The organism is Pseudomonas sp. I2 (assembly GCF_040984075.1).
Lineage (GTDB): Bacteria > Pseudomonadota > Gammaproteobacteria > Pseudomonadales > Pseudomonadaceae > Aquipseudomonas > Aquipseudomonas guariconensis_B.
The window spans coordinates 1-113,713 of the sequence record NZ_JBCGFQ010000012.1 but is presented as its reverse complement, the minus strand read 5'-3'; the positions used below and the strand labels follow the sequence as shown (position 1 = coordinate 113,713).

The following is a 113,713-nucleotide window of genomic DNA, read 5'->3' as shown; positions in this document are numbered from 1 at the left end:
ACCCCGCCCCATGCAACGGAAGCCACCCCATGCAACTGAAAACCGCGCTGCTCTTCGCCACCCCTTGCGACGAGGAGGAAGACAACATGGCGACCCTGTGCTGCCACAGCGACAGGGGCCAGATGTTCCTGCTCACCCGCTACCCGGACGAGGACACGGTGGACCTGACCCTGGACGACGAGCCGTCGACGCTCGATGGCCTGAAGGTGACCTTCAGCGCCACACGCCTGCTGATCGAGGTGGCGGCGGGGGATCGCGATGCACTCAAGGGCGCATCGCAGCTGGAAATCGTCCTGACATCACCGGGGACGGACCTGGCGGAGGTAGAGCAGACCCTGCGCAATATCCTCGACGGCACCGGCACCTACGTCAGCGAGCTTTGAGCTGCAAACTTTCCGAGCCGCAAGCAGGCCTGTGAGAAGGCTGCTGCTTGCGGTTCTTCAGCCCCTGCGGGGTGGGTCTGGCGACGCGGCTTGTCGTGCAGCTTGCCGCTGATAGCTTGCAGCTATCCGATAGCCCCCTCGACCACGGCCAACACCTCGCCCTCGCGCAACTGCTCGGTCACCGCGACGATATCTGGGTAGAACGCCCGGTCTTCGTCAGCCACCGGCACCCGGCTGCGTACCAGCTCATACAAGGCGCGGGTGGCGCTGGAGGCCTTGGCCGGGTCGTGGAAGTCCAGGGCCTGGCAGCCGACCAGCAGCTCGATCGCCAGCACCGACTCCAGCTTGCGCGACACCTGGTAGGCCTTGATCGCCGCGTTGAAGGCAAAGCTGACCGGGTCTTCCTGGTTGCCACAGGTCGAAACGCTGTCGATCGTCGCCGGGTGCGACAGCACCTTCATCTCGCCCAGCAACCCCGCCGCGGTGTATTGGATGATCATGTAGCCGTTGTTCAGGCCCGGGTTGCGCACCAGGAACGCCGGCATTTCGCTGAAGTGCGAGTTGACCATGCGGTCGGTACGCCGCTCGGAGATCTTCGCCAGGTTGGTCATCGCATTGCACAGGGTGTCGGCAGCCATGCCCACGAAGGAGCCGTCGAAATTCGCCCCGGAGATGGCGATGCCATTGCCCTCGGTGGTCGGGTAGATCACCGGGTTGTCGCCGGACGAGGCGATCTCGTTGTCGATGCAGGCCTGGGCATAGGCGATGAAGCGCTTGGAGGCGCCATGCACCTGGGGGATGGCGCGCAGGCTGTAGGTGTCCTGCAGACGGTAGTCGATGTGTTCTTCGATCAACCGACTGTCGCCCAGCAGGCGCTTGATGTAGCTGGCGGTCTGGGCCTGCTCGGCGTAGGCCTTGACCGAGTGGTAACGGGGGTCGAAGGCGCGGATGGTCCCCTTGAGCACCTGCAGCGAGATCGCCGCGGCCACGTCTGCCGCCTGGGCGGCCTGGTTGGCGTTGTACTGGGCCAGGGTGGCGATGGCGGTGACCGAGGTCGTGCCGTTGAGCATCGCCAGGCCTTCCTTGCACTGCAGCTCGATCGGCTGCAGGCCCACCTGGCGCAGCGCCGCCGCGCCATCGATCCAGTCGCCCCCCGCGACCCGGGCCTTGCCCTCGCCGATCAGCACCAGGGCCAAATGGCCTTCAGGGCCCAGGTAGCCCACCGAGCCCTCGCCCGGCGCGAATGGCATGACATCGTGGTTGAGCAGGCCGGCAATCTGTTCGAGCAAGGCCATGCGCACGCCGGAGAACCCCTTGCCCAGGCTGACCAGGATCATCAACTGGATCGCCCGCACCTGCTCGCGATTGAGCGGCTCGCCCACCGACACCGCATGGGAGCGCACGATGTTCACCTGCAGGGTCTGGGCATCTTCCGGCGAAATGACATGGCGGACGTTGTCGCCAAAACCGGTGGTCACGCCATAGACCAGGCGGTTTTCCGCCAGAAAACGCTCGACCAGGCCGCGCGAGCGGTCGACCCGGGCGCGATAGGCATCGGAAAACCGCACCTTCGCCGAGTAACGGGCGACCGCGATGAACTCCTCGAGGGAAGGCTTGGCGTCGTCCAGGGTAACGGTGGCAATGTCTTTCGGGTGAATACGCATGATGCTCTGCTCTCTCTACTCATTGGCCTTTTTCAGGGCGCAGGAAGCCCGTCCTGTTCAGGGACAGGCGAAAAACGTCGGGTAACCGGGGGGGCTCAGGCCTGGCTGAGGATGAACCGGCTGAAACGCTCCGAGCGCTGGTCCTTGAACATCTCCTCTGGCGTGCCCTGGGCTTCGATCAGCCCCTGGTGCATGAACACCACGCGGTTGGAGACGTTGCGGGCGAAGCCCATCTCATGGGTCACCACCAGCATGGTCCGACCCTCTTCGGCGAGCGCTCGCATCACCTTCAGCACTTCGCCGACCAGCTCCGGGTCGAGCGCCGAGGTGGGCTCGTCGAACAAGATGACCCGTGGGCGCATCGCCAGGGTGCGGGCGATCGCCACGCGCTGCTGCTGGCCCCCCGAGAGGAACGCCGGGTAGTGGTTGCGCTTGTCCGCCATGCCGACCTTCTCGAGCAGCGCCTCGGCCTGTTCGAGGCACTCGGCGCGCGGCCGCTTCTGCACATGCAGCGGCCCTTCGATGACGTTCTGCAACACCGTCATGTGCGACCACAGCCCAAAGCTCTGGAACACCATGCCAAGCTCCGGGCGCAGGCGGTCGACCTGGCGCCGGTCGGCGGGCACCGGCAGCCGGTGGCGCCCCCGCTTGAACGCGATCTGCTCGCCGGCGACACGGATCTCGCCGGCGTCCGGGGTTTCCAGCAGGTTGATGCAACGCAGGAAGGTGCTCTTGCCCGAGCCACTGGAGCCGAGGATCGACACCACATCGCCCTGGTACGCCTCCAGCGAGATGCCCTTGAGCACCTCCAGGCTACCGAAGGACTTGCGGATATGTTTCACCTGCAGTACCGGATCGTTGCCAATAGTCATGTCAGTTACCCCTTCGCACGCTGAATGCGTACTTTCTTGTCGTTGTTCGCGTGGCCGCCGGCTGCCGGGGAGACAGCCAGCGCTCGAGCCACGCCAGTGTGCGGACGATCAGGAAGTTCAGAACCAGGTAGATGAGCGCTGCACAGAGGAACACCTCGAGCGTGCGGTAGGTTTCCGAGATGATTCGCTGGGCCACGCCCGAGATCTCGTAGACCGTCACCAGGCTGGCCAGCGAGGTGGCCTTCATCATCAGGATGATTTCCGTGGAGTAGGCCGGCAGGCAGCTGCGCAGGGCGATCGGGATGATGATCCGCCGCGCCAGCAGCCCGCCAGACATGCCCGCCGCCCGCCCCGCTTCGACCTGTTGCGCCGGCACCGCCAGCAGGCCACCGCGGAAGATCTCCGCCATGTAGCCCGCCGTGCACAAGGCCAGGGCGATCACCGCACAAGCCAGCGGGTCGCGCAGCACCGGCCACAACGGGCTCTGGCGCACCTCGGGGAACTGGCTCAGGCCGTAGTACAGCAGGAACAGCTGGATCAACAACGGCGAGCCGCGAAACAGGAAGATGTAGCCACGCGCCAGGTGACGCAACGCGGCCACGTCGCAGACCCGCAGCCACACCACCAGCAGCGCCAGCAGCGTGCCAACGGCCACCGAGGCGGCGAACAGCACCAGGGTGGTCGGCAAGGCCCGCAGCAGTTGCAGCAGGGTGTCGCACAAGAACGCAAAGTCGATGGACATGTCGAGCCCCTCTTCAGCCGCGGCGCAAGGTTCTGCCAAGCCGCAGCTCGGCACGTGAGAACACCAGGTTGGAAACCCCCGTGAGCAGCAGGTAGAGCGCGCACCCGGTCATGAAGAACAGCACGAACTCCCCGGTGGAGGCCGCGGCGACCCGGCTGGCGCGCATCAGCTCGACCAACCCGGTCACCGAGATCAGCGCCGAGTCCTTCAGGCTGATCTGCCAGACCCCGCCAAGCCCCGGCAAGGCAAAACGCAGCACTTGCGGCGCGATGATCCGGCGAAAGCGCATCAGCATCGGCATGCCGATCGCCTTGGCCGCCTCCAGCTCGTTGCGCGAGACGGCCTGGAAGGCGCCACGGTAGACCTCCGCCTGGTAGGCGCCAGAGACCACGCCGACCGCCAGCGCCCCCACCAGGAAAGCCGGCATGCCGATGAAACCCTCGGCGCCGAACAGTTGGCCGACCTGGCCCACCAGGGCCGAACCACCATAGAAGAACAGATAGATCACCAGCAGTTCAGGTACCCCCCGAAACACCGTGGTGTAGGCATCGCCCAACACCCGCAGCAGGCCGTTGTCCTGAAGTTTCGCCGCCGCCACCAGCGCGCCGAGCAGCGCACCGACCAACAAGGCGGCCAGGGTCACCAATAGCGTCATGAGCGCGGCCAGCAGCAGCACGCCGCCCCAGCCCTGTGCGCCAAATCCGAGCAAATCGATCACGTGTACACCCACCCATAGCCATGTCAGGGAGCGGTCGGCCGAGGCCGCCGCGTGCAGTGCCTGCGTCGCCGGGCATCAGGGACGATGCCCGGCGACGCCCCAGAGGTTCAGGGGGTTGGCGGGGTGAAGTCGTGCTTGAACCACTTGCGGCTCAGCTCGCTGATGGTGCCATCGGCGATCAACGAGGCAATCGCCGCATCCAGCTTGGCCTTAAGCTCCGGCTCGCCCTGGCGGATGCCGAAAGCCTCGCCTTCGCCCCAGATCGGCCCGTTGATCGCCGGGCCCACCAGCACCACCTCGCTGCCGGCGCGTTGCATTTCCCCGGCGAGAAAGCCCAGGTCCTCGAACACCACGTCGACGCGACCGTTCTTCAGGTCCATCAGCGGCTCCGGTGGGGTCTTGTACTCGCGGATGGTCGCCACCTTGCCGAACTGGTCATGGATGAACGTGCTGTACACGGTGCCCGAGACGATACCTATGAGCTTGCCTTCGAGCCGTTTGCGCAAGTCATCGACCCTTGGCGTGTCCTGCGCCGGGTCGCCCTGCAGTTGCAACGTGCCGTCACCCAGGTCGATGCCGCTGGAGCGCAGGGCAACGAAGGTGGCCGGTGCCTTGGTGTAGGGGCGCGAGAAGTCGATCACCTGGCGCCGCTGCGGGCTGATCGCCAGGGCATCCATGACCACGTCGAACTTGCCGGCCTTAAGGCCCGGGATCAGGCCATCCCAGTCCTGGGCGACGATCTTGCAACGGACCTGCATGCGTTCGCACAGCACCTTGGCCATCTCCGGCTCGAAGCCATCGAAGGTGCCATCCGGGCGGGTGCGGTTCCAGGGTTCGTAGACGCCCTCCGTGGCGATCTGGATGCTGTCCCAGTCCTTGGCTGGGGCGTTGAAACTGGTCAGGGCCATCAACAGCGAGCAGGCGGCGAATCCGATTTTCTTGTTGTTCATTCTTATTCTCCGATGCGAGACCACGAAGGTCGTAAAGGGCACGCAGGGCACGTCTTTCGGTGGGGTTACCTCCATTGGCCAGTGGTCTAGCGCCTGCCCAATGCCAGCACGACCGGCGAGGTCGGCCGGGCGCAGCACAGCAATACCTGGCCCGCCTCGGGCTCGGCCAAGGGCGCTTCAAGGTACTCGACGGTGCCGCTGAGCAGCGGCGTCATGCAGGCACTGCACAACCCTGCGCGGCAACTGAAGGGCGGCGACAGCCCTGCCTGCTCGGCGCAGTCGAGCAGCGATGGGCAAGACGCCTCCCAGGTGACCGACCGGCCCGAGGGCTCGAAGCGCACCGTCAGTTCACCCTGCGCCTGTGCGCTGGGTGTGGCCACGCTGGCTACGGCGGGGGCCTCGTCCTCGTCCAGGACAGTCGCCGGCCCGAAGAACTCGTAGCGAATCCGCTCGCGCTCGATGCCCAGGCCACGCAGCAAGCGCCAGTTGGCCTGCATGAACGGCCTGGGCCCACACAGGTAGACGTCGTAGTCGTCCAGCGGCAGCAGCGCCTGCAGGGTTTCGCGGCTGACCAGCCCACTGCTGTGGTGATGGCCATTGCGCACGTCGGCGTCGCTCGGCGCCCGGTAGCAGAAGTGCACACGAATCCCGGCACGCTTGGCCGCCAGGGCCAGCACTTCCTCACGCAAGGCATGCACGCTGCCGTTCTCGCAGGCGTGGACGAAATACACCGGCCGCGCCGAATGGGTCGCCAGGCGATGCAACATGCTCACCATGGGCGTCAGGCCGACGCCACCGCTGAACAGCAGCACCGGGCGGGTGCTTTGCTCATCGAGGACGAAGTTGCCGGACGGGCCGGCAACCTCCAGTTGCCCACCCACCTCCAGCGCCTCGTGCAAAAAGCTCGAGCCCACGCCGGCCGGCACGTCGGGCAAGTGCGCCGGCGCTCGCTCGTGCTTCACCGAGATACGCAGTTGCTCCGGGGTATCCGGGTCGCTGGACAGGCTGTAGGCACGCAGCAACTGCGGGCCCTGGGCCTGGGGGATGCGCACCACGATGAACTGCCCGGGGCGAAAGGCGATGCGGCCATCGTTCATGGCGGGCTTGAGCAACAACGAGGTGATGGTTGCGCTCTCCCGTACCTTCCCTGTCACCTGGAAGCGCGCGAAGCCCTTCGCGGCGGGAATGGCATCAAGCATGAGCGTTCACCTCGACGGTCGCGACCAGCCCGTGGGCGGCCTGCTGCTCTTCGCGAATCAGGCGCTCCATGCCACGGCGAAAACGCAAGGGGCCAGAATCGATGGCCAGGTCGATGTTCGGCGTCTGGCGCTGCCTCATGCCCGCATGCACCGCCGCCAGCACCACCCGGTCCTCCTCGAAGGCTCGACGCACATCGGCAGCGAACTGGCGGGAGACCTCCTGGTCGTCTGCGTCGAAATTGCGCAACTGGAACCAGTAGTAACGGGTGCGGTTCTCGTCGACCGGCGTCATGAAGTTGTAGGAGTCCATCAGGAACGCCTTCTCATGCAGCGCTCCGCCCTCCCCGCCCGTACCGGCCGGGGTGTGCACGCCCTTGATGATCGCATGGGCCGGGTAGCGCACCTCGTAGTACTGCAGACGGTCGCAGCGGCCTTCGAACTTCAGGTACTGGCGATAGAACGGCGCCACATCGATATCGCGCAGCCAGCGCGAGACCACCACGCCGTCGTCGTTCACCTGGGTCTGCAACGGCTCCGACTCACAGGCCGAGGTACCGAAGGTGCTCTGGTGGACCCAGGCCACGTGGGAGGGGTCGAGCAGGTTGTCGGTCATGTACAGGTAGTTGCAGTCGATGGTCATCGAATCGCCACGGTTGACGCCCCAGGCCGGGTCGTCCCACTCGGGGATGTCGAGGAGCTTGCTGCGGTCGGCCAGGGCCGGCTCGCCCATCCACAGCCACACCAGGCCGTAGCGCTCTTCTACCGGGTAGCTGCGGACTTTCGCCGCCTGCGGAATGCGCGACACGCAGGCGGCCTTCACACAGGTGCCGGCGCCGTCGAAGGTGAGGCCGTGGTAGCCACACTCGACCACATCGCCGTGCAGGCGCCCCATCGACAGCGGCAGCTTGCGGTGCGGGCACGCATCCTCCAGGGCCACCACTGCGCCGTCGGCCTTGCGGTAGAGCACGACGGGCTCGCCGAGCAGGGTGGTGGCGTGCAAGGCCTGCTTCACTTCGGTGTCCCAGGCGGCGGCGTACCAGGCATTTCTCAAGAACATGGCATGAGGCTCCTGTTGTTGTTGTCATGGGCTGCATCAGGTTCTTGAAACACAGCCTAGGCCTGGGTGAAACAAAAGAATAGGTGGTGTTTTCTGTTGATTTATTAAGTTTTTCTAAACTAAAAATAGGCCTGTCCCCACAGCTGAGAGCCCGTCATGAGCCAGCTCCCCCCGTTACGCGCACTGGAAGTCTTCGAAGCCGTCGGCCTGTGCGGTGGCATCACCCAGGCGGCCAAGCGCCTGGGTATCTCCGCCGGCGCCGTCAGCCAGCAGATGAAGATCCTCGAGCAAGCCGTTGGCCTGAGCCTGACGGTCAAGGAAGGCCAGCGCCTGCGCCTGAACGCCGCCGGCCAGCGCTTTCACGAAGGCTGCAGCCAGGCGTTCGAGCGCTTGCGCGCGGCCTATGCGGGGTTGGAACGCTCGAAGAACACCAGCAACCTCTACATCAGCGCCCTGCCCTCGCTGTTGTCGAAATGGCTGGCACCGCTGGTGGCCGAGTGGCAGGCGGCATTCCCTCAGTTGAGCATCTACCTGGACGGCACCCACACCGAACCGTCCGAGGCCCACGCCAATGGCGTGGACTTTCGCCTGAGCTATGGCGCCGGCATGCATGACGACCAGCACACCCTCGAACTGTTCCGCGATTGCGTGGTACCGGCGTGCAGCCCAGCCTTGCTGGACGCGAAGGTCGACGCCGACCGCCTGCTCGCGCTGCCGTTGATCACCATCGACTGGCGGCCGAAGTTCGATTCACCGCCGTCCTGGGAGGAGTGGTTCGCCACGGCTGGCATCGGCGAGGTGCAAATCGCCAACTACCGGATCTACTCGCTGTCTTCCATGGCCATCCAGGCTGCCATCGACGGGCAAGGCATCGTCCTTGCGCAGTACTCGATGATCAGCCGGGATGTCGACAGCGGCAAACTGATGCTGCCTTGCCTGCGGGCCCTGCCCATGCCAGCGTCCTATTACCTGACCTGGAACCCGGGCAGTATCCACCACGGTCACTGCCGAGCCTTCCAGCGCTGGCTGATCGAGCGCGGGCGTGACCAGCAGGAAGTCACGCAGCGGTTGCTGGCCGAATCCCCGGCATAACGCATTGAATCGATTGACAACAGGGCCCGGACACAGGCATTGTCTGACAACCTGATCAATAGGCAACCGTTTCCATGCTAGAGCTCCAGCGCCCCGACACCCTGGTCGAACGGGTCGTCAGCGCCATCCGTGCAGAGATCGATTCCGGCCGCCTGGCCGCCGAATCGCGCCTGCCCACCGAACAGCAACTGGCCGAGCAGCTCAATGTCAGCCGCTCGGTGGTGCGCGAAGCGGTGGCGCAGCTCAAGGCCGATGGCGTGCTCATCGCCCGCCGCGGGCTCGGCTCCTACATCTCCCAGACTCCCAGCGGCACGGTGTTCCGCTTCCCCGGCAGCCAGGGGCGCAAGCCAGACCTGGTGCAGATGTTCGAGATGCGCCTGTGGATCGAGACCCAGGCCGCCGCCATCGCCGCCCGCCGCCGCGACGCGCACGACCTGGCGCGCATGGCCACGGCCCTGCAGGAAATGCTCGACAGGCGCAGCGACTTCAGCGCCGCCTCCGCCGCCGACGTGGCCTTCCACCGGGCCATCGCCGAAGCCAGCAAGAACGCGTACTTCGTGGCCTTCCACGACTTCCTCGGCGGCCAGTTGGCCGCCGCGCGCCGCAACGCCTGGGAAAACTCCGCCGCCCACTCCGTGGGCGGCTCGGCCGACGCCAATCGCGAGCACCAGGCGCTGTACCAGGCCATCGCCGATGGCGACCGCCAGGCCGCCGCGGCCTGCGCCGAAGCGCACCTGCGGGCCTCGGCCAAGCGCCTGAAGATCGACCTCCCCGCCCTCGACTGACACCCGGAGAACGCCTGGCAGCCTGGCGAGGTTTTCACGCGCACTACTTAGTCTGACAACCTGATAAGCAGATCCACCGACAAGAAATCCAAGGTACCCCTGCATGACCTACGACTACTGCATCATCGGCGGCGGCATCGTCGGCCTCGCCACCGCCATGGCCCTGCTCGAGCAGCGTCCCGGCGCGTCCCTGCTGATCCTGGAAAAGGAAGCGAGCCTCGGCCGCCACCAGACCGGCCACAACAGTGGCGTGATCCATGCTGGCATCTACTATGCCCCGGGCAGCCTCAAGGCCGACCTGTGCAAGCGCGGCGCCCAGGCCACCAAGGACTTCTGCAGCGAGCACGGCATCGCCTTCGACGTCTGCGGCAAGCTGCTGGTGGCCTCCAACGACCTGGAAATGCAGCGCATGCAGGCCCTGTACGAGCGCTCGCAGCAGAACGGCCTGAAGGTCGAGCGCCTGGACGCCGCCGAGCTTGGCCGCCGCGAACCCAACATCGTCGGCAAGGGTGCGCTGTTCCTCGATGCCACTGGCATCGTCGACTACAAGCAAGTGTGTACGGCCATGGCCCGGGTGATCGAGCGGGCCGGCGGCGAAGTCCACCTGAGCACCAGCGTGCGCGCGATCGAAGAACACGGCACGCATGTCGAAGTGCGCAGCGACGCGCAGACCTGGCAGGCACGCCAGCTGGTGGCCTGCGCCGGCCTGCAGTCCGACCGCCTGGCGCGCCTGGCCGGGGTGAAGATCGACCACCAGATCATCCCTTTCCGCGGTGAGTACTACCGCCTGCCCGCGAGCAAGAACCAGGTCGTCAACCACCTGATCTACCCGATCCCCGACCCGGACCTGCCGTTCCTCGGCGTGCACCTGACGCGGATGATCGACGGCAGCGTCACCGTCGGCCCCAACGCCGTGCTCGGCCTGGGCCGGGAGAACTACCGCAAGTTCTCGGTGAACTGGCGCGACGTCGCCGAGTACGCACGCTTCCCGGGTTTCTGGAAGACGATCTGGAACAACCTCGGCTCTGGCGCCACGGAGATGAAGAACTCGCTGTTCAAGCGCGGCTACCTGGAGCAATGCCGCAAGTACTGCCCGTCGCTGGAGGTCGAGGACCTGCTGCCCTACGAGGCCGGCATCCGCGCCCAGGCGGTGATGCGCGACGGCACCCTGGTGCACGACTTCCTGTTCGCCGAGACGGCGCGCATGGTGCACGTCTGCAACGCTCCGTCGCCAGCTGCCACCTCGGCCATCCCGATCGGCCAGATGATCGCTGCCAAGATCCTCGAGGCCCGCTGAACCCTGCTGCACACCCCACTACAAAGACAATAAGGAACCTTCGATGTCGGTACATGAGGCGGCCCTGGCCGCGACGGAAACCCCGCAACAGCAACGCAAGCGCCTGCGCAAGGTGGCAGCGGCGACCATCTTCGGCTCGATGCTGGAGTGGTACGACTTCTACCTGTACGCCACGATGGCGGCGATCGTCTTCTCACAGATCTTCTTCGACGCCAGCAACCCGGCGGTGGCCTCGCTGCTGGCGTTCTCCACCTTCGCCATCGGCTTCATCGCCCGCCCCTTCGGCGGCATCCTGTTCGGCTACCTGGGCGACCGCTTCGGGCGCAAGCAGGTGCTGGTGATCACCTTCTGCATGATGGGCGTGTGCACCGCACTGATCGGCCTGATCCCCAGCTATGCCACGATCGGCATCTGGGCGCCGATCATCCTGGTGGTCATCCGTATCATCCAGGGCCTGGGCGCCGGCGCCGAACTGTCCGGCGCGGCGGTGACCTCCTACGAGCACGCCAGCGAAGGCAAGCGCGGCAGCCAGGGTGCTTGGCCGGCGCTGGGCCTGAACCTGGGCCTGCTGCTGTCGTCGCTGACCGTGTACCTGCTGACCATGAACGGCAATGCGTTCCTCATGGCCGGCGGCTGGCGCATCCCCTTCATCGCCAGTATCGCGCTGGTCGGCATTGGCCTGTGGGTACGTCGCAGCATCCCCGAGACGCCGGACTTCAAGGAGCTCGACCAGGCCAAGGACAAGCCCCAGGTGTCGCCGCTGAAGCTGCTGCTGCGCAACGACCTCAAGGGCCTGGCCGTGGTGTTCTTCGTGGCCATCGGCTACAACGCCCTGAGCTACATCTTCAAGACGTTCTCGCTGGCCTACCTGACCCAGTTCAAGGGCGTCCAGGCGCATGTCACCTCGCTGTCGGTGACCATCGCCAGCCTGGTGGCGATCTTCGCCGTGCCGTTCTTCGGCTGGCTGTGCGACAAGTGGAGCAGCAAGATCGTGCTGATGCTCGGCGGCGTGTTCTCGGCGCTGTTCGCCTATCCGTTCCTGCAGTTGCTGAGCACGGGTGAACCGACGCTGATCTACGTGGCCATCGGCATCGGCACCGGGATCCTCGCGCCGATGATGTTCGCACCGCAGGGTTCGTTCCTCAGCCGGCAGTTCCCGACCCAGACACGCTCGTCAGGGTTCGGTACCGGGCGGGAGATCGGCACGGCGGTGGCCGGTGGCCTGGCACCGCTGGGCGGCCTGGCCCTGGTGGCTGGCTCGGCGACCCATTCCACCAATGGCGTGGCGCTGATCCTGGCGATTTCCGGGGTGCTGGTGGTGGTCTTCGCCCTGTGCGACCAGGGGCGCAAGCACTCCACCGCGAAGAACTGAGGGCTGCCTAGGCCAGTTAAAGCTTTACAGTCGCAATTGGGGCCGCTCCAGGTACCGCGCTCAATGGCAGAACGGCGCTGTACCTGAGCGGCCCCAGGATGCCAAAAGCACCACATGCCAGGCCCGCTCACCCCACTGGATTCACATGCATCACCCGCCCGCCTTCCGCCGGCCGGTCGACGAACATCACCTCCAGTTCGCTGTTGCGCAGCCCCTTGAGTGCATTCCAATGCGCCGAAGCATGGATGTACCGCGCCTCCAGCAAGTGCCGCTCCTCCTCGCTCAAACCCGGACCAGCGCTACGCCCCAGGGCGAAGTCATGCAATTTGGCACTGATCCCCAGCAACGCCTCCGGCAACCAATACGCCGCCTCGCGCGCCTCCACCTCGGCGAACGGCACCCCACCGCGCACCGCCAGCTCACGCATGATGCGCAGGTAGATCCGCGACAAATGCCCCAGTACCTCACGCTCCCGATAAACCGCCGCATACACGCGCTTTTCCGGCCCATCCTGCCTGCAACGCCGCTCGACAGGCACCTCCCAGGTCAGGACCCGGGGCTGCGGCCCCGGCATGCCCGCATACTCCGCCGCCAACTGCCTGGTGGCGATGGCATACGCCCGCGTCCGCTCCGCTGGCGTGCGCGCAGGCACCAGGTTCGATCGCGGCTTGCTCAGCAGGACGCGCTCGGTCATCCGTTCCAGGTAGCCGCCGCCGATGTCCGAATGGACCCCGGGCACGACGATGTCGTGCCCGCTACGCACCAACGGGAAGTTGTGCCGCCTTTCATCGCCAGCCACCAGTTGCACGACCTGGCGCGCAATACCCTCGCCCAGGCCGAGGCGCAACCCGCCGTAACGGTCGTTGGCAGGGCTGAAGTTGCCTTGCCACGGGGCGACGATGGCCGCCACCGTGTCGAACAGGCCGATGAAGTTGATCGTCACAGGCCACGCCAGCAGGCAGGCCGAGCCCTCCTGCAACTGGTTGGCCAGGTGGCGGGCCGCCGCCGCCCCGCGACTGAAGCCGAACAGGTCCAGCTCGACCCCTGCCACGGGGCCCTGCGGTTGCCCTGCACGCCAGCGCCGCAATTGCCCGGCAACCACCGCCAGCGCCTCGGCCACTCGTGCCTCGATCCCCGTCTGGCCACGCCCGGTGGCCTGGGCGAGCGCCGAGTCGGGCGCGCCTTGCGTGGTGCCGATGCCCTCGACATAGACCTTGAAAAAGACCCTGTCCGCAAGTGCCTCCACAGCCCCGACCGGGTACAGCCCGTACAGCAGCGCCACGTTGCTCGGGGCATTGGCATAACTGCCGCCGCGTTCGGGCGATGCTCCCGCGTGCATGCCGTTGCCCAGGTTGTTGCCGGTGCCGTCGAAGAACACCCCCACCCTCAAGGTGAGCGGATGGGGTGTGCCGGAAGCGATGCGTTGCAGGTCCATCGGTGGGTTCCTCATTGTCCAGGACCGACAATGAGGCAACCTCGCGGCGCACGCGGGAACCCGCAGATTCCACAGGCAGTCAGCGATTGTTCGACGACCCGCGCCCGCCCCCCTGGAGAATTTTCCATGCCGCCATTGGTCGGCACGGGCCCGGATGGATTAAAGTATCAGCCCCTGCCCGGACGCCGCTGCGCCAGCACGCCCGGCTCATTTCCAGGAACCCTCGACGATGGAACACCGTGAGGCGCTGATCGCGCTGCGCACATTTCTTTCCTCCCAGATCCTTGGCCAGGAGAAGCTGGTCGAGCGCCTGCTGATCGTGCTCCTGGCCGACGGCCACATGCTGGTCGAAGGTGCGCCCGGGCTGGCCAAGACCAAGGCCATCAAGGAGCTGGCCGAGGGTATCGAGGCACAGTTCCATCGCATCCAGTTCACCCCTGACCTGTTGCCGGCGGACATCACCGGCACCGAGATCTATCGCCCGGAAACCGGCAGCTTCGTGTTCCAGCAGGGGCCGATCTTCCACAACCTGGTGCTGGCCGACGAAATCAACCGTGCCCCGGCCAAGGTCCAGTCGGCGCTGCTCGAGGCCATGGCCGAGCGCCAGGTCAGTGTCGGCCGCAGCACCTACGAGCTGTCACCGCTGTTCCTGGTCATGGCCACGCAGAACCCGATCGAGCAGGAAGGCACCTACCCGCTGCCCGAGGCCCAGCTCGACCGTTTCCTCATGCACGTGAAGATCGGCTTCCCGGACGCCGCCGTCGAGCGGCGCATCCTCCAGCAGGCCCGGGGCGAGGCGCTGGGCGGCGAGGCCAAGCCGGAGCGGCGGGTCAGCCAGCTGGCGATCTTCGCCGCGCGCAAGGAGATCCTCGGCCTGTACATGGCCGACGCCGTGGAGGAATACCTGGTGCAACTGGTGATGGCCACCCGCACCCCAGCCAAGTTCGATGCCGAGCTGGCCGACTGGATCGCCTATGGCGCCAGCCCACGCGGCTCGATCGCCCTGGACCGCTGCGCACGCGCCCATGCCTGGCTGGCCGGGCGCGACTTCGTCAGCCCCGAGGACATCCAGGCCGTGCTGTTCGACGTGCTGCGCCACCGCATCATCCTGTCTTTCGAGGCCGAGGCGGCGGGGATCGACCAGGACCGTGTGGTCCAGCGCATCCTCGACGTCGTCGCCGTCGCCTGACCCATGCCCACCGCGCGAACGGCCGAACCCGGCATCCGCATCGGCCTGGCCGAGCTGATCGACATGCGCCATCGCGTGCGCGAGATCCAGCTGTTTTCCCGGCCCGGCCAGCGCAGCCCGCTGGTCGGCCTGCACCACTCCAAGCTGCGCGGGCGCGGCGTGGACTTCGACCAGGTGCGCGTCTACCAGGCCGGCGACGATGTACGCAACATCGACTGGCGTGTCACCGCGCGCACCCAGGAGCCGCACACCAAGCTGTTCCACGAAGAGCGCGAGCGGCCGATCTTCATCCTGGTCGAGCAGAGCCAGCGGCTGTTCTTCAGCTCCGGCCTGATGTTCAAGTCGGTGCTGGCGGCCCAGGCCGCAGCGCTGTTCGGTTGGGCCGCGCTGGGCCACAACGACCGCATCGGCGGCCTGGTGTTCGGCGACAACGAGCACCACGAGATCAAGCCACGGCGTAGCAAGCAAAGCCTGCTGCAACTGCTCAACCGCCTGGCCAAGGTCAACCAGGCGCTGCACACCGAGGCCCAGCCCCAGGCCGACAGCCTCGGCCTGGCCTTGCGCCGGGCCCGCGAGGTGCTGCGCCCGGGCAGCCTGGCCATCGTCATCTGCGACGAACGCGCCTTGAGCGACAGCGTCGAACAGCACCTTTCGATGCTCTCGCGCCACTGCGACCTACTGCTGATGCCGGTTTCCGACCCGCTCGACCATGCCCTGCCGGCCGCCGGCCTGCTGCGCTTCGCCCAGCGCGGCGCCCAGTTGGAACTCGACACCCTCGACGCCAGCCTGCGCCAGGCCTATCGCCAGCAAGCCGAGTCGCGCGTCGAGCGCTGGGAACTGCTGGCGCAGAAACTGCGGATACTACTGATGCCCCTGAGCACCCAAAGCGAGATGATCGAGCAACTGCGCGAGCACCTCGATGCCCAGCGCCCCGGGAGCCCTCAATGAATCCGCTGGACCCGTTGCAACCGCTGATCGCCCCGCCGGGCATCGGCCTGTGGCCACCCGCGCCCGGCTGGTGGGTGCTGCTGGCCATGCTGCCGCTGCTCGGCTGGGGCCTGTGGCGCTTGCGCCACTGGCGCCCTGGCAAGCGTCGGGTGGTGCGCGCCGAGCAGCCGCTGGACCCGATACGCCAGGAGGCCCTGGCCGAGCTCGCCCGCCTGCCCCGCCCCTACGACGGTGCCCCGGCCGGCGCCTGGCTGCAGCAGATCAACGCCCTGCTCAAGCGCCTGTGCCGCAACCACTACCCCGGCGCCAACAGCCACACCCTCAATGGCCGCCAATGGCTGGCCTTTCTCGACAACCGCTGCCCCGCCGCCGGCCTGACCCGCTGGATGGTGCTGGTCGAAGGCGCCTACAAGCCCGAGTGCAAGCTCGACGACAAGGCCATCGCCGGGCTCGCCCAGGCGGTCGAAACCTGGATCCGCAAGCATGTTTGAACTGGCCTGGCCGTGGGTCTTCCTGCTGCTACCGCTGCCCTGGCTGGCACGCCTGGTGCTGCCCGCCGCCGACAGCGGCGAGCCGGTGCTCAAGGTGGGTTTCCTCGATGAACTGGAAGGCCTGGCCGGGCGCCGCGCCCGCCTCAACCTGCCGACCTGGCGCCAGCAGGCCCCCTTCGTGCTGATCTGGCTGCTCCTGCTGCTGGCCGCTGCTCGCCCGCAATGGCTGGGCGAGCCGGTGCAGGTCGCCGCCAGCGGCCGCGACCTGCTGGTGGCGGTGGACGTCTCCGGCTCCATGGACTTTCCCGACATGCACTGGCAGGACGAGGACATCAGCCGCCTGGACCTGGTCAAGGCGCTGCTCGGCGACTTCCTCCAGGACCGCCAGGGCGACCGGGTAGGGCTGATCCTGTTCGGCAGCGAAGCCTACCTGCAGGCGCCGCTGACCTTCGACCGGCACACCGTGCGCACCTTCCTCGACGAGGCGCAGATCGGCATCGCCGGCAAGAACACCGCCATCGGCGATGCCATCGGCCTGGCGGTCAAGCGCCTGCGCCAGCGGCCGGCGCAGAGCCGCGTGCTGGTGCTGGTGACCGACGGCGCCAACAACGGCGGGCAGATCCATCCGCTGACCGCCGCGCGCCTGGCCGCCCAGGAAGGCGTGCGCATCTACACCATCGGCATCGGCGCCAACCCCGAAGCCAGCGGTACGCCCGGCCTGCTCGGCCTGAACCCGAGCCTGGACCTGGACGAAGCCTCGCTGCGGGAGATCGCCGAGCTGACCCACGGCGCCTATTTCCGCGCCCACGACGGCGCCGAGCTGGATGCCATCGGCGATACCCTCGACCAATTGGAGCCGGTGGCCCAGCAACCGACCCAGGCGCGCACCGCCAAAGCCCTGTATGCCTGGCCACTGGCCCTGGCGCTGCTGCTCAGCGTGCTGCTGGTGGCCGCCGCCCAATGGCCGGACAACCGGCTGCAGCGCCTGCTGCGTCGGCCGCGCTTCCTGCAGCCGCACCCGGAGTGGCGCCAGCGCCTGCAACGCCTGCGCCTGAGGAGGCGGCGATGATCGAATTCTGGCCGCAATGGCTGCGCCCGCTCTGGCTGCTGGTGGTGCCGCTGCTCGCCTGGCTGCTGTTCAAGCGCTGGCATCGGCGCAAGCGCGCCGGGCGTTGGCAACTGATCCTGCCGCCACAGTTCCATGCCGTGCTGCTCGGCGGCGGCAGCGGCAGCACCAGCAAGCTGCCCTGGATCGCCCTGGGCCTGGCCTGGTTGCTGGTCGTCCTGGCCCTGCTCGGCCCGAGCTGGCAACGCCTGGAGGAAACCCGCCAGCGCCCGGCCGACCCGCTGGTGATCCTGCTCGAACTGACCCCGCAGATGCTCGCCGAGGACAGCCCGCCGAACCGCCTGGAGCAGGCCCGGCGCAAGATCCTCGACCTGCTCGAGCATCGCCGCGACAGCCAGACCGCGCTGGTGGTCTATGCCGGCAGCGCACATACCCTGGTGCCGCTGTCCGACGACTTGGGCACCACCCGCAACCTGCTCGAGGCGATCGATCCGTCGATCATGCCGCAGCCCGGCCAGCGCGCCGACCTGGCCGTGCAAAAGGGCCTGGCGCTGCTGGCCCAGAGCGGCCTGGGCCAGGGCCGCCTGCTGCTGGTCGGCTCGGCGCTGAGCCCACAGGAGCGTGATGGCATCCTCCAGGCCCTCGGCCGCCAGGGCCCGAGCCTGCTGATGCTCGGTATCGGCAGCGCCGAAGGTGCGCCGGTGCGCCAGGCCAACGGCGAGTACCTCAAGGACGACCAGGGCGGCATCCTCCTGCCACGCCTGGACAGCGCCAGCCTCAAGGCGTTCGTCGCGGGCACCGGCGGGCGCTACCGGCATGCCCGCATCGACGACCTGGACCTGCGTGGGCTGGGGCTGTTCGACACTCCCCACATCCTGCGCAACGACGGCCAGACCCTGCAGCTGGACAGCTGGGCCGACCAGGGCTACTGGCTACTGCTGCCGCTGTTGCTGCTGGCCGCCTGCGCCGGCCGACGCGGCTGGTTGTTCTGCCTGCCGTTGCTGCTGGCGCTGCCGCAACCGGGCCAGGCCTTCGAGTTCGACGACCTGTGGCTGCGCCCCGACCAACAGGGCCAGCGCCTGCTCGAGCAACAGCGCCCCGCCGAGGCGGCCCAGCGCTTCGAAGACCCACAGTGGCGCGGCATGGCGCTGTACCAGGCCGGCGACTTCGAAGGCGCGGCCCAGGCCTTCGCCCAGGGCAACAGCGCCGCGGCCCACTACAATCGTGGCAATGCCCTGGCCCGCGCCGGTGCGCTGGAAGCCGCCCTGGACGCCTACGAACAGGCCCTGGAGCGCCAGCCCGACCTGCAGCCTGCCCTGGACAACCACGCCCTGGTCCAGCAACTGTTGCAACAGCGCCAGGCCAAGGCCGAGGAACGACCGGCCAGCAGCGATGCCCAAGGCACGCCCGGCAGCGAGACCGACGGCAACAGCAGCTCGGCCGCCAACCAGGCCCAGGGCACGCCCGGCAACGAAGAGCAGGCCGCGGCCGAACAGCCCGGCGAAGGCACTGGCGAGCACCAGGCCCAGGCTGGCAACCAGCCCGGCGACGACGACGGTGTCACCCAGCCGCCGCAACGGCCCGTGTCGACCAGCCTCGACGCCGAGCAGCGCCAGGCCCTGGAACAGTGGCTGCGGGAGATTCCCGACAACCCGGCCCAGCTGCTGCGGCGTAAATTCTGGTACGAACAGCAATTGCATCAGGAAACCCCACGATGAGCCGCTTCGGCGTCTTCCTACTCAGCCTGCTGTGGCTCGTCCAGGCCCAGGCGCAACCGGCCCTGCAGGCCAGCGTCGACCGTACCCGCCTGGAAGCCGGCGAAACCCTGGAACTGACCCTGGAAAGCCAGGACATCACCCAGTTCGGCAAGCCGGACCTGCGCGCCCTGGAGGGCGACTTCGAGGTCCGTGACACGCGCCAGCTCAACAGCCTGCATACCCTCGACGGCGAGACCCGCGCCAGCACCCGCTGGATCATCACCTTGCTGCCACGGCGCAGCGGCAGCCTGCGCATTCCCGAGCTGCAGCTGGGCCAGTCGCGCAGCCAGCCCATCGAACTGCAGGTGCTCCAGGCCGATGCCAGCCGCCCTGGCAGCGCCGCCCAGGTGTTCGTCGAAGCGACCCTGGACAGCACCGAGGTCTACGTCCAGGCCCAGGCCGTGCTGACCCTGCGCATCTACCATTCGGTGTCGCTGTACGACGACAGCAGCCTCAGCCCACTGCAACTGAACGATGCCAAGGTCGAGCCGCTGGGCGAGTCGCGCACCTACGAGAAAGAGATCGACGGTGTGCGCCACGGGGTGATCGAGACACGCTACGCGATCTACCCGCAGCACAGCGGCAGCCTGGAAGTCCCGCCGCTGACCTTCACCGCCACGGCGGCCGACGGCGGCGAGCCAACGGCCGGCATGCCCCGGGTCGGGCGCCAGGTGCAGGTCAGCTCGCTGCCGCTGCACCTGACGGTGCGACCGATTCCCAGCGCCTGGCCAGCCGACACGCCCTGGCTGCCGGCACGCAGCCTGGCCCTGGAAGAACACTGGAACCCGGACCCGGCCCGCCAGCCGACGCAGATCGGCGACTCCCTGACCCGCAGCATCACCCTGCGCGCCGAAGGGCTGTCGAGCACCCAGTTGCCCCCCCTGCCGGCCACCGAGACCTACGGCCTACGCCGCTACCCCGACCAGCCGCTGCTGCGCAACGAGATCAACGAGCGCGGCATGATCGCCAACCGCGAGGAGCGCGAGGCCCTGGTGCCGACCCACAGCGGCGACCTGGCCCTGCCGGCTCTCGAGGTCACCTGGTGGAACACCCGCGAGGACCACCTGGAACACAGCAGCCTGCCGGCGCGCACCCTGCAGGTGCAGGACAACCCGGCGCTGAGCGCCGAGACGCCGGTGGGCGATGGCAGCAGCGCCTGGCTCTGGGCCTGGCAACTGGCGACCCTGGTCCTGGCCCTGACCACCCTGCTGGGCTTTGCCCTGTGGTGGCGCGCCCGCTCGCAGCCGGCGGTGCTGCGCGCTGCCCAGAGCGGGCCGAGCCCGCGCACCCTGCTGGACGACCTCAAGCGTGCCTGCCAGGCCAACGACCCCCAGGCCACGCGCCAGGCGCTGGACGCCTGGGCACGCCAGCAACCGGAAACCCTGGCCGAGATGGCCGCCCGTTTCGTGCCCTTGTCCGATGCCCTGGATGGCCTCAACGGCGCCCTGTACAGCGAGAGCGGCCAGTACTGGCACGGCGACGAGCTGTGGCGCGCCATCGGCGCCATCCCACCGGCCGAGCAGGTGCTGGCGCCTGCTGGGGAAACCGGGAGCTTGCCGCCGTTGTATCCGAAATGATCAAAGCCTCTGGGTTCTAGAGGCCAGCGACACCGTTGGGTTTGGCTAATGCTGGGGCCGCTTCGCGCCCCTGCACCCTATTCCCGCGCACGATATCGAGCCTGCACAAAACCACTTGGGTTAACATACCGTCCTCGCTCGCCGGCCACCCCGGCCACTCAATGAACGCCCAACGACCAGGTGAGGCACAAGCTTTCCTGCTCCCATCCAACGGATCATCCATGCGTCTGTTTCACACCTCCGACTGGCACCTGGGCCAAAGCCTGCATGGCCAGGACCGCGACTTCGAACACGCCTGCTTCCTCGACTGGCTGCTCGGCCAACTACGCCTGCGCCAACCCGATGCCCTGCTGATCGCCGGCGACATCTTCGACACGGTCAACCCACCGGTCAAAGCCCAGGAGCGGCTCTACGACTTCATCGTCCAGGCCCACGAGCAACAGCCGAAGCTGGACATCGTGATGATCGCCGGCAACCACGACTCCGGCTCGCGCATCGAGCTGCCGGCAGCGCTGATGCGGCGCCTGCGCACCCATGCCCTGGGCCGGGTGCACTGGCTCGACGAGGGCCAGCTGGACGCCGAACGCCTGCTGATCCCGCTGACCAATGCCCGTGGCAAGGTCTGCGCCTGGTGCCTGGCCCTGCCCTTCCTGCGCCCGGCGGAGGTCACCGGCCCACAACTGGGCGACGACTACCTGCAAGGCATCACCCAGGTGCACCAGCAATTGATCGCCGCCGCCCAGGCCAAGCGCAAGAAGGACCAGGCGCTGGTCGCCATCAGCCATGCGCACATGGCCGGCGGCGCAGTCTCCGAGGACTCCGAGCGCAGCCTGATCATCGGCAACGCCGAGGCCCTGCCGGCACGCCTGTTCGACAAGGCCATCAGCTACGTCGCCCTGGGCCACCTGCACAAGCCGCAGCGGGTCAACCGCGAAGCACGCATCCGCTACAGCGGCTCGCCGATCCCCCTGTCGTTCGCCGAGATCGGCTACCCGCACCAGGTGCTCGAGGTGGAGCTCGACGGTGCCGAGCTGGTCAGCATCGAGCCGCGCCTGGTGCCGCGTGCCGTGGCCCTGCAACGCATCGGCCCGGCGCCGCTGGGCGAGTTGCTCGAGCAACTCGCCGAGTTGCCGGTGGTCGACCTGCTCGAAGACCCCAACCGCCAGCCCTGGCTGGAGGTGCGCGTGCGCCTGGACGAACCGCAGCCCGACCTGCGCCAGCAGATCGAGGCCGCCCTGGCCGGCAAGGCCGTGCGCCTGGTGCGCATCGGCGCCGAGTACGCCGGGCGCGGCAACCAGGACGATGACGAGCTGGCGTTCGTCGAACTGGCCCAGATGACCCCGCAAGACCTGTTCAGCCGGGCCTGGGAGCAGGCCTACGGCAACCCCGTCGACGAACAGGCACTGGCCGACTTCGCCCTGCTGCTGCAGGACGTCCAGCTGGAGGAGGAGCAGCCATGAAGATCCTTGCCATTCGCCTGAAGAACCTGGCCTCCCTGGCCGGGCCGATCGACATCGATTTCACCGCCGAGCCCCTGGCCGGCGCCGGCCTGTTCGCCATCACCGGGCCCACCGGCGCCGGCAAGAGCACCCTGCTCGATGCCCTGTGCCTGGCCCTGTTCGGCACCGTGCCGCGGCTCAACGACATCGGCCGGGAAGCCAAGGTGCCGGACGCCGACGGCGAGATTCCGACCTACGATCCGCGCAACCTGCTGCGCCGAGGCACCGGCAGCGGCCATGCCGAGGTCGACTTCGTTGGCATCGACGGCCGCCGCTACCGCGCCCGCTGGGAGGCCAACCGCGCCCGCGAGAAGGCCAACGGCAAGCTGCAGCACAGCCGCCAGAGCCTCTACGACCTGGACAGCGAGCAACTGCTGGGCAGCGGCAAGAACGAGTACAAGCAACTGGTCGAGGCACGCCTGGGCCTGAACTTCGAGCAGTTCACCCGCGCGGTGATGCTGGCCCAGAGCGAGTTCGGCGCCTTCCTCAAGGCCGACGACAAGGAGCGCAGCGAACTGCTGGAAAAGCTCACCAACACGGCGATCTACACCCGCCTGGGCCAACGCGCCTTCACCAAGGCCAGGGATGCCGGCGAAGCCCACCGGGCCCTCGAGGCGCAGGCCAGTCTCCTGCTGCCGATGGCCGCCGAGGCCCGTGCCGAGCTCGACCAGCGCCTGGAACAGGCCCAGCAGCAGTTCAAGGCCGAGCAGGCACGCGAGCGCCAGCTGGAGCAACAACGGGCCTGGCTGAACGAGCGACAGCAGCTGCAAGCCCAGCACAGCGAGGCCGGCGAAGCCCTGAAAGCGGCCGAACAGGCATGGCAGCAACTGGCCGACCAGCGCCTGGACCTGCAACGCCTGGAGCGCCTGGCGCCACAGCGGCACCAGTTCCATCGTCAGCAGGCCCTGGCCGCCCAGCTTGCGCCCCTGGCCACGACGCTCGAACAACAGCAGCGCCAGCAGGAAGCCCTGCAGGCCCAGACGGTCGAGCTGGAGCAAGCACTGGCCGTTGCGCGCCAGGCCCTGGCCGAGGCCCAGGCCAACCAGGGCGAGAACACCCCACGCCTGCGCCAGGCCTTCGCCGCCCAGGACAGCCTGACCCGCCTCGACCAGGAACTGGCCAGGCTGCACGCCGCCGGGCAGCAGGCCGACCAGACCGTTGTCGAAGGCCAGCAACAGCTGCAACAGCTCGAACAACAGCAGCAGCGCAGCCTCCAGCAACTGGCGCAGATCGAAACGGCACTGGCCGAGAGCGCTCCGCTCGCGGCCCTGGGCAATGCCTGGCAGGCCTATCGCGGCCAGCTCCAGCAGCTGTTGCAGATCGGCAATCGGCTCAGCCAGGGGCGCGACGAGCTGCCGGGCCTGCAGGCGCAGGCCAGCCAGGCCAATGCCCAATGGCAGGAACAGCGCGATGCCTTCGAGCTGCTGTTCCGCGAAGCCGGCGCCGAACCCCAAGCCCTGGCCGAACAGCTCGACCTGCTCGGCAGCATGCTGCAGGACAACCGCAAGCAACAGCGCGCCGTGGAGGAACTGGCGCGCCTGCACGCCCGCCAGCAAGAACTGCAGCACAGCCTGCATGCCCTGCGCGAACGCCAGCAGCACGCCCTGCAACAGCGCCAGCAACTGATCGGCGAAGGCCAGGCGGCCAAGACCGAGCTGGAAGCCGCGGAGCAGGCCCTGGCCCTCACCCGCCAACTGCTCGAACGCCAGCGCCTGGCGCGCACGGCCAGCGTCGAGGAACTGCGGGCGCAACTGCGCGACGGCGAACCCTGCCCGGTGTGCGGCAGCGCCGAGCATCCCTATCACCAGCCCGACGCCCTGTTGCAGAGCCTGGGCCGCCGTGATCAGGCCGAAGAAGCAGCGGCCCAGGCCCAGGTGGACACCCTCAACGCCCGCCTGGTGGAACTGCGCACCCAGGTCGGCGTGGTCAATGGCCAGATCAAGGAGTACCAGCACCAGCAAGCCCAACTGGGCGAACAACTGCCCCCCCTGGAGCAACAGCTCGCCGCCCATGCCCTGTGGCCGGCGCTTTGCGCCAGCGCCGAGGACGACAAGGGCCGCGCTGCCTGGCTGGAAGCGCAGCTGCGCCGCCTGGACGAGGAGATCGGCCGTGACGAGCAGCGCCAGGCCGCCCTGCTCACCCTGCAGAAGGACGCCGCACGCCTCAACCAGCAATTGCAGGCCGCCAGCGAGGCCCAGCAACAGGCCCAGCGTCGCCTCGACCAGCAGCACCAGGCCCTGGCCGCCGACCAGGAGCGCCTGGAGCAGGCCCTGGCCGACTTTGCTGGTGTGCTGCCTGCCGATATTCTCCAGGCCCTGCGCGACGAGCCCTCGCACACCTTCCTCGCCCTCGACCAGCAGGTCACCCAGCGCCTGCAACAACTCGAACAACAGCAGGAAGAACAGCAAGAGCAGCAACAGCGCCAGCAACAACTGGAGCGCCTGCACGACCAGCAGCAATCACGCCTGCAGCGCCAGGCGGAGTTGCAACAGCAAATCGCCAGCCTCGCCGAACAACAGCAGCGAGCTCGCACCACGCTGGGCGAGCTGCTGGGCGAGCATGCCAATGCCGAGGCCTGGCAGCAGCACCTGGAGCAGCAGGTGGAACAGGCCCGCGCCGGCGAAGCCGATACCGCCCAGCGCTTGCAGGAAGCACGCACCCAGGGTGTGCAACTGGCCGGCGAACGCAAGGCCAACGCCGCCCGCCTGCAGACGCTCGAACAGGAACACCAGCAGTTGCAGGGCGAGATCGCCCAATGGCGCGCCGCCCACCCCGAACTGGACGACGCCGGCCTGGACCGCCTGCTGGCCATGGATGAGGCCCAGTTGGGCGACCTGCGCCAGCACCTGCAAGCCGCCGAGAAGGCCGTCGAACAAGGCCGCGTGCTGCTCCAGGAGCGCGAACAGCGCCTGCAGCAGCATGCCGCCCAGGGCAATGTCGAGGCCTCCGTCGAAGACTTGGAGCAATGGCTTGGCGAACTGCGCGAGCAGTTGGCCACCCAGGAACAGCAATGCGCCGAACTGCGCGCCCAACAGGCCGACGACCAGCGCCGCCAGCAGGCACACCAGGCCCTGGCCGAGGAAATCGAGCAGGCGCGCCAGGAGTGGCAACGCTGGGCTCGGCTCAATGCGCTGATCGGCTCGGCCACCGGCGACGTGTTCCGCAAGATCGCCCAGGGCTACAACCTCGACCTGCTCCTGCACCACGCCAACAGCCAGTTGCGCCAGCTGGCCCGGCGCTACCGCCTCAAGCGCGGCGGCAGTGCCCTCGGCCTGCTGGTGCTGGACACCGAGATGGGCGACGAGCTGCGCTCGGTGCATTCGCTGTCCGGCGGCGAGACCTTCCTGGTTTCCCTGGCCCTGGCCCTGGGCCTGGCATCCATGGCCTCGAGCACCCTGCGCATCGAGTCGCTGTTCATCGACGAAGGCTTCGGCAGCCTCGACCCCGAGTCGCTGCAACTGGCCATGGACGCCCTCGACGGCCTGCAGGCCCAGGGACGCAAGGTCGCGGTGATTTCCCACGTGCAGGAGATGCACGAACGCATCCCGGTACAGATCCAGGTGCGCCGCCAGGGCAACGGCCTGAGCGAGGTGGAGGTGTGCGGGTGATCCTCTACTCGTTCCGCCGCTGCCCCTGGGCCATGCGTGCGCGCCTGGCGTTGCGCTATGCCGGCTGCCCGGTGGAGATCCGCGAGGTGGCGATGAAGCACAAGCCCGCCGAGCTGCTGGCGCTGTCGCCCAAGGGCACGGTGCCGGTGCTCGATACTGGTGAGGGGGTGCTGGAGGAAAGCCTGGACATCATGCGCTGGGCGCTGGAACGCCACGATCCCCAGGACTGGCGCCTGCAGGCCGACCCTGCCGCTGCTGCCCAAGGCGAGGCGCTGATCGTGCGCAACGACAGCACGTTCAAGGCGCAGGTGAACCTGTACAAGTACGCCGAGCGTTATCCCGAGCAATCGCGGGCGCACTACCGCCAGCAGGCCGAACCCTGGCTGGCCGAACTGGAGGCGCTGCTCGCAAGCCGCCCCTACCTGCTCGCCGACCACCCGAGCCTGGCCGATGCGGCTCTGCTCCCCTTGATGCGCCAGTTTGCCGGGGTCGAACCGCAATGGTTCGCCGAGGCGCCTTACCCGCGGGTGCGCAGCTGGTTGCAAGGGTGGCTGGATTCAGCGTTGTTCCAGGCCATCATGGCTCGGTAGCGGAGTCTTTGGGGCTGCTGCGCAGCCCCGCCACTCAAATCGCCAGGATCGGCGAAGAAAACAGCAACAGCACCACCGCCGCGATACGCCACATCATGCTCCACCTCCCGGAGGGTCAATAATCCAGCGTCAAATTCAAACACATGGCGTTGTGCTATTACCAGACCCTTTTCACGCTTCAGTGACTGTTCTTGCCGCTCAGCGCCGCATGGAAGTGCGCACTTTGCTGCAGGTACTTCTCGGTGTAGCTGTGGGTGGCGGACGATTTGCTACGCACCTCGACCTGGGCATGGGCCGGCAGGACGACGGAGGCGGAAATGGCGGAAGCGGCGATGACCGGAAAGAGATTGAAGTTCATGCGGGCTGCCCTCGACTTCGGTGGTTTGACAGTGGCCCCGATGGGCCTTGGGTCAAACTTACGCCGCCGAGGCTGTGCACAGAAATTCATTGCGGCAGTAACGATTATCACGCCGATTGATAATCACTCGATGAACTTGAGGTCCGAGGGGGCCGCCTGGGGCAGGGTCTGCACGGTCTCGCCGAGCATGCCGCTGCGCGGATCGCGACGCATCACCACGATCTGGTCGCTCTTCTGGTTGGCCACCAGCAGGAAGTTGCCGCTGGGGTCGAGGCTGAATTCGCGCGGGTGATCGCCCTCCACCGAGCGGCGCTGCAAGAAGGTCAGCTGGCCATCGTCCTTGCCCACGGCATAGACCACGATCTCGTTGGCCGTGCCGCGGTTGCTGACATACAGGAAGCGCCCGTCGGCCGACAGGTGCAAACCTCCCGCCGCCTTGGCCGCAGCCTCCTGGCGCTCGGTCAGGGGCAGGCGCTGGCGCTCGTTCAGTGCACCGTCCTGGACGTCGAAGGTCACCACTTCGCCGCTCATTTCCAGGGTCAGGTAGGCATGCTGGCCCTTGGCATCGAACAGCAGGTGGCGCGGCCCACTGCCGGGCGGCAACGCCACCGAGGCGGGAATCGCCGGGCTCAGCGGGCGTTCGGTACTGGCGCCATCGTAGCGGTAGATGAACACCTTGTCGGCGCCCAGGTCGCTGGCATAGAGGTGGCGCCCCTCGGGCGACAACACCACCGAGTGCACATGGCCACCGACCTGGCGCTCGGCGTTGACCTTGCTGGGCGCATGGCGCAGTTGCTGGACCACCGGCTTGAGCTTGCCGTCGCGCGCCACCGGGATCACCACCAGGCTGCCACCCGGGTCGGGGGCGACGGCGTAGTTGGCGACGAACAGGTAGCGCTGGTCATGGCTGAGGCTGGCGTGGGTCGGCTCATCACCCAGGCTTGCCACCTGGTTGAGCGGCTTGATCTGGCCCTTGGCACTGAGCGAGAAGCTGCTGACGTGCCCCTTCGGCGTCTCGTTGACCGCGAACAACTGGCGCTGGTCGGCCGAGAGCACCAGCCACGAGGGGCTCACGCTCTTGACCACCTGCTGGGGCTTGGGTTCGATCCGGCCACTGCGCGTGTCGAACGCATAGCGGTAGATCCCCTGGCTGGCGCCCTCGGTATAGCTGCCCACCAGCAAGGTGGCAGCGTGGGCATCGATCGCCAGGCCCATGAGGCTAGCGCTCAGCAGGTGCTTCCAGGTCCGCTTCATCATCGTCATCTTCCGAGGCGCGCAAGGCACTCATACAGACTAGCCGATGCTCGCCCTGGCCATCGTCGAGGCGCCAGTCGTCGCCTTCGGCCACGGCAGCGGCGACCTGCTCGGTGGTGAAGTGCCAGCGACGGAGCTGGCGCCCGTCCATGCACTCGACGGTGAGGCCCGAGGCGTCGAAGGTGAAGTCGAAGGCGTGCAGGCCGTCGATCAGGAGCATGTCGCAGGTGTGCAGGGCGGTGGCGAGGGTGGTCATGGGGATACCCGGAAAGAAATAGGTGGCCATTATAGCCAGGGGCCGCATGGCGGCCCCCTTTTTGATCAATGCGCGAAGATCGATCCGCCCTCCTTGCCCGCCAGCTTATGCGGCTTGATCAGGAAGCGCGCCAGCGCCGGCAACAGCCACAGGGCGCCGAACATGTTCCACAGCAGCATGAAGGTCAGCATCAGGCCCATGTCGGCCTGGAACTTGATCGCCGAGAAGATCCAGGTGCAGACGCCGATGGCCAGGCACAGGCCGGTGAACAGCACGGCCTTGCCGGTGGAGCGCAGGGTCTCGTAGTAGGCCTCCTGCAGCGGCAGGCCGGCGCGCAGGAAGCTTTCCAGGCGGCTGTAGATGTAGATGCCATAGTCCACGCCGATGCCCACGCCGAGGGCCACCACCGGCAGGGTGGCGACCTTCACGCCGATGCCCATGAAGGCCATCAGCGCGTTGCCCAGCACCGAGGTCAGCACCAGCGGCAGGACGATGCACAGGGTCGCGGCGAAGGAACGGAAAGTGATCAAGCACATCACCGCCACGCAGATGTACACCAGCACCAGGATGGTCAGCTCGGCCGACTTGATCACCTCGTTGGTGGCCGCCTCGATACCGGCGTTACCGGCCGCGAGCAAGAACTGCAGGTCGTCGCGGTTGTGGCTGTCGGCGAAGGCCTTGGCCACCGCGGTGACCCGCTCCAGGGTCTCGGCCTTGTGGTCGTTGAGGAACACCAGCACCGGCGCCAGGGAGCAGTCGGCGTTGTACAGGCCGTCGGCACGGGCGATGGAGTTGTTGAGGATGTCCGGGTTGCGCGACAGGGTTTCCCACTTCAGGCTGCCCTCGTTCATGCCCTTGATCACCTGCTTGGACACGGTCACCAGGGAAATCGCCGATTGCACCCCCGGGGTGTTCTCCATGGTCCACATCAGCTCGTCGATCGGCGCCATGGTCGAGTGGATCGAACAGCTCTCCGACGGGGTCTTGACCATGATCACCAGCACATCGGAGCTGGTCGAGTAGTTGCTGATGATGAAGTTGTTGTCCTGGTTGTAGCGCGAGTCGGGACGCAGCTCCGGGGCACCCTGGTCGAGGTCGCCGATCTTCAGGTTCTGGCTGTACCAGAGCCCGCCGGCGAAAGCCAGCAAGGCCAGGCCGACGGACACCGGCGCCACCTTGGGGCTGGCGAAGTTGGACAGCAGGCGCCAGAACGGGTGCTCGCGGGTCGCATCCTTCTTGCTGCGGGCGATGGCCTTCTGGCTGATGCCCACGTAGGAGATCGCCACCGGCAGCAGGATCAGGTTGGTGAAGACGATCACCGCCACGCCGATGGAGGCACCGATGGCCAGCTCGCGGATCACCCCGATGTCGATGATCAACAGGGTGATGAAGCCCACGGCATCGGCGAGGATGGCGATCATCCCCGGCAGGAACAGCTGGCGGAAGGTGCGCCGGGCAGCGGTCAGGGCGTTGTCGGCGCCGCTCGACTGCAGGGCGATGCCGTTGATCTTCTGCACCCCATGGGAGATGCCGATGGCGAAGATCAGGAACGGCACCAGCATCGAGTACGGGTCAAGGCCGAAGCCCACCGCGTGCATCAACCCCAACTGCCAGACCACCGCTACCAGGGTGGTGATGAGCACGGCGATGGTGCTGCGGATGCACCAGGTGAACCAGTACAGCAGCGCCCAGGTGATGGCCAGGGCCACACCGAAGAACATCGCCACCATCACCAGGCCGTCGATCAAGTCGCCGACTTTCTTGGCGAAGCCGACGATGTGGATCTTCACGTTGGGGTTCTGGGCCTGGAACTTGTCGCGGATCTTCTCTTCCAGCTGGTGCGAGAACTGCTGGTAGTCGAGCGCCAGCAACTTGCCCTGGTCCTGCGGGTCCGGGTAGTTCTCCAGCAGCGGCACGTCGACGATGCTGGACTTGAAGTTGTTGGCCACCAGGCGCCCGACCTGGCCAGACTTGAGCACGTTGTCGCGCAGCGCATCGAGGCTTGCGGGCGAGCCGTCGTAGGTGTTGGGGATGACCTCGCCACCGGCGAAGCCATCCTCGGTGACCTCGGTCCAGCGCACGCTCGGGCTCCACAGCGACTTCAGCCCCGCGCGGTCGACGCCGGGGATGTAGAACACCTCGTCATGGATCTGCCGCAGGGTCTCCATGTAGTCCTTGTCGAAGATGTCGCCGTTGACCGCCTCGACCGAGATGCGCACGGTATTGCCGAGGTTGGCCAGGTCGTTGCGGTGCTCGAGCATCTGTTCGATGAACGGATGCTCCAGCGGGATCATCTTCTCGAAGCTGGTGGACGGGCGGATCTGCGTGGCCTGCCAGAACAGGAAGATGCTCACCAGCAGGCACAGGAAGATGACCACCGGCCGGTTGTTGAAGATCAGCCGCTCGAGCAGGGTGGCCTTGTCCTGGTGGTGCTGCTGGTGCATGTCGAATGTCTCCCGGTGGGTCATGGCTGCACCTCCTCGGCACCTTCGGCGGTGGCCAGGTGCACGCCGCCCTGGCCGACCAGCAGCAGGCGACCGTCGGCCAAGCCACTGACCCCTGCCAGGGCGATGCGATCGGCCCGGTTGTAGACCGTGAAGGTCTGGCCGTCGTCGTGGCTGCGCAGCACGCTGCCGCCATTGCCGACCAATACCAGGCTGCCATCATCGAGAAGCGTAGCGCTTGCCAGGCCGAATTCGAGCGGGCCACGGGCGGCTTCGACGTCGATCGATTGCCAGCTGTCGCCGAAATCACTGGAACGCAGCAGGTTGCCGCGCAAGCCATAGGCCAGCAAGGTACGTGGCTGTGCGGTACCGATCACGCCGAACAGCGACCCCTCGTAGGGGCTTTCGACCGTGGACCAGGTCTGGCCGTCGTCGCTGGAGCGGAACATGCTGCCCTGCTCGCCGACGATGAACAGGCCGGCGTCCTTGACCCTGGCGATGCCGTTGAGGTGCAGTTGGTCGGGGTTGTCCAGGCGCTCGGCGACGTCCTGCCAGTGCTGGCCGCCGTCGGTGGTCTCCAGCAAGGCGCCGTAGGCGCCCACGGCGAAACCGTGGCGGGCATCGAGGAACCAGATATCGAGCAAGGGGGCTTCGCGAGCGAGGTCTTCGAACTGCTTGCTCCAGGTGGCGCCGCCATCGTTGCTGGCGAGGATCTGGGCGTCATGGCCCACGGCCCAGCCGCGCTTGTCGTCGAGGAAGAACACCGCCGTGAGCAGTTGCCGGGTGGGCACCCGGGCCTGGGTCCAGGTCTTGCCCTGGTCGTCGGAGAACAGGATATGGCCACGGTCGCCCACCACCACCAGGCGCTTGCCGGCGTGGGTGGTGTCGATCAGCAGGCTCTGGCTGGCCTTGGCCGACTCCGTCGAATACGCCTCGGCCGCCGCCGCGCCCACACTGCCTGCCCACGTTCCCAGTGCCAGCGCCAGCATCGCGCCAGCCGCCAGTGACCAGGCACCACGCCTGGCATCCGCCATCAGCCGTTCCCTCATGACCGTCCCCTGTTGTGTTCTTGTAGTGGGTCAATCTATTGGCAGGTACTGCGAAAACCCTGTTCCAGAGCCCTGCAATAGCTTGGGGGCCATCCTATCGGGGATATCGGCAGAAAGACAACGAGTGGGACGTTATGTTTTGTTAAGCATCTGAAGGGATCGCGGGGCCGATCAGTCAAGGCATCGGTGATCAATCGGGGCTGCTTTGCAGCCCCGTATCGACCCGTCCTACGCCAGGCTCTTGCTCACCACTTCATACACATCGCTGGACAGCGCTCCCGACGCCAGGATCCGCTCCAGCTCGCCACGCATCAACGCCTGGCGCGCAGCATCGTACTTGCGCCAGCGGGTCAGCGGCGCCAGCTGGCGCGAGGCGATCTGCGGGTTGAAGGCGTTGAGTTCGATCACCAGGTCGGCGAGGAAGCGATAGCCCGAGCCATCGGCGGCATGGAAGTTCACCAGGTTCTGCCCGGCGAAGGCGCCGACCAGGGCACGCACCTTGTTGGGGTTCTTCAAGGTGAAGGCCGGGTGCTGCATCAGCGCCTTGACCCGCGCCAGGCCACCCGGCAGCGGGCTGGCGGCCTGCACGCTGAACCACTGGTCCATGACCAGCGGGTTGTCCTTGAAGTGCTCGGCGAAGGCCTCCAGGGCCTTGGCCCGCTCGGCCTCGAACGGCGAGTTGACCAGCACCGCCAGGGCGGTGAGGCGCTCGGTCATGTTGTCGCACTGGTCGAACTGCTCCAGGGTCGCTTCCAGCACCTCGGGCCTGCCGCTGAGCATCAGGTACGACAGCGCGATGTTCTGCAGGCTGCGGCGGGCGAAGTGCTCGGCCTCGGCGACGTAGGCGGTGTTGCGCGACACCTCGCGGTTGGCCTGGTAACGCGCCCACAGGGCATCGAACAGTTGCTCGGCGATCTGCTTGCGGGCGAACTCGCGGGCGGCGTGGATGGCGTCGACGTCGGCCACCTGGCTGATCTCGGTGAGGTAGGCCTCGCCCGGCAGCGACAACATCTCGGCGACCATGGCCGCGTCGAGCGCTTCGTTGCCCAGCACGGTGCCCAGCGCATCGACCAGGCGCTGGTCGAGGCTGAGCGCCTCGCCACGCTGGTGCTGGCCGATCAGCTCCTGCAGCACCTGCACCGACAACTGCTGGCCCGCTTCCCAGCGGTTGAAGCCATCGCTGTCGTGCTGCATGAGGAACATCAACTGGTCGCGGTCGTAGGGGAAGCCCAGCTTGACCGGCGCGCTGAAGCCGCGCAGCAGCGACGGCAGCGGCTTGGCGGCGATGCCTTCGAAGGTGAAGGTCTGCTCGGCCTCGGTCACCGACAACACGCGGCTGGTGCCCTGGGGCACGGCTTCGCCGGCCAGACGCAGCGGCAGGTCGTTGCCTTGGGCATCGAGCAGGCCCAGCTCCACCGGGATCACGAACGGCTGCTTCTGGACCTTGTCGGGCGTCGGCGGGCAGCTCTGGCGGAAGGTCAGGCTGTAGGTCTGCGCCGCGGCGTCGTAGGCCTCGCTGACCTCCAGGCGCGGGGTGCCGGCCTGGCTGTACCAGCGCTTGAACTGGGTCAGGTCGACGCCGTTGGCGTCTTCCATGGCCTTGATGAAGTCGTCGCAGGTCACCGCCTGGCCGTCATGGCGCTCGAAGTACAGGTCGCTGCCCTTGCGGAAACCCTCGGTGCCCAGCAGGGTGCGGACCATGCGCACCACTTCGGCACCCTTCTCGTACACGGTCAGGGTGTAGAAGTTGGAGATCTCGATGAAGCTGTCCGGGCGCACCGGATGGGCCATAGGGCCGGCATCCTCGGCGAACTGGTGGGTGCGCAGGTAGGCCACGTCCTCGATGCGCTTGACCGTGCGCGAGTTCATGTCGGCGCTGAACTCGGCATCGCGGAACACCGTGAAGCCTTCCTTGAGCGACAGCTGGAACCAGTCGCGGCAGGTCACGCGGTTGCCTGACCAGTTGTGGAAGTATTCGTGGGCCACCACGCCTTCGACCCGTTGGTGGGCGGCATCGGTGGCGGTCTCGGCGCGGGCCAGCACGCAACTGGAGTTGAAGATGTTCAGGCCCTTGTTTTCCATGGCGCCCATGTTGAAGTCGTTGACCGCGACGATCATGAAGATGTCCAGGTCGTACTCCCGGCCATAGACCTCCTCGTCCCAGCGCATGGACTTCTTCAGGCTGGCCATGGCGTGGTCGCACTTGTCGATGTTCTCCGGCTCGACGTAGATGCGCAGGGTGACGTCCCGGCCGGACTGGCGGGTGAAGCTGTCCTCGACGCACCACAGGTCGCCGGCGACCAGGGCGAACAGGTACGCCGGCTTCATGAACGGGTCTTCCCAGGTCGCCCAGTGCCGGCCGTCTTCGCCCTGGCCTTTTTCGAAGGTGCCGCTGCCGACCGGGTTGCCGTTGGACAGCAGCACCGGGTAGCGATGCTGCTCGGCGATCACCGTGGTGGTGAAGGTGCTCATCACGTCCGGGCGGTCGAGGTAGTAGGTGATCTTGCGAAAGCCCTCGGCCTCGCACTGGGTGCAGAACATCTTGCCGGACTTGTACAGGCCCTCGAGGGCCGTGTTGCTTTCCGGGTGGATCTTCACGCTGGTGTCGACGGTGAAGCGCTCGGCCTTGGGCTGCAGGGTCAAGCTGTCATCGTCGAGCTGGTAGTCACCGGCGGCCAGGGGCTGGTCGTCCAGTTGCACGCCCAGCAGCTCCAGTTGCTGGCCATCGAGCACCAGCGGCGGCAGGCCCGCGCCACGCGCGGGGTTGCGGCGCATGACCAGTTGCGCATGGACCAGGCTGTGGTCCTCGAACAGCTCGAAGGTCAGGTGCGTCTCGTCGATCAGGTACTCGGGCGCCTGGTAGTCCTTGAGGTAGATCACTTGCGGTTGTTCGGTACGCATGGTGGCGGTCCTTTTACTGGTGCACGGCCAATTGGTAGGCCGTGTACTTGCGAATGTTGATCACGCCGGTGTCGAAGATCAGGTACTGGCCCTTGATACCCAGCAGCGTGCCTTCGGCCACCGGGTTCTTGTCGAGGTTGAAGCTGACGATCTTCGACGGGTAGGCCTCGACCGGGTAGCGCATCTCGACCACCTCGGCATCCGGCAACGGCTGGATGGCCTGCAGGCCGAAGCGCTCCTGCAGGGCGCGCAGGCCCTCGGCACAGGCGTCGAAGATCCGCTCGCGGATGGCCGGCAGGTCCAGCGCCTCGGCATCGCCCTTGAGCAGGGCACGCCAGTTGGTGCGGTCCGGCACCTGGCTGCGCAGCAGGTCCTCGACCAGCCCGGACTGTTGCCGGGTGGCCACGCGCAGGATCGGCAAGGCCTGGCTGGCGCCCTGGTCGAGCCAGCGGGTGGGCAGTTGGGTGGCCCGGGTGATGCCGACCTTGATGCCCGACGAGTTGGCCAGGTACACCACGTGGTCGGTCATGCAGAACTGCTCGCCCCAGGACGGTTCGCGGCAGGTGCCGGCGTCGTAGTGGCATTTTTCCGGGGCCATGATGCACACATCGCACTGGGCCAGCTTGGTCATGCAGGGGTAGCAGTAGCCCTGGCTGAAGCTGGTCTTGGTGCGCTTGCCACAGTGGGTGCAATGGATGGCGCCGAGGTACTCCAGGCGCAGGGACTTGCCGATCAGCGGGTTGACCGGCACCTGCTCCTCGCCCAGGCGAAAGGCGTACTGCACGACCGGTGCTTCCAGGCGTACCGCCATCTTGCTCAGAGAGCCACGTGCGAGTTCGATCAATGTACCGAGTCCGACTTGAACAGGAGGTTGGCGATCGGCGCCGACTTCGAGGCGCATTCCTGCGGGCCCATGTAGCCGGTGCGCTGCTCCTCCGGGAGGTTCTTCATCTCCCAGGCGATCACCGCCTGCAGCGACAGTTCCTTCTGCTCGGGGGTGAGCTTGCGGCCGTCGGCCCATTTGCCGATCTCCACGGCCGTCTTCAGGCTTTCGTAGATCTCCGGGGTGATGTTTTCGATCATTTGCGCGAACGTGGACATAGCGTCTCCTCAGTCAGGCCGACAGTTTACGCCGGGCAAGCGCCCCACCCAAGAGCCCGGTCAGGCATCCGATGAGCAGCCCGCCAACGTGGGCAGCATTGGCGATCTGGCCGAAGCCCAGCTGGCTGACCACACCGCTCAGGCACACCAGCAGCCAGATGAGCATCATCGCCAGCACGCCCCTGGGCAGGCTGAACAACGGGTTGGGCGCCAGCCACTGGTACAGCCAGACATGCCCGAGCAAGCCGTAGAGCACCCCGGACAAACCGCCGAACAGGCTGGGGCCGCCCACGAAATGCTGGGCCAGGTTGGAAACCAGGCTGAACAGCAGGGTCAGCAGCAGGAGCCTCCAAGGCCCCTGGCGCAGCTCGATACGTCGCCCGAGCTCCCAGTACCACAGGCCGTTCATCGCCAGGTGCAGGATGCCGAAGTGCAGCAGCATGGGCGATACCAGCCGCCACCACTGGCCCTCGGCCAGGCCCTGGGCCAGCGGGGTGAAGTACAGGTAGTCGCCCTGCACGTGAAATTGCAGGAAGGTGAACCAGCCGATGGTCGAGAGGCTCTCGCCCAACCCTGTGAGGCCAGCCACCACCAGGCACAGCAGGAGGACGGCGACGGTGACCTTGCAGGCGCGGGCCTGCTCCGCCAGCGACGGCGGCCTCGGGCCGTTCTCCGCCAGAGCGGTGCCCTCGGGCAGTTCCAGGTCGGCATTGCCATCGGGGAAGCGCTGGTACAGTTGGCGCACGTCGTCGGCCAGGTGCGGGGGCGCCCAGAGCACCTGCTCCTCGCCCTCCTCGACCACCCGGTGCGGCACCTGCAGGCGCCGCAGCAGGGCGACGAAGCCACTGAGGTCGACCGCAAGCGGCAGGCGCATCACTTCGATCACATTCATTGGCTGGCCTGCGGACGGTCGACGTCGACCCAGACGAACTTGTGCGGGTCGATGCGTGTCTCGTCGTCCAGCCGATAGGCCGCCAGCTTGCCGTACAGCACCGCGCTGTAGTCCAGGCAGGCGAGGTTGTCGCGGATCGGTGCCGGCCGGCCGCTGCGCCAGTAGTGGCCGACGAACAGCAGCGGCTCGTCCTCGGCGTAGCGCAGCAGAGCGTTCTTCTCGCTGCGGCTCAGTGGCGTGCGGGCCACCTCTTCGGGCAGGGCGTCGGGCTGGAACACGATGTCCCCGTAGGTCTTCGGGTCTTCCTCCCAGAACTTGGTACGGAAGAAGGCGCGGGTCAGGCCGTCGCCGCCAGTCAGGGTCAGGCCGTCCGGCAGGCGCATGTCGGTGCCACGCAGCAGGCGGTTGCACACGGTCGCGGCGAAACTGCCGGAAACCGCCGAGGCCTGGACGAAATGCGCGTCGATGCAGCCGTCCGGGTACTGCTGGCGCAACGGCTCGATCAGCCGCGGGTCCCAGCAGGCATGCACCAGGCGGAAACGGCCGGCGTCGAGGAACAGCGGCAACTGGTAGAACCACTGCAGGAAGTCGTGCCAGTCGCCGGGGTGCTGGGCGAACTGGGTCAAGGTCTCGTCGATCAGGCGGGCATGGCGCGGGGTGTGCTCGCGGACGAAGGTCTTGCCGCTGCCGGGCAACGCCGGGGTGACCCAGCCCAGAGCGTTGTACTCATGGTTGCCCATGATGCAGAAGGCCTGGCCGGCCTCGACCATGTCGTGGACGATGTGCAGCGCTTCGCGGATGCGCGGGCCGCGATCGACGATGTCGCCGAGGAACAGGGCCTGGCGCCAGGGATGGCGCCAGACGCCGCCCACGCGCTTGTAGCCCAGGGTATCGAGCAGGCGTTCGAGGGTCAGGGCACAGCCGTGCACATCGCCGATGATGTCGAAACTTCGCGCCGGATCGAGCATCAGTCGCCTCCACCTCCAAGGCGGCTGCCCCAGCCAAGCTTGGTGCGGCAGACCTCGTAGTAATTGTGGTCCAGCGGGTGGATCAGGCGCAGCTTCTGCGGCTTCTTGCTCACCGTGATGGTGTCGCCGGGCGCGCAGGTGAAATGGTTCTGGCCGTCGCAGGAAACCTGCGGGTAGATCTGCAAGTCCTGGGAGACGACGATCTTCAGCTCGCTGTTGCCGTCCACCACGATCGGCCGCCCGGACAGGGTATGCGGGTACATGGGCACGATGACGATGGCGTCGAGCTTGGGGTGCATGATCGGCCCGCCGGCGGACAGTGCGTAGGCGGTGGAGCCGGTCGGCGTGGCGACGATCAGGCCGTCGGCCTTCTGGCTGCAGACGAACTGGCCGTCGATGTAGATCTCGAACTCGATCATCCGCGTCGACTTGCCCGGGTGCAGCACCACGTCGTTGAGTGCGTCGCCCTGGCCAATGGCCTCGTTGTGGCGGCGTACCTCGGCCTGCAGCAGGAAGCGGTTCTCCACCAGGTAATGGCCGTCGAGCACCTCGGCGACCTTGACCTCCAGCTCGTCGGGACGGATGTCGGTGAGAAAGCCCAGGCTGCCACGGTTGATCCCCAGCACCGGGATGTTGTGCCGGGCCAAGGCGCGGGCGGCGCCGAGCAGGCTGCCGTCGCCGCCAACCACGATGACCAGGTCGCAGACCTCGCCCAGCAGCTTGCGTGTGGAGGTCTGCAAGCCATGGCCGGGCAAGACTTCGGCGATGGTGTCCTCGAGGATCACGTGCAGGTGGCGCTCGAGCAGGAATTTTTTCAGGCGGCGGATGGTGTCGAGCACCTGGGAGCTGCCGAGGCGGCCGATGATACCGATATTGCGAAATTGCTCCATGGTGCTCCTGCGAGGCTCTGCGGCGGGTGACGGGCGCATGGCGCCGATGCCGGGATTATGGGCGAAACGACCCGCCAGCGGCAAACCGGCTATGCTCGCAGGATGACGCCCTTCGCCGATCTGCACGCCCTGCCCCGCCAGTTGCGCCAACCTGCGGTGCGCGACCTGGCCTGGGCACTGGTATCGCCCCCGTTGCTGCGCGCGCCGCCCTGCCGCCAGCGCCATCCGCTGGCGGCCAGTGCCTGGGCCGACGATCCGCGGCGCCTGCGCCAGTGGCTGCTGGCGCTGGATGCCGACGACCAGCCCCTGCGCAGTTGGCTGGCCCGGCTCACCAGCCGCCGCCTGGGCCTCTACTACGAAAGCCTGTGGCAGTTCGCCCTGGGCCAGGCCCCGGGCATCGAGCTGCTGACCGCCAACCTGGCGATCCGCGAAGGTGGGCATACCTTGGGCGAGCTGGACATCCTGCTGCGCGACCGCGAGGGCGTGCATCACCTGGAACTGGCGATCAAGCTCTACCTCGGGCCGGTGGGCGACGCAGGCCATGACCCGGTGCACTGGCTCGGGCCCGGCTGCCACGACCGCCTGGACCTGAAGCTCTCGCACCTGACCGGGCACCAGTTGCCGATTTCAGGACGCCCGCAGAGCCGCCAGGCGCTGGCGCGACTGGGGGTGGACGAGGTGCAGGCGCACCTGTGGCTGGGCGGCTACCTGTTCTACCCCTGGCCCGGGCAGGCCGAGGCGCCGACCGGGGCTGAGCCGCGCCACCTGCGCGGCCGCTGGCTGCACCGGCGCGACTGGCCGGCCTATGCGGCTGGCTGCGCCCCTGGCCGCTGGCAAGCCCTGCCTCGTCACGCCTGGCTGGCGCCGGCGCGGGTACAGGCACAGGACTGCTGGTTGCCGGAACGGTTCGAGGCTTGGCTCGAAGGGCTGGACGACGTGGCACCCGCGCAACTGCTGGCCAGGTTGCAGGCCGCTGAGGACGGAGTCTGGGAAGAAGCCGAGCGGCTGTTCCTGGTGGCTGACCGTTGGCCACATCTACCGGGGTGAAGCTACACATACCCTGCCCCCCGCGAATGACAGCGTTCACAGGTCACACTGTGGGATCGGGCATGCCTGCGAATAGGCTGCAAAGCAGCCAGAACACGACTTGGCTCAAGGAAAAACCCCAAACCAGCGATTAGAGTGGAAAACACGCGCCGCCAGAGCGCCATCCCGACCTGATGACGAGGACCGACCATGGTTTCATCCACACCCGCCGCGCACTATGCGCGCTTGTCCATCGCCCTGCACTGGCTGATGCTGGTGCTGCTGGCCGCCGTCTACGCCTGCATCGAGCTGCGCGGGCTGTTCCCCAAGGACAGCGCCGAACGCGACCTGATGAAGACGCTGCACTTCACCCTGGGCCTGACGGTGTTCGTGCTGGTATGGCTGCGCCTGGCCATGCGCCTCGCGCGCCCCACCCCGCCGATCGTGCCCCGGCCACCGGCCTGGCAGACCGGCCTGGCCCACCTGGTGCACATGCTGTTGTACCTGATGATGATCGGCCTGCCGTTGGCCGGCTGGTTGATCCTCAGCGCCGCCAACAAGCCGATCCCGTTCTATGGCCTCGAACTGCCGGCGCTGATCGCCCCCGACCCGGACCTGGCCAAGTTCATCAAGGGCTGGCACGAGCGGATCGGCAGTTGGGGCTACTGGCTGATCGGTTTGCATGCCCTGGCAGGCCTCTACCACCACTATGTGCGTCGCGACAACACGCTGCTGCGCATGCTGCCCTACAAGTAGCCACGCCGGCCCTGCAGGCCGCCGGTATGCAGGAAGATCAGCCGCGTGCCTGGCGCGAACCGCCCGGCCGCGGCCTGCTCGCGCAGGGCCATCAGCGCCTTGCCGGTGTAGACCGCCTCCAGCGGCAGGGCTGTCTGGCGCTCGGTTTCGTCGATGAAGGCCAGCAGTTCATCGTCGATACGGGCAAAACCGCCACGGCAAGCTTCGTGCAATACGTAGCCGCGGGCGCCGGCCAAGGCCGCCACATTCTGCGGCGCGCCATGCTCCCTGGGTACCGCCAGGGCGCCATGCACCGGGTGCCGGCCTGCTTCGGCCAGGACGATGCCGGCGAGGGTCGTGCCCGTGCCGGCAGCCAGCCACCAGGCGTCGTAGTCGTCCCAGCCCACGGCAGCCAGCTGCGTCCTGCCCTGTTCGACGATCAACCCGCAGCCTTGCGCCCCTGCCAGGCCGCCACCACCCTCGGGGATGCAGTGCCAGCCTGGATAGCGCGCCTGCCAAGAGTCCCAGAAACCCGGCTCATGACGTGCCCGGTAGCCACCATAGCCCAGCCAATGTAGCGCCATGCCCAAGTCCTGGAGATCGCGCACCGTCGGAGTGTCTCGGGGATGACCACGCAGCAGGCCAGCGGTGGCGAACCCAAAGCGCTTACCGGCTGCCGCCAGGGCATGGAGGTGGTTGGAGTGATCGCCACCGAGGCTGATCAGGCCGGGCGCGCCGGCTGCCCGGGCTTCGTGCAGGTGATGGCGGAGCTTGAACCATTTGTTGCCGCTGAGCAGCGGGTCGACCAGGTCCAGGCGCAGCACCGCGACCTCGACGCCGGCCTGGTCGAGCCAGGGCAAGGTCAAGGATTGCAAGGGGGCTTGAGGGAGATTGGAAAAGGCTGGAGACATTGGGCGAGTCTATCAGGTGCCGGCACGCTGCTGGTCAGTTGAGACATGCGCGCCTCTAGGGCCCAGCAAAGCTGCCTCATGTGCGGTTGGCCCAGGCCCTGTACAAGTGGGGCTGCTTTGCAGCCCATCGCCGGCTCACAGCTCCGCCGCCAGCCTCGCCCCCTGGTTGATCGCCCGCTTGGCATCCAGCTCGGCGGCCACATCGGCGCCACCGATCAGATGCACCGACTGCCCCGCCGCCAGCAGCCCTTCGTGCAGTTCACGCAGCGGCTCCTGGCCAGCGCAGATCACCACGTTGTCCACCACCAGCACCTGCGGCTCGCCCTCGCCGATACGCACATGCAGGCCGTCGTCGTCGATGCCCAGGTACTCGACACCGTTGAGCATCTGCACCTGCTTGTTCTTCAGCCCGGTACGGTGAATCCAGCCGGTGGTCTTGCCCAGGCCGTCGCCGACCTTGGATTTCTTGCGCTGCAGCAGGTACACCTGGCGGGCCGGCGCATGCGGCTCGGCCTTGATGCCGGCCACGCCACCGCGCGCCTGCAGCTGCGTATCGATGCCCCACTCCTTCCAGAACGCGGTACGGTCCTGGCTGGTCGCCACACCCTGGTGCACCAGGTACTCGGACACGTCGAAACCAATGCCGCCAGCACCGATCACCGCCACGCGCTCGCCCACCGGCTTGCGCTCGAGCAGCACGTCCAGGTAGCTGAGCACCTTGGCATGCTCGATACCCGGAATCGCCGGAGTGCGTGGGCTGATGCCGGTTGCGAGGATGACCTCGTCGAAACCACCCGCCACCAGTTCGGCCACGCTGACACGGGTGTTCAGGCACAACTCGACCCCCGTACGCTTCACCTTGTTGCGGAAGTAGCGCAGGGTCTCGAAGAACTCCTCCTTGCCCGGTACCCGCTTGGCCACGTTGAACTGCCCGCCGATCTCGCCAGCGCCATCGAACAGGGTCACCTGGTGCCCGCGCTCGGCGGCCACGGTGGCCGCGGCGAGGCCGGCGGGGCCGGCGCCGACCACGGCGATGCGCTTGGCCTGGGCGACAGGCAGGTAGTTCAGCTCGGTCTCGTGGCAGGCGCGCGGGTTGACCAGGCAACTGGTGAGCTTGCCGCCGAAGGTGTGGTCCAGACAGGCCTGGTTGCAGCCGATGCAGGTGTTGATCTCGTCGGCACGCCCCTCGGCGGCCTTGTTGACGAAGTCCGGGTCGGCGAGGAACGGCCGGGCCATGGAGACCATGTCGGCATCGCCCTCGGCCAGCACCGCCTCGGCCACCTCCGGGGTGTTGATGCGGTTGGTGGTGATCAGCGGGATCTTCACCGCGCCACGCAGCTTGGCGGTCACCTTGCTGAACGCCGCGCGCGGCACCTTGGTGGCGATGGTCGGGATGCGCGCCTCGTGCCAGCCGATACCGGTGTTGATCAAGGTGGCGCCGGCCCCCTCGATGGCCTTGGCCAACAGGACGATCTCGTCCCAGGTACTGCCGCCCTCCACCAGGTCGAGCATCGACAGGCGGAAGATGATGATGAAGTCCTCGCCCACCGCCTCACGCACCCGACGGACGATCTCCACCGCCAGGCGCATGCGGTTCTCGTAGCACCCTCCCCAGCGGTCGGTACGCTGGTTGGTGTGGGCGGCGAGGAACTGATTGATGAAGTAGCCCTCCGAACCCATGATCTCGACGCCATCGTAACCGGCGCGCCGGGCCAGCACGGCGCACTGGACGAAGTCGGCGATCTGCTTCTCGATGCCCGCCTCGTCCAGTTCTCTGGGTTTGAACGGGTTGATCGGTGCCTGGATGGCGCTGGGCGCCACCTGGCGTGGGCTGTAGGCATAGCGCCCGGCATGGAGGATCTGCAGGCAGATCTTGCCACCGGCGGCATGCACGGCCTGGGTGACGATACGGTGCTGCTCGGCCTCTTCCTCGGTGCTGAGCTTGGCCGCTCCGGAATACACGCCGCCTTCGTCGTTCGGCGCGATGCCACCGGTGACCATCAGGCCGACACCGCCCCGGGCACGCTCGGCGAAATAGGCAGCCATGCGCTCGAAGCCGCCGGGGCGCTCCTCCAGGCCAGTGTGCATGGACCCCATCAGGGTGCGGTTGCGCAAGGTGGTGAACCCCAGGTCGAGCGGGGCCAGCAAGTGTGGATAGCGGTCGGCGGCCATGGAAGAACTCCCCATGAGGCATGATCACGGAATGCGGGTACCTCGGCCGGCATGGCGGGCCCCGTCGTTTGTCTGGCGTCGACATTAAACAGCCGCTTGAACGCGCTCAATGATCGAAACAGACAACTTGATGATCCTGCTGCACAGCCCCTCAGTGGCTGGCCGCCCGGCTTGCGCCCACCCCGGTCTGTCCTCGCACGAACTGATCTTCGAACGCTTCCCGCTCGCGCCTGGCCTGGGCGGTCTGGTCGCGCCGGGAGAACACGTAGGCGGCGAGAAAGGCCAGCGGCATGGAGAACAGCGCCGGCTGGGTATAGGGGAACAGGGGTTCGGCGAAATGCAGCACATCGACCCACACCAGCTTGGACAACACCACGAAGGCGATAGCGCTGGCCAAGCCGACATAGCCGCCCGCCAGGGCCCCGCGAGTGGTCAGGCCTTGCCAGAACATCGACAGGAACAGCACGGGAAAGTTGGCGGATGCGGCGATGCCGAAGGCCAAGGCGACCATGAAGGCCACGTTGATATTTTCGAAGACGCTGCCCAAGCCGATCGCCACCAACCCAAGGGCAAGCGTGGCCAGCTTGGTGACGCGCAACTCCTGCGCCTCGCTCGCCGCCCCCTTCATCAACACGCGCGCATAGAGGTCGTGGGCGATGGCCGATGCCCCGGCCAGGGCCAGGCCCGAGACCACGGCCAGGATGGTGGCGAAGGTGACCGCCGACAGGAAGCCCAGCAACAGGTTGCCGCCGACCGCCTGCGCCAGGTGCATGGCGACCATGTTGCCGCCTCCGAGCAGCTTGCCGCCCACCTGCCCGCCTTCGAAGAACTGCGGCTGCTGGCTGACGATCACGATCGACGCCAGGCCGAGCAGGAAGATGACATTGAAGAAATAACCGATGAAACCGGTGGCGTAGAGCACCGACTTGCGGGCCTCCCGTGCGTCGCTCACGGTGAAGAAACGCATCAGGATATGCGGCAGCCCCGCCGTGCCGAACACCAGCCCCAGGCTCAGCGAAAGTGCCGTCAGCGGATCGGCGAGCAGGCTCCCGGGCGCCAGGAGCCGCTCTCCGAGGGCATGCGTGTCCATCGCCTCGCTGACCAGCGTGTCGTAGCTGAAGTCGAACGCCTTCAGCGCCAGGAACAGCACCAGCGAACCACCCACCAGCAACAGGAAGGCCTTGATGATCTGCACCCAGGTCGTCGCCACCATGCCGCCGAACGTCACGTAGAGCATCATGAGCGCACCGACGATCACCAGGGCGAGGTGATAGTCCAGGCCGAACAACAGCTTTATCAACTGCCCGGCGCCGACCATCTGCGCCACCAGGTAGAAGCACACGACGGTCAGGGAACCGATCGCCGCCATGGTGCGCACCTTGCCCTGGTCGAGCCGATACGAGGTGATGTCGGCGAACGTGAAGCGCCCAAGGTTACGCAAGCGCTCGGTCATCAACAGCAGCAGCACCGGCCAACCCGCGAAGAACGCGATGAGGTAGATGTAGCCATCCATGCCGGAGGTATAGATAAGCGCGGTGATGCCAAGCAGCGTGGAGGCCGACATGTAGTCCCCGGCGAGCGCCAGGCCGTTCTGCCATCCCGGGATGCCCCCTCCGGCGCTGTAGAAGTCGGAGGTGGAACGGGTGCGTCGGGCCGCCCACCAGGTGATGCACAAGGTGAAGACCACGAAGACCATGAACATGCCGATAGCATGCACATTGAGCGGCTGGCGCTGGTCGCCATCGACCGTCGGTGCGGCCATCAGCAACCCTGGGTACAGCAGCAAGGCCAGCGGTAGCAGTCTGTTCATGCCCGGTCCTCCTGCTCCAAGCCGGCGACCAACGATTGCGTCATACGGTCGAATTCGCCGTTGGCGCGGTACACGTAGAACCCGGAAAGCACGCAGAAGAACAGGAACAGGAACGCGCCTGCAGCGACCCCGAACGTCAGGTTCGAGCCTGGCGCCAGCCGCATGGCGATCAGCTCGGGCCAGAACGAAACCAGCGCCATGTAGCCATAGAAAGAGGCTAGGATCAGCGAGAACAGGCTCAGCGTAAAACGGTTGCGCCGCGCCACCAGTTGCTGGAACTGGGCACTGCGACGAATGCGGGCATACAGCGGACTGGACATGGGACACCTCCGGCAACGTACTTGTTGTTATTGGGTTTGCGGGTGCAGCAGGTCGATCAATGTTCGGCGCTGGCCATGTCCTCCGTTTGCTGCCTGGCCCACTGGCGCAGTACGAACTTCTGGATCTTGCCGGTGGCGGTCTTGGGCAATGCCACCAGCGACACGTGCCGCGGCGCCTTGAAATGCGCCAGGCGCTCGCGGCACCAGCGGATCAGGTCCTCGCCACTGGTGCTGGCCTGGGCATCGGCGCGCAAGGTCACGAAGGCATGCGGCGTTTCCCCCCAGCGCGGATCAGGGCGGGCCACGACGGCGGCCTCGACCACCCCTGGATGCAGGTAGAGCACCTCTTCGATTTCCAGCGAGCTGATGTTCTCTCCGCCGGAAATGATGATGTCCTTGGCGCGATCCTTGATTTCCACGTAGCCGTCCGGGTGCAGCACAGCCAGGTCACCGGTGTGCAACCAGCCGTTGGCCAGCGCGCTACGGGTGGCCTCGGGGTTGTCGAGGTAGCCTTTCATCACCGTGTTGCCGCGCACCACCAGTTCACCCAGGGTGAGCCCGTCGGCCGGCACCGGCTGGCCGGTGTCCCTATCCAGCACCGTGGCCTCCTCGAGCATGGGATGGGCGACGCCCTGGCGGCTCATGAACTGGGCACGCGCCTCCAGCGGCAGCTCGTCGACGCCCGGTTGCCACACGCAAAGGGTGCTAGGCCCATAGCTTTCGGTCATGCCGTAGGCGTGGGTGATGCTGAAGCCGCGCGCCTCCATCGCGGCGATCACCGCGCTCGGCGGCGCCGCCCCGCCGGTGATGACCGACACCGGTGATGCGTTGGGCCGCACGCCCGGATCGTCGGCATGAATGAGCATCGACATCACCACGGGCGCGGCGCTCAGATGGGTCACGGCATGCTCGGCGATAGCGGCGTGTATCGCTTCGGCCTGCACCTTGCGCAGGCACACGTGGGTGCCTGCGGCCAGCGTCACCGCCCAGGTGTGGCTCCAGCCATTGCAATGGAACATCGGCAAGGTCCACAGGTAGACGCTGCGCGGCCCCAGCTGGAAGATCAACGCGCCGGCGCAGGCATTGAGGTAGGCGCCGCGATGATGCAGCACCACGCCCTTGGGATCGCCCGTGGTACCCGAGGTGTAGTTGATCGCGATCGACTGCCATTCGTTTTGCGGTGCCGTCAATGGCCGGCCCGGGTCGCCCTGGGCGAGGAACGTTTCGTAGTCCAGGTCGTGGGCCAGGTCTCCCCCTTCGGCCTGGGCATCGTCGATACCGACGAGCAAGGGGCGCGACGCCAGCATGGCGAGCGCCTCGTGCACGACCGCGCCGAACTCACGGTCGCAGATCAGTACCTTGGCCCCGCTGTGACGCAGGATGAAGGCGATGCTCCGCGCCTCCAGCCGTATGTTGATGCAGACCAGCACGGCCCCCGCACCGGGTACCCCATAGTGGGCTTCGAGCATCTCGGGGACATTGGGCGCCAGCACCGCCACCCGTTCGCCCGGCTGCACACCGACCCGCTCGAGCGCGCTGGCCAAGGCACGGCTGCGCTGGTGCAACTGGCGGTAGGTGTAGCGCCGCGCGCCATAGACCACCGCGTCGCGTTCCGGGTACACCTGCGCGGTGCGCTTGAGGAAGGACAACGGCGAAAGCGGGACATGGTTGGCTTCGGTGGGCGCAAGCTCATGCTCGAAAGTCGATGACGTCATGACAGGCCCCTCGCTGACTCAGGGGCAAACGATGGCCGGGCGCCGAAGCGCCCATGGCGTGGTTGCACACACATACGAACCTCCTGACCGTTGCAGGTCTCTTGTTGTTCTGGCGAGGCGAATCACAGGCTGGCGCACAAATGGCCGCCATCGACCACGATCTCGGCGCCACTCATTGCCCGGCCGGCATCGCTGGCCAGCAGCAACAGCGCCCCGTCCAGGTCTGCCGGCTGGTTGAAGCGTCGACTGGGAATACGTGCGCGAAGCTTTTCTCCGGCATCGCTGGCCAGAAACGCCTCGTTCAGGTCGGTGGCCACGTAGCCCGGCGCCAGGGCGTTCACACGGATGCCATGGCGCGCCATTTCCAGGGCCATGGCGCGGGTCAGATGGGCAAGCCCCGCCTTGGCCGCCAGGTAGGGACCGACAGCGCCGGCCACACGGCTGGCCAGGATGGAAGTGACGTTGATCAGGCTGCCACCCTGCCCCGCCGCCACCATCCTGCGCGCGGTTTCCTGGGCCATGGCCCAGGCCCCCTTGAGGTTGGTATCGAGCACGTGGTCCCAGCGTTCATCGTCACAGGCCAGCAGGGGCTGGCTGTCGCTCACGCCGGCGTTGTTGACCAGCACATCCAGCGGGCCAACGCTATCGAGCACGCGGCAGATGTCGTCGCGTCGCGTCACATCGAGTGCGCAGGCACGGGCGCGGCCACCGACGGCTTCGATAGCGTCCACCAGGCTTTCCAGGGGGTGCAGGCGCCTGGCCGTCACGACCACCTCGGCACCGGCGGCGGCGAGGGTCTTGGCGAAGTGCCGGCCCAGGCCACTGGAGGCACCGGTCACCAGCGCGCGGCGGCCGCCCAGGTCGAACAGTTGGGCGATCGATGGTTGCATCAGCGTACCTCCTGGCGTGAGTCCAAGAGTTTTTTCGCCAGGCTCATGCGGTGCACTTCGCTCGGGCCGTCATAGATGCGGAAGGGTCGAATGTCCCGGAAGATCCGCTCGACAACGGTGTCCCCAGTCACCCCGCGCCCGCCCAGCACCTGCACGCACCGATCGACCACCCGCCACAGCGCTTCGGCGCTGATCACCTTGGCCATGCTCGAGTCGACATTGGCGCGCTCGCCCCGATCGAGCACCCAGGCGCAATGCCAGACCGCCAAGCGCACGACGTGCAGGTCCATCTGGTTGTCGGCCAACATGAAGCCCACGCCCTGGTGCTCCCCCAGTGGCCTGCCAAAGGCATCGCGGGTACGCGCATAGTCGCAGGCGATATCGTGGGCGCGCCGTGCAGCGCCGAGCCAACGCATGCAATGGGTCAGGCGCGCCGGGGCCAGACGCACCTGGGCATAGCGGAAGCCTTTGCCGACTTCGCCCAGTACATCGCTCGCCGGAACGCGCAGATTGTCGAAGCGCAGTTGCCCGTGACCGCCTGTGAAGCAGCTGTCCAGCGAGTCCAACTGACGCTCGTGGATGATCCCGTCGCGCTTCATGTCGGACAGGAACATGGTCGCGCTGCCATCCTCCATGCGCGCCATGATGATGGCGAACTCGGCGCCCTCGGCACCGGTGATGAGCCATTTGCGGCCATTGATGAGGTAGTCGTCGCCATCGCGTGTGGCGGTGGTACGCAGCATCGAAGGGTCGGAACCCGAACCGGGCGCAGGCTCGGTCATGGCGAAGCAGGAGCGCGCCCGGCCTTGCACCAGGGGACGTAGCCAGCGGTCTTTCTGGGCTTCGGTGGCGACGCTATCCATCAGGTGGATGTTGCCTTCGTCAGGAGCGTGGATGTTCAACGCCACCGGGCCCAGGGGTGAATACCCCGCCTCCTCGAAAACGATCGCCTTGGCGGCATGGCTCAAGCCCAGGCCGCCCATCTCGCGACTGGCGTGGGGCGTCAGCAGGCCGGCCGCGCGGGCACGGGCCAGCAGCGCCTGGCGTAGAGCCTCGCTGGGCCCATGCGGCCCCTGGCGGGGATCGTTCTCGAATGGAATGACCTGTTCGGCGATGAAGTCACGGGTTTTCGCCTGCAATGCAAGCAACTCGTCCGGGAGGGTGAAATTCATGGCTGTCCTTCTTGAGGGGTCGAGGAAGTTCGTGGGCGGACTGCGCTCATGGCACGGCCTTGGGGTTGCTGATCGTCAACCGGGAACGCGTGACCTGGTGCAGTGTCTCGAGCAGAACGTGGCGGCCCTCGGGCGCATCGTGGCGGCCCTCGCGGATGTCGCGGGCCAGGGTGCGTCGAACGTCCGGCAAGGGGCGTTGCGGCCCATCGCTGAGCGCCGACAGGCGAGCCTGTTCCTGGGTGGACACCTGGGCCTCCAGGCGGCCTTCGCGGGCGGCGATGGCCATGGCATTGGCGATCATCAACGCCTGGTAACGTAAATCGCCAGACAGCGCGGGAAGCACGTGCTCCAGCAAGGTCTGGCGTGCGATATCGAGCAATTGATGGGCATTGGGCTGGGTCATGGCGCGTCTCCATGGGTCATCTGCAGGATGTCGAGTTCCAGCTCAGGCAGCAGGCGGGCGGTGAGCGCCAGTTCGAGCGAGGGTTCTTCGCCGGACAGGTGGCGCTGCCCTTGCTGCAAGGCGATCACGGCCCAGCGCAGGGTCGCCATGACTTGCCAGTAGTGCAGTTGCTGGCGCTCTATGCGCAGCGGCGAAACCTCGTGATAACCCCGCAGGAAATCTTCGAGCGAACCGATGCCGCCGGCCTCCAGGTCGCGACGGGCGAAGCGCCAGCAGCGGGCGCTGAACCAGCCAAGGTCCTCGCAAGGGTCGCCCCAACCGGTGAACTCCCAGTCGAGTACGGCTTCCAAGCCCTGGTCGCTGGCCAGGTAGTTGCCCGTCCGGTAATCGCGGTGCAGCAGGCACAGGGCTGTGTCGCGAGGCGCATGCAGCTCGCACCAGCGCAACCCCCACTCCAGCACCGGGTAGGCATCGGCCAAGGTGTCGAGGTACTGGCGATAGGCAGCGATGGTCGCCAGGGCCGGCGAGCTGTCCGGCACGGGGAGGAAGTCCAGTGCGCGGCATGGCGGCCGGAGCCGATGCAAGCGGGCCAGGTTGGCACCGAGCTGCGCCGCCAACTGCGGCCTGCCCTCGGCACCGGCGCCAGCACTGAGCACGCGACCGGCAGCGACGCCAGGCACGTACTCCATCAGGAAGAACACACGCCCCATGACCTGGACATCGCGGCACAACCACAACGGCCGTGGCACTTTTACCCCGGCCTGATGGACCACCTTCAGAATCGCGAACTCCTGGGCGCGATCGAGACTGGCAGGCAGCGCGGAGACGGCGTCGCTGCGCAGAACCCAGCGCCGAGCGCCTGCCCAGGGACCGCCCTCGATCTGCAGCTCGAGCAACCAGTTCTCCTGGATGGCTCCCCCGCTCAAACGCTTGCGGGCCTTGATGAGCACCTGCCGCGCTGCGGTGTGTTCACGGATGAAGTCACTCAAGCGGTTATCGCTCGTCACGGCTGCGAGCGCCTCACTGGCCGGAGAAATCGTGTGGGAACTGCTCATGAGTCGATGTGCCCTGCCTTTGGTTTTGGGTTGGCAAAGCACTTGAGCAATGCGTGGGCCAACTTTGCCTAGGCTGTTGCAAAGTGCCCTGCGGGCCCTGTCATAGCTGGATTCCCACCCCGGCGCCCTGATCCGTGGCAGCACCCTTGCGTTTCACATTTGCAATGAATTGATTCAATATCGAAACAATTCACTCCTGAAACAGAGGCTCTCCCCATGCGCTCCCCCTCCTCTCAGGTTGTCGTGCTCATCAGCCACTTGCAGCGCCCGCAACACCGCAGCCGCCTGGCCCAGGTGGTGGCCGGGCTGACCGCGGATTACCCGGACACCCACATCGAAGTGATCGATACCTCGGTAAGTGAAGCGCTACAGACCGCACGGGAGTGGGAGCAGCGCGCAGATGCCGATGTCTTCGTCTGCGCGGGCGCCACCGCCGCCTACCTGCGCAAGCACTTGAGCCGCCCAGTGCTGGCGATGCGCATTGGTGGAGGTGATTTGCTGCGTGCGCTGGGACAGGCGCGAGAGCACGCCTCGCAAGTGGCATTGCTCAGCTACAACCGCATCAACCATGACCTGGAGGCCATGGCGGCGCTGTTCACCGTGCAGGTCCACCAAGCCGCCTACAACACCCTGGAGGAGGCACGCCACGCGGTGGAGCATGCGGCCCAGTTGGGCTGTCGCAGCATCATCGGCTCCTCGACCGTCGTCGAGCTGGCGCAACAGGCAGGGCTCCATGGCGTGCTATCGCTGAGCGAGGACACCGTGCGCAAGGCTCTCGAGGAGGCCTTGGGCATTCTCGATAGTCAGCGCATCGAAAACGCCAAGCGCCGCCACCTCAATGCCGTGTTGCAGCACATTCCGGCCGGCGTGGCAGCGGTCGACAACCAAGGCATCGTGCAATCACTCAACCCAGCCCTGGCCCAACTGCTGGAACTGCCGCCAAGCGCGGCCCTGGGCCGGCCGTTGCAGGAGCTGTGCCCGGAGCTCGACCTTCAGCAGGCATTGCAGGAAGGAACGGGCGAAGAAAACCGGGTGATCCGGCTCGGCTCGCACGCCGTGGTCAGCAACCTGCTGCCGATTCTGGAAAACGGCCAGCGCACGGGCCTGGTGCTGACCTGCCAGGACATCACCGCCGTCCAGCGCGCGGACCAACGCATCCGCTCTACGCGACGCCCCGGCGCCTTCACCGCCAAGTACCGGCTCGAGCAACTCAATGGCGACAGCAAGGCCAACCGCGACATGCTGCACCTGGCCGAGCGTTTCGCGGCCAGCCACTCGACCATCCTGATCACCGGCGAAAGCGGTACCGGCAAGGAGTTGCTGGCCCAGGGCATCCATAATGCGAGCCCGCGCCGGCAGGGCCCGTTCGTGGCCATCAACTGCGCAGCCTTTCCCGAATCCCTGCTGGAAAGCGAACTGTTCGGGTACGAGGAAGGGGCTTTCAGCGGCTCGCGCAAGGGAGGCAAGCCGGGCTTGTTCGAAGCGGCGCACCGCGGGACGCTGTTCCTCGACGAAATCGGCGACATGCCGGTATCGCTGCAAACACGCCTACTGCGCGTCCTGCAAGAGCGCGAGGTGCTGCGCCTGGGAGGCACCGAGCCGATCGCCATCGACGTTCGCATCATCGCGGCCACCCACCAGGACCTGCGTGCGGCCATGGAGGCAGGGCAGTTTCGCACCGACCTGTTTTACCGGCTGAACATCCTTCGCCTGCAAACGACGCCTTTGCGCGAGCGGCCTGAAGATATCGGCCTGATCAGCCGCAGTATCAGCCAGCGCCTGCTCGTCCAGGGTCAGCCGCCGGGCGCTGCGGACTTGCCAGCGGCCTTGCTGCCTTATCTGACGCGCTATGCCTGGCCGGGCAATGTCCGCGAGCTGGAGAACGTGATCGAGCGGGCCATGCTCTCGGCCCGTGAACTCATGCGCGACGACGCCGTGGACGAAGGATACCTGGCCCGTGTGCTCCCCGAACTGTGCGAAGGACCGCCCGCTTCGACCGCCAGGGAAAAACCGCCACGGGCAACGGACCTGCACACGATCGGGCAGGCTGCGCAGTTGCGCCATGTTCAGCAGACCCTGGAAAGCTGCCAGGGCAATCTCGACGAGGCCGCGCGTCGCCTCGGGATCAGCCGGACGACCTTGTGGCGACGGCTGCGCGCTGCCCGCTGAGCGAGCCTCGGTAAACCCCAGGGCCGCTTCGCGCCCCCCCATGCGGTGGCCATAAGGCTGTTTCCATTGGCCGAAAAAGCCGATCCCTCAGCCCTTGACATTAAAGTTAAGTTAAACGTTAGGGTGAACGTGAAAACCTACCCGGCATGCCGCTGAGCGAAATCCCTGGAGATACTGACACGTGAAACTCGGAACCGTCGCCACACTGACTGGCATACTCCTGACCCCCCTAGCGAACGCCGCCCTGGCAGACGCCAACGGCCTCCCCAAGCACGCCGACACCACGGTGATCGATATCGCGGGTCACCCGGTGCCCGTGCTCAAAGGCGGGCTGTACGACCGTTACCGCTCCAACCCTCCCCTGTCGGTGATCCAGGCCCAAGCGCCAGGCATGGACTTGAGCTGGTTCAAAGGCCTGGAAAAAACCAAGGTCGATATGGGGTTCGAGTCCTACTCGCCGAACTTCTACTACCAGAACAGCCGCGTGACCGCTGTCTACACGGCCGATCTCGAACGCCTGCGCGCATTGATACCGGCCCAGGTGCTGGAGCAGGTGCAGCCCCTGCAGGTATGGCCGGGGCGGGGCCTGGTGGCGTTCACGGCCTACACCTACGACTACTGCGACAACGACAGCTACAACGAAATCGCGCTGTCGATCATCACCAACAAACCTGGCAAAGCGAATCTCGGGCCCTTCACCCTGATCGGGCAGTCGCTGTCGAAAGACTTCTGGGGTTACGTACTCAAGCTCCCAGTGAACACGGAGCTCGCACGCGTGCGGGGTGTGGTGGGCTACAACCTGCCGAAATGGCTGACGGACATCAACCGCCGAGAGGAAGCCGCGACGGTCTCGTACGACCTCTTCGACGACCAGACCGGCAAGGTCGATGTGACCTTCAAGGCGAAGAAACTCGACGGCCTGTCCCATGAAGCCGACCTGGTGACGAACAGCTTCACCAACCTCGACCACGACGGCCAGTTGACCTACGGCTATGCAACGTCCAGGCAGACCCGCCATGCATCGAGCATGAGCGCGGACTCGGCAGAGCTGGTGCTCGGTGAAGGCAGCCTGTCGACCTACATCCGCTCGTTGAAGCTGGGCAAGCTGGTGAAATACGAATACGTGCCCGAGTTCCAGAGCGCCCTGTATGCGCCCAAGCCACTGGCAGCGCTGAACGCGGGCAAGTGATGACGATGCAGGCGGCGACAGCCCGCGTCGACGCCCGCCCTACTTCAGCGCCCTGCCAGCTTGCTCATGTGCAGGCGCAACGCTCGCCTTGCCCAGGGCGATCTCTTCGCGCAGCCGATTCAACACCCGCTGGGTATTGTCCACGCACGGCATGCCCTCGGGCTTGCTCTGGATGACATCGATCACCAGCAGCAGCTGCTCCTTGTTGTGTGCCAGGCGCTGTTGCAGCACTTCGATTTCCTCGACCTTGCGCTTGAGCCCCTGGAGCAGTTCGTCATGCTGCCAACCGTTCGAATCGACCGGCAACAGGTGGCGGATCTCTTCCAGGGAAAACCCGGCCGCCTGGGCACTGGTGATCATCTCCAGCACCCACACCGCGTCGGCCGAATAATCGCGGTAGCCGTTGGCCTTGCGCGCGACCGACTGGATCAGCCCGCTCGCCTCGTAGAAGCGGATGCGCGAAGGGGCCAGGCCGGTGATCCTGGCCAGCTCTCCGATTCTCATGGGACACACCTTCTGAAATGGATTGACCTTAAAGTGCACTTTAATCCTGGAGTCCTGCAGAGCCAAGGGGCGAAGTGGCTGAAGCCACCCACCCCCGACCCGCGCTGGACCACGCTGCACTTAGCTCATAACAAGGCTGTGGTCGCCCGTTCCATGGCTATAACCGCCCAGGCGCCAAAGCGGACCAGGGCGTGATCCTCAACTGGCGGCGCCAGGGCATGATGAGCTGTGCCATCGCGCACTACGACGGGATCGTCGCCTTCTCCCAGACCGACTTCACCGAAAGCCTGAAAAGCGTGACGGTGCCGGTGCTGGTGATGCATGGCGATGACGACCAGATCGTGCCCTATGACAACTCAGGCCCGCTCTGCGCCAAGCTGCTGCGTAACGGCACACTCAAGACCTACGCCGGCTTCCCCACGACATGCCGACCACTAACGCCGACGAGATAAACGCCGACCTGCTGGCCTTCATCCGTAGCTGAACCCTGCGGTGCGAGTGCAAGCCGCCCACTCCAGCCTTTTAAGCGCCCAGGCCACTGGCATTGACCCAGGTCCAAACCCTATCATCGACCAGGCTTATCCTTTACCCTTCCGTAACCCTGCAGCCCCTGGTGCATCAGTCGTTTTCAGGTGTTGAACAGGGCCATCGTTCGAGATTCAATGCATCGAGCGCCCGAGGTTTCGTGGAAAAATGCCCAGTATCCGTTCGATTTTCCACGTGGCCATTCCCGTTCCCAGCGAAAACTAAAGCTTCATGCGAAAACTCCTGGCAGGCGCCCTGGCGCTGGTGATGATCGCCGCCCTCTGCGGCTATGGTTTCTGGACCCAGCAACGCCCGGAAGGCCATTACCTTTCCGACCTGCGCATCGAGCTGGCGCTCAACCACGGGGTGCCGGGCGAACAGGGCAACCTGCTGGGCATCGAGCCGTTGCTCTACCCCAGTGACTACCAGAACCTGCAACGCCTGCACCGCAAGCTTTCCGCCTACCTGGAACAGGCCCGCGCCCTGGGGCTGGTCGGCCCGCGCACCGTGGTGGTGCTGCCGGAGCATATCGGCACCTGGCTGTGGGCCCGGGGCGAGAAGAACGAGCTGTACCAGGTCACCCAGCGCCGCGAGGCGTGGCAGTGGCTGGAGCTGAGCAACCCGCTGCGCTACGGCCTGGCCATGCTCGGCGCCACCGGTGACGACCGCCGCTCCGACGCCCACCTGCGCATGAAGGCGCAGCAGATGGCCGCCGACTACCAGCAGTTGTTCGGCGGCCTGGCCAAGGAATTCGGCGTGACGTTGGTGGCCGGCTCCATCGTGCTGCCCGCCCCTCATGTCGAACACGGCGTGCTGCGCACCGGCAGAGGCCCGTTGTTCAACAGCAGCCTGGTCTTCGCCAGCGACGGCTCGGTGCTCGGCCAGCCGCAGCGCCAGCAGTACCCGGACAGCGAGATGCGCCGCTATGTCCAGGACGGACGCCAGCATCCCCTGCAAGTGCTGCAGACCCCCGCAGGGCGTCTCGGCGTGCTGGTGGGCAGCGACAGCTGGTATCCAGAAAACCATCGGCAGCTGGCCCGTCAGTCGGTGGAGCTGATCGCCAACCCGGCATTCCTCAGTGGCAAGGACAGCTGGAGCGCCCCCTGGCGTGGCAATCGCCACCAGCGAGCCGCGGCCGAGCTGCCGTTGCAGCGCGGCGAGGTCAGCGAGCAGACGGCCTGGCAGCAATTGACCCTGGGCGCCACCCATGCCGGGGCCACCAGCATGAGCGTGTTCCTGCGTGGCCAGTTCTGGGAGCTGGGCAGCGATGGGCAGGGCTTTGCCAACCATGCCGGCGAGCAGTTGGCCGGCAACCCGAGCCACGGCGCCCGCCTGCTCAACCTGTGGCTGTGACGCGATGCCACGCCCCCGCGTACGCCTGGGTGATCTCTCGGTAGGCTTCGTCCAGCCCTTGGACGAGGCGCTGCGCCAGCTCGGCCACGACCCGGCGCCCTTGCTGCTCCGCTATGGGCTGGATGCCGCGCGCCTGGGCGAGGCCGGCGCACGCCTGTCGATCCCGCGCTACATGCACCTGGGCCATGCCGCCATCGAGCGCTGTGGCGATCCGGCCCTGGGGCTACGCATGGGCAGCCTGAGCCGCCTGGCCCAAGCCGGCCTTGCCGGCGTCACCGCGGCCCAGGCGCCCTGCCTGGGCGAGGCGGCACGCACCCTGCTGCGCTTCGAACCGCTGTACGCGGCCAACTACCGAGGCCGTTCGAGCTTCATCGAAGACGCCCAGGGCGCCTGGCTGCGCTTTTATTCCATCAGCCCCTACAACGCCTACAACCGCTTCGTGGTCGACTCGCTGCTGGCCGGCTGGCTGGCGCAACTGTCGGGCCTGGCCGGCGTGCCGGTGCAGGCCGAGCGCATGGAAATCGAGTTCGAGGCGCCCGCCTATGCCGCCCAGTACCAGGCCTTGTGCTGCGCGCCGGTGCAGTTCGGCGCCGCCAACAACCAACTGCGCCTGAGCCGGGCCACCCTGGAACGCGCCAACCCGCAGCATTGCCCAAGCACGTGGCAGCACCTGTTGCAGCTGTGCGAAGCGGAACTGGCCCAGCGCACCCGCATCCGCAGCCTGGGCGAACGCATCACCCACCTGCTCGGCCCCTTGCTCAACGGCGGGCGGGAACCGAGCCTGGAAGAAGTGGCGCAGCGCCTGCAGTTACCGAGCTGGACCTTGCGCCGCAAGCTGGCCGAGGAAGGCACCCGCTTTCGCGACCTGCTCAACGACACGCGACGCGACCTGGCCGAGACCTACATCCGCGATACGGAGCTGGCCTTTGGCGAGATCGCCTATCTGTTGGGGTTCGCCTCGGCAGAGGCCTTCCAGCGCGCCTTCAAGCGCTGGACCGGCCTGACGCCGGGGGCGTTTCGCCGCAACCAGCGGCGGGCGGGCACTTAGAGCTCGGTGGCGTCGTCCGCCGGCTCGGGGGTATCCAGTTGGTATGCCTGGTCTTCGAGCAGCTCTTCCTGATACTCATCCATAGGCCTGCGTCCTCTTCACTCGTTTGCACTCTCGGGTCATGCCGCCACCCTAGGCTGGCCAGGTGAAGGAATCATGACAACTCCATGAGTGGTAAACGTAGCAGGCCTCCTGGAAGTTATCCCATCGCACCTGTAACAGCGGATGAGCGCAGCTACAGGGGATCAGGCGAGGCTTGCGGGGCGGGTTCCGCCTCGGTTGCCGGCAGCTCCTGCTGCACCTGGATCGGCGCCGGATCGCTGGGGGGTGCTATCGGCTGGGAGCCTTGGCTGTCGTCCACCGTGGGCGCCGTCGGCACCTCGCTGGCCGGCGCCGCGGCCTGTGCTTCAGCCGCGCCAGGTTCCACGGCCTCGCTCGCGCTGGGCTGGGCAGGCGCTGGCTCGGCCAGGGAAGGTGCGGCTGGTGCCGAGGGGACAGCCTGGGCTGCCACCGGCATGGCCGCCGGCGGGGCAACCGGGGCCTGCACCTGCTCCGGCAAGCCAAGGTCGGCAGCCGGCTTCTCGGCCTTGGGCGCCTCGGCCTTGGGCTTTGCCTTCTTCGCCAGTTTGGGTTTGGGCAGGTAGCTCTCCACCAGGGCGAAATAGCGATCGTAGAACTGCGGTGCCGTCACCGTCTCGCTGGCCACCTTGACCATGGAGTCGTCGGTCGAGCCGATCGGCATCGACACCGAACCGAGCACACCTACGCCCAGACTGGCCGAGGTATTGGATTTTTTCAGGGTGTAGCGGTCCTGCAGCGCGTTGGCGAACATGGTCGAACCCTGCTCGTCGTTGCTGTCGGGGGCGCAGGTGACGTTGAAGCTGATCTGCAGGTGGTTCTCGCTGTTCTGCTGGAAGCTCTTGTTGCCGTTGACCTGGTTGGCGCCACTGCTGGTGATGATGTAGCCCTGGCTCAGCAGGGCACGCCGGGCCGCCTCGCAGGAGCCGGCCTCGCTGACCGGGAAGCTGCGCGAGAAGGTGCCCGAGTCGTCGAAGTTCTCGTGCTCGTAGACTGCGGGTTTCTTCGAGGAACAACCGGATACGCCCGCCAGCACAAGGGCCAGCCCGAGCGCACCGAAGACGGATGATCTGGACATCGTGGATTCCGGGGGTAGGACAAACGGTGCTTATTGTGCAACACCTGGCGCATCACTGAAACCGCGACGCTCGTCTCACCAGGCAAAATTCATGATCGCTCGTCAGGTAGCCAGTGGAAGCTGCCTCGGAAAGCAAAAAAGCGACCCTGAGGTCGCTTTCTGGCGAGCTTCGAGGTGTTCAAGGGACCTCGAGGCGAAGATGGCGCAGCGGACGGGACTCGAACCCGCGACCCCCGGCGTGACAGGCCGGTATTCTAACCGACTGAACTACCGCTGCGTATCGCTCAGGCCTGCGCCTGATTGAAACTGGGATCTGACCTTCCAGGCGACGATCGCGCAAAAGGCAGGCACAAAAAAAGCGATGCTCGATCGCTTCTTGTGTTGCTTCGAGAAGTTCAAGGGCCTCGAAGCGAAGATGGCGCAGCGGACGGGACTCGAACCCGCGACCCCCGGCGTGACAGGCCGGTATTCTAACCGACTGAACTACCGCTGCGTATCGTTCAGGCTTGCGCCTGATTGAAACTGGGATCTGGCCTGAAGACCTTGCCGGTTCTTCAGACCCCAGACCGGTGACCAGCACCCATCTGAAGAAAAGTGGCGCAGCGGACGGGACTCGAACCCGCGACCCCCGGCGTGACAGGCCGGTATTCTAACCGACTGAACTACCGCTGCGCATTGTGGACTTGCGTCCGGTTCCTCTCAATTGGCTTCATCGTACGAATCGGCCTGGGTCAGGAACAATCTCAGGAAGTGGTGGGTGGTGACGGGATCGAACCGCCGACCCTCTGCTTGTAAGGCAGATGCTCTCCCGGCTGAGCTAACCACCCGTTGGTGCGTTTGCTTCGCTGAGGCCGCGAAATTTACGCAGGTACCGGAGCTAAGTCAATAGCCCCATTGAATTTTTTTTCAAACAAGCAGCAAGCGTCGAGCAGCAAGCGGCAAGAAAAAGCCCGCTGCCCTCCCCGTCGATGCTAGATCCATAAAAACGAAAAAGGGACCTTCTCGGTCCCTTCTTGCAGCTTGGCTCAGCTATAGATCATCTTGCGCGTCATACCGCCATCGACCACGAACTCCTGGCCGGTGACGAACCCCGCCTGGCGCGACAGCAGCCAGGCCACCAGGGCAGCGACGTCTTCCACGGTCCCTACCCTGCCCGCTGGATGCTGGGCATGGTCGGCCTCGCTCAAGGGTTCGGCGCGCCGCTCGGCAGGGTCGCGTGCATCGATCCAACCCGGGCTGACGGCGTTGACGCGAATCTCCGGGCCCAGGCTCATGGCCAGGGCATGGGTCAGCGCCACCAGGCCACCCTTGCTCGCGGCATAGGCCTCGGTGTCCGGCTCCGATTGCCTGGCACGGGTCGAGGCAAGGTTGACGATGGCCCCGCCATGGGCGCGCAAATACGGCGCACAGTGCTTGGCCAACAGCATCGGGCCGCTGAGATTGACCGCCAGCACCCGGTTCCACTGGGCCAGCGACAGGCTTTCGAGCGTCTGGTTGTGCGGATTGGCGATCGCCGCGTTGCACACCAGCGCATCCAGGCGGCCGAACTGCCCCAGCACCTCGGCCACGCCGGCACTGACCTGGGCCTCGTCGGCGACGTCCATGGTCACGAACCAGGCGTTGTCGCCAAGGGCCTTGGCCACCTTCGCGCCACGCTGGCGATCCAGGTCGCTGAGCACCACCTGCCAACCTTCGCAGATCAGCCAGGCGGCGATGCCCAGGCCAATGCCGCGCGCGGCACCGGTGACCAGGGCTACCCGACCGTTATGGTCCGGTTCGCCGCCCTTCCAGTCGATCACAGCGCCGCCAGCCCACGCGCCAGGTCGGCTTGCAGGTCGGCGACGTCTTCCAGGCCGACGGCAACGCGGATCAGGCTGTCGCGGATACCCGCCGCCTCACGCTCCTGCGGTGTCAGGCGACCGTGGGAGGTGCTGGCCGGGTGGGCGATGGTGGTCTTGCTGTCACCCAGGTTGGTGGTGATGGAGATCATCCGGGTGGCGTCGATGAAGCGCCAGGCGCCCTCCTTGCCGCCCTTGACCTCGAAGCTCACCACCGCGCCGAAGCCGCTCATCTGGCGCTTGGCCAGTTCGTGCTGCGGGTGGCTTGGCAGGCCGGCGTAATGGACCTTCTCCACGCCCTCCTGCTGCTCCAGCCATTCGGCGAGCGCCTGGGCGCTTTCGCAGTGCGCACGCATACGCAGCTTGAGGGTTTCCAGGCCCTTGGTGAAGATCCAGGCGTTGAATGGGCTGAGGGTCGGCCCTGCGGTACGCAGGAAGCCCACCACTTCTTTCATCTGCTCGCTGCGCCCGGCCACCACGCCGCCCATGCAACGGCCCTGGCCGTCGATGAACTTGGTCGCCGAGTGGAACACGATGTCAGCGCCGAGCTTGAGCGGCTGCTGCAGCGCCGGGGTACTGAAGCAGTTGTCCACCACCAGCATGGCGCCGCGGGCGTGGGCGATCTCGGCCAGCGCGGCGATATCCACCAGTTCCGCCAGCGGGTTGGATGGCGACTCGACGATCAGCAGCTTGGTATTGGCCTTGATGGCCTTTTCCCAACCGGCCAGGTCGACCAGTGGCACGTAGTCCACCTGCACGCCGAAACGCTTGAAGTACTTCTCGAACAGGCTGATGGTCGAACCGAACACGCTCTGCGACACCAACACATGGTCGCCGGCGCTGCACAGCGACATGACCACGGCAAGGATCGCCGCCATGCCGGTGGAGGTGCCCACGGCCTGCTCGGCGCCTTCCATCGCCGCCAGGCGCTCCTCGAAGACGCGCACGGACGGGTTGGTGTAGCGCGAGTAGACGTTGCCCGGCGTCTCGCCAGCAAAGCGCGCGGCCGCATCGGCGGCGGTGCGGAAGACATAGCTGGAGGTCAGGAACAGCGCTTCGCTGTGCTCTGCCTCCGGTGTACGGTTCTGACCGGCGCGCACCGCCAGGGTGTCGAAACCGACACCCTCGAGGTCGCTGTCCAGTCGCCCGGCATCCCATTGATCCGTCATGCCGTCGCTCCCAAATCAGTTGTTGTAGAGGTCGATGATCGCGCTGACGGCCTGGTTCTTCACCTTGGCCGCGTCGTTGCGCGATTGCTCGATGCGCTCCAGGTAGGCTTCGTCGATGTCGCCGGTGACGTATTCACCGTCGAACACCGCGCAATCGAAATGCTCGATCTTGATCTTGCCGCCCCCGACCGATTCGATCAGGTCAGGCAGGTCCTGGTAGACCAGCCAGTCGGCGCCGATCAACTCGGCCACCTGGTCGGTGGTACGGTTGTGGGCGATCAGTTCGTGAGCGCTCGGCATGTCGATGCCGTAGACGTTGGGGTAACGCACCGCAGGGGCCGCGGAGCAGAAGTAGACGTTCTTCGCCCCGGCTTCGCGGGCCATCTGGATGATCTGCTTGCAGGTGGTGCCGCGCACGATCGAGTCGTCCACCAGCATCACGTTCTTGCCGCGGAACTCCAGCTCGATGGCATTGAGCTTCTGGCGTACGGACTTCTTGCGCGCGGCCTGGCCGGGCATGATGAAGGTACGGCCGATGTAGCGGTTCTTGACGAAACCTTCGCGGAACTTGACGCCCAGGTGGTTGGCCAGCTCCAGCGCCGCGGTGCGGCTGGTGTCGGGGATCGGGATGACCACGTCGATGTCGTGGTCCGGACGCTCGCGGCGGATCTTCTCGGCCAGCTTCTCGCCCATGCGCAGGCGCGCCTTGTACACCGAGACGCCGTCCATGATCGAGTCCGGGCGGGCCAGGTAGACGTGCTCGAAGATGCACGGCGAAAGCTTCGGATTGTTCGCGCACTGGCGGGTGTGCATCTGCCCTTCCTCGGTGATGTACACCGCTTCGCCCGGCGCCAGGTCGCGGATCAGGGTGAAGCCGAGGACGTCCAGTGCGACGCTTTCCGAGGCGATCATGTACTCGACGCCTTCGTCGGTGTGGCGCTGGCCGAAGACGATCGGGCGGATGCCATTGGGGTCGCGGAAGCCGACGATGCCGTAGCCGGTGATCATCGCCACCACGGCATAGCCACCGACACAGCGGCTGTGCACGTGGGAAACCGCGGCGAACACGTCTTCCTCGGTCGGCTGCAGCTTGCCGCGCACGGCCAGCTCATGGGCGAACACGTTCAGCAGCACTTCCGAGTCGGAGTTGGTGTTGACGTGGCGCAGGTCCGACTCGTAGATCTCCTTGGCCAACTGCTCGACGTTGGTCAGGTTGCCGTTGTGCGCCAGGGTGATGCCATAGGGCGAGTTGACGTAGAACGGCTGGGCCTCGGCCGAGGTGGAGCTGCCCGCAGTCGGGTAGCGCACGTGGCCGATGCCCATGTGGCCGACCAGGCGCTGCATGTGGCGCTGCTGGAAGACGTCGCGCACCAGGCCGTTGTCCTTGCGCAGGAATAACCGGCCGTCGTGGCTGGTCACGATACCGGCAGCGTCCTGGCCGCGGTGCTGGAGCACGGTTAGCGCGTCATACAGCGCCTGATTGACGTTCGACTTACCGACGATACCGACGATGCCACACATGCGACGCAACCCCTACTTTGATGAAACTTGAGTGAAAAGCGCTCAGGGCTTGCTGGGCCCGAGCAACTGTTCCTGGAACGGAAGATCAGCCGGTGCGCTGATCCCACTGGACATCCACTGGCTGGTGAACCCCAGGATCAGGTTCTTCGACCAGTCAGCGACCAATAGAAATTGTGGTATCAGGCGCGATTCCTGCCACCACGGGTCCTGTTGTACCGGCCCCAGGCTCAACAGCCCGATGGCCACCACCACCAGCAAGGCCCCGCGCGCGGCGCCGAAGGCCATGCCGAGGAAACGATCGGTGCCGGACAGCCCGGTCACGCGGATCAGCTCGCCGATGAGGAAGTTGATCATGGCCCCCACCAGCAGGGTGGCGACGAAAAGAATGGCACAGCCGGCGATGATGCGCGCCGAGGGTGTCTGGATGTAGCTTTCCAGGTACTGCGACAGCGATCCGCCGAACATCCAGGCGACCGCACCGGCAATGATCCAGATGAGCAGGGACAAGGCTTCCTTGACGAAGCCGCGCTTGAGACTGATCAGTGAGGAAATGGCGATGATCGCGATGATCGCCCAATCAACCCAGGTAAATGCCACGGTGTTGCCTACAGACGTTTGAGGCGGCGCATTTTACCAGAGCGGCGGGCTGGGGGTAAGCGGAATGTCGGGTTTACGCGAACCCTTGTAGGAGCGGCCTTGCCGGTCCGGTGCCCCGGAAAGGCCGCTCCTACAAGGGGCAGTGCGCCCTGCAGGGCAGTTGTCGTGCAGCTCAGCTGCGCTCCGGCTGGAAGCGCACCACGAAGCCCTTGAGGTTGTGCTGGCGGTTGATCACATCGCGCAGGCGCTCGGCCTCGGCGCGCTCGACCAGCGGCCCGACGAACACCCGGTTCATGCCATCGACGGAGCGAATGTAGGCATTGTAGCCCTGGCTGCGCAAGGTCTTCTGCAGGTTGTCGGCGCCAGCGCGGTTGGACAGGCTGGCCAGCTGGATCGACCAGCTCACCGGCAGGCCGTTGGCGTCGATCCTGGAGGGCGTGGCCGGCTTGGGGGCAGTGGCCGTTGCCGCAGGTGCCGGACGGTTCTCGGCCTTCGGCGCCGGGGCCGGCGACTTGGCGACCGGCGCTTGCGCGGACGGGGCCGGCGCGATCGGCTGGCTTGGCGTCGTCATTGGCCCGGTAGACTCGTCGATGACCACCGGCGGTTGCTCCGGCGCCTCCGGCAACGGCTGGGGCTCCGGCACCGCAACCGGCTCGACCTGCACCTGGGGCAGGCTTGGCATGGCCGGCGCCTCGGGCGCCTCGACACGCACCTGGCGCATCTCATCCTCGCGGGTGAACAGCATCGGCAGGAAGATCACCGCCAGCGCCACCAGCACCAGCGCACCGACCATGCGCTGCTTCATCCCTTTATCCAGCACTGCCATCTACTCCACCCTCCGGGGCCTGCCGCTCGAGCCATTCCAGGGCCTGGCCGACACAGAAAAACGAACCGAACAGCAGGATCTGGTCATCCGCCGTCGCCTGCGCGCACTGCCCTTCCAGGGCAGCATCGACGCTGGCATAAGACTTCACCGAGGCACCCAGGTTCGTCAAGGCTGCCGCCAGCTCCGCAGCCGGCCGGCTGCGCGGGGTGTCCAACGGCGCCACCGCCCAGTGGTCGACCAGCCCCTCAAGCGGCGCGACGACGCCTTCGAGATCCTTGTCGGCGAGCAGACCGAACACCGCCAGGCGCCGCCCGCCGACGGGCCGTGCGGCCAAGCGCTGGGCCAGGTACTGCGCGGCATGGGGGTTGTGCCCCACATCCAGCAGCAGCTCCAGGCGCTTGCCCTGCCAGTGCAGCACACGGCGATCCAGGCGACCGGTGACGCGGGTCGCCAGCAAGGCCTGGCGAATCTGCCCGGCCTCCCAGGGCAGATCCATCAGCAGGTAGGCCTGCAGGGCCAAGGCTGCATTTTCCATCGGCAGGTCGAGCAGCGGCAGGTCGTGCAGCTCCACGACACGGCCATCGGCCTTGCTGCCGCGCCACTGCCAGTGCTGGTCGGTGCTGGCCAGGTCGAAATAACGGCCGCGCAGGAAGAACGGGCAGGCCAGTTCGCGGGCCTTGTCCAGCAGCGGTTGCGGCGGCTCCAGGTCACCGCACAGGGCCGGCTTGCCCTGGCGGAAGATCCCGGCCTTCTCGAAGGCCACGGATTCGCGGCTGTCGCCCAGGTAGTCGGCGTGATCGACCCCGATGCTGGTGACCAGCGCCAGGTCCGCATCCACCAGGTTCACGGCATCCAGCCGCCCGCCCAGGCCGACCTCGAGCACCACGGCATCCAACGCCGACTGCTGGAACAGCCAGAACGCCGCCAGGGTCCCCATCTCGAAGTACGTGAGGGAGATCTCGCCACGCGCGGCCTCGACCGCGGCGAACGCCTGGCACAGCTGCTCATCGCCGGCCTCGACGCCATCGATGCGCACCCGCTCGTTGTAGCGCAGCAGGTGCGGCGAGGCATAGACGCCGACCTTGAGACCCTGGGCCTGGAGCAACGCGGCGACGAAGGCGCAGGTCGAGCCCTTGCCGTTGGTGCCGGTGACCGTCACCACCCGGGGTGCCAGCCTGCCCAGCCCGAGCCGCGCAGCCACCTGTTGCGAACGCTCCAGGCCCATGTCGATGGCCGAGGGGTGCAACTGCTCGAGGTAGGCGAGCCAGTCGCCCAGAGTACGTGGGCTCATCACGCGACGGCAGCCGCCTCGAGGGCTTCTGCCGGCGTCGGCTGGCCGGTCATCTGCGCCAGCAGGCGAGCCAGGCGCGGACGCAGTTCACCGCGCGAGATGATCAGGTCGATGGCACCGTGCTCGAGGAGGAACTCGCTGCGCTGGAAGCCTTCCGGCAGTTTCTCGCGCACGGTCTGCTCGATCACTCGCGGGCCGGCGAAGCCGATCAGCGCCTTGGGCTCGCCGACGATGACGTCGCCGAGCATCGCCAGGCTGGCGGACACACCGCCATAGACCGGATCGGTGAGCACCGAGATGAACGGAATGCCTTCTTCGCGCAGGCGTGCCAGCACGGCCGAGGTCTTGGCCATCTGCATCAGCGAGATCAGCGCTTCCTGCATGCGCGCACCGCCAGAGGCGGAGAAGCAGACCATCGGGCAGCGATGCTCCAGGGCATAGTTGGCCGCACGCACGAAGCGCTCGCCGACGATGGCGCCCATGGAGCCCCCCATGAAGGAGAATTCGAAGGCGCTGACCACGATCGGCATGCCCATCAGGGTACCGCTCATCGACACCAGGGCGTCCTTCTCGCCGGTCTGCTTCTGGGCAGCGACCAGGCGGTCCTTGTACTTCTTGCCATCACGGAACTTCAGGCGGTCGACCGGCTCCAGGTCGGCGCCCAGCTCGGCACGGCCTTCGGCATCGAGGAAGATGTCGATGCGCGCGCGTGCGCCGATGCGCATGTGGTGGTTGCACTTGGGGCAGACATCCAGGGTCTTTTCCAGCTCCGGACGATACAGCACGGCCTCGCAGGCCGGGCACTTGTGCCACAGGCCTTCAGGCACCGAGCTCTTCTTCACCTCGGAACGCATGATCGAAGGGATCAGTTTGTCGACTAACCAGTTGCTCATGCTTTCTTTCTCCAGTATCGGCGGGCGGGGACCGGTCTGGCCGGCCATGCCCTGCCCTTGAGCTCATGTTCTTCAATGAAACGATGATGGACCGGCTCCGGGGCCCGCACGGGGCGGGGCCGGCCAGGCAGCCGGGCCATCGTCAATCTGTCATGCCGGCGCCCTGCAAAAGCCCGCCGCAAGGGCGGGCCTGGCAGCACCGGGCTGCGAAAGCTATGGACGATGGCGCGCGCCCCGCCGTCACATCCGTTGTCACGCCTGCTTCACCGCACGCAGGAAGGCCTCGATCTTCGCCGCATCCTTGATGCCCTTGGCCTGCTCGACACCACCGCTGACATCCACCGCGAACGGGCGCACCTGGGCGATGGCCTGGCCGACGTTGTCCGGCGACAACCCGCCGGCGAGGATGATCGGCTTGCTCAGGGAAGCAGGCACCAGCGACCAGTCGAACGCCTCGCCGGTGCCGCCGGGCACGCCGGGCACATAGGTATCCAGGAGGATGCCGCGGGCGCCGGCATACTGCCGGCAAGCGGCCTCGAGATCGTCACCGGGGCGCACCCGCAAGGCCTTGATCCAGGGGCGCTGGTAGCCTTCGCAGTCGGCCGGGGTTTCGTCGCCGTGGAACTGTAGCAGGTCCAGCGACACCGCTTCGAGAATCTCGTTGAGTTCGCAGCGGGTGGCATTGACGAACAGCCCGACCGTGGTCACGAAAGGCGGCAACGCGGCGATGATCGCCCGCGCCTGACGCACGTCCACCGCGCGTGGGCTCTTGGCGTAGAAGACCAGGCCGATGGCGTCGGCGCCGGCCTCGGCCGCGGCCAGGGCGTCCTCGACGCGGGTGATTCCGCAGATCTTGCTGCGAACGTTGCTCATGGAAAGCGAACCCTGAGTGATCGGTGAAAGGCCGGATGTTAGCAAATGACGTTTCGCCCGTCAGTCGGCCAGCGCTTCGAAGCCGGTGAGAAAGTGTGGGCCGATGTAACGTTGCGGCAGGACGAACGTCTCCGGGTACTCCACCTGCACCAGGTACAGGCCGTAGGGATGGGCGGTCACCCCGCCTTCGCGGCGGTTGCGCCCTTCCAGTACCTCGCGGGCCCAGGTGGCCGGGCGCTCGCCGGCGCCGATGGTCATCAGCACGCCGGCGATGTTGCGCACCATGTGGTGCAGGAAAGCGGTGGCGCGCACGTCCAGCACGATCATCCGGCCATGGCGGGTGACGCGCAGGTGATGGATGTGCTTGACCGGCGACTTGGCCTGGCATTGGCTGGCGCGGAACGCGCTGAAATCATGGGTGCCCAGCAGAAAGCTGGCGGCCTCGGCCATGGGCGCGATGTCCAGCGGGCGATGGTTCCAGGTCACCTCCTCGGCCAGGTGCGCGGGGCGAATCGGGTCGTTGTAGATGACATAGCGGTAGCGCCGCGCCGTGGCCTTGAAGCGGGCATGGAAGTCCGCGGGCATGGGCCGTGCCCAGGTGACGCTGATGTCGTGGGGCAGGTTGAAGTTGGTGCCCATGGTCCAGGCGCGCTCGTCGCGCACGGCCCGGGTATCGAAATGCACCACCTGGCCACAGGCATGCACACCTGCATCGGTGCGCCCGGCGCAGACCACAGAGACCGGCGAGTCGGCCACCTTCGACAGCGCCTGCTCCAGGGCCTGCTGGACGCTGGGCACGCCACTGGCCTGGCGCTGCCAGCCGCGGTAGCGCGAGCCTTTGTATTCCACGCCCAGGGCGATGCGGGAGTAGCCTTCGGCCGCCGATTCGGCCGTGTCGTTGTCGTTGATGTCCAAGGAAGCGAAACCTGTGGGTGAAACGGGAAGGCGGGCATTATAGCGGCAACGGCGGTGCCTGGGCGGACATTGCCGGCAAGCCCCACAGGGGCCGGCGGTGTTCACACATCAGGTGTTCCGCAGAAGACCCTGTGGGAGATCACCGAGCCCTTCGGGCTGCGCTGTCGCGCAGGGAACAGAGGCCGAAAAGGCAACGCCCCCCTGTGGGAGCGGGCTTGCCCGCGATCGGCTGCGCAGCAGCCGCAAGGCCGCTACACGCAACCAGCAGGCGTCACACCAAACGCGAGAGCATCTCCTCGGCTTCCTGACGCTGGTCGTCGCTACCGTCCTTGACCACTTCATCGAGGATGTCGCGGGCACCCTGGTGGTCGCCCATGTCGATGTAGGCGCGGGCCAGGTCGAGCTTGGTGGCGACCTCGTCGGTGCCGGAGAAGAAGTCGAAGTCCAGGTCGTCCAGCGGCTCGGGTTCGCGCGCCGCGTCCTCGGCGGTGAAGTGCGGCTCCAGCGAAGGCGACTCGAGGTTCTGCGACAGCTTGTCCAGCTCGGCGTTGACATCGTCCAGCTCCGAGGCGAAGTGCTTGGCCGCCTGGGAGTCGTCGTCCAGCGACAGGGACAGGTCGAAGTCCTCCGGCAGCTCCAGCTCGGAGATCGGGTCGAACTCGGGGATCTCGTCGAAGGCAGCCAGTTCCGCGGCCACATCCACCGGCCCATCCTCGGTGGGCGCCGCAGCGGCAGGCTCACCGACGTCGAGGTCGAAATCGGCCAGGTCGTCCTGGGTCTGCGGCTCGACCTGGGCCTGGGCCAGCAGCGCCTCGAAATCGGCATCGGCGTCGGCATCGGTCTCGCTGGCCACTGACTCAGGCTCGGGCTCGGCAGCCTCTTGTGCCTGTTGCTCATCGACCTGCGCCTCTGCCGTGTCCAGCATCGGTGGATCCAGCGGATCCTCCACCGGCAGGTCGTCACCCAGGCTCAGGTCGAAGGCGCTGTCCAGGTCGTCCTCTTCGGTCGCCGGCGCTTCATCGACCACCTCTGGCTCCGCCTCGGGCTCAGGGGATGGCGCTGCCTCGGCGACGGGCTCCGGCTCCTCGACAGTCGGCTTCAGGTCGCTGTCCTGCAGCAGTTCCTGGACATACTGCTCATCCATCTCGGCCGCCAGCGCCGCAGCGCCAAGGCCAGCGGCGGCAATGCCGAGCATCGCCGGGAAACGCTCCTTGAGCGAATCGACCACCGCCTTGTTCTGCTCGGAAGACGGCAGTTGGCGTTCCTGCTCGGCGAAGGCGGTCTGGTCGCCTTGGCGAGCGTAGACTTCCATCAGCTTCAGGCGCAGATCACTGCGCTGGGGCTCGGCGGCCACCGCCGGCTCCAGCAGATCGGCGGCATGATTCAAGCGGCCACGGGCCAGGCTCTGCTCGACCTCGGTCAGCAGTTGGCCAGTCAGGTCCTGCTCGGCCGGCGCAACCACTGGCGCAGCGGCCTGCACCGTCTGTGCGGCAGGCTTCTCGGCAGCCGCCGCGGCGGCTGCCGACGCCGCCACCACGGCCGGCGCCAGCTTCACGCTCGGCGCCGACACATCCAGCCCGCCGAAGCTGCCCGCAGGCAGGTCCAGGTCTGGGCTGCGCTCGCTTTCCTCAGCCAGCGCCCGAGCCATGCGCAGGTGCTTCTCGGCCTCCTGCTGGGCTTTGCGCTTGCGTGCCAGGAGCAGCAACAGCAACAACAGGACGAGGAACGCCGAACCGGCCAGCAGCCCCAGCAGCACCGGGTTGCCGAGCAGCTCGTCGAGCACGCCCTGCTGCTGCCCGGCCTCACGCTCGGCAGCCGCCTGCGGCGCAGGTTCGCCTTCTGGCTCGGCTGGGGGCAGTTGGGCCTCGGCGGGCGGCTGCGCGGGTGCAGGTTCGCCAGGCAACGCAGCCGGCGGCGGGGTCTGCCCGGCCCCACCTTGCGCCTCGAGGCGGGCCAGCTGGTCGTTCTTCAGCTCGATCAGGCGCTGCAGCTTGTCCAACTGGCTCTGCAGGTCGGCCATGCGGCTCTTGAGTTCTTCGTTGTCGCGGCGGCTGGTGTCCAGGCTCTCCTGGGCCACGGCCAGCTGGTCGCTGAGGGCCTTGGCATCCTGCGCACCGGCCTGGTTGCCTGGGCTGACCAGGCGCAGGTTATCGCCCTGGGCGATACGCGCCGGCGCCGCCTCGGCCGCGCCGCGCCGGGTCGCGTCCAGCTGGCGGGCGGGTGGGCCCAGGCGCCGGCCCTCGCGCCAGGCGGCATACTGCTCGGCCACCTCGCTGATCGCCTCGCCCTGGGGAATGCCCTGGATCTGCTGCTGGTCGGGCAGGCGCAGGACCTGCCCGACCTTGAGCTGGTTGATGTTGTTGCCGATGAAGGCGTCCGGGTTCAGGGCCTGGATCGCCAGCATGGTCTGCTGGACCGAGCCCCCTTGTGTATGACGCGCGGCGATCTGCCAGAGCGTGTCGCGGCGCTTGGTGGTGTAGCTGCCCGCCCCGCTCAGCGCAGGCGCGATGCTGTCTGCCCCCGCCTGTTCGCCCTGTGCCTGGGCCTGGTCCAGGAGCACGTTGTAGTCGCGCAGCAGACGGCCCTGGGGCCACATCACCTGGACCAGGAACTTGACCACCGGGGCTGGCAGCGGCTGGCTGGAGGTCACCCGTAGCACGCTCTTGCCATTGGGGTTGATCACCGGGGTGAAGGTCAGGTCCTCGAGATAGGACGGATAGGCCACCCCCGCCTTGGCGAATTCTTCAGGTGGCGCCAGGCTCGGTGCGACTTCGGCGGCGGTAAGGTCGCGCACGTCGAGCAGCTCGATCTCGGCATCCAACGGCTGGTTCTGCGCCGACTTGAGGGTCAGCTCACCCAACCCGAGGGCATTCGCCATGCCGGACGACAGCGCCGAGGCTGCCGCCATGGCCAGAACCAGTTTGCGAATTCGAAGCATGACCTCTTCCCTTGTAAGAATCGTCCCGAAACCTGCGAATGGCGCAGGACAAAGTGCTCGCCAGTATCTTTTACGCCATATGTTTTATCAACAATCGGGCCACCTGCACGGCGTTGAGCGCCGCTCCCTTGCGCAGGTTGTCGGTGGTCAGCCAGAGGTTGAGTTGCTCGTCTTCGTCGATGCCATGGCGTACACGACCAACATAGACCACGTCCTGCCCCACTGCGTCGCCAACGGGCGTCGGATAATCGTCCGGCTCGACCAGCTCGACGCTCTCGGCCGCCTCCAGGGCCGCGTTGACCGCCGCCAGGTCGACCGCGCGGCGGCTCTGCAACGCCACACTGACGCTATCGCCGAAAAACACCGGGACTTGAACGCAGCTCACGGAAACCTTCAGCGCCGGCATGCCCAGCAGCACGCGCAGCTCACCGACCAGACGGCGTTCCAGGGCCGTATGGCCCTGCTCATCGGCGCCGCCGACGCGGCCCAGCAGGTTGAACGCCATCTGCCGATCGAAGAAGCGCGGCTCCAGCGGGCGGGCATTGAGCAGCTCGGCGGTCTGCCGGGCCAGTTCACTGACCGCTTCCCGGCCCTGGGACGAAACCGCCAGGCAGGCCATCACCTGGACCCGTTCGATGTCGAGCAGGCCCTTGAGCGGCGCCAGGGCCACGGCCAGGGCAACGGCAGCGGCGCTGGGGCTGGCGAGCAGCACGGGCAGAGGCTGTTGCGCCAGCTGCTCGCCGTTGGCCTCGGGCACCAGCGCCAGGGCCTGGTCCAGGCCGCCGGACAGGTCGATGACCGAGCACCCCGCCTGCCGCGCCTTCTCGGCGAAACTGCGGCTGACGGCCGGGCCTGCGGCGAAGAACGCCAGCCTGACCTGGGCGAAGTCGAAGCTGTCGACCTCGCGCACGCGCAGCTTCCTGCCGGCGAACATCACACTGCTGCCCGCCGACTCCATGCTGGCCAGCAGGTGCAGGGTGCCTACCGGGAAATCGAGTTCCTCGAGGATCTGCACGAGGGTTTCGCCGACGCTGCCGGTGGCGCCGACGATGGCGATATCTATGGGCTGGGTCATGGAAGGATCCTTCTGGTGGAACTTCAGGGTGCGGCACTTTACTCGGCTTGGGGGTTTAGATCGAGTGTCCGTACCTAAGCGGCCCCCAAATAGAAAACCCGCGCAAGGCGCGGGCTCTCCGTAAAGCGCAAGGCGCGATCAACGCTCCAGCAGGATCCGCAGCATACGCCGCAGCGGCTCGGCAGCGCCCCACAGCAACTGGTCGCCGACGGTGAAGGCCCCCAGGTACTGGGACCCCATGTTCAGCTTGCGCAAACGGCCTACCGGGATGTTCAGGGTACCGGTGACCTTGGTCGGGCTCAGCTCCTGCATGCTGATCTCGCGCTGGTTCGGCACCAGCTTCACCCAAGGGTTGTGCTGGCTGATCATGCCTTCGATGTCGGCCAGCGGCACGTCCTTGTTCAGCTTGATGGTCAGCGCCTGGCTGTGGCAGCGCATGGCACCGATGCGCACGCAGATGCCATCGACCGGGATCGGGCTCTTGAAACGGCCGAGGATCTTGTTGGTCTCGGCCTGGGCCTTCCACTCCTCGCGGCTCTGGCCGTTGGGCAGCTCCTTGTCGATCCACGGGATCAGGCTGCCGGCCAGCGGCACGCCGAAGTGCTCGGTGGGGAACGCCTCGCCACGCATGGTTTCGGCGACCTTGCGGTCGATGTCGAGGATGGCGCTGGCCGGGTTGGCCAGGTCATCGGCCACCGCCGCGTGGATGCCGCCCATCTGGCGGATCAGCTCGCGCATGTTCTGGGCGCCGGCACCGGAGGCAGCCTGGTAGGTCATGGCGCTCATCCACTCGACCAGGCCAGCCTCGAACAGGCCGCCCAAGCCCATCAGCATCAGGCTGACGGTGCAGTTACCGCCGATGTAGTTCTTGGTCCCGGCATCGAGCTGCTGGTCGATCACCTTGCGGTTGACCGGGTCGAGGACGATCACCGCGTCATCCTGCATGCGCAGGGACGAAGCGGCGTCGATCCAGTAACCCTGCCAGCCGGCCTCACGCAACTTGGGGAAGACCTCGTTGGTGTAGTCGCCGCCCTGGCAGGTCAGAATGACGTCGAGGGTCTTGAGCTCTTCGATGCTGTAGGCGTCCTTGAGCGGAGCAATGTCCTTGCCCACGTTCGGCCCCTGGCCACCGACATTGGAGGTGGTGAAGAACACCGGCTCGATGAGGTCGAAATCCTGCTCCTCCAGCATCCGCTGCATGAGCACGGAACCGACCATACCGCGCCAACCGATCAGACCTACACGTTTCATCGCAACTACACCTTTGCTAAAAGTGGGCCGCCATCGCAGGAAAGCGACGGCGGGCCAGAGAGATTACAGATTCCGCAGCGCTGCGACTACTGCGTCGCCCATTTCCTGCGTACCTACCTTGCTGCAGCCGGCCGACCAGATGTCACCGGTACGCAAGCCCTGATCCAGCACCAGGCTGACGGCCTTCTCGATGGCGTCGGCGGCGGCCTGCTGGTTGAAGCTGTAGCGCAGCATCATCGACACCGACAGGATGGTCGCCAGCGGGTTGGCGATGCCCTGCCCGGCGATGTCCGGGGCCGAGCCATGGCACGGCTCGTACATGCCCTTGTTGTCGGCATCCAAGGATGCAGATGGCAGCATGCCGATGGATCCGGTCAACATGGAAGCCTCATCCGACAGGATGTCACCGAACATGTTGTCGGTCACCATCACGTCGAACTGCTTGGGTGCGCGCACCAGTTGCATGGCAGCGTTGTCGACGTACATGTGGCTGAGCTCGACGTCCGGGTAGTCCTTGGCCACGTCCTCGACCACTTCGCGCCACAGCTGGCTGGACGCCAGGACGTTGGCCTTGTCCACCGAGCACAGGCGCTTGCCGCGCACGCGGGCCATGTCGAAGCCGACGCGGGCGATGCGGCGGATCTCGCTTTCGCTGTACGGCAGGGTGTCGTAGGCCTGGCGCTCGCCACCGTCCAGCTCGCGCTGGCCACGTGGCGCACCGAAGTAGATGCCGCCGGTCAGCTCGCGGACGATGAGGATGTCCAGGCCGGCGACGACCTCGGGCTTGAGCGAGGACGCATCGGCCAGTTGCGGGTAGAGGATCGCTGGGCGCAGGTTGGCGAACAGGCCCAGTTGCGAACGGATCTTCAGCAGGCCGCGCTCGGGGCGGATGTCACGCTCGATCTTGTCCCACTTCGGCCCGCCGACCGCGCCGAGCAGCACCGCGTCGGCCTGGCGCGCGCGTTCCAGGGTCTCGTCGGCCAGTGGCACGCCGTGCTTGTCGATGGCCGCGCCGCCGATCACGTCGTGCTCCAGGGTGAAGCCGAGCTGGAACTTGTCGTTGGCCAGCTCCAGCACCTTGACCGCCTCGGCCATGATTTCCGGGCCGATGCCATCACCTGGGAGAATCAGAATCTGCTTGCTCATGCTTTCCTCTATCCATTCAGACGGCGCGCCTGCGGCACGCCGGAAAAAACCAATGTTCGGCCCACGATACCAGCACATCCGGGCGTTTGCGTGGTTGCCTCGAGCCCTTTGACGCGCAAGCCCGCTCCCACCGGTACCGCACTGCGGCTATCCCCGTGGGAGCGGGCTTGCCCGCCAAAGGCTCAGCGCGGCCGATCAGGCGTCACGGAACAGCCAGGGCTGGCTCGCCCGGTGCTGCTGTTCGAACGCGCGGATGGCATCGCTGTCCTGCAGGGTCAGGCCGATATCGTCGAGGCCGTTGAGCAGGCAATGCTTGCGGAAGGCGTCGATCTCGAACGGCAGCACCTTGCCGTCGGGGCGGGTCACGGCCTGGGCCTGCAGGTCGATGGTCAGCTGGTAGCCCGGGTTGGCCTCGACCTGCCTGAACAGCTCGTCGACTTCCTCGTCGGCGAGGATGATCGGCAGCAGGCCGTTCTTGAAGCTGTTGTTGAAGAAGATGTCGGCGAAGCTCGGCGCGATGATGCAGCGGAAGCCGTACTCGTCCAGGGCCCACGGTGCATGCTCGCGGCTCGAGCCACAGCCGAAGTTCTCGCGGGCCAGCAGCACGCTGGCACCCTGGTAGCGCTCATGGTTGAGCACGAACTCGGGGTTCAGCGGACGCTTGCTGTTGTCCTGGTAGGGCTGGCCCACGTCCAGGTAGCGCCACTCGTCGAACAGGTTGGGGCCGAAGCCGGTGCGCTTGATCGACTTGAGGAACTGCTTGGGGATGATCTGGTCGGTGTCGACGTTGGCGCGATCCAATGGCGCGACAAGACCGGTGTGCTGGGTGAAGGCTTTCATGCTGCGCTCCCTTGGATCAACTCGCGGACATCGATGAAGTGGCCGGTCACCGCGGCGGCGGCAGCCATGGCCGGGCTGACCAGGTGGGTACGGCCACCGGCGCCCTGACGGCCCTCGAAGTTGCGGTTGGAGGTCGAGGCGCAATGCTCGCCGCTCTCCAGGCGGTCCGGGTTCATCGCCAGGCACATGGAGCAGCCCGGTTCACGCCATTCGAAGCCCGCCTCGAGGAAAATCTTGTCCAGGCCTTCGCGCTCGGCCTGGGCCTTGACCAGGCCCGAGCCCGGCACCACCAGCGCCTGCTTGACGTTGGCGGCGACCTTGCGGCCCTTGGCGATCTCGGCCGCGGCACGCAGGTCCTCGATCCGCGAGTTGGTGCAGGAGCCGATGAACACGCGGTCGAGCTTGATGTCGGTGATCGCCTGGTTGGCGCTCAGGCCCATGTACTTGAGGGCGCGCTCGATGGAGCCACGCTTGATCAGGTCGGGCTCGGCGGCCGGGTCCGGCACACGCTGGTCGACAGCCAGGACCATCTCCGGCGAGGTGCCCCAGCTGACCTGCGGCTTGATCTGCGAGGCGTCCAGCTCGACCACGGTGTCGAACACCGCATCGGTATCGGAAACCAGGCCCTTCCAGGCCTCGACCGCCTGCTTCCACTGCTCGCCCTTGGGCGCGTACGGGCGGCCTTCGACATAGGCGACGGTGGTGTCGTCGACCGCCACCAGGCCCACGCGGGCACCGGCTTCGATGGACATGTTGCAGATGGTCATGCGGCCTTCCATGGACAGCTCGCGGATGGCGCTGCCGGCGAACTCCATGGCATGGCCGTTGCCACCGGCGGTACCGATCTTGCCGATCACGGCGAGGACGATGTCCTTGGCAGTGACACCCGCGGGCAACTGGCCCTCGACGCGCACCAGCATGTTCTTCATTTTCTTGGCCACCAGGCACTGGGTGGCGAGCACGTGCTCCACCTCGGAGGTGCCGATACCGTGGGCCAAGGCGCCGAAGGCACCGTGGGTCGAGGTGTGCGAGTCGCCGCAGACCACGGTCATGCCCGGCAAGGTAGCGCCCTGCTCCGGGCTGATGACATGGACGATGCCCTGGCGCTCGTCGTTCATCTTGAATTCGACGATGCCGTATTCGTCACAGTTCTCGTCGAGGGTCTGCACCTGCAGGCGCGACACCTGGTCGACGATGGCCTCGATGCCGCCCTTGCGCTCCGGCGTGGTCGGTACGTTGTGGTCCGGGGTGGCAATGTTGGCATCGATGCGCCATGGCTTGCGGTTGGCCAGGCGCAGGCCTTCGAAGGCCTGGGGCGAAGTCACTTCGTGGATGATGTGACGGTCGATGTAGATCAAGGACGAACCATCGTCGCGTCGCTTGACTTCATGCGCATCCCAGAGTTTGTCGTAGAGCGTTTTGCCAGCCATCAGACTGTTCCTCATCAGCGTCTTTCTATGCCAATAACCCCTTGGCTTGTACGGACGATGCTATGGCGTTAGATTGAATAACTCAAATTCATATTTTTTATGCTTTGAATAACCAACAGGAATCCGAAAAACCGTGGACCTGGCCAACCTCAGCGCCTTCATCGCCATCGCCGAAACCGGCAGTTTCTCGGGGGCCGGCGAGCGCCTGCACCTGACCCAGCCGGCCGTCAGCAAGCGTATCGCCGGGCTCGAGCAGCAGCTGGACGTGCGCCTGTTCGACCGCCTCGGCCGCGAGGTGACCCTGACCGAGGCCGGCCGCGCGCTGCTGCCACGCGCCTACCAGATCCTCAATGTGCTGGACGATACCCGGCGCGCCCTGAGCAACCTGACCGGCGAAGTGAGCGGCCGCCTGACCCTGGCCACCAGCCATCACATCGGCCTGCACCGGTTGCCCCCGCTGCTGCGGGCGTTCACCCGCCAGCACCCGGCGGTGGCGCTGGATATCCAGTTCCTCGACTCGGAAGCGGCCTACGATGAGATCCTTCATGGCCGAGCGGAAATAGCGGTCATTACCCTCGCCCCCGAACCGCATCACCTGGTTCGCGCCGTTGCGGTGTGGGACGATGCGCTGGATTTCGTCGCCGCTCCGGAACACCCCCTGGCCAGCATCGACCCCGTCAGCCTCGCCGACGTGGCCCGCCACCCGGCGGTCTTCCCAGGCGGCAACACCTTCACCCACCATATCGTCCAGCGCCTGTTCGAAAGCCAGGGCCTGACACCGAACATCGCCATGAGCACCAACTACATGGAAACCATCAAGATGATGGTGTCCATCGGCCTGGCGTGGAGCGTACTGCCGCGTACTATGCTCGATGAGCAGGTTGCCCGCATCGCCTTGCCCGGCATTCAGCTGTCGCGCCAGCTAGGCTACATTCTGCATACGGAGCGAACGCTATCGAACGCGGCCAGGGCCTTCATGGCCCTGCTCGACAGCCACGCAGGGCCCGCCTGACCGGTCGTCAGCACGGCACTTCAACTCCAAGGACGCGCCATCCGCCAAAGGTCTGGTATCGATGCCCAAATCAGCAAACCGCTTTCCGCGCCTGCCGCGCATCTTCGCGGCCGATCCCCAGGAATCGGAACAGGCCTGGCAGAGCGCCCCACAGTTGCTGGCCGCCCTCAACGGCGCCCACCTGGGCGCCTGGCTGTGGGATATAGAAAGCGGCCGGATCAGCTGGTCGCGGGCCACCCAGGCACTGTTCGGCTTCGACCCGCAGCGGCCCCTGCCCAACGACATCGACTACCTCGACCTGCTGCCCGAGGAAGACCGTGCCCGCACACGCCAGGCATTCCAGGCCGTGGTCGACGGCGAGCCGGTGGAACAGGCCATGCGCCATCGCATCCGCTGGCCGGACGGCAGCCTGCACTGGCTGGAGATCAACGGCAGCCTGACCCACGATCGCCACGGCCGACCGCAGATGATCGGGGTGATCCGCGAGATCACCCGCCAGCGCGAGCGGGAGACCGCGCTGATCAATTCGGAGAAGCGCTTCGCCACGCTGTTCCACCTGAGCCCCAACGCCATCCTCCTGACCCGCCGCCACGACGGCATGATCTTCGAGGTCAACCGCCATTTCGAAGACATGTTCGGCTGGCCCGGCCCACAGGTGATCGGCAAGACCAGCCTGGAACTGGGGCTGTGGGTCAATCCCGAGCAACGTCACCAGGTGCTGGAGTCGACCCGCGCCAACGGTGGCCCGCTGATCATGGAGGTGCAGTTCCGCGCCAGCAGCGGCAAGGTGCATGACGGCATCCTGTGCACCCAGGGCATCGAGATGGAGGGGGTGACCTACCTGATCAGCACCTTCGTCGACACCACCGAGCGCAAGCGCGCCGAACAGGCCCTCAAGGACAGCCAGGAGCGCCTGGACCTGGCCCTGGACTCGGCCCAGCTGGGCACCTGGGACTGGCACATTCCCAGCGGCATGCTCTATGGCTCGGCCCGCGCCGCCCAGTTGCACGGCCTGGATCCGGTGCCCTTCCACGAATCCTTCGAGGCCTTCTTCGAAGGCGTGCCGGAGCAGGAACGCAACGTCATGCGCCAGGCCTACCGCAGCCTGCGCGAAGGCCCGGCGGGCAACTACCAGATCACCTACCGGGTGCAACTGGAGAATGGCACCTCCCGCTACATCGAAAGCCGCGCGCGCCTGTACCGCGACGAGCAGGGCAATCCGCTGCGCATGGCCGGCACCCTGCTCGACATCACCGACCAGGTGGAGCGTGAGCAGCGCCTGAGCGCCTCGGAGGAGAAATTCGCCAGCCTGTTCCAGGTCAGCCCCGACCCGATCTGCGTGACCCGCCAGGACAGCGGCCAGTTCATCGAGATCAACCCGGCCTTCACCCAGACCTTCGGCTGGAGCGCCGAACAGGTGATCGGCCGCACCGCCGAGCAGATCGGCCTGTGGGCCGAATCGGCCAAGCGCGCCCAGCGCATCGAACGGGTGATCCGCGAACAGGCCCTGAGCAACGTGGCGGTGGTGGTCAACCATCGCAATGGCACGGCCTTGACCTGCGTGATCTCCAGCCGCCTGATCACGGTCGACAACCAGCCGTGCAGCGTCACCACCCTGCGCGACATCACCCAGCAACAGCGCGCCGAGGCGGCGCTCAAGGCCAGCGAGGAGAAGTTCGCCAAGGCCTTCCACTCCAGCCCCGACGCCATCACCCTGACCGAGCGCAAGAGCGGCCGCTACCTGGAGGTCAACGACGGCTTCTGCCGGCTGACCGGCTACAGCGCCGCCGAGGTGATCGGCCGCAGCGTCTACGAGATCGGCATCTGGGCCGACGACAAGCAACGCAGCGCCCTGCTCACCGAGCTCAAGGAGCATGGCCGGGTCCATCACCGGGAAATGCTCGGGCGCAACAAGCGTGGCGACATTCTCACCGTGGAGGTCTCGGTCGAGCCGATCAGCCTCAACGAGGCCGACTGCCTGCTGCTCACCGCACGCGATGTCAGCCAGTTGAGGAACGCCCAGGCGCAGATCCGCCACCTGGCCTATCACGACCCGCTGACCAACCTGCCCAACCGCGCCCTGCTGATGGACCGCCTGAGCCAGCAGATCGCCCTGCTCAAACGCCACAACCTGCGCGGCGCCCTGCTGTTCCTCGACCTGGATCACTTCAAGCACATCAACGACTCCCTCGGTCACCCCGTGGGCGACACGGTGCTCAAGATCATCACCGCACGCCTGGAGGCCAGCGTGCGCCTGGAAGACACCGTGGCGCGCCTGGGCGGCGACGAGTTCGTGGTGCTGCTCAGCGGCCTGGAGGGTAGCCGCGAGCAGGTGGAGAACAAGGTTCGCGAACTGGCCGACACCCTGCGCGAGCTGCTGGCCGAGCCCATGTCCCTGGACGGCCAGCGCCTGCAGGTGACGCCGAGCATCGGCGTGGCGCTGATCCCCGACCATGGCGCGACACCGGCCGACTTGCTCAAGCGCGCCGACATCGCCCTGTACCGGGCCAAGGACTCCGGGCGCAACACCACGCAACTGTTCCATACCACCATGCAGAAGGCCGCCAGCGAGCGCCTGCGCATGGAGAACGACCTGCGCCTGGCCCTGGCCCGGGGCGAGCTGGCCCTGCACTTCCAGCCCCAGGTGGATGCCCGCGACAACCGCATCGTCGGCGCCGAGGTGCTGCTGCGTTGGCATCATCCGCAGCTGGGCCAGCAGCCGCCGGCGCAGTTCATCCAGGTGCTGGAGGAAAGCGGGCTGATCCTCGAGGTGGGCAGTTGGATCCTCGACGAAGCCTGCGACGCCTGCGCGCACATGCTGCAGGACGGGCTGATCGACGCCGACGACTTCAGCCTGTGCGTCAACATCAGCCCACGGCAGTTCCGCCAGAACGACTTCGTCGAACGGGTGCTGCGCAGCCTCGACGACTACCGGCTGCCAAGGCGCATGCTCAAGCTGGAGATCACCGAAGGCATCGTCATCCAGAACCTCGAGGACACCATCAGCAAGATGCGCGAGCTCAAGCGCTACGGCGTGAGCTTCGCCATGGACGACTTCGGCACCGGGTATTCGTCGCTGACCTACCTCAAGCGCCTGCCGGTGGATGCCCTGAAGATCGACCAGACCTTCGTCCGCGACGCCCCGGTCGACCCCAACGATGCGGAGATCGTCCGTGCCATCGTGGCCATGGCGCGCAGCCTGGAACTGGCGGTGATTGCCGAGGGGGTCGAGCAGAGCGAGCAGTTGGCGTTTCTCGAACGCCAGGGTTGCCACCTATATCAGGGGTACCTGCATAGCCGGCCGCTGCCGTTGGCGGAGTTTCGTCAGATGCTGATGGAGGCGCCGGCGGATTATTAGCGCTTCTCAAGGACAAACGCTGGGGGCCGCTTTGCAGCCCCAATGGTCTCGAACACCCTGAAAAGGTTGTCAAAAACACAAAAAAGGGGCACTTCTAAGAAGTGCCCCTTTTTGCAGGTTGCCGAACTCAGTTCAGCGCCGGCGTCTCGCCGTTGATCGGGATACGCTTGGGCTTGGCCTCTTCCGGCACGATGCGCAGCAGGTCGATGCTGAGCAGGCCGTTGGCCAGACCGGCGGACTTGACCTCGATATGGTCAGCCAGGCGGAAGGACAGCTTGAACGCCCGCTGGGCAATGCCCTGGTGCAAGTAGGTAACGTCTGCGGCGCTGGTGTCGCGCTTGCCACCGGTGACGGTCAGGACACCTTTCTCGACCTGCAGGTCGAGGTCCTGCTCCTGGAAACCGGCTGCAGCAACCACGATGCGATAGTGGTCATCGCCATGCTTTTCCACGTTGTAGGGAGGGTAGCTGCTACCCGCCTCGTTACGTGCCGCAGACTCGAACAGATCGTTGAAACGGTCGAAGCCAACGGAATGGCGGAACAGTGGAGCGAGAGAGAATGCAGTGGTCATGGTCATAAACTCCTGAGATTCAGCAAGTAAGTCACTACGCGACCCGACTTCGGCATCGCGTACTCAAGAGATAAGGTCCGGCAAAAGGTTTTCAAGAGGCGGGCAAAAAATTTTTTGCAGGTCACAGAGCAGGGGCAAACCCGCTGCCACAGGTCCGGGTCGACCACAGCTGATGTGGTTTACAGAGCCACCCTGTGGGAGCGGGCTTGCCCGCGAACGGCCCGTTCAGGCAACGCATTCCTCGAAGCTCACGCCGGCTGCCTGCTCAACACCCAGCAACCCGCTGATTCGCTGGCAGTCATCCTCCCGCCGCAACTGCGCGAACAACGCCACGGCCTCGGGGTAACTGCGGGTCAGCATGGCCAGCCACTGCTTCATCCGCCCCGGCGCATAGCGGGGCGACAACTTGGCCTGGGCCTGGCGCCAGAACTCACGCAGCAACGGCAGCAGGGCCTGCCAATCCATGGGCTGGTATTCCCGGTCATCGCGGGCCGCCGCGATCTGCAGGGCCAGGTCTGGCCGCGACACTAGCCCACGACCGAGCATGATGTCCTCGGCGCCGCTGACCTCGCGGCAGCGCCGCCAGTCATCGACCGTCCAGATCTCGCCGTTGGCGAACACCGGCACCTGCACCACCTCCTGCACCCGCGCCACCCACTCCCAATGGGCCGGCGGCTTGTAGCCCTCGACCTTGGTACGGGCATGCACCACCAGGTGCGCGGCGCCACCCTCGGCCAGGGCCGTGGCGCACTCCAGGGCAGCGTCCGGGCTGTCGAAACCCAGGCGCATCTTGGCGGTCACCGGAATCTGCGCCGGCACCGCCCGCCGCACCTCGCTGACGATCGCATGCAGCAACTGCGGCTCCTTGAGCAGCACCGCCCCGCCCCGGGACTTGTTCACCGTCTTGGCCGGGCAGCCGAAGTTCAGGTCGATCACCGGTGCGCCCAACTCACAGGCCAACACCGCGTTGTCGGCCAGGCAGGCCGGATCGGAGCCCAGCAGTTGCACACGCATCGGCACCCCAGCCGCGGTCCGCGCACCGTGGCGCAGCTCTGGGGCCAGCTTGTCGAACGACGACGCCGGCAGCAGGCGGTCGCAGACGCGGATGAACTCGGTGACGCACCAATCGATGCCACCCACCCGGGTCAGGACGTCGCGCAGGATGTTGTCGACCAGCCCCTCCATGGGGGCCAGGGCAATTTGCATGTCAGGCTCTCGGCGGAAAAAGGCGCCAGTCTAGCAAAAACGTCGCCGCTTCAGGCGCCGATCAGCGCCGGACCATACCCTTCGAGAAACTCCGCCGGCATGCGCCTGGGCTTGCCGCTGGACAGCTCGATGCAGGCGAAGGTGGTCTGCGCCCGCAACAGGGTCGCGCCATCGCTCGGGCGCTTGAGCTGGAAACGCCGGGTCATGCGCAGGCGCTGGTCCCAGTCGATGATCCAGGTGGCCAGCTGCAGCTCGTCGTCCTCATAGGCCGCGGCCAGGTAGTCGATCTCGTGGCGCACCACAGCCATGGCCCGGTCCAGGCGCCGGTACTCGGCCAGGTCCAGGCCCAGGCGTTGGGAGTGGCGCCAGGCGCAGCGCTCCAGCCACGTCACGTAGACGGCGTTGTTGGCGTGGCCAAGGCCGTCGATGTCCTCGGTGGCGACGCGAAGGTCGATGATGAATGGCGATGCCAGGTCCCAGCTCATGCCCGCTCCCCTTGGTCAGTGATCGGGCAGAGTGTACCGGATGCTCAGGCGCTTTGCCGCGCCGGTCGTGGCGCACGCGCCAGCAGTTCGAGCACCGCTTCGCCCAGGCGTGGGTCGGCCAGTACGCGCTGGTGGCCGCCCTCCTCCAGCACCATCAGGCGGCTGTCGAACCAGGCCTTGTGGATGAGCTGGGCCTCGCTGGCCGGCACCAACCGGTCATCGCTGGCGTGCACCACCAACCCGGGCAGCTCGAGTTGGTAGCCGCTGACGTCCAGGCGCGCGATCTGCACGCCGACATCCTGCTCGACCTGGCGGATGAACGCTGCCCGGGCCCGCGCCGGCAACCCCAGGCGCCGGGCGAAGCCGCGCAGCACCCCAAGCAGCTGCGCGGGTGCGGCGATGCTCACCGCCGCCTCCGTGCGCAAGCCCCACTGCAAGGCCAGCAGCACGCTGGCACCGCCCATGGAATGGCCGATCACTGCGCGCAGCGGTGGCAATTCAGCGGCCGCCTCCAGCAAGGCGCGGGCGAACAGCACCACATGGGCCTGCTGGCCGGGCGAACGACCATGGGCCGGCCCCTCCAGGGACACCACGGTATGGCCGGCCCGCACCAGGGTATCGATCAACGCGGCGAACTGGGTCGGCCGCCCTTCCCAACCGTGCATCAGCAGCACCGTCGGCCCCTTGCCCCAGCGCAGCGCCGACAAGCCGAAGCGCAAGGTGATGCGCTCGGCCGTGGCCAGCAGCGGCAGCTCCCACTGCCTGGGCGGCAGGTTGCGCGGGGTCATGAAGGCCCGGCGCATCCGGCCAGCGACGGTTTCAGGGGCCAGGTGGCCCAGGGTGCCGTTGACGCCTCGAATCCAGCTCAGGGTTGTCATCACCTTGCTCCAGGGGTCAGGTTGTTCAGAGCACCGCCGACTTGGCGGCACGCAGGATCCGATCGGACAGCTCGCCATCGCCCAAGGCACGGGCCAGGGTCAGGCCGCCGATCATCAGGGCAAGGTCGGCGAAGGCCTTGTCGATATCTTCGGGACGATCGACCATCTGCGCGGTCATCAACTCGATGTGTTCGGCCAGCACCTCGCGAAACGCCTCCGGCAGGCGCTGCATCTCGCCCAGGGCATTGGGCAGCGGGCAGGCATGTTCCTGGGCATCACGGTGCTTGCGCGACAGGTAGAAGGCCGCCGCCAGGGCCCGTCGCCCCGCGCCATCAAGGCTGGGGTCGACCTGGGCGAGCAAGGCCCGACGCTCGCCGAGCAGATGACGGAACGCCTCCAGCATCAGTTCGTCCTTGCTGTCGAAGTGCGCGTAGAAACCGCCCACCGTCAGCCCAGCGGCGCCCATCACCTGGCTGACGCTCGGTTCGGCCGGGCCATGCTGGATCAAGGCGTTGCAGGCGGCCTCGAGAATGCGCTCACGGGTCTTGCTCTTCCTGTCGTTCATCGCTCACCTCGAAAATATTATGATCGAAATATTATCAGCGTAATATTTTCTGGCAAGCGAAATCCGCGACCATCGATCGAGCAGAAAATAAGGGCGTGGAAAAAACAAAAGGCCCATTCAATATGCGAATGAGCCTTTCAACTCCCGCAAAACGCGGGTAAAAATGGCGTCCCCTAGGGGACTCGAACCCCTGTTACCGCCGTGAAAGGGCGGTGTCCTAGGCCACTAGACGAAGGGGACGTTGACCTTCGTGCAGATCCGCGTTCACGGACCCTGGAGGAATTGGTGGAGCTAAGCGGGATCGAACCGCTGACCTCCTGCATGCCATGCAGGCGCTCTCCCAGCTGAGCTATAGCCCCGAGGTGAAAACAAAAGGCCCATCCAATATGCGAATGAGCCTTTCAACTCCCGCAAGACGCGGGTAAAAGTGGCGTCCCCTAGGGGACTCGAACCCCTGTTACCGCCGTGAAAGGGCGGTGTCCTAGGCCACTAGACGAAGGGGACAACAACCTTCGTACCGATCCGCTTGCGCGAACCCGGCAAAATTGGTGGAGCTAAGCGGGATCGAACCGCTGACCTCCTGCATGCCATGCAGGCGCTCTCCCAGCTGAGCTATAGCCCCGGATTTCTAGCCTCTCGGCCCAGCGACATCCTGAAACGTCGCTTGTGTAAAACTGGCGTCCCCTAGGGGACTCGAACCCCTGTTACCGCCGTGAAAGGGCGGTGTCCTAGGCCACTAGACGAAGGGGACGAACCTTCTACCTTCAAGACCGGATTGCTGGAATCCGATCTTGCCTCCCGATCAACGAATGTGATCGTGAAGCGGAATTTGGTGGAGCTAAGCGGGATCGAACCGCTGACCTCCTGCATGCCATGCAGGCGCTCTCCCAGCTGAGCTATAGCCCCACAATGTCGCGCTGAACGGAATCGCTGGCTGGGTGCCTGGCGTTTCGTAGTCGCTCATCGCTGTGGACGGGGCGCATATTAAGATCGGATTGCAGGGCTGTCAAACAAATTTTTGAAAAAAACCAAAAGTTTTTTTCGAGATAACAATCACTTACCGCCCTGCCGAGAAAAACCACCCGAAATGCGGCGGGGTATTCACCCGCGCCTTCGCGGACAGGCCCACTCCCACAAGGCTAGCGCCGCCCTGGCAGCGGCGCCGTATGGGTGGGGCGATGGGCTGCGAAGCAGCCCTACAGGCCATGCTCGAAGCGATCAGGCGATGTTCGCCAGCAGCTTCTCCCACTCCTTGTTTTCCTTCTTCGACACGCCACCGAGCAGGTCCAGGGCCTGGCGCAGGCGATAGCGGGTCAGGTCCGGGCCGAGGATTTCCATGGCGTCGAGCACCGAGACCGAACTGGCCTGGCCAGTGATGGCGGCGAACATCAGCGGCATGGCATCGCGCAGCTTCAGCTCCAGGGCCTCGACCACGGCCTGGATGCAGCCGGTGATGCGCTCCTTCTCCCACTGGCGCAGGCTTTCCAGCTTCCACAGGATCAGTTGCATGACCTGGCGCACCTGGTCGGGCGACAGCTTCTTGTGTTCGAACAGCTTGGCGTCGAGCTTCAACGCGCCCTCGAAGAAGAACCCGCCCAGCGGCGCGATCTGGCTGAAGGTCTCGACCCGGCTCTGCACGTGCGGGGCGATCTTCATCAGGTAGTCGCTGTTGAAGGCCCATTTCTGCACCCGCGTAGCGAACTCCTCCAGCGGCAGGTCACGCAGCCACTGGCCGTTGAGCCAGGACAGCTTCTCGATGTCGAAGATCGGGCCGCCCAGCGAGACGCGCGACAGGTCGAAATGCTCGACCATCTCGGCCAGGGAGAACTTCTCGCGCTCGTCCGGCATGGACCAGCCCATGCGGCCCAGGTAGTTGAGCATGGCCTCGGGGAGGAAGCCCATGCGCTCGTAGAAGGTCACCGAGGTCGGGTTCTTGCGCTTGGACAGCTTGCTCTTGTCAGGATTGCGCAGCAGCGGCATGTAGCACAGCTTCGGCTGCTCCCAACCGAAGTATTCGTATAGCTTGATCAGCTTGGGCGCCGACGGCAGCCACTCCTCGCCCCGCAGGACGTGGGTGATGCCCATCAGGTGGTCGTCGACCACGTTGGCCAGGAAGTAGGTCGGCAGGCCGTCGTTCTTCATCAGCACCTGCATGTCCATGCGGTCCCATGGGATCTCGACGTCACCACGGAGCATGTCCGGCACCACGCAGACGCCCTCGCTGGGCACCTTCATGCGGATCACGTGGGGCTCGCCGGCATCCAGGCGGCGCTGCACTTCTTCGGCGCTCAGCTTCAGGGCGCGGCCGTCGTAGCGCGGGGTTTCACCGCGGGCCATCTGCTCGGCACGCATCTGCTCCAACTCCTCGGCGGTGCAGAAGCAATAGAAGGCGTGCCCGGCATCCACCAGTTGCTTGGCGTACTTGGCGTAGATTTCACCCCGCTCGCTCTGCCGGTACGGACCATGGGGGCCGCCGACGTCCGGGCCTTCGTTCCACTCGATGCCGAGCCAGCGCAGGGCGTCGAAGATCTGCTGCTCCGACTCGCGGGTCGAGCGCAGTTGGTCGGTATCTTCGATACGCAGGATGAACTCACCGCCGTGCTGCTTGGCGAAGCAGTAGTTGAACAGGGCGATGTAGGCGGTGCCGACATGGGGATCGCCGGTGGGCGATGGCGCGATACGCGTGCGAACGGTGGTCATGGACAGTCTCGGACGAAAGATGAAACAAAGGCCGGATGTTAGCAGGGAGCGGGTATCGGGCTCCAGCAGTGAACATCCGGCAGGGGAAGAGCTGAGCGCATTGGGGCCGCGTCAAAACACCTCGAGGCCGCAACCGCCCTCCCCGGTCAACTGGCGATCAACCGCTCGCGCAATTGGGCGATCTCGTCGCGCAGTTGCGCCGCGGCCTCGAACTCCAGGTCGCGGGCGAGCTGGAACATCTTCTCTTCCAGTTGCTTGATGCGCCGGGTGATCTCGGCCGGGGTCTGCAGTTCGGCCTCGTAGCGGGCGCTTTCTTGCGCCGCCTTGGCCATGCCCTTGCGCTTCTTGCTGCGGCCACCCGGGACGCTGGCGCCCTCCATGATGTCGGTGATGTCCTTGACCACACCCTTGGGCACGATGCCATGGGCCTCGTTGAAGGCGATCTGCTTGGCCCGGCGCCGCTCGGTCTCGTCGATGGCCCGACGCATGGAGCCGGTGACCTGGTCGGCGTAGAGGATCGCCTTGCCATTGAGGTTGCGCGCAGCTCGGCCGATGGTCTGGATCAGCGAGCGCTCGGAGCGCAGGAAGCCCTCCTTGTCGGCATCGAGGATGGCCACCAGGGACACCTCTGGCATGTCCAGGCCTTCACGCAACAGGTTGATGCCCACCAGCACGTCGAAGGTACCCAGGCGCAGGTCGCGGATGATCTCGACCCGCTCGACGGTGTCGATGTCCGAGTGCAGGTAGCGCACCCGCACCTCGTGGTCGGCCAGGTAGTCGGTAAGGTCCTCGGCCATGCGCTTGGTCAGGGTCGTGGCCAGCACCCGCTCGCCGACCGCCACGCGCTTGCCGATCTCCGAGAGCAGGTCGTCGACCTGGGTCAGCGCCGGGCGCACTTCCACCTGCGGGTCGACCAGGCCAGTGGGGCGTACCACCTGCTCGATCACCCGCCCCGCATGCTCGTCCTCGTAGGGGCCCGGGGTCGCCGAGACGAAGATGGTCTGCGGGCTGACCGCCTCCCACTCGTCGAAGCGCATGGGCCGGTTGTCCAGCGCCGAGGGCAGGCGGAAGCCATACTCCACCAGCGTCTCCTTGCGCGAGCGGTCGCCCTTGTACATGGCGCCGACCTGGGGAACGCTGACGTGGGACTCGTCGATCACCAGCAGCGCGTCGGGCGGCAGGTAGTCGTACAGGGTCGGTGGCGGCGCGCCGGCCGGGCGTCCGGAGAGGTAGCGCGAGTAGTTCTCGATGCCGTTGCAGTAGCCGAGCTCGAGGATCATCTCCAGGTCGAAGCGGGTGCGCTGCTCCAGACGCTGGGCCTCCACCAGCTTGTTGGCCTTGTGCAGGTACGCCAGGCGATCCTTGAGCTCCTCCTTGATCCCCTCCACCGCCTCGAGCAGGGTCTCGCGCGGGGTGACGTAGTGGCTCTTGGGGTAGAAGGTGAAACGTGGCAGCTTGCGGATCACCTCGCCGGTGAGCGGGTCGAAGGCGGCGATGTTCTCCACCTCGTCGTCGAACAACTCGATGCGAATGGCCTCCAGGTCCGATTCGGCCGGGAAGATATCGACCACGTCGCCGCGCACGCGGAAAGTGGCGCGGGCGAAGTCCATCTCGTTGCGGGTGTACTGCAGGTCTGCCAGGCGGCGCAGCAAGGCGCGCTGGTCGAGCTTGTCGCCACGGTCGACGTGCAGGACCATCTTCAGGTAGGTCTCGGGGCTGCCCAGGCCGTAGATGCAGGACACCGTGGTGACGATGATGGCGTCGCGCCGCTCCAGCAGCGCCTTGGTCGCCGACAGGCGCATCTGCTCGATGTGGTCGTTGATCGAGGCGTCCTTCTCGATGAAGGTGTCCGACGACGGCACGTAGGCTTCCGGCTGGTAGTAGTCGTAGTAGGAAACGAAATACTCCACCGCGTTGTTGGGGAAGAACGCCTTGAACTCGCCGTAGAGCTGGGCGGCCAGGGTCTTGTTGGGCGCCAGCACCAGGGTCGGGCGCTGGACCTGCTGGATGACGTTGGCGATGCTGAAGGTCTTGCCCGAGCCGGTCACCCCGAGCAGGGTCTGGTGCGAAAGCCCGGCCTCGATGCCCTCGACCATCTGGCGGATGGCCTCGGGCTGGTCGCCGGCCGGCTGGAAACGGGTGACGAGCTGGAACTCGGACATGACGGACCTCGATGGTGTCGCGGCAACTGTAAATTTAGCCAGTAGTCTATACCCAAATGAGCGCGCCAGGCGCCCCTTTCAAGGCAAGCGGACGGGCATTTTCTCCAATGGACCTGGCAATACGACCAATGGTTGAAAAATATTCGCGCAAAACCCCGGAAAAGCCGCGCCAGGCTGTCGCCGTGACCGGCCGGTATCACTATACTGACTCCCCGTTTGCGCACCGCTTCAGTGCACTCGGCCGGAGCGTGCGCGTCCTATCACACTCCATTCAGAGCCAAGGTAACAATGAGCCTGTTTTCCGCTGTCGAGCTGGCACCCCGCGACCCCATCCTGGGCCTCAACGAAGCATTCAACGCCGATACCCGTACCGACAAGGTCAACCTGGGTGTGGGCGTGTACTGCAATGAGGAAGGCCGTATCCCGCTGCTGCGCGCGGTCATCGAGGCCGAGACCCAGCGTGCCGCCCAGCACGCCTCCCGCGGCTACCTGCCGATCGACGGCATCGCCACCTACGACCAGGCCGTGCAGAAGCTGCTGTTCGGCGCCGAGTCGCCGCTGCTGGCCGAAGGCCGCGTGGTGACCGTGCAGGCGGTCGGTGGCACCGGCGCCCTGAAGATCGGCGCCGACTTCCTCAAGCGCCTGTCGCCCAACGCCGTGGTGGCGATCAGCGACCCGAGCTGGGAGAACCACCGTGCCCTGTTCGAGAGTGCCGGCTTCCCGGTGCAGAACTACCGTTACTACGACGCACCGAGCAACGACGTGAACCGCGCCGGCATGCTCGAAGACCTGAACGCCCTGCCCGCCGGCTCGATCATCGTTCTGCACGCCTGCTGCCATAACCCGACCGGCGTCGACCTGGGCCTGGACGACTGGAAGAACGTCCTGGACGTGGTCAAGGCCAAGGGCCATGTGCCGTTCCTCGACATGGCCTACCAGGGCTTTGGCGACGGCATCGCCGAAGACGCCTTCGCCGTACGCCTGTTCGCCGAGTCGGGCCTGGACTTCTTCGTCTCCAGCTCGTTCTCCAAGTCGTTCTCGCTGTATGGCGAGCGTGTCGGCGCCCTGTCGATCGTCACCGGCTCCCGCGACGAGAGCACCCGCGTGCTGTCGCAGGTCAAGCGCGTCATCCGCACCACCTACTCCAACCCGCCGACCCACGGCGCCAGCATCGTCTGCGCCGTGCTCAACAACGCCGAGCTGCGCCAGATGTGGGAAGCCGAGCTGGGCGAGATGCGTGGCCGCATCCACGGCATGCGCAAGCAGATGGTCGAGCTGCTGGCCGAATACGGCGCCTCGCGTGACTTCAGCTTCGTCGGCCGCCAGCGCGGCATGTTCTCCTACTCGGGACTGAGCGCCGCGCAGGTCGCCCGCCTGAAGGACGAGTTCGGCATCTATGCCCTGGACACCGGCCGCATCTGCGTCGCCGCGCTGAACCAGGGCAACATCCACGTGGTCACCAAGGCCATCGTCGAGGTGCTGTAACGCGCCGATTGCCAAGGAGGAGCTTGACTTCTCCTTGGCAATCAGTAAGATACGCCCAGATTCCGCGATAGCTCAGTCGGTAGAGCAAATGACTGTTAATCATTGGGTCCCTGGTTCGAGTCCAGGTCGCGGAGCCAGACATTGAAAACCTCCAGATGCGCATGCACTGGAGGTTTTTTCATTCCAGCGGTTCGGTGACCGCCCTGCCCTCGTCCACCAGGCTCCAGACCAGCAACCTGGCCGGCTCGGCCTCGCTGGCATTGCGCGACACGCTGTGCACGGTGCCTGGCGCCTCGTACCAGTATTCGCCGGCCTTGTAGGTCTTCTCCTGGCCATCGCCGAGCTTCGACACCACTGCCCCTTCCAGCACGTAGGCCATCACGGCGCCCGGATGCCGATGGGCGGGCGATGCCTGCCCGGGTGCATAGCTGACGGTGAGCATCACCGCTTGCTGGCCGGGGGCATTGCTGGGGCGCTGCTGCTGCAGGACCTTGACCTGGCCGCGCTCCTCGCCGTGGGCCCAGGCGGATGCCTGGGCGGCGAGTAAACCTGCGGCGGTGAGCAAGGCCAGGGATAGAGGGATGGGTCTCATGGGGCATCTCCTGATGGGTGGCTGCCAGCAGGTTAGGCCCTACGCCGTGGGAGAAAAACAGCCAATCTGAAGGAAAAGCAGGGGGCCGCTTCGCGCAATGCCGGTCAGTCAAGCAGCCCCCAAAACCCTAGGGCCGCCCGATCGGATAGAACTCGCCATGGCTCCAGACCCCGAGCCACTCCTCCCCCGCGATCTCGCGCGGCACCGCCAGTTCGACCAGCTGGTAGAACACATTGCGATGAATCAGCGCCTCGAGGTTGCTGCGCATGAGGATGTAGGGCGAAGGCTCCTGGGTGCGAGGGTCGATCTCGACCCGCAGCGGATGGTCGGGGCCCGCCTCGGCCTGGTCGTCGACATTGCTGGTCAAGCGCAGCACCTGTTGCTCGCCACTGCCCTCCACCTCCAGCAACACCGCGACGAAGGGCGCGTCATCGACGCGGATCCCCACCTTCTCCACCGGCGTGACCAGGAAATAGTCGTCGCCGTCGCGGCGGATGATGGTGGAGAACAAGCGCACCATCGGCTTGCGCCCGATCGGCGTCCCCAGGTAGTACCAGGTGCCATCGCGGGCGATGCGCATGTCGATGTCGCCGCAAAAATCCGGGTTCCACAGGTGCACCGGCGGCAGGCCCTTCTCCTTGGGGATCTGCGCCAGAAGATCATTGGCCTTGCCGGTAGCTGTCATCACCCTCTCCTCAACGACTCATGCCCAACAAGCTACGAGCGTAATCGCGCATGGGCGGCCCAAGCAAATCTTCCGGCGCCTTGTCGTGGAACGTCAACAAACCGCCACGGCTCTTGATGCGTGCCGTGTCGATCAAGTAGCGGGTACTGGTTTCGATCAGCATCATCTGTACCACGCCGGTGTCCACACCCAGGCGATCGACCGCCTGCTCGTCGTACCATTCATCGCCATTGCCGATCCGGTCGTCGGTCCGCGCGAAACGCGTGTACAACACATAGTGAGCCCCCACCGAGCGGGCCTCGGCAATCGCCTGCTCCAGCCCCAGTGGCCCCTGGGCACGACGTACCAAGGGGAAATACTCGACGAAACTCTTGAATGCTTGCTCGGCCACCACGTTCGGCCGGGGCGCAGGCCCCTTGCCCGGCGGCACGAAGGCCCCCTGGCCGATGAAGATGAACGAATCGGGTTGCAGGCGCACCGACAGGCTGCGGCGCGTATCGCTGTGATCCAGCAATCCGGCATCGCTCATGTGGTAGCGAACACCTTCGCCCATATCGCTGACATTCATGCAGCCGCCCAGCGCCATCAGCGCCAGCAGCAAGACCAGGCTACGCATCTTTCCTCCAGAACCGGTGACGAAAAACCGGCGAACAGCCGCCAGATGCAGCTTTTGCGCCAGAGTCAGCCGCCGATCACCTTCATGATCGTCGCGCCCCCGGAAAACGCCAGGTCCTGCTTGTCCGCCAGGGCTTTGACCAGCAGCCGCTGCAAGGCGGGAAGCGCCTGGTGGCGAGGTTTGTCGAGCAAATCACCGATGAAATGACGGTTGCCCGACGACAGGCAGCCATGCAGCCAGCCGGTGGACGACAAGCGCAGGCGCGAACAGCTCCGGCAGAACGGCATGCTTTCGTTGGCGATCACACCGAAATGGCCCTTGCCGGGAATCCGGTAGCGCAGCGCCGTCGCGTCCGGTGCTGCGCTGGCCGGCTGGTAGTCGTGGGCCTGGCCGATCATCTCCAGCAAGTGCTGCAGGCCCACGAACTGCTGCAGGAAGGCGTTGGTATCACGCGCCAGGTGGCCCATGCGCATGAGCTCGATGAAGCGTAGCTCGTAGCCCCGCGCCAGGCAGTAGTCGAGCATCGGCAAGACCTGGTCGAGGTTCTGCCCACGCATCGGCACCATGTTCACCTTGATGCGCATACCGGCGGCACTGGCCTGCTCCATGCCGGCCAGCACGCAGGCCAAGTCGCCGCCACGGGCGATGCGGCGAAAGGCCTGGGCATCGAGGGTATCGAGGGAAACGTTGAGACGGCGGATGCCAGCGGCGCGCAGCAGCGCCAGCTTGCGCGACAGCAACTGGCCATTGGTGGTCAGGCCGATATCCACCAGGCCCAGCCCTGCCACGGTCTGCAGAAACGCCTCGAGGCGGGGGCTGACCAGTGGCTCGCCACCGGTGATGCGCAGCCGCTCGATGCCCGCGGCTTCGATCAGGTACGCCACGCCGCGGGCCAGGGCATCGGCCGGCAGCTCATCCTGCGCCGCCACCAGGCGCTTGCCGTCGGGCACGCAATAGCTGCAGGCATAGTTGCAAGCAGCCGTCAGGCTGACACGCAGGTTGCGAAAGCGCCTGCCTTGACGATCGACGATCATGGATGACTCCGGCATGGAAGAATCGGGCCTGCAAAACCTGACTCAAAAATCAGGTTTTTGCAAGCCTGCATGTCGGACGGTACCGGGAAAAACCCGGTGGCGTGCTTCAGTTCGCGGGTTCCGGGTCGCGCTTGCGCTTGTTGCCCATGCGTACACCGATGTCCATGAGGAACTGGAAAAAGCCCTCCTGGTCTTCCAGCACGTTGCTCCAGAATGGCGAGTGGTACAGTGCCACGGCACCGTGCACCAGGGCCCAGGCCGCGCAGTAGTGGAAGTACGGTGGCACGTCCTCGAGCTTGCCCTCGCTGATGCGCCCCTTGATCAGCAGGGTCAGGCGATCGAAGTTGGAGGCGCGGATACGGTGCAGCTCCTCGACCATCTCCGGCACCTGGTTGCCCTTGACCACTTTCTCTTCCAGGCGGTCGAACAGCCGGTAGCGCTGCGGGTCACGCATGCGAAACTCGAAGTAGGCGCGCGACAGGGCTTCCTTGTCGCGGTCGACGTCGTCCGAGTGCAACAGGGCGTTCAGGTCGCGCTCGTAGTCGAGCATCAGGCGCAGGTAGATCTCCGCCTTGGACTTGAAGTGCTTGTAGATCGTACCTTTGCCGATACCCACGGCGTCGGCGATCATCTCGACGGTGACGCTGTCTTCACCCTGTTCGAGGAACAGCTTGAGCGCGGTGTCGAGGATCTCTTGTTCGCGGCGGCGAAACTCACGGACCTTACGAGGTTCTTTCTGCATAGGAAGGACTGGATGACAATCGAAGCGGTTTATTATGCCTAACTTGCAGCAAATTGCACGGATCATCCAAGCATGTCTATGTTTCACGATGAGTTCGACCTGGCGCCGGGCCTGCGCTACCTGAATCACGCCGCCGTCGCCCCCTGGCCACGGCGGGCCGGCGAGGCGGTGGCCCGTTTCGCCCGCGACAGCGTGCAGCTGGGCGCCAGCCAGTACCCACGCTGGCTGGATACCGAGCGGCGCCTGCGCGAACGCCTGGCCCGCCTGGTCAATGCGCCGTCGCGCGCGGACATCGCCCTGGTCAAGAGCACGTCCGAGGCGCTCTCCCTGGTGGCCTTCGGCCTCGACTGGCAGGTGGGCGACCAGGTGGTGATCAGCGACGAGGAGTTCCCCTCCAACCGAGTGGTCTGGGAAGCCTTGGCCGACCGCGGCGTACAGGTGATCCCGGTGAGCCTCGCCGGCACCGACCCGGAGGCCGCCCTGCTTGCCGCCTGCGGCGAGCGGGCCCGGCTGCTGGCGGTCAGCGCCGTGCAGTTCGCCAGCGGCCTGCGCCTGGACCTGGCCCGGCTCGGCCAGGCCTGTCGGGCAAGGGGTGTGCTGTTCTGCGTCGATGCCATCCAGCAGGTCGGCGCCCTGCCCTTCGACGTGCAGCGCTACCAGTGCGACTTCGCCATGGCCGATGGCCACAAGTGGATGCTCGGCCCCGAGGGCCTGGGGATGTTCTACTGCCGCGCCGAACTGCGCCCGCGCCTGAAGCTCAACGCCTATGGCTGGCACATGCTCGAGCACCTGGGCGATTTCGAGCGCCGTCAGTGGCAACCGGCGCGCAGCGCCCGGCGGTTCGAGTGCGGCAGCCCGAACATGCTGGGCGCCTGTGCGCTGGAGGCGAGCCTGTCGCTGCTGGAAGACGTCGGCATGGACGTGGTGGCGCGCCACCTGGAGCAACGCATCGAGCAATTGCACCAAGGGTTGGCGGCGATTCCTGGCGTGCGCCTGCACAGCCCGGCAAACCCGGCGCGACGGGCCGGTATCGTGACCTTCAGCCTGGATGGGCACGACAGTGAGCATATCTACCGGGCACTCACCGCCGAGCGGACGATCTGTGCGCTGCGCGGGTCGGGTGTGCGTTTTTCGCCGCATTTCCATACAGAAGAGCGCTCGATCGACGAAGCGATCCAGCAAGTCCGCGCGCTGGCCATGCGTTGATGGCCGGATGCATCCCAGGCGTATTCCAAATCTGTTTAAAAAACGACCAGTTGTCGCTGGCACTGTGCCAAAGCTGACCAATACTTGGAGTGTTGGCGTGGCGCATCCCCCCAAGTGGCACGCCAATAAAGGTGCCCAGGGACCGCGGTACCTTTGTTTTACTCCTAATGGTCTTAACCCGGATTCCCCCCCCAGAACCCGGGTTTTTTTTGCCTGCGATCAGGCCACTGCGTCGGGTTACACCGTTGGGGCGCGAAGCGGCCCGAGTAATGGCTATACCGCTCACACAGAGCGGCCTGCAAACTCAGCCGGCAACCCGCGCCAGCGGAAACAGCCGCTTGAAGTTGGCGGTGGTCTGCTGCGCCAACTGCTCATAGCTGACGCCACGCAGCGAGGCCACGTACTCGGCCACTTCGCGCACGTACTGCGGCAGGTTCGGCTTGCCACGGTACGGGATGGGCGCCAGGTAGGGCGAATCGGTTTCCACCAGCAGGCGGTCGGCCGGCACCTGGCGGGCGACATCGCGCAGGGCATCGGCGTTGCGGAAGGTGACGATGCCCGACAGCGAGATGTAGTAGCCCAGGTCCAGCGCCGCGCGGGCCATGTCCCAGTCCTCGGTGAAGCAGTGCAGCACTCCGGCCTGGGGCAGGCTGGCCTCGCGCAGCAGCGCCAAGGTGTCGGCCCGCGCTGCGCGAGTATGGACGATCACCGGCTTGCCGGTCTGCCGCGACGCCTCCAGGTGCAGGCGGAAGGAGGCCTGCTGCAACTCGGCGGCCTCCGGCTCGTAGTGATAGTCCAGCCCGGTCTCGCCGATCGCCACCACGTGAGGATGGGCGAGCTCGCCCAGCAGCCACGCCAGCGCCGGTGTCTCGCCCGGCGCCAGGTCCAGCGGATGCACGCCCACCGAGCAGTCGACATCGGCATAGCGCTCGCTCAGCGCCTTGACCGCATCGGCGTTATCGGCGCTCACGCCGATGCACAGGAAATGCCCGACGCCCCGCCCACGGGCGGCCTGCAGGGCGGCATCGAGGGAGCCCTGGTGGGCACTCAGGTCAAGACGGTCGAGGTGGCAATGGGAATCTACGAGCATGGGATGACGACACACGTGAAGGAAACGAAAGGAAAGATCAACGGGAGCCCGGCAACTGCAGCCAATGGGCCAGCAAGGCTTCCAGCAACAGCACGCGATTGAGGTTGGCCTTGGCCAGCACCTTCTGGCGCTGCTCGAGGATCCACGCCTGGACCTCCAGCACCCGGCCCTGCCGGCTCTTCTGCGCCAGGTATTGCAGGACCTTGCGCATATCGGCCAAGCCTAGCCCCTGTTCATCCTGGGTCAATTGATAACGCAGGATCAGGTGCGACCAGTCGCAGAACCAGTCGAACAGCAGCAACAACGGGACGCTGCTCCAGGCTTCGGCCAACTGGCTGGGCGATTGCTGCTGCTTGAGCAACTTCTTGACGCCCTCGGTGACCAGCGCCCGCTGCTCGCGTATGCCCTGGGCCTGCAAGCTCACGGCCATCAGCGGCGAGCCTGCGGCCAAGGTCAGCAACTCGTCACGCTCGGCCTCGTCGCTCTCGGGCAAGGCATCCGCCAGCCAGGCCTTGCTCTGGGCCAGGCTGGGCTGCGGGCAGGCAACCTGCTGGCAGCGGCTCTTGATAGTCGGCAACAAGCGGCTAGGCTGGTGGCTGACCAGCAGCAGCACGGTATCGCCGGAGGGCTCCTCCAGGCTCTTGAGCAGGGCGTTGGAGGCATTGACGTTCATGGCCTCGACCGGCTCGATCAGGACCACCTTGCGCCCGCCCAACTGGGCCGTCTGCACCACGAAGGACACCAGCTCACGGACCTGGTCGATCTTGATCGGCTTGTCGGTGTCTTCCGGCTCCAGCACGAAGTTGTCCGGATGGCTGCCCGCCTTGAGCAACAGGCAGGACTTGCACTGCCCGCAGGCATCCACCCCCTGGGGTTGCTGGCACAGCAGCCGGGCCATCAGGCGCTCGGCCAGGGCACGCTTGCCGATCCCCTGGGGCCCGTGCAGCAGGTAGGCATGGGCGTGCCGGGTACGGCCGGCCAACTGTTGCCAGAGCGCCTGCTGCCAGGGATAGGCGTCAGCCACGGCAGCGCTCCAGGATCCCCGGCAGCAGGCCATCGATGGCGCGCTGCACGGCCTCCAACGGCTGCGCGGCGTCCAGCAGGCTGTAGCGCTGGGGTTCACGGCGGGCACGCGCGAGGTAGGCCTGGCGCACCGCCTCGAAGAAGGCCTGGCCTTCCTGCTCGAACCGGTCCAGGCGCCCCCGCGCGGCGGCACGGGCCAGGCCGACTTCGACCGGCAGGTCGAAGACCAGGGTCAGGTCGGGGCGCAGTTCGCCCTGGACGAAGTGCTCCAGGGTGGCGATACGCGCCTGCGGCAGGCCGCGGCCACCGCCCTGGTAGGCGTAGGTGGCATCGGTGAAACGATCGCACAGCACCACGGCACCACGGGCCAGCGCCGGGCGAATGACCTCGGCCAGGTGCTGGGCGCGGGCAGCGAAGACCAGCAGCAGCTCGGTGTCGGCAGCCATGCATTCGTCGCTCGGCGCCAGCAGCAGCTCGCGGATTCGCTCGGCCAGCGGCGTGCCGCCGGGCTCACGGGTCAGCACCACGTCCACGCCCTGCTCGCGCAGGCGCTCGGCCAGGTACTCGCGATTGGTGCTCTTGCCCGCGCCTTCGGGGCCTTCCAGGGTAATAAACAAACCGCTCACGGGCAGTCCTTACTGTTGTTCGTCAGGTGCCGGCGGCTCGGCCGGCGCGGATTCGGTGGCAGGCTCGTCGCCCGCGTCCGCCGGGCCGGTGGCCGGGGGCTCGCCGGTCTCGGCCGGCGGCTCGGAGGGCGCGACCTGCCCGCCCTCCTCCGGCTGCGCCTGGGGCGCCGGGCTGGAACGGTAGTCCGCACGACGCTTGAGCTGGTATTCACGTACCGCCGTATTGTGGTCGTCCAGGTCGTCGGAGAACACATGGCTGCCGTCACCACGGGCGACGAAGTACAGGCTGCTGCCATCGGCCGGGTTCAGCGCGGCATGGATGGCCTCGCGACCGACCATGGCGATCGGCGTCGGCGGCAGGCCGGTCATGGTGTAGGTGTTGTAGGGCGTCGGCTCGCGCAGGTCGGCACGGGTGATCCTGCCGTTGTAGCGCTCGCCCATGCCGTAGATCACCGTCGGGTCGGTCTGCAGCATCATGCCAAGGCGCAGGCGGCGCACGAACACGCCGGCGATCTGCCCACGCTCCTGGGGAATACCGGTTTCCTTCTCCACCAGCGAGGCCATGATCAGCGCCTGGTACGGATCGCGATACGGCAAGCCGCTGGCCCGTGCGGCCCACTCCTTGGCCAGCACCTCTTCCAGGCGCATGTAGGCTTGCTGCAACAGCTCGACGTCGCTCATGCCCCGCACGAAACGGTAGGTGTCGGGGAAGAAGCGGCCCTCGGGAAACACGCCGGTGTGGCCGAGCCGATCCATCACTTCCGAGTCGGACAAGCCGCCGAGGGTATGCTTGATCTTTTCATGCTTGGCGACGGCCGCGCGCACCTGGCGGAAGGTCCAGCCCTCGACCAGGGTCAGGTTGTACTGCACCACGTCGCCCCGGCGCCAGGCCTCGAACAGGTCATGCACGGTCATGCCCGGCGTGAGGCGGTACTCGCCGGTGTGCAATGGGGTACCGGCCATGTTGAAGCGCCAGTACAGGCGCAGCCAGAGGGCATCCTCGAGCAGGCCTTCGCCCTGCATGCGATAGAACATGCGATTGGGGGTGGTGCCACTGGGCACGTCGAGCAGGCGCTCCTGCGTCACGTGCAGGGGCTGCTCCAGGACGGTGTAGACCTTCCAGGCCCCCCAGCCCAAGGCCAGACCGGCGAGGATCAGGCCCATTTCCAGCAGCAGCAGGAATTTGCGTCTCACGAATTCAGATATCCAGTAACGTACGGGCAACGGCCTGCAGTTTACGGGTGAGCGGGCCTGGCGACCAGCCGAGCTTCAGCGCGGCGAACTCGCGCACCGGCCACACGCCATAGACGCTGTTGCACAGAAACACTTCGTCGGCTCGCGCAAGCTCCGCCAGCTCGAGGTCGCGCACCTGCACCGGGATGCCGAGCGCCGTCGCCTGCTCCAGCAACGCCGCGCGCATGACGCCCGCCACGCCGCAGCGGCTCAGGTCGGCCGTCAGCAACACGCCGTCGTGCACCAGGAACAGGTTGCTGTACACCCCTTCGATCAGCCGCCCGCGCATGTCGCGCATCAACCCTTCGGCATGCTCGCCATCCTGCCATTCGCCACGGGCCAGCACCTGTTCCAGGCGGTTCAGGTGTTTGAGCCCAGCCAGCAACGGTTGTTCCGCCAGACGAGTCTGGCAGGCGAACAGGCGCACGCCGTGTTCGGCATGCTCACGGGGAGAGGCCGGCAGAGGGCTGCCCTGGAGGATACGCCGGGGCATGGCGCCCACGGCAGGTGCGTAGCCACGCAGGCTATCGCCACGGGTGAGGATCAGCTTGGCCACGCCGTCGCCGAGCAGGCTGGCATAGCGCACGACTTCGTCACGCACCAGCGCCAGGTCGAGCTCGATCGCCAGGCGCTGGCAACCCAGCGCCAGGCGATCGAGATGCTGGGTGAGCAGGCTCGGCCTGCCGCCACGCACGGCGATGGTCTCGAACAGGCCATCGCCATAGGCCAGGCCGCGGTTCTGCAGGTTGACCGCAGTCGCCTCCTGGCCGTCGATCCAGCTGTGCATCAGCCAACGAACCGGCGGAATACCAGCGAACCGTTGGTCCCACCGAAGCCGAAGGAGTTGGACAGCACCACGTCGATCGGCATGCTGCGTGCCTCGTGCGGTACGAAGTCCAGGTCACAGCCTTCGTCCGGCTCGTCCAGGTTGATGGTCGGTGGCGCCATCTGGCTGTTGATCGCCAGCACGCTGAAGATCGCCTCCACCGCGCCGGCTGCGCCCAGCAGGTGGCCGGTCATCGACTTGGTGGAGCTGACCGCCAGCTTGTAGGCATGTTCGCCGAACACCTGCTTGATCGCCGCCACTTCGGCCAAATCGCCCGCAGGCGTCGAGGTGCCGTGGGCATTGATGTAGCTGACCGCTTCCGGCGCAAGGCCAGCATCGCGCAGGGCGTTGGCCATGCAACGGGCAGCGCCGGCACCGTCCTCGGGCGGCGAGGTCATGTGGAAGGCATCGCCGCTCATGCCGAAACCGACCAGCTCGGCATAGATGGTCGCGCCACGGGCCTTGGCATGCTCGAGTTCCTCGAGCACCAGGGCACCGGCGCCATCGGACAGCACGAAGCCATCACGGCCCTTGTCCCACGGACGGCTGGCGCGGGCCGGCTCGTCATTGCGGGTCGACAGCGCACGGGAAGCGCCGAAGCCCCCCATGCCCAGGCCACAGGCGGCCATCTCGGCGCCACCGGCGATCATCACATCGGCCTCGCCATGGGCGATATTGCGCGCGGCCATGCCGATGCAGTGGGTGCCAGTGGTGCAAGCGGTGGAAATGGCGTAGTTGGGCCCCTGCAGACCCAGGTGGATCGACAGGAAGCCGGAGATCATGTTGATGATCGAACCCGGTACGAAGAACGGCGAGATCCGCCGCGGGCCCTGCTCGTGCAAGGTCCGGCTGGTGTCCTCGATGTTGGTCAGGCCGCCGATGCCCGAGCCCATGGCCACGCCGATGCGCTCACGGTTGGCGTCGGAGATTTCCAGGCCGGCGTTGCGCACCGCCTGGAAACCGGCCGCCAGGCCGTACTGGATGAACAGGTCGAGCTTGCGGGCTTCCTTGGCCGACAGGTATTGCTCGACATCGAAGCCCTTCACCGAGCCGCCAAAACGGGTGGAGTAGGCAGACAGGTCCGTATGCTCGATCGGACCGATGCCACTGCGGCCAGCCAGAATGCCTTGCCAAGTGCTCGGTACATCGGTACCCAGTGGCGACAACATACCCATACCGGTGACCACGACGCGTCTACGCGACACAGTACTCTCCTCTTCTAATAACTAGAGTCTCTTGCCATTGCATTCACGTTGAGGGAATGAAATGGCAACAGGCCCTCGGCGCTCGCAAAGAAAAAACCGCACGCCGGCAAAGGCAGTGCGGTTTTTCCCGACAAGAAGCGTCGACTACTGCGTCTTAGGCCTGGTGGCTTTTGACGTAGTCGATAGCAGCTTGAACGGTAGTGATCTTCTCGGCTTCTTCGTCAGGGATTTCGGTCTCGAATTCCTCTTCCAGAGCCATCACCAGCTCAACGGTGTCAAGCGAATCGGCACCCAGGTCATCGACGAAGGACTTCTCGGCAGTCACTTCCTCTTCCTTGACGCCCAGTTGCTCGGCGACGATTTTCTTGACGCGTTCTTCGATGGTGCTCATACCTAGTTTTCACTCCTAATGGACATATGTCAGGCAGCTGGCCGGTGACCAAGTTTATAGGAAGACGCCTGCTTTTCAAGCGGAACGCGCCTTCCACCAAGTCACCCGACCCTCTGCCCGGAATCTGGTTGCAGCTTTATAACGGATTTTAGGCTCCGTGTATGACTCTTTTTTGAAGCAATCCGTCACATTGAGTTGCAGTTTTACATGTACATCCCGCCGTTCACCGGCACGGTGGCGCCGGTGACGTAGGCTGCACCGTCGGATGCCAGGAAGGAAACCACCTTGGCGATCTCCTCGGCCTGGCCCAGGCGGCCCAGCGGAATCTGGCTCAACAGGCCCTCGCGGTGCGCTTCTGGCAGCTCGCGGGTCATGTCGGTGTCGATGAAGCCCGGGGCCACCGAGTTGACGGTGATGCCACGCGAGCCGACTTCACGCGCCAGGGCGCGGCTGAAGCCTTCCAGACCGGCCTTGGCGGCGGCGTAGTTGACCTGGCCGACGTTGCCCATGGCACCGACCACGGAGCCGATGCTGATGATACGGCCCCAACGCGCCTTGGTCATGCCACGCAGCACGCCCTTGGACAGACGGTAGAGGCTGTTGAGGTTGGTGTCGACCACGTCGAACCACTCGTCATCCTTCATGCGCAGCATCAGGTTGTCGCGGGTGATACCGGCGTTGTTGACCAGGATGGCCGGCGCGCCGAACTGTTCCTGGATCGCATTGAGGACCGCGGTGACCGACTCGTCGCTGGTCACGTTCAGCGCCATACCGGTACCGGCGATGCCGTGCTCCTTGAGGGTGGCAGCGATGCGCTCGGCACCCGAGGCCGAGGTGGCGGTGCCGATCACGGTCGCGCCCTGGCGGCCCAGTTCGAGGGCGATGGCCTGGCCGATGCCACGGCTCGCGCCAGTGACCAATGCAACTTTACCTTGCAGGCTCATGCAAGCTTCTCCTAGTTCAGGCCAGCGCCGCACGGGTAGCGGCGACAGCGTCAGGGGTATTGAGGTTGTAGGTGGTCACGCCGTCGGCGCAACGCTTGTTCAGGCCAGCCAGGACCTTGCCCGGGCCGCACTCGACCAGGTTGAGCGCACCGTTGGCGGCCAGGGTCTGCACGCATTCCACCCAACGCACCGGCTGGTACAGCTGCGCCAGCAGGTCTTGCTTGAGGGCGTCGAGGCTGGCGGCGACCGCGGCGGTGACGTTCTGCACCACCGGGATCTGCGGAGCCTTCCACTCGATGGCGTTGACCGCCTCGGCGAAGCGCTCGGCGGCCGGCTTCATCAAGGCACAGTGCGACGGCACGCTGACCGCCAGCGGCAGCGCGCGCTTGGCGCCCTTGGCCTTGCACAGCTCGATGGCACGGTCCACCGCAGCCTTGTTGCCGGCGATGACCACCTGGCCAGGGGAGTTGAAATTGACCGCGCTGACCACTTCGTCCTCGGCCGCTTCGGCACAGATGGCCACCACGTCGGCGTCGTCCAGGCCCAGGATCGCCGCCATGGCGCCATGGCCTGCCGGTACGGCTTCCTGCATCAGCTGACCACGGCGCTCGACCAGGCGAACGGCGTCCTTCAGGCTCAGGCTGCCAGCGGCAACCAGCGCACTGTATTCACCCAGGCTGTGGCCGGAGACGAATGCCGGGCGTGCGCCGCCCTCCTCCAGCCACAGGCGCCAAAGGGCGATGGAGGCGGTGAGGATCGCCGGCTGGGTCTTGTCGGTTTGGTTGAGTTGTTCTTCCGGACCTTGCTGGACCAGCTTCCACAGGTCGTAGCCCAGGGCCTCGGAGGCTTCCTTGAAGGTCTCGACGATTACCGGCTTCTCTGCGCCGAGTTCGGCGAGCATGCCCAGCGACTGGGAACCTTGACCGGGAAAGACGAATGCGAGGGATGCAGACATTGAACAAGCCCTTATGATCTTGTCGTCGGATAGGGTGCGTCGAGCCCGGGGCTGGACGCGGAAACTGAACACTTGGATGGGAAAAGGGACCAAGCGGTCACATTTAACCACTTCACGGCGGGAATTAAAGCAAGAGATCTTCCAGGCGACCATGCAGCCGTTGCGGCAGGTTCTCCTGGATCTCGATCAGCGCCCGCTGGATGGCGCTCTGGAAACCCTGCACCCCCGCCGAGCCATGGCTCTTGATGACGATACCCTGCAGGCCGAGAAAACTCGCGCCATTGTGTCGCGCCGGCGCCAGGTCGGCCTGCAGGCGCTTGAGCAGCGGCATGGCCAGCGCACCGGCGGCACGGGCGAGCAGCCCGCTCCTGAACAGCGCCTCGATACGCACACCGATCATGGTCGCCAGGCCTTCGCTGGACTTGAGCAGGATATTGCCGACGAACCCATCGCAGACCACCACGTCCGCCTCGCCGCGATACAGGCCGTCGCCCTCGACGAAGCCTATATAGTTGAGGCCACGGGCATTCTGCAGGAGGCTGGCGGCCAGCTTGACCTGCTGGTTGCCCTTGATGTCCTCGGTACCGACATTGAGCAGCGCCACGCGCGGACGATGGATACCCAGGGCCTGCGCGGCCACCGAGCCCATCACGGCGAACTGGTAGAGGTTCTCGGCACTGCAATCGACGTTGGCACCCAGGTCGAGCAGCTGGCAGTAGCCTGCCTGGGTCGGGATCGCGGCCACCATGGCCGGCCGGTCGATGCCCGGCAGGGTCTTGAGCACGAAGCGCGACAGGGCCATCAGCGCACCGGTATTGCCGGCGCTCACGCAGGCCTGCGCCTTGCCGTCACGCACCAACTCCAGGGCGACGCGCATCGACGAGTCAGGCTTGCCGCGCAACGCCTGGGACGGCCGCTCGTCCATACCCACCACCTCGCTCGCCCCAACGATTTGCAGGCGCGCACGATCCGCAGCCGGTAGGCCGCTGACGAGCTCTTCGAGAAAGGAAGGTTGACCGACGAGGGTCAGGTGCAGCGAGGGGGTAGCCGAAAGGCAGGCAATGCTTGCCTGGACAATGCTGCGGGGACCGAAGTCCCCGCCCATTGCGTCGATCGCGATGATCTGAACGGACAAGGATTACTCGTCGGCGCCCTTGTCGATCACTTTGCGACCACGGTATACGCCTTCTGGCGAAACGTGGTGGCGCAGGTGTACTTCACCGGTGCTCTTCTCTACCGACAGCGCGTTTTCCGACAGGGCGTCGTGGGAACGGCGCATGTCGCGGGCAGAGCGGGATTTTTTGTTCTGCTGAACAGCCATAATTGATTAACTCCTAAACGTTTGGGTCACGCTTTAACTGCGCCAAGACACTGAACGGGTTGGACCGCGATACCTCGTCCTTGCTCGGTTCGGGCTCGTCGGCGCCCGCCGGCTGCTGGCATTCTTCCGGATGATGAGCAGGCACGATGGGCAAGGCGAGCAAGAGCTCCTCCTCGATCAGTGCCTGCAGATCCAAAGGATCTTCGCCCAGTTCCAGCACGTCATAGCCTTTCGGCAACGACTGGGTATTCGCACCCTCCTTCACCACAGCGTAGGTACACTCGCTGTGAATCGGCAGGGTGACCAGCTCAAGACAACGCTGGCAAACCATCTTGACTTCGACATCGAGTTCGCTGTGGAACACCACAACGCCTTGCTCGTCTCGCTCAAAATCGAACTTCGCCTGCACCGTACCGACATCGTCGGACAGCGGGTCGCAGAGTCTTTCCAAATCAGCGAGTTGCAGCGAACCCTGGAGGGTTACGCCACGATCGGCCAATTTGCGCGGGTCAACGTGAGGTGGAATCGGGTCATTCAACATAGGCGCAGCATTCTAGGGATGCCCCCCGCCCCTGTCAAAGGAAATTCGGCGGCATCTGCCATGTTAGAATCGGCTCATCTGACCAGGAGTCTACCATGCTTCCCCTGTTACTGGCTTCCAGCTCCCCTTACCGGCGCGAACTGCTCGAGCGCCTGCGCCTGCCTTTTACCTGGGCAACCCCCGACATAGACGAGCGCCGCCTGGATGACGAGCCCGCCGTGGAACTGGTGCGCCGGCTGGCCAGGCAAAAAGCCGAGGCGCTGGCGGGCAGTCACCCCGGGCACCTGATCATCGGCTCCGACCAGGTGGCGGTGCTCGGCGAGCAGATCCTCGGCAAGCCTCATACCTTCGAGCGCGCCTGCGAGCAATTGTTGGAATGCAGCGGGCAGCAGGTGAGCTTTTTGACCGGACTGGCACTGCTGAACAGCGCCACCGGGGAATGCCAGGTCGACTGCGTGCCGTTTACCGTGACACTGCGTGAACTGGACCGGGAGCGGGTGGAGCGCTATGTGACGGCGGAGCAGCCGCTGGACTGCGCTGGCAGTTTCAAGGCGGAGGGTCTGGGGGTGAGCTTGTTCCGGAGCACCCATGGGTGTGATGCGACCAGCCTGATTGGCCTGCCACTGATCAGGTTGGTGGATATGCTGACCAAGGAAGGCGTGGTGATTCCCTAGCCTGGCTCAGGATCTCTGGCGCCTGTGGGATCGAGAACAGCGCGGACGGCACTCGATCTCACAGGCACCGCAAGGCCAGCGACGCGCCCTCAGCGCAACGAAGGCCCCTGGAACCCCATCCACATGGCCAGGCGTTCAGCCACGCTGGCGCCCAGGCGCTTGGAGAAGCGGTCGAACGGCGACTCCTGGACGGTGAAGTCCACCAGCTCCTTCTCGCCCACCACTTCACGCGCCACATAACTGGCACTGCCCAGGCCATCCACCAACCCCAGCGCCTTGGCCTGCTCGCCCGACCAGATCAGCCCACTGAACAGCTCTGGGTGCTCCTTGTCCTTGAGCCGCTCGCCCCGCCCCTGCTTGACCATGGCGATGAACTGGCGATGGGTGGTGTCGAGCACCCCCTGCCAGAACTCGGTCTCTTCCGGCTTCTGCGGCGAGAAGGGGTCGAGGAAGGCCTTGTGCTCGCCAGCGGTATAGGTACGCCGCTCCACACCGAGCTTCTCCATGGCGCCGACGAAGCCGTACCCGGCCGCGGTGACGCCGATGGAGCCGACCAGGCTGGCCTTGTCGGCATAGATCTCGTCCGCCGCACTGGCGATGTAGTAGGCGCCCGAAGCCCCCAGGTCGGCGATCACCGCGTAGAGCTTGATCGCCGGATACTCGGCCCGCAGGCGCCGGATCTCGTCATAGACATAGCCCGCCTGCACCGGGCTGCCACCCGGACTGTTGACGCGCATGACCACGGCCTTGGTCTTGGGATCCTTGAACGCTGCGCGCAGGCTCTTGATGATGTTGTCCGCGCTGGCAGGCTCCTGGTCGGCGATCATCCCGCGCACCTCGACCAGCGCCGTATGGCTGTCACTGCGCGAAGCAGCCTTGTCCATGTCCATCAGCGGCGTGAACAGCACCAGCACGCCGAACAGGTAGACGAAGGTCAGCAGTTTGAAGAAGATGCCCCAGCGCCGCGCCCGGCGCTGCTCCTGGACGCCTGCCAGCAGGGTCTTCTCCAGCAGTTTCCAGCTCTTGCGCTCCTCGCCATCATCGGGCTCGGGCGCTTTCCACTCGTCAGCCATGCTCACCTACCTTGGAAGTGGCGCTGCGCGTAGCGGCCAGCCACTCGCGCAACTGTGAAAAATGATCGATGCACACCTGCGGCCCGAACTCGCTCAGGGCCTGCAGCGACATCGCGCCATAGCCCACCGCGACCGAGTGCATGCCAGCATTGCTGGCCATCTGCAGGTCGAATGCCGAATCTCCGACCATCAGCGCCTGCCGCGGTTCGACCCGGCAGTGGGCGAGGATCTCCTCCAACATCAGTGGATGGGGCTTGCCACGGGTCTCGTCGGCGGCGCGAGTGATGTCGAAGTAGCCTTCCCAGCCGTTGGCCTTGAGCACACGATCCAGGCCGCGGCGCGCCTTGCCGGTGGCCACCGCCAGGCGATAGCCCTCGGCACGGAAGGCCTCCAGCGACTCGACCACGCCGTCGAACAGCGGCGACGGCTGCTGGTCCAGGGCCATGTAGATGTCAGCGTAGTGCTGGCGAAACACCTCGACCTGGACAGCATCGAGGTGCGGATAGAGGGTGGCGATGGCCTCGCCCAGGGCCAGGCCGATGATGCCCTTGATCGCCCGCTCGTCGCTCGGCGCCTCCCCGGCGCGCTCGGCCGCGGCGTTCATGGCCAGGACGATGCGCCCAATGGAGTCGGCCAGGGTTCCGTCCCAGTCGAAGATCAACAGCTCGTAGCTCTTTTTCATGAAAAGTCAGGTCGCACTCAGGCGCTCCACGGTCCTGGCCCACATGTCGTCCACCGGGGCCTCGAGCTTGAGCTCGCCGCCGTCAGGCAGCGGCACGGTCAGCGCATAAGCATGCAGGAACAAGCGCTTGCCGCCCAGATCGCGCAGTTCCCGGGTGAAATCCTCGTCGCCGTACTTGCTGTCACCGGCGATGCTGTGCCCGGCATGCAGGGTATGCACGCGGATCTGGTGGGTACGCCCGGTCACCGGACGCGCCTCGACCAGGGTGGCGAAATCACCGAAGCGGCGCAGCACCCGGAACAGGGTCAACGCCTCCTTGCCCTCGTCGTTGACCTCGACCATGCGCTCGCCCGAGCGCAGGTTGCTCTTCTGCAACGGCGCGCTGACCTGTTTCTTCGACGTGGGCCAATGGCCGCGCACCAGGGCCATGTAGCGCTTGTCGACGCCGTCGCCGCGCAAGGCCGCGTGCAGGTGGCGCAGCATGCTGCGTTTCTTGGCGATCATCAGCAGGCCGGAGGTGTCGCGATCCAGGCGATGGACCAGCTCCAGCTCCTTGGCGTCCGGGCGCAGCTGGCGCAGCGCCTCGATCACCCCGAAGCTCAGGCCGCTGCCGCCGTGCACGGCGATGCCGGCAGGCTTGTTGAGCACGATCAGCGCCTTGTCCTCGTAGACGATGGCCGCCTCCAGGCGCTGCAGCAGCCCCTGGGCCACCGGCACCGGCTCGTCGCGCTCGGGCAAGCGGACGGGCGGTACCCGCACGATATCGCCGGCCTGGAGCTTGTACTCGGGCTTGATCCGGCCCTTGTTCACCCGCACTTCGCCCTTGCGCAGGATGCGGTACACCAGGGTCTTGGGCACGCCCTTGAGGGCCGTGATGAGGAAATTGTCGATGCGCTGGCCGGCAAGCTCCGGCGCGACTTCGATCAGCTGAACGCCGGAAGTCGGGGGGGTATTGGTCGTCATGGATGGATCATAACAATTTTTTATGGAATTGAAGCACTTAATCATTACTGCTATAGTCGCGAACGCCGCCAAAAGCGGCAGGCCAGCGGCACATGGCTCCACGCCGGCCCCTGACCAACGCAATTCTCGAGGACGCGAGGCCGTCCGACGGGGTTTTCGCCAGTTTACCGAAATGCCTGGAATCGCCACCAGCGCCGAGTAGAGAAGACCGAAAAAAAACGACGAGTGCGGTGTTTCACCTCCTTCCCTGTTCTTTTTCGCCGCGCCTCTGCCCGCCACCGTCGCTTCCGCGCAAGCTGGCGAATGCTTCGGAAACATCTGCCTTGGACATGAATGCGCCAGCTCCCGACGTGGAGCTCGCGAAAAATGCAACCCGTTGCGGATTCAGCGCGCGGCAGCACCCGAATTATCAGGGATACGTGCAGGGTGGAGATGCACAGACCTCGGACCGTGTAGCACGGCATCCGGCCACCGGCCTTCTGACAACGGCCTGGCGAGCGGACCCGCTGTTTTCCAGATGCCCACGGGCGTCCACGGCCCCCTGGCTGATTCCTCCTCCTGAACTGAGTGCACATGCAGCAAATCAGGACGCGTCGTCGCGACCACGGCAGGCTGGGCAACCGGCTGGTGCCGAACGTCGCTGGACACGGGGGTGGCCCGCCACCCTTTGCGCACCTTGGCACCGACCATGAGAAGTCGTGTGTGCCGAACGCCGTTTCCGGCAGCCCGGAAACCGACGGTACAACATGAAAAGAATGCTGATTAACGCGACTCAACCCGAAGAGTTGCGTGTAGCCCTGGTGGACGGCCAACGTCTCTACGACCTGGACATCGAGTCCGGCGCGCGTGAGCAGAAAAAGGCCAACATCTACAAAGGCAAGATCACCCGGATCGAACCCAGCCTCGAAGCGGCTTTCGTCGACTTCGGTTCCGAACGCCACGGCTTCCTGCCGCTGAAGGAAATCTCCCGCGAGTACTTCAAGAAGGCCCCCGAAGGCCGCGTCAACATCAAGGAAGTGCTGAGCGAGGGCCAGGAAGTCATCGTCCAGGTCGAGAAGGAAGAGCGCGGCAACAAAGGCGCCGCCCTGACCACCTTCATCAGCCTGGCTGGCCGCTACCTGGTGCTGATGCCCAACAACCCCCGCGCCGGCGGTATCTCCCGCCGCATCGAAGGCGAGGAGCGCAACGAACTGCGCGAGGCCCTCAACGGCCTGACCGTCCCCGCCGACATGGGCCTGATCGTGCGCACCGCCGGCCTTGGCCGCAGCAGCGAAGAAATGCAGTGGGACCTCGACTACCTCCTGCAGCTGTGGACCGCCATCAAGGAAGCCTCCCAGGACCGCGCCGCGCCTTTCCTGATCTACCAGGAAAGCAACGTCATCATCCGCGCCATCCGCGACTACCTGCGCCAGGACATCGGCGAGGTGCTGATCGACAGCATCGACGCCCAGGAAGAAGCCCTGACCTTCATCCGCCAGGTGATGCCGCAGTACGCCAGCAAGGTCAAGCTGTACGAGGACAGCGTCCCGCTGTTCAACCGTTTCCAGATCGAAAGCCAGATCGAGACCGCCTTCCAACGCGTGGTCGACCTGCCATCGGGCGGCTCGATCGTCATCGACCCGACCGAGGCCCTGGTGTCCATCGACATCAACTCGGCGCGCGCCACCAAGGGTAGCGACATCGAGGAAACCGCCCTGCAGACCAACCTGGAAGCGGCCGAGGAAATCGCCCGCCAGCTGCGCCTGCGCGACATCGGCGGCCTGATCGTCATCGACTTCATCGACATGACCCCGGCGAAGAACCAGCGCGCCGTGGAAGAGCGCGTGCGCGAATGCCTCGAGGCCGACCGTGCCCGCGTGCAGGTCGGCCGCATCTCGCGCTTCGGCCTGCTGGAGATGTCCCGCCAGCGCCTGCGCCCATCGCTCGGCGAAAGCAGCGGCATCGTCTGCCCGCGCTGCTCGGGCACCGGCATCATCCGTGACGTCGAGTCGCTGTCCCTGGCGATCCTGCGCCTGATCGAGGAAGAGGCCCTGAAGGACCGCACCGCCGAGGTTCGCGCCCAAGTGCCGATCCCGGTCGCCGCCTTCCTGCTGAACGAAAAGCGCAACTCGATCACCAAGATCGAACTGCGCACCCGCGCGCGCATCATCATCCTGCCGAACGATCACCTGGAAACCCCGCACTTCGAAGTCCAGCGCCTGCGCGACGACAACCCGGACGTGCTGAACAGCCAGTCCAGCTACGAGATCGCGGCCGCCGAAACGGAAGAAGCGCCCCAGCCGACCGCAACCCGCACCCTGGTTCGCCAGGAAGCTGCGGTCAAGACCGCGCCGGCCCGCGCCAATGCACCGCTGCCGAGCACGCCCGAGCAACAGCCCGCCGCGCCGGTCGCAGCCGCGCCCAGCGTTCCCGAGCCGAGCCTGTTCAAGGGCCTGGTGAAATCCCTGGTCAGCCTGTTCGCCGGCAAGGAAGAGCCTGCCGCCGCACCAGCCGCCACCCCCGCCAAGCCCACCACCGAGCGCACGCAGCGTAACGAGGAGCGCCGCAACGGCCGCCAGCAGAGCCGCAACCGCGGTGGTCGCCGCGAGGAAGACCGCAAGCCACGCGAAGAGCGCAGCGAGCGCGCCCCGCGCGAGGAGCGCCAGGCGCGTGAAGAGCGTGCCCCGCGTGAAGAACGTGCACCACGCGAGGAGCGCCAGCCGCGCCAGCCACGCGAAGACCGTCGCGGCAACCGCGAGGAACGCGTTCGCGAACTGCGCGAGCCGCTGGATGCAGCCCCTGCCGCCCGCGAGGAGCGCCAGCCCCGTGAAGAGCGCGCCCCACGTGAGGAACGCGCACCGCGCGAAGAGCGCGTAACCCGCGAGGAGCGTGCGCCACGTGAAGAACGCGCACCACGCGAGGAGCGTGCGCCCCGTGAAGAGCGCGCCCCACGCGAGGAACGCGCACCGCGCGAAGAACGTGCTCCACGTGAGGAACGTGCACCGCGTGAAGAGCGTGCGCCACGCGAAGAACGTGTCGAGCGCGAAGAGCGCCAGCCACGTCCGCCACGTGAAGAACGTCAGCCACGCGCTGCCGAGCAGGCTGCCGAAGCGGCCGAGGAGCAACTGCCGAACGAGGAACTGCTGCAGGACGAACAACAGGAAGGCACCGATGGCGAACGCCCACGCCGCCGCTCCCGTGGCCAGCGTCGTCGCAGCAACCGCCGCGAACGCCAGCGCAACGCCAATGGCGAGCTGATCGAAGGTGGCGAGGAAGAAGCCAGCGGCGAGCAGCAGCCACAGCCACACAAGGCCACCGAGCTGGGTGCCGAACTGGCTGCCGGCCTGGCCGTGACCGCTGCCGTCGCCAGCAGCAACATCAGCGCCGAAGCCGAGGCCCAGGCCAACCAGCAGGCAGAGCTCGCCACTGCCGTTACCCGCGAGGCCGAAACCGTCAGCCAGCCAGCCGAACAGGCTGCCCAGGCCGAGGAAACCGCCGCCGCCCCAGTGGTCGAGCAGCCGGTCAGCGAACCTGTCGCCGTGGTCGAGCCAAGCGCCGAGCCAGTGGTCGAAGTCGTGCCGCAGCCCGTTACCGAAGCTGAAGCTGTCGAGCAGGCGCCTGCGGTCGAAGGCGGTGAAGCCGAGCCAGCAGTGGTCGCCGAGCAGGCGCCGGTCGAGACGCCAGTCGTCGAGCAACCAGCCGCTGTCGTCGAGGCCACGCCGGAAGTGAC

General features: G+C 66.2%; 98 protein-coding genes, 11 tRNA genes and 1 pseudogene. 28 read left to right on the top strand and 82 right to left on the bottom strand.

Going from position 1 to position 113,713, the window contains the following annotated elements:
• The first annotated feature begins 29 nt into the window (after nucleotides 1-29).
• Nucleotides 30-383, top strand: coding sequence for a hypothetical protein (locus WCE05_RS08645; RefSeq protein WP_368815753.1), 354 nt, complete (start codon nucleotides 30-32; stop codon nucleotides 381-383).
• A 122-nt stretch (nucleotides 384-505) separates the two neighbouring features.
• Here WCE05_RS08645 and hutH read toward each other — a convergent pair whose 3' ends face one another.
• The 7 genes from hutH to WCE05_RS08610 all read right to left on the bottom strand — a co-directional run bounded on the left by hutH (nucleotide 506) and on the right by WCE05_RS08610 (nucleotide 7,585).
• The gene (hutH, locus tag WCE05_RS08640) at nucleotides 506-2,047 is read right to left on the bottom strand and encodes a histidine ammonia-lyase (protein ID WP_225786978.1); all 1,542 of its coding nucleotides are present in this window, start codon (nucleotides 2,045-2,047) and stop codon (nucleotides 506-508) included.
• A gap of 95 nt (nucleotides 2,048-2,142) precedes the next feature.
• Nucleotides 2,143-2,919, bottom strand: coding sequence for an ABC transporter ATP-binding protein (locus tag WCE05_RS08635; RefSeq protein ID WP_225786979.1), 777 nt, complete (start codon nucleotides 2,917-2,919; stop codon nucleotides 2,143-2,145).
• A 1-nt stretch (nucleotide 2,920) separates the two neighbouring features.
• Nucleotides 2,921-3,661 carry an ABC transporter permease gene (locus tag WCE05_RS08630; protein ID WP_225786980.1) on the bottom strand — a complete coding sequence of 247 codons (741 nt, stop codon included), beginning with the start codon at nucleotides 3,659-3,661 and terminating at the stop codon, nucleotides 2,921-2,923.
• A 13-nt stretch (nucleotides 3,662-3,674) separates the two neighbouring features.
• Entirely contained in the window at nucleotides 3,675-4,379 is a 705-nt protein-coding gene (locus tag WCE05_RS08625; protein ID WP_253080989.1) for an ABC transporter permease, read from the bottom strand.
• A gap of 107 nt (nucleotides 4,380-4,486) precedes the next feature.
• Complete coding sequence (locus tag WCE05_RS08620; RefSeq protein WP_225786982.1) at nucleotides 4,487-5,329, bottom strand: transporter substrate-binding domain-containing protein; 843 nt, start codon at nucleotides 5,327-5,329, stop codon at nucleotides 4,487-4,489.
• 86 nt (nucleotides 5,330-5,415) lie between these two features.
• Nucleotides 5,416-6,528 (bottom strand): FAD-binding oxidoreductase, encoded by a 1,113-nt coding sequence (locus WCE05_RS08615; protein WP_253090878.1) that lies wholly within the window; start codon nucleotides 6,526-6,528, stop codon nucleotides 5,416-5,418.
• On the bottom strand, nucleotides 6,521-7,585 hold the full coding sequence (locus tag WCE05_RS08610; protein ID WP_253090877.1) for an aromatic ring-hydroxylating dioxygenase subunit alpha: 1,065 nt from the start codon (nucleotides 7,583-7,585) through the stop codon (nucleotides 6,521-6,523). The genes WCE05_RS08615 and WCE05_RS08610 overlap by 8 nt, the downstream gene beginning before the upstream one ends.
• Nucleotides 7,586-7,741: 156 nt before the next feature.
• Between WCE05_RS08610 and WCE05_RS08605 the strand changes: the two genes are divergently transcribed.
• The 4 genes from WCE05_RS08605 (at nucleotide 7,742) to WCE05_RS08590 (ending at nucleotide 12,131) form a co-directional block, all read left to right on the top strand.
• Nucleotides 7,742-8,677 (top strand): LysR substrate-binding domain-containing protein, encoded by a 936-nt coding sequence (locus tag WCE05_RS08605; protein ID WP_225786985.1) that lies wholly within the window; start codon nucleotides 7,742-7,744, stop codon nucleotides 8,675-8,677.
• A 74-nt stretch (nucleotides 8,678-8,751) separates the two neighbouring features.
• Nucleotides 8,752-9,462 (top strand): FadR/GntR family transcriptional regulator, encoded by a 711-nt coding sequence (locus tag WCE05_RS08600; RefSeq protein ID WP_253080986.1) that lies wholly within the window; start codon nucleotides 8,752-8,754, stop codon nucleotides 9,460-9,462.
• Nucleotides 9,463-9,565: 103 nt separating this feature from the next.
• Complete coding sequence (lhgO, locus tag WCE05_RS08595; protein WP_368815752.1) at nucleotides 9,566-10,759, top strand: L-2-hydroxyglutarate oxidase; 1,194 nt, start codon at nucleotides 9,566-9,568, stop codon at nucleotides 10,757-10,759.
• Nucleotides 10,760-10,802: 43 nt separating this feature from the next.
• Nucleotides 10,803-12,131, top strand: coding sequence for an MFS transporter (locus WCE05_RS08590; protein ID WP_368815751.1), 1,329 nt, complete (start codon nucleotides 10,803-10,805; stop codon nucleotides 12,129-12,131).
• A gap of 127 nt (nucleotides 12,132-12,258) precedes the next feature.
• On the opposite strand, the gene WCE05_RS08585 is transcribed toward WCE05_RS08590, so the two are convergent.
• Nucleotides 12,259-13,566, bottom strand: a complete 1,308-nt coding sequence (locus tag WCE05_RS08585; protein ID WP_368815750.1) for a DUF2235 domain-containing protein — start codon at nucleotides 13,564-13,566, stop codon at nucleotides 12,259-12,261.
• A 229-nt stretch (nucleotides 13,567-13,795) separates the two neighbouring features.
• On the opposite strand from WCE05_RS08585, the gene WCE05_RS08580 reads away from it, so the two are divergent.
• From WCE05_RS08580 to WCE05_RS08540, 9 genes are all read left to right on the top strand, one after another.
• Entirely contained in the window at nucleotides 13,796-14,755 is a 960-nt protein-coding gene (locus tag WCE05_RS08580) for a MoxR family ATPase (protein ID WP_253080984.1), read from the top strand.
• A gap of 3 nt (nucleotides 14,756-14,758) precedes the next feature.
• Entirely contained in the window at nucleotides 14,759-15,703 is a 945-nt protein-coding gene (locus WCE05_RS08575) for a DUF58 domain-containing protein (protein WP_225786991.1), read from the top strand.
• Nucleotides 15,700-16,194, top strand: a complete 495-nt coding sequence (locus tag WCE05_RS08570) for a DUF4381 domain-containing protein (RefSeq protein ID WP_225786992.1) — start codon at nucleotides 15,700-15,702, stop codon at nucleotides 16,192-16,194. The genes WCE05_RS08575 and WCE05_RS08570 overlap by 4 nt, the downstream gene beginning before the upstream one ends.
• The gene (locus WCE05_RS08565) at nucleotides 16,187-17,263 is read left to right on the top strand and encodes a VWA domain-containing protein (protein WP_368815749.1); all 1,077 of its coding nucleotides are present in this window, start codon (nucleotides 16,187-16,189) and stop codon (nucleotides 17,261-17,263) included. Before WCE05_RS08570 ends, WCE05_RS08565 begins: the two co-directional genes overlap by 8 nt.
• On the top strand, nucleotides 17,260-18,978 hold the full coding sequence (locus WCE05_RS08560; RefSeq protein ID WP_253090876.1) for a VWA domain-containing protein: 1,719 nt from the start codon (nucleotides 17,260-17,262) through the stop codon (nucleotides 18,976-18,978). The genes WCE05_RS08565 and WCE05_RS08560 overlap by 4 nt, the downstream gene beginning before the upstream one ends.
• Nucleotides 18,975-20,594, top strand: a complete 1,620-nt coding sequence (locus tag WCE05_RS08555) for a BatD family protein (protein ID WP_225786995.1) — start codon at nucleotides 18,975-18,977, stop codon at nucleotides 20,592-20,594. The genes WCE05_RS08560 and WCE05_RS08555 overlap by 4 nt, the downstream gene beginning before the upstream one ends.
• 221 nt (nucleotides 20,595-20,815) lie before the next feature.
• Complete coding sequence (locus WCE05_RS08550) at nucleotides 20,816-22,054, top strand: exonuclease SbcCD subunit D C-terminal domain-containing protein (protein WP_225786996.1); 1,239 nt, start codon at nucleotides 20,816-20,818, stop codon at nucleotides 22,052-22,054.
• Entirely contained in the window at nucleotides 22,051-25,701 is a 3,651-nt protein-coding gene (locus WCE05_RS08545; RefSeq protein WP_368815748.1) for an AAA family ATPase, read from the top strand. Before WCE05_RS08550 ends, WCE05_RS08545 begins: the two co-directional genes overlap by 4 nt.
• Entirely contained in the window at nucleotides 25,698-26,291 is a 594-nt protein-coding gene (locus WCE05_RS08540) for a glutathione S-transferase (RefSeq protein WP_225787155.1), read from the top strand. The genes WCE05_RS08545 and WCE05_RS08540 overlap by 4 nt, the downstream gene beginning before the upstream one ends.
• A gap of 178 nt (nucleotides 26,292-26,469) precedes the next feature.
• On the opposite strand, the gene WCE05_RS08535 is transcribed toward WCE05_RS08540, so the two are convergent.
• The 11 genes from WCE05_RS08535 to WCE05_RS08485 form a co-directional block, all read right to left on the bottom strand.
• Entirely contained in the window at nucleotides 26,470-26,649 is a 180-nt protein-coding gene (locus tag WCE05_RS08535) for a hypothetical protein (protein WP_225786998.1), read from the bottom strand.
• A gap of 123 nt (nucleotides 26,650-26,772) precedes the next feature.
• Complete coding sequence (locus WCE05_RS08530) at nucleotides 26,773-27,903, bottom strand: lactonase family protein (RefSeq protein WP_225787156.1); 1,131 nt, start codon at nucleotides 27,901-27,903, stop codon at nucleotides 26,773-26,775.
• On the bottom strand, nucleotides 27,869-28,159 hold the full coding sequence (locus WCE05_RS08525) for a DUF5629 family protein (protein WP_253080978.1): 291 nt from the start codon (nucleotides 28,157-28,159) through the stop codon (nucleotides 27,869-27,871). The genes WCE05_RS08530 and WCE05_RS08525 overlap by 35 nt, the downstream gene beginning before the upstream one ends.
• A gap of 65 nt (nucleotides 28,160-28,224) precedes the next feature.
• Nucleotides 28,225-30,627, bottom strand: a complete 2,403-nt coding sequence (locus WCE05_RS08520) for an RND family transporter (RefSeq protein WP_225787000.1) — start codon at nucleotides 30,625-30,627, stop codon at nucleotides 28,225-28,227.
• On the bottom strand, nucleotides 30,624-31,652 hold the full coding sequence (locus WCE05_RS08515; protein ID WP_368815747.1) for a WD40/YVTN/BNR-like repeat-containing protein: 1,029 nt from the start codon (nucleotides 31,650-31,652) through the stop codon (nucleotides 30,624-30,626). The genes WCE05_RS08520 and WCE05_RS08515 overlap by 4 nt, the downstream gene beginning before the upstream one ends.
• Nucleotides 31,653-31,880: 228 nt before the next feature.
• Nucleotides 31,881-34,553, bottom strand: a complete 2,673-nt coding sequence (gene pepN, locus WCE05_RS08510) for an aminopeptidase N (protein ID WP_253080977.1) — start codon at nucleotides 34,551-34,553, stop codon at nucleotides 31,881-31,883.
• Between the two features lie 13 nt (nucleotides 34,554-34,566).
• The gene (locus tag WCE05_RS08505) at nucleotides 34,567-35,397 is read right to left on the bottom strand and encodes a DUF2797 domain-containing protein (protein ID WP_225787003.1); all 831 of its coding nucleotides are present in this window, start codon (nucleotides 35,395-35,397) and stop codon (nucleotides 34,567-34,569) included.
• Nucleotides 35,394-35,654 carry a YeaC family protein gene (locus WCE05_RS08500; RefSeq protein ID WP_225787004.1) on the bottom strand — a complete coding sequence of 87 codons (261 nt, stop codon included), beginning with the start codon at nucleotides 35,652-35,654 and terminating at the stop codon, nucleotides 35,394-35,396. Before WCE05_RS08500 ends, WCE05_RS08505 begins: the two co-directional genes overlap by 4 nt.
• Before the next feature lie 13 nt (nucleotides 35,655-35,667).
• Nucleotides 35,668-36,546 (bottom strand): rhomboid family intramembrane serine protease, encoded by an 879-nt coding sequence (locus tag WCE05_RS08495; protein ID WP_225787005.1) that lies wholly within the window; start codon nucleotides 36,544-36,546, stop codon nucleotides 35,668-35,670.
• A complete protein-coding gene (locus tag WCE05_RS08490) occupies nucleotides 36,543-37,514 on the bottom strand; it encodes a metallophosphoesterase (RefSeq protein WP_225787006.1) in 972 nt (323 codons plus the stop codon). Before WCE05_RS08490 ends, WCE05_RS08495 begins: the two co-directional genes overlap by 4 nt.
• Nucleotides 37,514-38,404, bottom strand: a complete 891-nt coding sequence (locus tag WCE05_RS08485) for an NAD(+) kinase (RefSeq protein ID WP_225787007.1) — start codon at nucleotides 38,402-38,404, stop codon at nucleotides 37,514-37,516. Before WCE05_RS08485 ends, WCE05_RS08490 begins: the two co-directional genes overlap by 1 nt.
• A 57-nt stretch (nucleotides 38,405-38,461) precedes the next feature.
• Here WCE05_RS08485 and WCE05_RS08480 point away from each other — a divergent pair, with 57 nt between their 5' ends.
• Together WCE05_RS08480 and WCE05_RS08475 are read left to right on the top strand one after the other, a co-directional pair.
• On the top strand, nucleotides 38,462-39,451 hold the full coding sequence (locus WCE05_RS08480) for a DUF1853 family protein (protein ID WP_368815746.1): 990 nt from the start codon (nucleotides 38,462-38,464) through the stop codon (nucleotides 39,449-39,451).
• 189 nt (nucleotides 39,452-39,640) lie between these two features.
• On the top strand, nucleotides 39,641-40,186 hold the full coding sequence (locus WCE05_RS08475; RefSeq protein WP_253080976.1) for a cytochrome b: 546 nt from the start codon (nucleotides 39,641-39,643) through the stop codon (nucleotides 40,184-40,186).
• On the opposite strand, the gene WCE05_RS08470 is transcribed toward WCE05_RS08475, so the two are convergent.
• The 9 genes from WCE05_RS08470 to WCE05_RS08430 all read right to left on the bottom strand — a co-directional run bounded on the left by WCE05_RS08470 (nucleotide 40,177) and on the right by WCE05_RS08430 (nucleotide 50,613).
• On the bottom strand, nucleotides 40,177-41,076 hold the full coding sequence (locus tag WCE05_RS08470) for a 1-aminocyclopropane-1-carboxylate deaminase/D-cysteine desulfhydrase (protein WP_368815745.1): 900 nt from the start codon (nucleotides 41,074-41,076) through the stop codon (nucleotides 40,177-40,179). The two genes, WCE05_RS08475 and WCE05_RS08470, sit on opposite strands and share 10 nt — an antisense overlap.
• A 135-nt stretch (nucleotides 41,077-41,211) precedes the next feature.
• Nucleotides 41,212-43,248, bottom strand: a complete 2,037-nt coding sequence (locus WCE05_RS08465) for an FAD-dependent oxidoreductase (RefSeq protein ID WP_368815744.1) — start codon at nucleotides 43,246-43,248, stop codon at nucleotides 41,212-41,214.
• Between the two features lie 151 nt (nucleotides 43,249-43,399).
• Nucleotides 43,400-45,058, bottom strand: coding sequence for a cation acetate symporter (locus tag WCE05_RS08460; protein WP_368815743.1), 1,659 nt, complete (start codon nucleotides 45,056-45,058; stop codon nucleotides 43,400-43,402).
• Nucleotides 45,055-45,378 (bottom strand): DUF485 domain-containing protein, encoded by a 324-nt coding sequence (locus tag WCE05_RS08455; RefSeq protein WP_368815742.1) that lies wholly within the window; start codon nucleotides 45,376-45,378, stop codon nucleotides 45,055-45,057. The genes WCE05_RS08460 and WCE05_RS08455 overlap by 4 nt, the downstream gene beginning before the upstream one ends.
• A gap of 56 nt (nucleotides 45,379-45,434) precedes the next feature.
• Nucleotides 45,435-47,093 carry an AMP-binding protein gene (locus WCE05_RS08450; RefSeq protein ID WP_368815741.1) on the bottom strand — a complete coding sequence of 553 codons (1,659 nt, stop codon included), beginning with the start codon at nucleotides 47,091-47,093 and terminating at the stop codon, nucleotides 45,435-45,437.
• A 122-nt stretch (nucleotides 47,094-47,215) separates the two neighbouring features.
• Nucleotides 47,216-47,983: an SDR family NAD(P)-dependent oxidoreductase gene (locus WCE05_RS08445; protein WP_368815740.1), complete on the bottom strand. Its 768-nt coding sequence runs from the start codon at nucleotides 47,981-47,983 to the stop codon at nucleotides 47,216-47,218.
• Nucleotides 47,983-49,155, bottom strand: a complete 1,173-nt coding sequence (locus WCE05_RS08440; RefSeq protein WP_368815739.1) for an acyl-CoA dehydrogenase family protein — start codon at nucleotides 49,153-49,155, stop codon at nucleotides 47,983-47,985. The genes WCE05_RS08445 and WCE05_RS08440 overlap by 1 nt, the downstream gene beginning before the upstream one ends.
• A 46-nt stretch (nucleotides 49,156-49,201) precedes the next feature.
• The gene (locus WCE05_RS08435; protein ID WP_368815738.1) at nucleotides 49,202-49,558 is read right to left on the bottom strand and encodes a DUF6285 domain-containing protein; all 357 of its coding nucleotides are present in this window, start codon (nucleotides 49,556-49,558) and stop codon (nucleotides 49,202-49,204) included.
• Nucleotides 49,555-50,613, bottom strand: a complete 1,059-nt coding sequence (locus WCE05_RS08430) for a phosphotransferase family protein (RefSeq protein WP_368815737.1) — start codon at nucleotides 50,611-50,613, stop codon at nucleotides 49,555-49,557. Before WCE05_RS08430 ends, WCE05_RS08435 begins: the two co-directional genes overlap by 4 nt.
• Nucleotides 50,614-50,829: 216 nt before the next feature.
• Between WCE05_RS08430 and prpR the strand changes: the two genes are divergently transcribed.
• Both prpR and WCE05_RS08420 read left to right on the top strand, forming a co-directional pair.
• Nucleotides 50,830-52,782, top strand: coding sequence for a propionate catabolism operon regulatory protein PrpR (prpR, locus tag WCE05_RS08425; RefSeq protein WP_368815736.1), 1,953 nt, complete (start codon nucleotides 50,830-50,832; stop codon nucleotides 52,780-52,782).
• Between the two features lie 220 nt (nucleotides 52,783-53,002).
• A complete protein-coding gene (locus tag WCE05_RS08420) occupies nucleotides 53,003-53,971 on the top strand; it encodes an acetoacetate decarboxylase family protein (RefSeq protein WP_253080994.1) in 969 nt (322 codons plus the stop codon).
• A 39-nt stretch (nucleotides 53,972-54,010) separates the two neighbouring features.
• Here WCE05_RS08420 and WCE05_RS08415 read toward each other — a convergent pair whose 3' ends face one another.
• Nucleotides 54,011-54,475 (bottom strand): MerR family transcriptional regulator, encoded by a 465-nt coding sequence (locus WCE05_RS08415; RefSeq protein ID WP_225787012.1) that lies wholly within the window; start codon nucleotides 54,473-54,475, stop codon nucleotides 54,011-54,013.
• Nucleotides 54,476-54,615: 140 nt separating this feature from the next.
• Here WCE05_RS08415 and WCE05_RS08410 point away from each other — a divergent pair.
• From WCE05_RS08410 to WCE05_RS08400, 3 genes and pseudogenes are all read left to right on the top strand, one after another.
• Nucleotides 54,616-54,959: pseudogene (locus tag WCE05_RS08410) on the top strand (alpha/beta fold hydrolase); the annotation flags it as partial.
• 272 nt (nucleotides 54,960-55,231) lie between these two features.
• On the top strand, nucleotides 55,232-56,353 hold the full coding sequence (locus WCE05_RS08405; protein WP_225787013.1) for a carbon-nitrogen hydrolase family protein: 1,122 nt from the start codon (nucleotides 55,232-55,234) through the stop codon (nucleotides 56,351-56,353).
• Between the two features lie 4 nt (nucleotides 56,354-56,357).
• Nucleotides 56,358-57,401, top strand: a complete 1,044-nt coding sequence (locus tag WCE05_RS08400) for an AraC family transcriptional regulator (protein WP_253080974.1) — start codon at nucleotides 56,358-56,360, stop codon at nucleotides 57,399-57,401.
• A 235-nt stretch (nucleotides 57,402-57,636) separates the two neighbouring features.
• Here WCE05_RS08400 and WCE05_RS08395 read toward each other — a convergent pair whose 3' ends face one another.
• The 20 genes from WCE05_RS08395 to leuC form a co-directional block, all read right to left on the bottom strand.
• Nucleotides 57,637-58,557, bottom strand: a complete 921-nt coding sequence (locus WCE05_RS08395; RefSeq protein WP_368815735.1) for a DUF2242 domain-containing protein — start codon at nucleotides 58,555-58,557, stop codon at nucleotides 57,637-57,639.
• A 200-nt stretch (nucleotides 58,558-58,757) separates the two neighbouring features.
• Nucleotides 58,758-58,834, bottom strand: a tRNA-Asp gene (locus WCE05_RS08390).
• A gap of 139 nt (nucleotides 58,835-58,973) precedes the next feature.
• Nucleotides 58,974-59,050 (bottom strand) — tRNA-Asp (locus WCE05_RS08385).
• Between the two features lie 102 nt (nucleotides 59,051-59,152).
• A tRNA-Asp gene (locus WCE05_RS08380) sits at nucleotides 59,153-59,229 on the bottom strand.
• Between the two features lie 79 nt (nucleotides 59,230-59,308).
• Nucleotides 59,309-59,384: transfer RNA gene (locus WCE05_RS08375), tRNA-Val, on the bottom strand.
• 198 nt (nucleotides 59,385-59,582) lie between these two features.
• The gene (locus WCE05_RS08370; protein WP_225787016.1) at nucleotides 59,583-60,356 is read right to left on the bottom strand and encodes an SDR family oxidoreductase; all 774 of its coding nucleotides are present in this window, start codon (nucleotides 60,354-60,356) and stop codon (nucleotides 59,583-59,585) included.
• A complete protein-coding gene (locus WCE05_RS08365; protein ID WP_225787017.1) occupies nucleotides 60,353-61,564 on the bottom strand; it encodes an O-succinylhomoserine sulfhydrylase in 1,212 nt (403 codons plus the stop codon). Before WCE05_RS08365 ends, WCE05_RS08370 begins: the two co-directional genes overlap by 4 nt.
• A gap of 15 nt (nucleotides 61,565-61,579) precedes the next feature.
• Entirely contained in the window at nucleotides 61,580-63,085 is a 1,506-nt protein-coding gene (purF, locus tag WCE05_RS08360; RefSeq protein ID WP_253080971.1) for an amidophosphoribosyltransferase, read from the bottom strand.
• 42 nt (nucleotides 63,086-63,127) lie between these two features.
• A complete protein-coding gene (locus WCE05_RS08355; RefSeq protein WP_225787019.1) occupies nucleotides 63,128-63,682 on the bottom strand; it encodes a CvpA family protein in 555 nt (184 codons plus the stop codon).
• 172 nt (nucleotides 63,683-63,854) lie between these two features.
• Nucleotides 63,855-64,508, bottom strand: coding sequence for an SPOR domain-containing protein (locus tag WCE05_RS08350; RefSeq protein WP_253080970.1), 654 nt, complete (start codon nucleotides 64,506-64,508; stop codon nucleotides 63,855-63,857).
• Nucleotides 64,492-65,799 carry a bifunctional tetrahydrofolate synthase/dihydrofolate synthase gene (gene folC / locus WCE05_RS08345; protein WP_368815734.1) on the bottom strand — a complete coding sequence of 436 codons (1,308 nt, stop codon included), beginning with the start codon at nucleotides 65,797-65,799 and terminating at the stop codon, nucleotides 64,492-64,494. Before folC ends, WCE05_RS08350 begins: the two co-directional genes overlap by 17 nt.
• A complete protein-coding gene (gene accD, locus WCE05_RS08340) occupies nucleotides 65,799-66,692 on the bottom strand; it encodes an acetyl-CoA carboxylase, carboxyltransferase subunit beta (RefSeq protein ID WP_225787022.1) in 894 nt (297 codons plus the stop codon). The genes folC and accD overlap by 1 nt, the downstream gene beginning before the upstream one ends.
• A gap of 252 nt (nucleotides 66,693-66,944) precedes the next feature.
• Nucleotides 66,945-67,565 carry a phosphoribosylanthranilate isomerase gene (locus WCE05_RS08335; protein WP_225787023.1) on the bottom strand — a complete coding sequence of 207 codons (621 nt, stop codon included), beginning with the start codon at nucleotides 67,563-67,565 and terminating at the stop codon, nucleotides 66,945-66,947.
• Nucleotides 67,566-67,625: 60 nt separating this feature from the next.
• Nucleotides 67,626-68,480 (bottom strand): tRNA pseudouridine(38-40) synthase TruA, encoded by an 855-nt coding sequence (gene truA, locus WCE05_RS08330; RefSeq protein WP_225787024.1) that lies wholly within the window; start codon nucleotides 68,478-68,480, stop codon nucleotides 67,626-67,628.
• A gap of 271 nt (nucleotides 68,481-68,751) precedes the next feature.
• A complete protein-coding gene (locus WCE05_RS08325) occupies nucleotides 68,752-71,418 on the bottom strand; it encodes a FimV/HubP family polar landmark protein (protein ID WP_368815733.1) in 2,667 nt (888 codons plus the stop codon).
• Between the two features lie 70 nt (nucleotides 71,419-71,488).
• On the bottom strand, nucleotides 71,489-72,493 hold the full coding sequence (locus tag WCE05_RS08320; protein ID WP_368815732.1) for an aspartate-semialdehyde dehydrogenase: 1,005 nt from the start codon (nucleotides 72,491-72,493) through the stop codon (nucleotides 71,489-71,491).
• 138 nt (nucleotides 72,494-72,631) lie between these two features.
• On the bottom strand, nucleotides 72,632-73,744 hold the full coding sequence (asd, locus tag WCE05_RS08315) for an aspartate-semialdehyde dehydrogenase (protein WP_225787027.1): 1,113 nt from the start codon (nucleotides 73,742-73,744) through the stop codon (nucleotides 72,632-72,634).
• 63 nt (nucleotides 73,745-73,807) lie between these two features.
• Nucleotides 73,808-74,890, bottom strand: coding sequence for a 3-isopropylmalate dehydrogenase (gene leuB / locus WCE05_RS08310; RefSeq protein WP_225787028.1), 1,083 nt, complete (start codon nucleotides 74,888-74,890; stop codon nucleotides 73,808-73,810).
• A 195-nt stretch (nucleotides 74,891-75,085) separates the two neighbouring features.
• Complete coding sequence (gene leuD, locus WCE05_RS08305; RefSeq protein ID WP_225787029.1) at nucleotides 75,086-75,730, bottom strand: 3-isopropylmalate dehydratase small subunit; 645 nt, start codon at nucleotides 75,728-75,730, stop codon at nucleotides 75,086-75,088.
• Nucleotides 75,727-77,160 (bottom strand): 3-isopropylmalate dehydratase large subunit, encoded by a 1,434-nt coding sequence (gene leuC / locus WCE05_RS08300; protein WP_368815731.1) that lies wholly within the window; start codon nucleotides 77,158-77,160, stop codon nucleotides 75,727-75,729. Before leuC ends, leuD begins: the two co-directional genes overlap by 4 nt.
• Nucleotides 77,161-77,293: 133 nt before the next feature.
• On the opposite strand from leuC, the gene WCE05_RS08295 reads away from it, so the two are divergent.
• Nucleotides 77,294-78,172, top strand: coding sequence for a LysR family transcriptional regulator (locus WCE05_RS08295; protein ID WP_225787031.1), 879 nt, complete (start codon nucleotides 77,294-77,296; stop codon nucleotides 78,170-78,172).
• Between the two features lie 61 nt (nucleotides 78,173-78,233).
• On the top strand, nucleotides 78,234-81,530 hold the full coding sequence (locus WCE05_RS08290) for a PAS domain S-box protein (RefSeq protein WP_225787032.1): 3,297 nt from the start codon (nucleotides 78,234-78,236) through the stop codon (nucleotides 81,528-81,530).
• 127 nt (nucleotides 81,531-81,657) lie between these two features.
• Here the strand turns inward: WCE05_RS08290 and WCE05_RS08285 are convergent, their stop codons facing one another.
• From WCE05_RS08285 to uvrB, 13 genes are all read right to left on the bottom strand, one after another.
• Nucleotides 81,658-82,101: an Hsp20 family protein gene (locus tag WCE05_RS08285; protein ID WP_225787033.1), complete on the bottom strand. Its 444-nt coding sequence runs from the start codon at nucleotides 82,099-82,101 to the stop codon at nucleotides 81,658-81,660.
• 225 nt (nucleotides 82,102-82,326) lie between these two features.
• Nucleotides 82,327-83,307, bottom strand: a complete 981-nt coding sequence (locus WCE05_RS08280; protein WP_368815730.1) for a tRNA dihydrouridine synthase — start codon at nucleotides 83,305-83,307, stop codon at nucleotides 82,327-82,329.
• Between the two features lie 50 nt (nucleotides 83,308-83,357).
• Entirely contained in the window at nucleotides 83,358-83,792 is a 435-nt protein-coding gene (locus tag WCE05_RS08275; RefSeq protein ID WP_225787035.1) for a thioesterase family protein, read from the bottom strand.
• A gap of 44 nt (nucleotides 83,793-83,836) precedes the next feature.
• Nucleotides 83,837-84,670 (bottom strand): alpha/beta fold hydrolase, encoded by an 834-nt coding sequence (locus WCE05_RS08270; protein ID WP_368815729.1) that lies wholly within the window; start codon nucleotides 84,668-84,670, stop codon nucleotides 83,837-83,839.
• A gap of 25 nt (nucleotides 84,671-84,695) precedes the next feature.
• Nucleotides 84,696-85,235 carry a TetR/AcrR family transcriptional regulator gene (locus tag WCE05_RS08265; RefSeq protein ID WP_225787037.1) on the bottom strand — a complete coding sequence of 180 codons (540 nt, stop codon included), beginning with the start codon at nucleotides 85,233-85,235 and terminating at the stop codon, nucleotides 84,696-84,698.
• A 164-nt stretch (nucleotides 85,236-85,399) separates the two neighbouring features.
• A tRNA-Glu gene (locus tag WCE05_RS08260) sits at nucleotides 85,400-85,475 on the bottom strand.
• 43 nt (nucleotides 85,476-85,518) lie between these two features.
• Nucleotides 85,519-85,594: transfer RNA gene (locus WCE05_RS08255), tRNA-Ala, on the bottom strand.
• 69 nt (nucleotides 85,595-85,663) lie between these two features.
• Nucleotides 85,664-85,739: transfer RNA gene (locus WCE05_RS08250), tRNA-Glu, on the bottom strand.
• A 42-nt stretch (nucleotides 85,740-85,781) separates the two neighbouring features.
• A tRNA-Ala gene (locus WCE05_RS08245) sits at nucleotides 85,782-85,857 on the bottom strand.
• A gap of 53 nt (nucleotides 85,858-85,910) precedes the next feature.
• Nucleotides 85,911-85,986, bottom strand: a tRNA-Glu gene (locus WCE05_RS08240).
• Nucleotides 85,987-86,065: 79 nt separating this feature from the next.
• Nucleotides 86,066-86,141, bottom strand: a tRNA-Ala gene (locus tag WCE05_RS08235).
• Between the two features lie 312 nt (nucleotides 86,142-86,453).
• A complete protein-coding gene (gene gltX, locus WCE05_RS08230; RefSeq protein ID WP_225787038.1) occupies nucleotides 86,454-87,935 on the bottom strand; it encodes a glutamate--tRNA ligase in 1,482 nt (493 codons plus the stop codon).
• 146 nt (nucleotides 87,936-88,081) lie between these two features.
• Nucleotides 88,082-90,097, bottom strand: coding sequence for an excinuclease ABC subunit UvrB (uvrB, locus tag WCE05_RS08225; RefSeq protein WP_225787039.1), 2,016 nt, complete (start codon nucleotides 90,095-90,097; stop codon nucleotides 88,082-88,084).
• Between the two features lie 288 nt (nucleotides 90,098-90,385).
• Between uvrB and WCE05_RS08220 the strand changes: the two genes are divergently transcribed.
• Together WCE05_RS08220 and WCE05_RS08215 are read left to right on the top strand one after the other, a co-directional pair.
• On the top strand, nucleotides 90,386-91,582 hold the full coding sequence (locus WCE05_RS08220) for an amino acid aminotransferase (RefSeq protein WP_225787040.1): 1,197 nt from the start codon (nucleotides 90,386-90,388) through the stop codon (nucleotides 91,580-91,582).
• A gap of 61 nt (nucleotides 91,583-91,643) precedes the next feature.
• Nucleotides 91,644-91,719, top strand: a tRNA-Asn gene (locus WCE05_RS08215).
• A 41-nt stretch (nucleotides 91,720-91,760) separates the two neighbouring features.
• On the opposite strand, the gene WCE05_RS08210 is transcribed toward WCE05_RS08215, so the two are convergent.
• The 5 genes from WCE05_RS08210 to WCE05_RS08190 all read right to left on the bottom strand — a co-directional run bounded on the left by WCE05_RS08210 (nucleotide 91,761) and on the right by WCE05_RS08190 (nucleotide 95,251).
• The gene (locus WCE05_RS08210; RefSeq protein WP_368815728.1) at nucleotides 91,761-92,174 is read right to left on the bottom strand and encodes a cupin domain-containing protein; all 414 of its coding nucleotides are present in this window, start codon (nucleotides 92,172-92,174) and stop codon (nucleotides 91,761-91,763) included.
• A gap of 127 nt (nucleotides 92,175-92,301) precedes the next feature.
• Nucleotides 92,302-92,859, bottom strand: coding sequence for a DUF1285 domain-containing protein (locus tag WCE05_RS08205; protein WP_368815727.1), 558 nt, complete (start codon nucleotides 92,857-92,859; stop codon nucleotides 92,302-92,304).
• Between the two features lie 10 nt (nucleotides 92,860-92,869).
• The gene (locus WCE05_RS08200) at nucleotides 92,870-93,475 is read right to left on the bottom strand and encodes a DUF4823 domain-containing protein (RefSeq protein WP_368815726.1); all 606 of its coding nucleotides are present in this window, start codon (nucleotides 93,473-93,475) and stop codon (nucleotides 92,870-92,872) included.
• A 65-nt stretch (nucleotides 93,476-93,540) separates the two neighbouring features.
• On the bottom strand, nucleotides 93,541-94,509 hold the full coding sequence (locus tag WCE05_RS08195; RefSeq protein ID WP_253103130.1) for a GTP 3',8-cyclase MoaA: 969 nt from the start codon (nucleotides 94,507-94,509) through the stop codon (nucleotides 93,541-93,543).
• A 106-nt stretch (nucleotides 94,510-94,615) separates the two neighbouring features.
• On the bottom strand, nucleotides 94,616-95,251 hold the full coding sequence (locus WCE05_RS08190; RefSeq protein WP_225787045.1) for a TetR/AcrR family transcriptional regulator: 636 nt from the start codon (nucleotides 95,249-95,251) through the stop codon (nucleotides 94,616-94,618).
• A 72-nt stretch (nucleotides 95,252-95,323) separates the two neighbouring features.
• Between WCE05_RS08190 and WCE05_RS08185 the strand changes: the two genes are divergently transcribed.
• Nucleotides 95,324-96,457, top strand: coding sequence for an aminotransferase class V-fold PLP-dependent enzyme (locus WCE05_RS08185; RefSeq protein ID WP_368815725.1), 1,134 nt, complete (start codon nucleotides 95,324-95,326; stop codon nucleotides 96,455-96,457).
• Nucleotides 96,458-96,761: 304 nt separating this feature from the next.
• Here the strand turns inward: WCE05_RS08185 and WCE05_RS08180 are convergent, their stop codons facing one another.
• The 12 genes from WCE05_RS08180 to WCE05_RS08125 all read right to left on the bottom strand — a co-directional run bounded on the left by WCE05_RS08180 (nucleotide 96,762) and on the right by WCE05_RS08125 (nucleotide 106,612).
• Nucleotides 96,762-97,547, bottom strand: coding sequence for a TatD family hydrolase (locus WCE05_RS08180; RefSeq protein ID WP_368815724.1), 786 nt, complete (start codon nucleotides 97,545-97,547; stop codon nucleotides 96,762-96,764).
• A 37-nt stretch (nucleotides 97,548-97,584) separates the two neighbouring features.
• Nucleotides 97,585-98,571 (bottom strand): DNA polymerase III subunit delta', encoded by a 987-nt coding sequence (locus tag WCE05_RS08175; protein ID WP_368815723.1) that lies wholly within the window; start codon nucleotides 98,569-98,571, stop codon nucleotides 97,585-97,587.
• Nucleotides 98,564-99,196 carry a dTMP kinase gene (gene tmk, locus WCE05_RS08170; protein ID WP_225787049.1) on the bottom strand — a complete coding sequence of 211 codons (633 nt, stop codon included), beginning with the start codon at nucleotides 99,194-99,196 and terminating at the stop codon, nucleotides 98,564-98,566. The genes WCE05_RS08175 and tmk overlap by 8 nt, the downstream gene beginning before the upstream one ends.
• A gap of 9 nt (nucleotides 99,197-99,205) precedes the next feature.
• Nucleotides 99,206-100,390, bottom strand: coding sequence for an endolytic transglycosylase MltG (gene mltG / locus WCE05_RS08165; RefSeq protein ID WP_225787050.1), 1,185 nt, complete (start codon nucleotides 100,388-100,390; stop codon nucleotides 99,206-99,208).
• 4 nt (nucleotides 100,391-100,394) lie between these two features.
• Nucleotides 100,395-101,216: an aminodeoxychorismate lyase gene (gene pabC, locus WCE05_RS08160; protein WP_368815722.1), complete on the bottom strand. Its 822-nt coding sequence runs from the start codon at nucleotides 101,214-101,216 to the stop codon at nucleotides 100,395-100,397.
• Nucleotides 101,216-102,460: a beta-ketoacyl-ACP synthase II gene (fabF, locus tag WCE05_RS08155; RefSeq protein ID WP_225787052.1), complete on the bottom strand. Its 1,245-nt coding sequence runs from the start codon at nucleotides 102,458-102,460 to the stop codon at nucleotides 101,216-101,218. The genes pabC and fabF overlap by 1 nt, the downstream gene beginning before the upstream one ends.
• 154 nt (nucleotides 102,461-102,614) lie before the next feature.
• Nucleotides 102,615-102,851 (bottom strand): acyl carrier protein, encoded by a 237-nt coding sequence (acpP, locus tag WCE05_RS08150; protein WP_043214413.1) that lies wholly within the window; start codon nucleotides 102,849-102,851, stop codon nucleotides 102,615-102,617.
• A gap of 203 nt (nucleotides 102,852-103,054) precedes the next feature.
• Complete coding sequence (fabG, locus tag WCE05_RS08145; protein WP_225787053.1) at nucleotides 103,055-103,795, bottom strand: 3-oxoacyl-ACP reductase FabG; 741 nt, start codon at nucleotides 103,793-103,795, stop codon at nucleotides 103,055-103,057.
• Between the two features lie 16 nt (nucleotides 103,796-103,811).
• Nucleotides 103,812-104,750: an ACP S-malonyltransferase gene (fabD, locus tag WCE05_RS08140; RefSeq protein WP_253080438.1), complete on the bottom strand. Its 939-nt coding sequence runs from the start codon at nucleotides 104,748-104,750 to the stop codon at nucleotides 103,812-103,814.
• A gap of 124 nt (nucleotides 104,751-104,874) precedes the next feature.
• A complete protein-coding gene (gene plsX / locus WCE05_RS08135; protein ID WP_368815721.1) occupies nucleotides 104,875-105,885 on the bottom strand; it encodes a phosphate acyltransferase PlsX in 1,011 nt (336 codons plus the stop codon).
• 3 nt (nucleotides 105,886-105,888) lie between these two features.
• Nucleotides 105,889-106,071, bottom strand: coding sequence for a 50S ribosomal protein L32 (gene rpmF, locus WCE05_RS08130; RefSeq protein ID WP_008096416.1), 183 nt, complete (start codon nucleotides 106,069-106,071; stop codon nucleotides 105,889-105,891).
• Between the two features lie 13 nt (nucleotides 106,072-106,084).
• Nucleotides 106,085-106,612 (bottom strand): YceD family protein, encoded by a 528-nt coding sequence (locus WCE05_RS08125; protein ID WP_225787055.1) that lies wholly within the window; start codon nucleotides 106,610-106,612, stop codon nucleotides 106,085-106,087.
• 95 nt (nucleotides 106,613-106,707) lie between these two features.
• Between WCE05_RS08125 and WCE05_RS08120 the strand changes: the two genes are divergently transcribed.
• Nucleotides 106,708-107,286: a nucleoside triphosphate pyrophosphatase gene (locus WCE05_RS08120; protein ID WP_225787056.1), complete on the top strand. Its 579-nt coding sequence runs from the start codon at nucleotides 106,708-106,710 to the stop codon at nucleotides 107,284-107,286.
• 89 nt (nucleotides 107,287-107,375) lie between these two features.
• On the opposite strand, the gene WCE05_RS08115 is transcribed toward WCE05_RS08120, so the two are convergent.
• From WCE05_RS08115 to rluC, 3 genes are read right to left on the bottom strand one after another with little or no spacing between them, the layout of a single operon-like run.
• Complete coding sequence (locus WCE05_RS08115) at nucleotides 107,376-108,359, bottom strand: S49 family peptidase (RefSeq protein WP_368815720.1); 984 nt, start codon at nucleotides 108,357-108,359, stop codon at nucleotides 107,376-107,378.
• The gene (locus WCE05_RS08110) at nucleotides 108,352-109,041 is read right to left on the bottom strand and encodes an HAD family hydrolase (protein ID WP_225787058.1); all 690 of its coding nucleotides are present in this window, start codon (nucleotides 109,039-109,041) and stop codon (nucleotides 108,352-108,354) included. Before WCE05_RS08110 ends, WCE05_RS08115 begins: the two co-directional genes overlap by 8 nt.
• A gap of 6 nt (nucleotides 109,042-109,047) precedes the next feature.
• On the bottom strand, nucleotides 109,048-110,004 hold the full coding sequence (rluC, locus tag WCE05_RS08105) for a 23S rRNA pseudouridine(955/2504/2580) synthase RluC (RefSeq protein ID WP_225787059.1): 957 nt from the start codon (nucleotides 110,002-110,004) through the stop codon (nucleotides 109,048-109,050).
• 746 nt (nucleotides 110,005-110,750) lie between these two features.
• On the opposite strand from rluC, the gene rne reads away from it, so the two are divergent.
• Nucleotides 110,751-113,713 (top strand): ribonuclease E (rne, locus tag WCE05_RS08100; RefSeq protein WP_368815719.1); only part of this gene is annotated, 2,963 nt, incomplete at its 3' end.

Coding starts and splice junctions, on each gene's coding strand:
- WCE05_RS08645 (WP_368815753.1), top strand. CDS start 30: ATGCAACTGAAAACCGCGCTGCTCTTCGCCACCCCTTGCGACGAGGAG.
- hutH (WP_225786978.1), bottom strand. CDS start 2,047: ATGCGTATTCACCCGAAAGACATTGCCACCGTTACCCTGGACGACGCC.
- WCE05_RS08635 (WP_225786979.1), bottom strand. CDS start 2,919: ATGACTATTGGCAACGATCCGGTACTGCAGGTGAAACATATCCGCAAG.
- WCE05_RS08630 (WP_225786980.1), bottom strand. CDS start 3,661: ATGTCCATCGACTTTGCGTTCTTGTGCGACACCCTGCTGCAACTGCTG.
- WCE05_RS08620 (WP_225786982.1), bottom strand. CDS start 5,329: ATGAACAACAAGAAAATCGGATTCGCCGCCTGCTCGCTGTTGATGGCC.
- WCE05_RS08615 (WP_253090878.1), bottom strand. CDS start 6,528: ATGCTTGATGCCATTCCCGCCGCGAAGGGCTTCGCGCGCTTCCAGGTG.
- WCE05_RS08610 (WP_253090877.1), bottom strand. CDS start 7,585: ATGTTCTTGAGAAATGCCTGGTACGCCGCCGCCTGGGACACCGAAGTG.
- WCE05_RS08605 (WP_225786985.1), top strand. CDS start 7,742: ATGAGCCAGCTCCCCCCGTTACGCGCACTGGAAGTCTTCGAAGCCGTC.
- WCE05_RS08600 (WP_253080986.1), top strand. CDS start 8,752: ATGCTAGAGCTCCAGCGCCCCGACACCCTGGTCGAACGGGTCGTCAGC.
- lhgO (WP_368815752.1), top strand. CDS start 9,566: ATGACCTACGACTACTGCATCATCGGCGGCGGCATCGTCGGCCTCGCC.
- WCE05_RS08590 (WP_368815751.1), top strand. CDS start 10,803: ATGTCGGTACATGAGGCGGCCCTGGCCGCGACGGAAACCCCGCAACAG.
- WCE05_RS08585 (WP_368815750.1), bottom strand. CDS start 13,566: ATGGACCTGCAACGCATCGCTTCCGGCACACCCCATCCGCTCACCTTG.
- WCE05_RS08580 (WP_253080984.1), top strand. CDS start 13,796: ATGGAACACCGTGAGGCGCTGATCGCGCTGCGCACATTTCTTTCCTCC.
- WCE05_RS08575 (WP_225786991.1), top strand. CDS start 14,759: ATGCCCACCGCGCGAACGGCCGAACCCGGCATCCGCATCGGCCTGGCC.
- WCE05_RS08570 (WP_225786992.1), top strand. CDS start 15,700: ATGAATCCGCTGGACCCGTTGCAACCGCTGATCGCCCCGCCGGGCATC.
- WCE05_RS08565 (WP_368815749.1), top strand. CDS start 16,187: ATGTTTGAACTGGCCTGGCCGTGGGTCTTCCTGCTGCTACCGCTGCCC.
- WCE05_RS08560 (WP_253090876.1), top strand. CDS start 17,260: ATGATCGAATTCTGGCCGCAATGGCTGCGCCCGCTCTGGCTGCTGGTG.
- WCE05_RS08555 (WP_225786995.1), top strand. CDS start 18,975: ATGAGCCGCTTCGGCGTCTTCCTACTCAGCCTGCTGTGGCTCGTCCAG.
- WCE05_RS08550 (WP_225786996.1), top strand. CDS start 20,816: ATGCGTCTGTTTCACACCTCCGACTGGCACCTGGGCCAAAGCCTGCAT.
- WCE05_RS08545 (WP_368815748.1), top strand. CDS start 22,051: ATGAAGATCCTTGCCATTCGCCTGAAGAACCTGGCCTCCCTGGCCGGG.
- WCE05_RS08535 (WP_225786998.1), bottom strand. CDS start 26,649: ATGAACTTCAATCTCTTTCCGGTCATCGCCGCTTCCGCCATTTCCGCC.
- WCE05_RS08530 (WP_225787156.1), bottom strand. CDS start 27,903: ATGAAGCGGACCTGGAAGCACCTGCTGAGCGCTAGCCTCATGGGCCTG.
- WCE05_RS08525 (WP_253080978.1), bottom strand. CDS start 28,159: ATGACCACCCTCGCCACCGCCCTGCACACCTGCGACATGCTCCTGATC.
- WCE05_RS08520 (WP_225787000.1), bottom strand. CDS start 30,627: ATGACCCACCGGGAGACATTCGACATGCACCAGCAGCACCACCAGGAC.
- WCE05_RS08515 (WP_368815747.1), bottom strand. CDS start 31,652: ATGAGGGAACGGCTGATGGCGGATGCCAGGCGTGGTGCCTGGTCACTG.
- pepN (WP_253080977.1), bottom strand. CDS start 34,553: ATGCGTACCGAACAACCGCAAGTGATCTACCTCAAGGACTACCAGGCG.
- WCE05_RS08500 (WP_225787004.1), bottom strand. CDS start 35,654: ATGTCCACGTTCGCGCAAATGATCGAAAACATCACCCCGGAGATCTAC.
- WCE05_RS08495 (WP_225787005.1), bottom strand. CDS start 36,546: ATGAATGTGATCGAAGTGATGCGCCTGCCGCTTGCGGTCGACCTCAGT.
- WCE05_RS08490 (WP_225787006.1), bottom strand. CDS start 37,514: ATGCTCGATCCGGCGCGAAGTTTCGACATCATCGGCGATGTGCACGGC.
- WCE05_RS08485 (WP_225787007.1), bottom strand. CDS start 38,404: ATGGAGCAATTTCGCAATATCGGTATCATCGGCCGCCTCGGCAGCTCC.
- WCE05_RS08480 (WP_368815746.1), top strand. CDS start 38,462: ATGGGCGAAACGACCCGCCAGCGGCAAACCGGCTATGCTCGCAGGATG.
- WCE05_RS08475 (WP_253080976.1), top strand. CDS start 39,641: ATGGTTTCATCCACACCCGCCGCGCACTATGCGCGCTTGTCCATCGCC.
- WCE05_RS08470 (WP_368815745.1), bottom strand. CDS start 41,076: ATGTCTCCAGCCTTTTCCAATCTCCCTCAAGCCCCCTTGCAATCCTTG.
- WCE05_RS08465 (WP_368815744.1), bottom strand. CDS start 43,248: ATGGCCGCCGACCGCTATCCACACTTGCTGGCCCCGCTCGACCTGGGG.
- WCE05_RS08460 (WP_368815743.1), bottom strand. CDS start 45,058: ATGAACAGACTGCTACCGCTGGCCTTGCTGCTGTACCCAGGGTTGCTG.
- WCE05_RS08455 (WP_368815742.1), bottom strand. CDS start 45,378: ATGTCCAGTCCGCTGTATGCCCGCATTCGTCGCAGTGCCCAGTTCCAG.
- WCE05_RS08450 (WP_368815741.1), bottom strand. CDS start 47,093: ATGACGTCATCGACTTTCGAGCATGAGCTTGCGCCCACCGAAGCCAAC.
- WCE05_RS08445 (WP_368815740.1), bottom strand. CDS start 47,983: ATGCAACCATCGATCGCCCAACTGTTCGACCTGGGCGGCCGCCGCGCG.
- WCE05_RS08440 (WP_368815739.1), bottom strand. CDS start 49,155: ATGAATTTCACCCTCCCGGACGAGTTGCTTGCATTGCAGGCGAAAACC.
- WCE05_RS08435 (WP_368815738.1), bottom strand. CDS start 49,558: ATGACCCAGCCCAATGCCCATCAATTGCTCGATATCGCACGCCAGACC.
- WCE05_RS08430 (WP_368815737.1), bottom strand. CDS start 50,613: ATGAGCAGTTCCCACACGATTTCTCCGGCCAGTGAGGCGCTCGCAGCC.
- prpR (WP_368815736.1), top strand. CDS start 50,830: ATGCGCTCCCCCTCCTCTCAGGTTGTCGTGCTCATCAGCCACTTGCAG.
- WCE05_RS08415 (WP_225787012.1), bottom strand. CDS start 54,475: ATGAGAATCGGAGAGCTGGCCAGGATCACCGGCCTGGCCCCTTCGCGC.
- WCE05_RS08405 (WP_225787013.1), top strand. CDS start 55,232: ATGCGAAAACTCCTGGCAGGCGCCCTGGCGCTGGTGATGATCGCCGCC.
- WCE05_RS08400 (WP_253080974.1), top strand. CDS start 56,358: ATGCCACGCCCCCGCGTACGCCTGGGTGATCTCTCGGTAGGCTTCGTC.
- WCE05_RS08395 (WP_368815735.1), bottom strand. CDS start 58,557: ATGTCCAGATCATCCGTCTTCGGTGCGCTCGGGCTGGCCCTTGTGCTG.
- WCE05_RS08365 (WP_225787017.1), bottom strand. CDS start 61,564: ATGACGGATCAATGGGATGCCGGGCGACTGGACAGCGACCTCGAGGGT.
- purF (WP_253080971.1), bottom strand. CDS start 63,085: ATGTGTGGCATCGTCGGTATCGTCGGTAAGTCGAACGTCAATCAGGCG.
- WCE05_RS08350 (WP_253080970.1), bottom strand. CDS start 64,508: ATGGCAGTGCTGGATAAAGGGATGAAGCAGCGCATGGTCGGTGCGCTG.
- folC (WP_368815734.1), bottom strand. CDS start 65,799: ATGAGCCCACGTACTCTGGGCGACTGGCTCGCCTACCTCGAGCAGTTG.
- accD (WP_225787022.1), bottom strand. CDS start 66,692: ATGAGCAACTGGTTAGTCGACAAACTGATCCCTTCGATCATGCGTTCC.
- WCE05_RS08335 (WP_225787023.1), bottom strand. CDS start 67,565: ATGAGCAACGTTCGCAGCAAGATCTGCGGAATCACCCGCGTCGAGGAC.
- WCE05_RS08325 (WP_368815733.1), bottom strand. CDS start 71,418: ATGCTTCGAATTCGCAAACTGGTTCTGGCCATGGCGGCAGCCTCGGCG.
- WCE05_RS08320 (WP_368815732.1), bottom strand. CDS start 72,493: ATGACCCAGCCCATAGATATCGCCATCGTCGGCGCCACCGGCAGCGTC.
- asd (WP_225787027.1), bottom strand. CDS start 73,744: ATGAAACGTGTAGGTCTGATCGGTTGGCGCGGTATGGTCGGTTCCGTG.
- leuB (WP_225787028.1), bottom strand. CDS start 74,890: ATGAGCAAGCAGATTCTGATTCTCCCAGGTGATGGCATCGGCCCGGAA.
- leuD (WP_225787029.1), bottom strand. CDS start 75,730: ATGAAAGCCTTCACCCAGCACACCGGTCTTGTCGCGCCATTGGATCGC.
- leuC (WP_368815731.1), bottom strand. CDS start 77,160: ATGGCTGGCAAAACGCTCTACGACAAACTCTGGGATGCGCATGAAGTC.
- WCE05_RS08290 (WP_225787032.1), top strand. CDS start 78,234: ATGCCCAAATCAGCAAACCGCTTTCCGCGCCTGCCGCGCATCTTCGCG.
- WCE05_RS08285 (WP_225787033.1), bottom strand. CDS start 82,101: ATGACCACTGCATTCTCTCTCGCTCCACTGTTCCGCCATTCCGTTGGC.
- WCE05_RS08280 (WP_368815730.1), bottom strand. CDS start 83,307: ATGCAAATTGCCCTGGCCCCCATGGAGGGGCTGGTCGACAACATCCTG.
- WCE05_RS08275 (WP_225787035.1), bottom strand. CDS start 83,792: ATGAGCTGGGACCTGGCATCGCCATTCATCATCGACCTTCGCGTCGCC.
- WCE05_RS08270 (WP_368815729.1), bottom strand. CDS start 84,670: ATGACAACCCTGAGCTGGATTCGAGGCGTCAACGGCACCCTGGGCCAC.
- WCE05_RS08265 (WP_225787037.1), bottom strand. CDS start 85,235: ATGAACGACAGGAAGAGCAAGACCCGTGAGCGCATTCTCGAGGCCGCC.
- gltX (WP_225787038.1), bottom strand. CDS start 87,935: ATGACCACCGTTCGCACGCGTATCGCGCCATCGCCCACCGGCGATCCC.
- uvrB (WP_225787039.1), bottom strand. CDS start 90,097: ATGTCCGAGTTCCAGCTCGTCACCCGTTTCCAGCCGGCCGGCGACCAG.
- WCE05_RS08220 (WP_225787040.1), top strand. CDS start 90,386: ATGAGCCTGTTTTCCGCTGTCGAGCTGGCACCCCGCGACCCCATCCTG.
- WCE05_RS08210 (WP_368815728.1), bottom strand. CDS start 92,174: ATGAGACCCATCCCTCTATCCCTGGCCTTGCTCACCGCCGCAGGTTTA.
- WCE05_RS08205 (WP_368815727.1), bottom strand. CDS start 92,859: ATGACAGCTACCGGCAAGGCCAATGATCTTCTGGCGCAGATCCCCAAG.
- WCE05_RS08200 (WP_368815726.1), bottom strand. CDS start 93,475: ATGCGTAGCCTGGTCTTGCTGCTGGCGCTGATGGCGCTGGGCGGCTGC.
- WCE05_RS08195 (WP_253103130.1), bottom strand. CDS start 94,509: ATGATCGTCGATCGTCAAGGCAGGCGCTTTCGCAACCTGCGTGTCAGC.
- WCE05_RS08190 (WP_225787045.1), bottom strand. CDS start 95,251: ATGCAGAAAGAACCTCGTAAGGTCCGTGAGTTTCGCCGCCGCGAACAA.
- WCE05_RS08185 (WP_368815725.1), top strand. CDS start 95,324: ATGTCTATGTTTCACGATGAGTTCGACCTGGCGCCGGGCCTGCGCTAC.
- WCE05_RS08180 (WP_368815724.1), bottom strand. CDS start 97,547: ATGCTCGTAGATTCCCATTGCCACCTCGACCGTCTTGACCTGAGTGCC.
- pabC (WP_368815722.1), bottom strand. CDS start 101,216: ATGCACAGCTGGATCGACGGCCAGGAGGCGACTGCGGTCAACCTGCAG.
- acpP (WP_043214413.1), bottom strand. CDS start 102,851: ATGAGCACCATCGAAGAACGCGTCAAGAAAATCGTCGCCGAGCAACTG.
- fabG (WP_225787053.1), bottom strand. CDS start 103,795: ATGAGCCTGCAAGGTAAAGTTGCATTGGTCACTGGCGCGAGCCGTGGC.
- fabD (WP_253080438.1), bottom strand. CDS start 104,750: ATGTCTGCATCCCTCGCATTCGTCTTTCCCGGTCAAGGTTCCCAGTCG.
- rpmF (WP_008096416.1), bottom strand. CDS start 106,071: ATGGCTGTTCAGCAGAACAAAAAATCCCGCTCTGCCCGCGACATGCGC.
- WCE05_RS08125 (WP_225787055.1), bottom strand. CDS start 106,612: ATGTTGAATGACCCGATTCCACCTCACGTTGACCCGCGCAAATTGGCC.
- WCE05_RS08120 (WP_225787056.1), top strand. CDS start 106,708: ATGCTTCCCCTGTTACTGGCTTCCAGCTCCCCTTACCGGCGCGAACTG.
- WCE05_RS08115 (WP_368815720.1), bottom strand. CDS start 108,359: ATGGCTGACGAGTGGAAAGCGCCCGAGCCCGATGATGGCGAGGAGCGC.
- WCE05_RS08110 (WP_225787058.1), bottom strand. CDS start 109,041: ATGAAAAAGAGCTACGAGCTGTTGATCTTCGACTGGGACGGAACCCTG.
- rluC (WP_225787059.1), bottom strand. CDS start 110,004: ATGACGACCAATACCCCCCCGACTTCCGGCGTTCAGCTGATCGAAGTC.